General features: G+C 68.6%; 100 protein-coding genes (2 of these 100 only partly in view). 72 read left to right on the forward strand and 28 right to left on the reverse strand.

The features are described from left to right. Both ABE543_RS00435 and ABE543_RS00440 read left to right on the forward strand, forming a co-directional pair. Window positions 1-858: the 3' portion of a ferredoxin reductase gene (locus ABE543_RS00435; RefSeq protein ID WP_263174543.1), read on the forward strand. The gene continues 213 nt to the left of window position 1, outside the view; only the last 858 of its 1,071 coding nucleotides appear in the window; its start codon lies off the left edge, out of view; its stop codon occupies window positions 856-858. Between the two features lie 12 nt (window positions 859-870). Beyond that, entirely contained in the window at window positions 871-2,019 is a 1,149-nt protein-coding gene (locus tag ABE543_RS00440) for an acyl-CoA desaturase (protein ID WP_262100547.1), read from the forward strand. Between the two features lie 27 nt (window positions 2,020-2,046). On the opposite strand, the gene ABE543_RS00445 is transcribed toward ABE543_RS00440, so the two are convergent. The 4 genes from ABE543_RS00445 to ABE543_RS00460 all read right to left on the reverse strand — a co-directional run bounded on the left by ABE543_RS00445 (window position 2,047) and on the right by ABE543_RS00460 (window position 5,207). Continuing rightward, window positions 2,047-2,385 (reverse strand): tetratricopeptide repeat protein, encoded by a 339-nt coding sequence (locus ABE543_RS00445; protein WP_197571182.1) that lies wholly within the window; start codon window positions 2,383-2,385, stop codon window positions 2,047-2,049. After that, window positions 2,382-2,960 (reverse strand): flavin reductase family protein, encoded by a 579-nt coding sequence (locus ABE543_RS00450; protein WP_346475106.1) that lies wholly within the window; start codon window positions 2,958-2,960, stop codon window positions 2,382-2,384. The genes ABE543_RS00445 and ABE543_RS00450 overlap by 4 nt, the downstream gene beginning before the upstream one ends. Next, complete coding sequence (locus ABE543_RS00455) at window positions 2,957-3,586, reverse strand: superoxide dismutase (protein ID WP_346475107.1); 630 nt, start codon at window positions 3,584-3,586, stop codon at window positions 2,957-2,959. Before ABE543_RS00455 ends, ABE543_RS00450 begins: the two co-directional genes overlap by 4 nt. A gap of 100 nt (window positions 3,587-3,686) precedes the next feature. Further along, entirely contained in the window at window positions 3,687-5,207 is a 1,521-nt protein-coding gene (locus ABE543_RS00460) for a thioredoxin family protein (protein WP_346475207.1), read from the reverse strand. Window positions 5,208-5,390: 183 nt separating this feature from the next. On the opposite strand from ABE543_RS00460, the gene ABE543_RS00465 reads away from it, so the two are divergent. The 9 genes from ABE543_RS00465 (at window position 5,391) to ABE543_RS00505 (ending at window position 16,483) form a co-directional block, all read left to right on the forward strand. Continuing rightward, window positions 5,391-6,326 carry a TIGR03571 family LLM class oxidoreductase gene (locus ABE543_RS00465; protein ID WP_164152566.1) on the forward strand — a complete coding sequence of 312 codons (936 nt, stop codon included), beginning with the start codon at window positions 5,391-5,393 and terminating at the stop codon, window positions 6,324-6,326. A gap of 138 nt (window positions 6,327-6,464) precedes the next feature. Continuing rightward, window positions 6,465-6,776, forward strand: a complete 312-nt coding sequence (locus ABE543_RS00470) for a DUF3817 domain-containing protein (RefSeq protein ID WP_164152567.1) — start codon at window positions 6,465-6,467, stop codon at window positions 6,774-6,776. A 152-nt stretch (window positions 6,777-6,928) separates the two neighbouring features. Beyond that, window positions 6,929-8,125: an MFS transporter gene (locus ABE543_RS00475; protein WP_065182925.1), complete on the forward strand. Its 1,197-nt coding sequence runs from the start codon at window positions 6,929-6,931 to the stop codon at window positions 8,123-8,125. Further along, on the forward strand, window positions 8,122-9,315 hold the full coding sequence (locus tag ABE543_RS00480; protein WP_128987973.1) for an isochorismate synthase: 1,194 nt from the start codon (window positions 8,122-8,124) through the stop codon (window positions 9,313-9,315). Before ABE543_RS00475 ends, ABE543_RS00480 begins: the two co-directional genes overlap by 4 nt. Further along, window positions 9,312-10,958 (forward strand): AMP-binding protein, encoded by a 1,647-nt coding sequence (locus tag ABE543_RS00485; protein WP_262218264.1) that lies wholly within the window; start codon window positions 9,312-9,314, stop codon window positions 10,956-10,958. Before ABE543_RS00480 ends, ABE543_RS00485 begins: the two co-directional genes overlap by 4 nt. Next, a complete protein-coding gene (locus ABE543_RS00490; RefSeq protein ID WP_053517796.1) occupies window positions 10,958-11,590 on the forward strand; it encodes an isochorismatase family protein in 633 nt (210 codons plus the stop codon). Before ABE543_RS00485 ends, ABE543_RS00490 begins: the two co-directional genes overlap by 1 nt. After that, window positions 11,590-11,847 (forward strand): phosphopantetheine-binding protein, encoded by a 258-nt coding sequence (locus tag ABE543_RS00495; protein WP_053517795.1) that lies wholly within the window; start codon window positions 11,590-11,592, stop codon window positions 11,845-11,847. Before ABE543_RS00490 ends, ABE543_RS00495 begins: the two co-directional genes overlap by 1 nt. Further along, window positions 11,844-15,734 (forward strand): amino acid adenylation domain-containing protein, encoded by a 3,891-nt coding sequence (locus tag ABE543_RS00500; RefSeq protein ID WP_346475108.1) that lies wholly within the window; start codon window positions 11,844-11,846, stop codon window positions 15,732-15,734. Before ABE543_RS00495 ends, ABE543_RS00500 begins: the two co-directional genes overlap by 4 nt. Then, window positions 15,725-16,483: a 2,3-dihydro-2,3-dihydroxybenzoate dehydrogenase gene (locus tag ABE543_RS00505; RefSeq protein ID WP_128987976.1), complete on the forward strand. Its 759-nt coding sequence runs from the start codon at window positions 15,725-15,727 to the stop codon at window positions 16,481-16,483. The genes ABE543_RS00500 and ABE543_RS00505 overlap by 10 nt, the downstream gene beginning before the upstream one ends. Window positions 16,484-16,505: 22 nt before the next feature. On the opposite strand, the gene ABE543_RS00510 is transcribed toward ABE543_RS00505, so the two are convergent. The 4 genes from ABE543_RS00510 to ABE543_RS00525 are packed head-to-tail and all read right to left on the reverse strand — an operon-like array spanning window position 16,506 to window position 20,350. Further along, window positions 16,506-16,883, reverse strand: a complete 378-nt coding sequence (locus tag ABE543_RS00510; protein ID WP_263174524.1) for a DUF2894 domain-containing protein — start codon at window positions 16,881-16,883, stop codon at window positions 16,506-16,508. Further along, window positions 16,873-17,511: an OmpA family protein gene (locus tag ABE543_RS00515; RefSeq protein ID WP_263174521.1), complete on the reverse strand. Its 639-nt coding sequence runs from the start codon at window positions 17,509-17,511 to the stop codon at window positions 16,873-16,875. Before ABE543_RS00515 ends, ABE543_RS00510 begins: the two co-directional genes overlap by 11 nt. After that, window positions 17,508-19,685: a DUF802 domain-containing protein gene (locus tag ABE543_RS00520; protein ID WP_346475109.1), complete on the reverse strand. Its 2,178-nt coding sequence runs from the start codon at window positions 19,683-19,685 to the stop codon at window positions 17,508-17,510. The genes ABE543_RS00515 and ABE543_RS00520 overlap by 4 nt, the downstream gene beginning before the upstream one ends. Window positions 19,686-19,696: 11 nt before the next feature. Beyond that, window positions 19,697-20,350, reverse strand: a complete 654-nt coding sequence (locus ABE543_RS00525) for a DUF3348 family protein (protein WP_065175212.1) — start codon at window positions 20,348-20,350, stop codon at window positions 19,697-19,699. Window positions 20,351-20,494: 144 nt separating this feature from the next. Between ABE543_RS00525 and ABE543_RS00530 the strand changes: the two genes are divergently transcribed. Further along, a complete protein-coding gene (locus tag ABE543_RS00530) occupies window positions 20,495-21,412 on the forward strand; it encodes a M14 family metallocarboxypeptidase (RefSeq protein ID WP_346475110.1) in 918 nt (305 codons plus the stop codon). Between the two features lie 47 nt (window positions 21,413-21,459). Here the strand turns inward: ABE543_RS00530 and ABE543_RS00535 are convergent, their stop codons facing one another. Continuing rightward, a complete protein-coding gene (locus ABE543_RS00535) occupies window positions 21,460-22,512 on the reverse strand; it encodes a sensor domain-containing diguanylate cyclase (RefSeq protein ID WP_128988296.1) in 1,053 nt (350 codons plus the stop codon). A gap of 264 nt (window positions 22,513-22,776) precedes the next feature. Here ABE543_RS00535 and ABE543_RS00540 point away from each other — a divergent pair, with 264 nt between their 5' ends. After that, window positions 22,777-23,673, forward strand: a complete 897-nt coding sequence (locus ABE543_RS00540) for a retropepsin-like aspartic protease (protein WP_346475111.1) — start codon at window positions 22,777-22,779, stop codon at window positions 23,671-23,673. A 97-nt stretch (window positions 23,674-23,770) separates the two neighbouring features. Here ABE543_RS00540 and ABE543_RS00545 read toward each other — a convergent pair whose 3' ends face one another. Both ABE543_RS00545 and ABE543_RS00550 read right to left on the reverse strand, forming a co-directional pair. After that, window positions 23,771-24,112: an RcnB family protein gene (locus ABE543_RS00545; protein WP_053519774.1), complete on the reverse strand. Its 342-nt coding sequence runs from the start codon at window positions 24,110-24,112 to the stop codon at window positions 23,771-23,773. A 72-nt stretch (window positions 24,113-24,184) separates the two neighbouring features. After that, window positions 24,185-25,078 (reverse strand): LysR family transcriptional regulator, encoded by an 894-nt coding sequence (locus tag ABE543_RS00550; protein WP_346475112.1) that lies wholly within the window; start codon window positions 25,076-25,078, stop codon window positions 24,185-24,187. 118 nt (window positions 25,079-25,196) lie between these two features. Between ABE543_RS00550 and ABE543_RS00555 the strand changes: the two genes are divergently transcribed. From ABE543_RS00555 to ABE543_RS00625, 15 genes are all read left to right on the forward strand, one after another. Beyond that, window positions 25,197-25,943 (forward strand): glucose 1-dehydrogenase, encoded by a 747-nt coding sequence (locus ABE543_RS00555; protein ID WP_065183016.1) that lies wholly within the window; start codon window positions 25,197-25,199, stop codon window positions 25,941-25,943. A 68-nt stretch (window positions 25,944-26,011) separates the two neighbouring features. Continuing rightward, window positions 26,012-27,358 carry an MFS transporter gene (locus tag ABE543_RS00560; RefSeq protein WP_346475113.1) on the forward strand — a complete coding sequence of 449 codons (1,347 nt, stop codon included), beginning with the start codon at window positions 26,012-26,014 and terminating at the stop codon, window positions 27,356-27,358. Between the two features lie 111 nt (window positions 27,359-27,469). Then, complete coding sequence (locus tag ABE543_RS00565) at window positions 27,470-27,739, forward strand: hypothetical protein (RefSeq protein ID WP_197571129.1); 270 nt, start codon at window positions 27,470-27,472, stop codon at window positions 27,737-27,739. A 142-nt stretch (window positions 27,740-27,881) separates the two neighbouring features. Further along, window positions 27,882-28,562 carry a L,D-transpeptidase gene (locus ABE543_RS00570; protein WP_263174503.1) on the forward strand — a complete coding sequence of 227 codons (681 nt, stop codon included), beginning with the start codon at window positions 27,882-27,884 and terminating at the stop codon, window positions 28,560-28,562. A 220-nt stretch (window positions 28,563-28,782) separates the two neighbouring features. Further along, the gene (gene moaA, locus ABE543_RS00575; protein WP_128988285.1) at window positions 28,783-29,763 is read left to right on the forward strand and encodes a GTP 3',8-cyclase MoaA; all 981 of its coding nucleotides are present in this window, start codon (window positions 28,783-28,785) and stop codon (window positions 29,761-29,763) included. A gap of 8 nt (window positions 29,764-29,771) precedes the next feature. Then, window positions 29,772-30,770 (forward strand): bifunctional molybdenum cofactor biosynthesis protein MoaC/MoaB, encoded by a 999-nt coding sequence (gene moaCB / locus ABE543_RS00580; protein WP_346475114.1) that lies wholly within the window; start codon window positions 29,772-29,774, stop codon window positions 30,768-30,770. Next, entirely contained in the window at window positions 30,767-32,023 is a 1,257-nt protein-coding gene (gene glp, locus ABE543_RS00585) for a gephyrin-like molybdotransferase Glp (protein ID WP_128988281.1), read from the forward strand. Before moaCB ends, glp begins: the two co-directional genes overlap by 4 nt. Next, window positions 32,020-32,280 carry a MoaD/ThiS family protein gene (locus ABE543_RS00590; protein ID WP_164152877.1) on the forward strand — a complete coding sequence of 87 codons (261 nt, stop codon included), beginning with the start codon at window positions 32,020-32,022 and terminating at the stop codon, window positions 32,278-32,280. The genes glp and ABE543_RS00590 overlap by 4 nt, the downstream gene beginning before the upstream one ends. A 3-nt stretch (window positions 32,281-32,283) precedes the next feature. Then, window positions 32,284-32,778, forward strand: coding sequence for a molybdenum cofactor biosynthesis protein MoaE (locus ABE543_RS00595; RefSeq protein WP_197571126.1), 495 nt, complete (start codon window positions 32,284-32,286; stop codon window positions 32,776-32,778). Next, window positions 32,756-33,307, forward strand: coding sequence for a molybdenum cofactor guanylyltransferase (locus ABE543_RS00600; protein WP_229765869.1), 552 nt, complete (start codon window positions 32,756-32,758; stop codon window positions 33,305-33,307). The genes ABE543_RS00595 and ABE543_RS00600 overlap by 23 nt, the downstream gene beginning before the upstream one ends. Continuing rightward, entirely contained in the window at window positions 33,304-33,669 is a 366-nt protein-coding gene (locus ABE543_RS00605) for a hypothetical protein (protein WP_197571124.1), read from the forward strand. The genes ABE543_RS00600 and ABE543_RS00605 overlap by 4 nt, the downstream gene beginning before the upstream one ends. Before the next feature lie 55 nt (window positions 33,670-33,724). Continuing rightward, window positions 33,725-34,501: a helix-turn-helix domain-containing protein gene (locus ABE543_RS00610; protein ID WP_197571123.1), complete on the forward strand. Its 777-nt coding sequence runs from the start codon at window positions 33,725-33,727 to the stop codon at window positions 34,499-34,501. A gap of 19 nt (window positions 34,502-34,520) precedes the next feature. Then, window positions 34,521-35,264, forward strand: a complete 744-nt coding sequence (gene modA / locus ABE543_RS00615) for a molybdate ABC transporter substrate-binding protein (RefSeq protein WP_263174491.1) — start codon at window positions 34,521-34,523, stop codon at window positions 35,262-35,264. Window positions 35,265-35,267: 3 nt separating this feature from the next. Next, window positions 35,268-35,951 (forward strand): molybdate ABC transporter permease subunit, encoded by a 684-nt coding sequence (gene modB / locus ABE543_RS00620; protein ID WP_065176130.1) that lies wholly within the window; start codon window positions 35,268-35,270, stop codon window positions 35,949-35,951. Beyond that, window positions 35,941-36,609 carry an ATP-binding cassette domain-containing protein gene (locus ABE543_RS00625; protein WP_065183005.1) on the forward strand — a complete coding sequence of 223 codons (669 nt, stop codon included), beginning with the start codon at window positions 35,941-35,943 and terminating at the stop codon, window positions 36,607-36,609. Before modB ends, ABE543_RS00625 begins: the two co-directional genes overlap by 11 nt. 45 nt (window positions 36,610-36,654) lie before the next feature. Here ABE543_RS00625 and ABE543_RS00630 read toward each other — a convergent pair whose 3' ends face one another. Together ABE543_RS00630 and ABE543_RS00635 are read right to left on the reverse strand one after the other, a co-directional pair. Next, window positions 36,655-38,187, reverse strand: coding sequence for a sulfite reductase flavoprotein subunit alpha (locus ABE543_RS00630; protein ID WP_164152873.1), 1,533 nt, complete (start codon window positions 38,185-38,187; stop codon window positions 36,655-36,657). Further along, a complete protein-coding gene (locus ABE543_RS00635; protein ID WP_053519756.1) occupies window positions 38,184-38,612 on the reverse strand; it encodes a PAS sensor domain-containing protein in 429 nt (142 codons plus the stop codon). The genes ABE543_RS00630 and ABE543_RS00635 overlap by 4 nt, the downstream gene beginning before the upstream one ends. Window positions 38,613-39,044: 432 nt before the next feature. Here ABE543_RS00635 and glgA point away from each other — a divergent pair, with 432 nt between their 5' ends. The 7 genes from glgA to glgX are packed head-to-tail and all read left to right on the forward strand — an operon-like array spanning window position 39,045 to window position 51,171. Beyond that, window positions 39,045-40,571, forward strand: coding sequence for a glycogen synthase GlgA (gene glgA / locus ABE543_RS00640; RefSeq protein ID WP_180875273.1), 1,527 nt, complete (start codon window positions 39,045-39,047; stop codon window positions 40,569-40,571). After that, the gene (locus tag ABE543_RS00645; protein WP_346475115.1) at window positions 40,568-42,802 is read left to right on the forward strand and encodes a 1,4-alpha-glucan branching enzyme; all 2,235 of its coding nucleotides are present in this window, start codon (window positions 40,568-40,570) and stop codon (window positions 42,800-42,802) included. Before glgA ends, ABE543_RS00645 begins: the two co-directional genes overlap by 4 nt. Further along, window positions 42,799-44,517, forward strand: coding sequence for a malto-oligosyltrehalose trehalohydrolase (gene treZ, locus ABE543_RS00650; protein WP_346475116.1), 1,719 nt, complete (start codon window positions 42,799-42,801; stop codon window positions 44,515-44,517). Before ABE543_RS00645 ends, treZ begins: the two co-directional genes overlap by 4 nt. Then, window positions 44,514-46,358, forward strand: a complete 1,845-nt coding sequence (locus ABE543_RS00655) for a 4-alpha-glucanotransferase (RefSeq protein WP_346475117.1) — start codon at window positions 44,514-44,516, stop codon at window positions 46,356-46,358. The genes treZ and ABE543_RS00655 overlap by 4 nt, the downstream gene beginning before the upstream one ends. Next, complete coding sequence (treY, locus tag ABE543_RS00660) at window positions 46,355-48,928, forward strand: malto-oligosyltrehalose synthase (protein ID WP_346475118.1); 2,574 nt, start codon at window positions 46,355-46,357, stop codon at window positions 48,926-48,928. The genes ABE543_RS00655 and treY overlap by 4 nt, the downstream gene beginning before the upstream one ends. Beyond that, window positions 48,897-49,067 carry a DUF2934 domain-containing protein gene (locus ABE543_RS00665; protein ID WP_080375226.1) on the forward strand — a complete coding sequence of 57 codons (171 nt, stop codon included), beginning with the start codon at window positions 48,897-48,899 and terminating at the stop codon, window positions 49,065-49,067. The genes treY and ABE543_RS00665 overlap by 32 nt, the downstream gene beginning before the upstream one ends. Then, window positions 49,054-51,171 carry a glycogen debranching protein GlgX gene (gene glgX / locus ABE543_RS00670; protein WP_180875268.1) on the forward strand — a complete coding sequence of 706 codons (2,118 nt, stop codon included), beginning with the start codon at window positions 49,054-49,056 and terminating at the stop codon, window positions 51,169-51,171. Before ABE543_RS00665 ends, glgX begins: the two co-directional genes overlap by 14 nt. A 66-nt stretch (window positions 51,172-51,237) precedes the next feature. On the opposite strand, the gene ABE543_RS00675 is transcribed toward glgX, so the two are convergent. Then, window positions 51,238-51,537: an AzlD family protein gene (locus ABE543_RS00675; protein WP_053516356.1), complete on the reverse strand. Its 300-nt coding sequence runs from the start codon at window positions 51,535-51,537 to the stop codon at window positions 51,238-51,240. After that, entirely contained in the window at window positions 51,534-52,268 is a 735-nt protein-coding gene (locus ABE543_RS00680; RefSeq protein ID WP_065176122.1) for an AzlC family ABC transporter permease, read from the reverse strand. Before ABE543_RS00680 ends, ABE543_RS00675 begins: the two co-directional genes overlap by 4 nt. Window positions 52,269-52,393: 125 nt before the next feature. On the opposite strand from ABE543_RS00680, the gene ABE543_RS00685 reads away from it, so the two are divergent. From ABE543_RS00685 to ABE543_RS00755, 15 genes are all read left to right on the forward strand, one after another. After that, window positions 52,394-52,858 (forward strand): Lrp/AsnC family transcriptional regulator, encoded by a 465-nt coding sequence (locus ABE543_RS00685; RefSeq protein WP_128988259.1) that lies wholly within the window; start codon window positions 52,394-52,396, stop codon window positions 52,856-52,858. Window positions 52,859-53,005: 147 nt separating this feature from the next. Then, window positions 53,006-53,686, forward strand: a complete 681-nt coding sequence (locus ABE543_RS00690) for a TonB-dependent receptor (RefSeq protein ID WP_053516350.1) — start codon at window positions 53,006-53,008, stop codon at window positions 53,684-53,686. Window positions 53,687-53,702: 16 nt separating this feature from the next. Then, on the forward strand, window positions 53,703-54,233 hold the full coding sequence (locus ABE543_RS00695; RefSeq protein ID WP_346475119.1) for a sigma-70 family RNA polymerase sigma factor: 531 nt from the start codon (window positions 53,703-53,705) through the stop codon (window positions 54,231-54,233). A 69-nt stretch (window positions 54,234-54,302) separates the two neighbouring features. Continuing rightward, window positions 54,303-55,283: a DUF4880 domain-containing protein gene (locus tag ABE543_RS00700; protein WP_346475208.1), complete on the forward strand. Its 981-nt coding sequence runs from the start codon at window positions 54,303-54,305 to the stop codon at window positions 55,281-55,283. A 53-nt stretch (window positions 55,284-55,336) separates the two neighbouring features. Continuing rightward, window positions 55,337-55,885 carry a hypothetical protein gene (locus tag ABE543_RS00705; RefSeq protein ID WP_180875265.1) on the forward strand — a complete coding sequence of 183 codons (549 nt, stop codon included), beginning with the start codon at window positions 55,337-55,339 and terminating at the stop codon, window positions 55,883-55,885. A 143-nt stretch (window positions 55,886-56,028) separates the two neighbouring features. Next, window positions 56,029-56,589, forward strand: coding sequence for a hypothetical protein (locus ABE543_RS00710; RefSeq protein ID WP_258012752.1), 561 nt, complete (start codon window positions 56,029-56,031; stop codon window positions 56,587-56,589). A gap of 57 nt (window positions 56,590-56,646) precedes the next feature. Then, complete coding sequence (gene gspG, locus ABE543_RS00715; protein WP_065176116.1) at window positions 56,647-57,084, forward strand: type II secretion system major pseudopilin GspG; 438 nt, start codon at window positions 56,647-56,649, stop codon at window positions 57,082-57,084. A gap of 54 nt (window positions 57,085-57,138) precedes the next feature. Further along, complete coding sequence (gspK, locus tag ABE543_RS00720; protein WP_111186859.1) at window positions 57,139-57,999, forward strand: type II secretion system minor pseudopilin GspK; 861 nt, start codon at window positions 57,139-57,141, stop codon at window positions 57,997-57,999. Continuing rightward, on the forward strand, window positions 57,996-59,162 hold the full coding sequence (gspL, locus tag ABE543_RS00725) for a type II secretion system protein GspL (RefSeq protein ID WP_346475120.1): 1,167 nt from the start codon (window positions 57,996-57,998) through the stop codon (window positions 59,160-59,162). The genes gspK and gspL overlap by 4 nt, the downstream gene beginning before the upstream one ends. Continuing rightward, the gene (gene gspM, locus ABE543_RS00730) at window positions 59,159-59,686 is read left to right on the forward strand and encodes a type II secretion system protein GspM (protein WP_197571110.1); all 528 of its coding nucleotides are present in this window, start codon (window positions 59,159-59,161) and stop codon (window positions 59,684-59,686) included. The genes gspL and gspM overlap by 4 nt, the downstream gene beginning before the upstream one ends. Next, complete coding sequence (gspD, locus tag ABE543_RS00735) at window positions 59,683-62,058, forward strand: type II secretion system secretin GspD (RefSeq protein WP_346475121.1); 2,376 nt, start codon at window positions 59,683-59,685, stop codon at window positions 62,056-62,058. Before gspM ends, gspD begins: the two co-directional genes overlap by 4 nt. 2 nt (window positions 62,059-62,060) lie before the next feature. After that, window positions 62,061-63,497, forward strand: coding sequence for a type II secretion system ATPase GspE (gene gspE, locus ABE543_RS00740; RefSeq protein WP_346475209.1), 1,437 nt, complete (start codon window positions 62,061-62,063; stop codon window positions 63,495-63,497). 7 nt (window positions 63,498-63,504) lie between these two features. After that, window positions 63,505-64,704, forward strand: coding sequence for a type II secretion system inner membrane protein GspF (gene gspF, locus ABE543_RS00745; RefSeq protein ID WP_128988248.1), 1,200 nt, complete (start codon window positions 63,505-63,507; stop codon window positions 64,702-64,704). 212 nt (window positions 64,705-64,916) lie between these two features. Beyond that, window positions 64,917-66,092, forward strand: coding sequence for a substrate-binding domain-containing protein (locus ABE543_RS00750; protein WP_053516316.1), 1,176 nt, complete (start codon window positions 64,917-64,919; stop codon window positions 66,090-66,092). Window positions 66,093-66,297: 205 nt separating this feature from the next. Then, on the forward strand, window positions 66,298-78,696 hold the full coding sequence (locus tag ABE543_RS00755; RefSeq protein ID WP_346475122.1) for a filamentous haemagglutinin family protein: 12,399 nt from the start codon (window positions 66,298-66,300) through the stop codon (window positions 78,694-78,696). 211 nt (window positions 78,697-78,907) lie between these two features. Here the strand turns inward: ABE543_RS00755 and ABE543_RS00760 are convergent, their stop codons facing one another. The 3 genes from ABE543_RS00760 to gspH are packed head-to-tail and all read right to left on the reverse strand — an operon-like array spanning window position 78,908 to window position 80,324. Beyond that, entirely contained in the window at window positions 78,908-79,522 is a 615-nt protein-coding gene (locus ABE543_RS00760) for a prepilin-type N-terminal cleavage/methylation domain-containing protein (protein ID WP_346475210.1), read from the reverse strand. Next, window positions 79,519-79,878, reverse strand: coding sequence for a type II secretion system minor pseudopilin GspI (gspI, locus tag ABE543_RS00765; RefSeq protein WP_193395860.1), 360 nt, complete (start codon window positions 79,876-79,878; stop codon window positions 79,519-79,521). The genes ABE543_RS00760 and gspI overlap by 4 nt, the downstream gene beginning before the upstream one ends. Continuing rightward, on the reverse strand, window positions 79,878-80,324 hold the full coding sequence (gene gspH / locus ABE543_RS00770) for a type II secretion system minor pseudopilin GspH (protein WP_346475123.1): 447 nt from the start codon (window positions 80,322-80,324) through the stop codon (window positions 79,878-79,880). Before gspH ends, gspI begins: the two co-directional genes overlap by 1 nt. Before the next feature lie 115 nt (window positions 80,325-80,439). Here gspH and ABE543_RS00775 point away from each other — a divergent pair, with 115 nt between their 5' ends. Continuing rightward, the gene (locus ABE543_RS00775) at window positions 80,440-80,898 is read left to right on the forward strand and encodes a general secretion pathway protein (protein WP_053516310.1); all 459 of its coding nucleotides are present in this window, start codon (window positions 80,440-80,442) and stop codon (window positions 80,896-80,898) included. A 7-nt stretch (window positions 80,899-80,905) separates the two neighbouring features. Here ABE543_RS00775 and ABE543_RS00780 read toward each other — a convergent pair whose 3' ends face one another. Continuing rightward, window positions 80,906-81,241 carry a hypothetical protein gene (locus ABE543_RS00780; protein ID WP_346475124.1) on the reverse strand — a complete coding sequence of 112 codons (336 nt, stop codon included), beginning with the start codon at window positions 81,239-81,241 and terminating at the stop codon, window positions 80,906-80,908. A 201-nt stretch (window positions 81,242-81,442) separates the two neighbouring features. Between ABE543_RS00780 and ABE543_RS00785 the strand changes: the two genes are divergently transcribed. The 6 genes from ABE543_RS00785 to ABE543_RS00810 all read left to right on the forward strand — a co-directional run bounded on the left by ABE543_RS00785 (window position 81,443) and on the right by ABE543_RS00810 (window position 88,233). Then, entirely contained in the window at window positions 81,443-83,065 is a 1,623-nt protein-coding gene (locus ABE543_RS00785; protein ID WP_346475125.1) for a ShlB/FhaC/HecB family hemolysin secretion/activation protein, read from the forward strand. Between the two features lie 38 nt (window positions 83,066-83,103). Further along, entirely contained in the window at window positions 83,104-84,888 is a 1,785-nt protein-coding gene (locus ABE543_RS00790; protein WP_346475126.1) for a DUF2341 domain-containing protein, read from the forward strand. Between the two features lie 10 nt (window positions 84,889-84,898). After that, complete coding sequence (locus ABE543_RS00795; RefSeq protein WP_053516303.1) at window positions 84,899-85,312, forward strand: biopolymer transporter ExbD; 414 nt, start codon at window positions 84,899-84,901, stop codon at window positions 85,310-85,312. 39 nt (window positions 85,313-85,351) lie between these two features. Beyond that, entirely contained in the window at window positions 85,352-86,017 is a 666-nt protein-coding gene (locus ABE543_RS00800) for a cell envelope integrity protein TolA (protein ID WP_053516301.1), read from the forward strand. Between the two features lie 42 nt (window positions 86,018-86,059). Beyond that, window positions 86,060-87,805, forward strand: a complete 1,746-nt coding sequence (locus tag ABE543_RS00805) for a putative porin (protein ID WP_346475127.1) — start codon at window positions 86,060-86,062, stop codon at window positions 87,803-87,805. Window positions 87,806-87,903: 98 nt separating this feature from the next. Further along, window positions 87,904-88,233, forward strand: coding sequence for a hypothetical protein (locus ABE543_RS00810; protein ID WP_065176173.1), 330 nt, complete (start codon window positions 87,904-87,906; stop codon window positions 88,231-88,233). On the opposite strand, the gene ABE543_RS00815 is transcribed toward ABE543_RS00810, so the two are convergent. Then, entirely contained in the window at window positions 88,230-88,643 is a 414-nt protein-coding gene (locus tag ABE543_RS00815) for an OsmC family protein (RefSeq protein ID WP_197600046.1), read from the reverse strand. The two genes, ABE543_RS00810 and ABE543_RS00815, sit on opposite strands and share 4 nt — an antisense overlap. Before the next feature lie 222 nt (window positions 88,644-88,865). Here ABE543_RS00815 and ABE543_RS00820 point away from each other — a divergent pair, with 222 nt between their 5' ends. The 7 genes from ABE543_RS00820 (at window position 88,866) to ABE543_RS00850 (ending at window position 98,232) form a co-directional block, all read left to right on the forward strand. Beyond that, complete coding sequence (locus ABE543_RS00820) at window positions 88,866-89,366, forward strand: sigma-70 family RNA polymerase sigma factor (protein ID WP_053516292.1); 501 nt, start codon at window positions 88,866-88,868, stop codon at window positions 89,364-89,366. A gap of 82 nt (window positions 89,367-89,448) precedes the next feature. Continuing rightward, window positions 89,449-90,405 carry a FecR domain-containing protein gene (locus tag ABE543_RS00825; protein WP_346475128.1) on the forward strand — a complete coding sequence of 319 codons (957 nt, stop codon included), beginning with the start codon at window positions 89,449-89,451 and terminating at the stop codon, window positions 90,403-90,405. 172 nt (window positions 90,406-90,577) lie between these two features. After that, window positions 90,578-93,712, forward strand: coding sequence for a TonB-dependent receptor (locus ABE543_RS00830; protein WP_346475129.1), 3,135 nt, complete (start codon window positions 90,578-90,580; stop codon window positions 93,710-93,712). 54 nt (window positions 93,713-93,766) lie between these two features. Next, window positions 93,767-94,531 carry a Slam-dependent surface lipoprotein gene (locus tag ABE543_RS00835; RefSeq protein ID WP_065182339.1) on the forward strand — a complete coding sequence of 255 codons (765 nt, stop codon included), beginning with the start codon at window positions 93,767-93,769 and terminating at the stop codon, window positions 94,529-94,531. Window positions 94,532-94,622: 91 nt separating this feature from the next. Next, on the forward strand, window positions 94,623-96,077 hold the full coding sequence (locus ABE543_RS00840) for a surface lipoprotein assembly modifier (protein ID WP_164152784.1): 1,455 nt from the start codon (window positions 94,623-94,625) through the stop codon (window positions 96,075-96,077). 145 nt (window positions 96,078-96,222) lie between these two features. Beyond that, entirely contained in the window at window positions 96,223-96,627 is a 405-nt protein-coding gene (locus tag ABE543_RS00845) for a response regulator (protein ID WP_065176179.1), read from the forward strand. A 9-nt stretch (window positions 96,628-96,636) separates the two neighbouring features. After that, the gene (locus ABE543_RS00850; protein WP_346475130.1) at window positions 96,637-98,232 is read left to right on the forward strand and encodes a PAS domain-containing protein; all 1,596 of its coding nucleotides are present in this window, start codon (window positions 96,637-96,639) and stop codon (window positions 98,230-98,232) included. A 29-nt stretch (window positions 98,233-98,261) separates the two neighbouring features. On the opposite strand, the gene ABE543_RS00855 is transcribed toward ABE543_RS00850, so the two are convergent. Beyond that, window positions 98,262-98,486, reverse strand: coding sequence for a hypothetical protein (locus ABE543_RS00855; protein ID WP_053516280.1), 225 nt, complete (start codon window positions 98,484-98,486; stop codon window positions 98,262-98,264). A 166-nt stretch (window positions 98,487-98,652) separates the two neighbouring features. On the opposite strand from ABE543_RS00855, the gene ABE543_RS00860 reads away from it, so the two are divergent. The 3 genes from ABE543_RS00860 (at window position 98,653) to ABE543_RS00870 (ending at window position 101,844) form a co-directional block, all read left to right on the forward strand. Beyond that, window positions 98,653-99,069, forward strand: a complete 417-nt coding sequence (locus ABE543_RS00860) for a host attachment family protein (protein WP_346475131.1) — start codon at window positions 98,653-98,655, stop codon at window positions 99,067-99,069. 5 nt (window positions 99,070-99,074) lie between these two features. After that, window positions 99,075-99,398 carry a thioredoxin family protein gene (locus ABE543_RS00865; RefSeq protein WP_346475132.1) on the forward strand — a complete coding sequence of 108 codons (324 nt, stop codon included), beginning with the start codon at window positions 99,075-99,077 and terminating at the stop codon, window positions 99,396-99,398. A 91-nt stretch (window positions 99,399-99,489) separates the two neighbouring features. After that, complete coding sequence (locus ABE543_RS00870; RefSeq protein WP_197571604.1) at window positions 99,490-101,844, forward strand: GH92 family glycosyl hydrolase; 2,355 nt, start codon at window positions 99,490-99,492, stop codon at window positions 101,842-101,844. Window positions 101,845-101,878: 34 nt separating this feature from the next. On the opposite strand, the gene ABE543_RS00875 is transcribed toward ABE543_RS00870, so the two are convergent. Further along, window positions 101,879-102,622 (reverse strand): SDR family oxidoreductase, encoded by a 744-nt coding sequence (locus tag ABE543_RS00875; protein WP_065182361.1) that lies wholly within the window; start codon window positions 102,620-102,622, stop codon window positions 101,879-101,881. A 107-nt stretch (window positions 102,623-102,729) separates the two neighbouring features. Here ABE543_RS00875 and ABE543_RS00880 point away from each other — a divergent pair, with 107 nt between their 5' ends. After that, window positions 102,730-103,623: a LysR family transcriptional regulator gene (locus ABE543_RS00880; RefSeq protein ID WP_065176182.1), complete on the forward strand. Its 894-nt coding sequence runs from the start codon at window positions 102,730-102,732 to the stop codon at window positions 103,621-103,623. Here ABE543_RS00880 and ABE543_RS00885 read toward each other — a convergent pair. Genes ABE543_RS00885 through copC form a run of 4 tightly spaced genes read right to left on the reverse strand, consistent with a single transcriptional unit; the run spans window position 103,583 to window position 106,975 of the window. Further along, on the reverse strand, window positions 103,583-104,977 hold the full coding sequence (locus ABE543_RS00885; protein WP_197600038.1) for a heavy metal sensor histidine kinase: 1,395 nt from the start codon (window positions 104,975-104,977) through the stop codon (window positions 103,583-103,585). The two genes, ABE543_RS00880 and ABE543_RS00885, sit on opposite strands and share 41 nt — an antisense overlap. Next, on the reverse strand, window positions 104,974-105,672 hold the full coding sequence (locus ABE543_RS00890) for a heavy metal response regulator transcription factor (protein WP_053516367.1): 699 nt from the start codon (window positions 105,670-105,672) through the stop codon (window positions 104,974-104,976). Before ABE543_RS00890 ends, ABE543_RS00885 begins: the two co-directional genes overlap by 4 nt. A gap of 31 nt (window positions 105,673-105,703) precedes the next feature. Further along, entirely contained in the window at window positions 105,704-106,588 is an 885-nt protein-coding gene (copD, locus tag ABE543_RS00895) for a copper homeostasis membrane protein CopD (protein WP_346475133.1), read from the reverse strand. A 9-nt stretch (window positions 106,589-106,597) separates the two neighbouring features. Continuing rightward, window positions 106,598-106,975, reverse strand: a complete 378-nt coding sequence (gene copC / locus ABE543_RS00900) for a copper homeostasis periplasmic binding protein CopC (RefSeq protein WP_053516266.1) — start codon at window positions 106,973-106,975, stop codon at window positions 106,598-106,600. 295 nt (window positions 106,976-107,270) lie between these two features. On the opposite strand from copC, the gene ABE543_RS00905 reads away from it, so the two are divergent. Further along, window positions 107,271-108,803 carry an MFS transporter gene (locus ABE543_RS00905; protein ID WP_346475134.1) on the forward strand — a complete coding sequence of 511 codons (1,533 nt, stop codon included), beginning with the start codon at window positions 107,271-107,273 and terminating at the stop codon, window positions 108,801-108,803. Window positions 108,804-108,807: 4 nt separating this feature from the next. Next, on the forward strand, window positions 108,808-109,353 hold the full coding sequence (locus ABE543_RS00910) for a TetR/AcrR family transcriptional regulator (RefSeq protein ID WP_065182328.1): 546 nt from the start codon (window positions 108,808-108,810) through the stop codon (window positions 109,351-109,353). 44 nt (window positions 109,354-109,397) lie between these two features. Here the strand turns inward: ABE543_RS00910 and fdhD are convergent, their stop codons facing one another. Continuing rightward, the gene (gene fdhD, locus ABE543_RS00915; protein ID WP_128989677.1) at window positions 109,398-110,252 is read right to left on the reverse strand and encodes a formate dehydrogenase accessory sulfurtransferase FdhD; all 855 of its coding nucleotides are present in this window, start codon (window positions 110,250-110,252) and stop codon (window positions 109,398-109,400) included. A gap of 209 nt (window positions 110,253-110,461) precedes the next feature. Here fdhD and ABE543_RS00920 point away from each other — a divergent pair, with 209 nt between their 5' ends. Both ABE543_RS00920 and ABE543_RS00925 read left to right on the forward strand, forming a co-directional pair. Next, complete coding sequence (locus ABE543_RS00920) at window positions 110,462-112,753, forward strand: FdhF/YdeP family oxidoreductase (RefSeq protein WP_262218195.1); 2,292 nt, start codon at window positions 110,462-110,464, stop codon at window positions 112,751-112,753. Between the two features lie 504 nt (window positions 112,754-113,257). Next, window positions 113,258-113,785 carry a DUF411 domain-containing protein gene (locus ABE543_RS00925; protein ID WP_346475135.1) on the forward strand — a complete coding sequence of 176 codons (528 nt, stop codon included), beginning with the start codon at window positions 113,258-113,260 and terminating at the stop codon, window positions 113,783-113,785. Between the two features lie 40 nt (window positions 113,786-113,825). Here ABE543_RS00925 and blaL1 read toward each other — a convergent pair whose 3' ends face one another. Further along, window positions 113,826-114,000, reverse strand: partial view of a L1 family subclass B3 metallo-beta-lactamase gene (gene blaL1 / locus ABE543_RS00930; RefSeq protein ID WP_346475136.1) — the 3' end only. The gene runs 692 nt beyond the window's last position; 175 of the gene's 867 nt are visible here — the last part of the coding sequence; its start codon lies beyond the right edge, outside the window — the gene reads right to left on this strand; it ends in the stop codon at window positions 113,826-113,828.

Below are 114,000 nucleotides of genomic sequence, written 5' to 3' on the forward strand. Positions count from 1 at the left end.
ACCCTCGGCGTCGAGCTTGAGGGGCGGGTATGGCAGCGCAGCTACAGCCCGACCCGGCTGAGTGGCCGCGAACTGGCCATTACCGTCAAAGCCGTGGAAGGGGGGCGGGTCAGCCAGCACCTGGTGAACCAGGCGCGGCCCGGTGACCTGTTCCGCATCGATGCCGCCTTCGGTGACTTCCATATGCCGGCCGCCGCGCCGGTGCTGCTGCTGGCGGCGGGCAGCGGCATCACGCCGATGCGCAGCCTGCTGCGCGAGGCCTGCCAGCGACCGCTGGGCGCGCCGGTGGACCTGTTCTACTGGGAACGCACAGCGGCCGCCATCCAGTTCCGTGACGAACTGCATACGCTGGCGGCAGCGACGCCGGGCCTGCGCGTGCACCTGCTGACCACCCGCGAGGGCGAGGTGCCGGCCGCGCGCATCGATACCCACGCCCTGCAGATTCCCGGCGATGACACGCCGCTGGCACAGCGCCATGTACTGGCCTGTGGCCCGGACGGCTTCGTTGCCGCCGCGCGCCGCCGCCTTGCGCATCAGGTGGCCGGTTTCCAGGCGGAAGCCTTCACGCCGCCCGCGCCGCTGCTGGATGCCGACGGCGAAGGCGAAGTGTCGCTGACCCTGGCACGCAGTGGGCGCCAGCTGCGCGTGCCGCGCGGCCGCTCCCTGCTGGAGAGCCTGGAAGCGCAGGGCATCAAGCCCCGGCACGGCTGCCGCATGGGCATCTGCAACAGCTGCAGCTGTGAACGCGTCAGTGGCGCTACCCGCCATCTGCGCACCGGCGATACGCATTCCGAAGCGGCACAGCCCGTACGGATCTGCGTGAGTGCGCCGACCACCGACCTGACCCTGGATCTCTGAGGAACCGTTGCCATGACCCGCGCTACCGACCGTGCCCTGAGTCCTGCCGAAATGAACGCCTTCGGCCAGGAACTCGACGCGATCCGCGATCGTGTGATCGGCAGTCTCGGCGCGTCCGATACGCGCTATATCCGGCGCGTGGCCGCTGCCGTGCGCTGGTTCGGCGTCGGCGGCCGCAGCCTGCTGTTCCTGGCGGCGTTCTCGCCGCTGCTGTGGGCACCGCTGCTGTGGCCGGCCGCCATCGCTGGCACGCTCATGCTGGCGCTGTCGAAGATCCTGGAGAACATGGAGCTGGGCCACAACGTGATGCACGGCCAGTTCGACTGGACCGGCGACCCGAAGTTGAACGGCAACACCTACGAGTGGGACATCGTTGCCACCGCCGACAACTGGCGCAAGACCCACAATTTCCGCCACCACACCTATACCAACGTGCGTGGCATGGATGATGACATCGGCTACGGCCTGCTGCGCATCTTCCCGGAACAGCGCTGGAAGCCGTTCTATCTGCTGCAGCCGATCATCGCACCGATCTTCGCGCTGCTGTTCCAGTGGGGCGTGGCCGCCCAGGACCTGCGCCTGGGGCGCTGGCTGAAGGGCCGCATCAGCAGCCGCGCGATGTGGCTGCAGACCCGTCCGGTGGCGCGCAAGATGCTGCGCCAGGTGCTGAAGGATTACGTGCTGTTCCCGCTGCTGGCCGGCCCGTTCTTCCTGACCGTGATGCTGGGCAACCTGGTCGCCAACGGCCTGCGCAACATCTGGACCTACGTGATCATCTTCTGCGGCCACTTCACCGCTGAATCGGAGACGTTCCCCAAGGAGTGCCTGCGCAACGAATCGCGTGGCCACTGGTACCTGCGCCAGCTGCGTGGCTCGTCGAACATCAGCGGTGGTTTCCTGATCAACGTGCTGTCGGGCAACCTCAGCCACCAGATCGAACACCACTTCTATCCGGATCTGCCGGCCAACCGCTATGCGGCCATCGCCAAGGAAGTGAAGGAGATCTGCCTTCGCTACGGTCAGCACTACAACAACGGTTCGCTGCCACGGCAGTTCGGCCAGGTGGTGTGGCGCATCCTGCGGCATGCCTTCCCGAGCAAGCCGCGCCGCCTGCCGATGCCGGACATCATGCCGGCGCCGGCACCGGCCAACGCGGGCTGATCGATGCGGCCGGCCTGTGCGGCCGGCTCAGCCCGCGCTCTCCTGCGGCGCCGGCTGTTCGCGCTGCAGCCGGCGCAGAAACACCTGCATTTCCTTCCGAGCCTGCTCATCGCCCTGGTGGCTGGCCACGCTGAGGCCGCGTTGCCATGCCTCGCGCGCCGCCTGCGGCTGGCCACCCGCCAGCCAGGCCTTGCCCAGCAGTTTCCACGCCGCCGAGTACTGCGGATCAAGTGCCACGCAGTGGCCCAGATGGGTCGCCGCGCGCGCCGGATCGCCGGCGTCGAGCCAACCCTTGCCCAGCCCGAAGCGCAGCAGCGCGCTGTCGTGGCCGTTGGCGAGCAGGTCCTCCAGTGCCTCGATGGTCATGTCTGTACCTCCCGCAGGGTGTCCAGCGGCCCCGGCAGGAAGCGGCCACGGTGGAACATCAGCGGCGCACCGCCGGTCTCATTGATCTCGATGATGCGGCCGGCCAGCAGCAGGTGATCACCCACAGGCCATTGCGCATGACGGGTGCAGGTCAGGTGCGCGACCGCGCCGGCGATGCGCGGCGGCGCGTCGTCTTCGTCTGGAAGCAGGGGTACGCCGTCGAAACGATTGCGCACCTGGGGATCGGCGAACGTGCGCGCCAGTGCTTCCTGGTCCGCGCCCAGCACGCTGATCGCGAAGCGCGTGGCGCGCTGGAAGGCCTGCAGGCTCTGTGCGTGCAGGGCCAGGTTCCACAGTACCAGCGGCGGCTGCAGCGACACCGGCACGAAGGAATTGATGGTCAGGCCCAGCGGTGTGCCCCGTGCGTCGCGGGTGCAGACGATGGCCACGCCGGTAGGGAAGTGGCCGAGCAGCTGCCGCAATGCACGCGGCGGCAGACTGACCGAGGGTACCGGAGCCGGGGCGGGGAAGACCCCTGCCCACGGCCCGGCGTAATGGGGAGTGCCGGCGCTCATGCGCCGCCCACCTGGCGGTAGCGGCGACCGACTTCGGCCCAGTCGATGATGTTGAAGAACGCCCCGATGTAGTCCGGACGGCGGTTCTGGTAATGCAGGTAATACGCGTGCTCCCACACATCCAGGCCGAGGATCGGCGTGTTGCCGGACAGGCCGGCCGCCGCGCCCATCAGCGGGCTGTCCTGGTTGGCGCTGCTTTCAACCCGCAGGCGGCCATCGCGATCACTGGTCAGCCAGGCCCAGCCGCTGCCGAAGCGGGTCAGCGCCGCCTTGCTGAAGGCATCCTTGAAGGCATCGAAGCCGCCGAGGTCACGGTCGATGGCCGCCGCCAGCACCTCATCGGGCGTGCCGCCGCGTGCGCTGAGCACGGTCCAGAACAGGCTGTGGTTGGCGTGGCCGCCACCGTTGTTCCGGACTGCGCTGCGCTGGGCCTCCGGCACGGCATCGAGGCTGGCGATCAGCGCCTCGACCGGCTGTTCGGCGAGGCCGGCCTGCTCGACCGCGGCATTGAGGTTGCTGACGTAGGTCTGGTGGTGCCTGCTGTGGTGGATCTCCATCGTCCGCGCATCGAAATGCGGTTCGAGGGCATCGTAGGCATAGGGGAGCGGGGGAAGCGAGTACGACATCGAAGCAGTCTCCGTAGCGAAGGCCAGCGGGCTGGCCGTGGGGAGACTGTTATCGCACCTCAACAATGGTTGAGGTCAACCCGCCTGCGCCTTCATCCCCTCAACCCAGCCAATCCCTGCACGCCGCATCCACCTGATTGCCGCACGCCTGCTGCATCCGCTGCTGCAGCCGCGCCAGCGTCTGCGCGCCCTGGTGCTTGCCACTCCATGCCTTCAGCTGCCCGGCCAGGCGTTCGAAGCGCTGGCGGGTGCGCTGGTGGTAGCCCGACGGCTGTGCCTCCAGTTCGGCGATCAACGAGGCGGTCGCCTGCTCGATGCGCGGCGCATCGTCCGGCGCAAGCTTCAGCAGGCCTTCCACATACAGCACACCCCACTGCACGCGGGTCGCCGGGCCCTGTGCACCATCGTAGGCACGTTTGAGCCACTCCAGCGCACCGGCGGTGTCGCCGCGCTGCTCGGCCAGTTCGGCCAGCTCAGGCATGTAGTAGTACGGCTGCTCGCTGCGCTTCAGCTCGGCCAGCAGCAGCGACTCCGCGCCGGCGTCGTCGCCGACCTGGCGCAGTGCGTAGACCGCGCTGCTGATCGTGGCCTGGCGTGCATGCGCATCGGTGGCGGCGGCATCGGCGGCGGCCACGCGCTGCTTGACCCGATCAACCAGAGTAGCGGGCAGTGCGCCCTTGGGCTGTTGCTGGCGGGCCAGCGACACTTCGGTCAGCGCACGCGACAACGCGTCGTCGGCGCGGTCGCCACGCTCGGCGTCTGCGCGCTCGAGCGCGACCAGCAGTTGCTGTCCCAGGGTGTTGCTGGTGGCGGGCCCGGTACTGGCCTGCTTGACCAGCTGTACGCCCGCATAGCCCAGCAGCTCGCGGTTGCGTCGTACCTCCGCGGGGTGCGCCAGCACGGCCTGCAGCAGCTCGCGCACTTCGGTGGGCGAGGCATCGGGCTTTTCGGCTGTCGCCAAGGCAAGCAGAGCGAAACGGCGCTGCAGGGCGGCCTCCGGTGCGGCCTTGGACAGCTGGCGCAGCACGTCCTGGCTGTTGCGTTCGCCGGCGAGGCGGTTGGCGTCGACTTCCCAACCGTAGTCGCCCAACACCTGCCAGTCTTCGGCGGCCAGTTGCTCCGGCGTCGTCAATGCGGTGGCCAGGGTGGCGGCAACGGCACTGCGGCGGCCTGCGGCCACGGTCAGTGCCCGGGTCAGTTCGGCGGCATCGTTGCCGCCGGCCACGCGGGTGATTTCGTTGCGCTGTGGGTCCAGCACGATCAGGGTCGGATAGCCGCGCACGCCGAAGCGCTCGCCCCAGGCCTGCGCACCTTCCTCGTCGCCATCCAGGTAGACGGGAACGAATTTGCTGGTCAGCGCGATGAAGGCCGGGTCCTTGAACAGACCCGCCTTGAGCTGGTTGCACGGTGGGCACCAGACCGCACCCCAGTACAGCAGCACCGGCTTGCCGCTGTCGGCGGCTTCGGCGAAGGCGTCGTCGACGTCGCCCTGGCGCCAGGCGATGGCGGACGCCGGTGCGGGGGCCTCGGCGGAGTTGGCGGTGGAAACCGGGGCCGGGGTGCAGGCGCTCAGCGCCGAAGCCAGCAGCAACACGGAAAGCGCGACGCGCATCGGCAGCATCTCGAAGGGCAGGGTGACAGGCCATTGTAGGAATGACCGCAGAGGCTGCTGATTCAGTTTGCTCATGAAGGGTGCGCTGCAGGGCATGACGTCCGCCGCCCGCACCCTCTGCCGATACACCACCCCATTGAACCCACCGGCTTGGCGCGCACCTGCGGCAGGGCTCCACGCTAAGCTGACAGCATGAGCGATTTCAATTCTGCCTACGCTGCGCTGTTTGCAGAACAGGGCCTGAGCCTGGGACTGATGACGCCGGTGGCGGCGCACGGGTTGGCCGATCCGCATGAGGCGCGGCGTATCGCCCGGTTGGCCGATGACCTCGGCTTTGCCGCGCTGTGGACGCGCGACGTGCCCTTGATGGTGCCGCAGGGACCGGAGGCGACCGCGAGCGCGCTGGATGATCCCTTCCTGTGGCTGGGCATGCTGGCCGCCGCGACAGAGCGCATCGTGGTTGGCAGTGCGGCCATCGTGCTGCCATTGCGCCAGCCGCTGCAGGTGGCGAAGTCGGCCTTGAGCCTGGACCGCATCAGCGGCGGGCGTTTCGTGCTGGGCCTGGGTTCGGGTGACCGCCCGGAGGAATTCGCCGCGTTCGGCGAGGATCTGGAGGGCAGGGCCGCGACGTTCCGTGAGCGCTGGTCGTTGCTGCGGGCGGCGCTGTCGCCGCAGGCACACGAGCGGGCCGCCGTGCTGCAGGTGACCGGAGGCTTCGACGTGCTGCCTGCGCCGGCCGCGCGCATTCCGATGCTGGTGGTGGGGACCGCCAGGCAGAGCCTGCAGTGGATCGCCCGGGAGTCTGAAGGATGGGCCACCTATCACCGCGAGGAGGCTGCCCAGGAGGGACGCATCGGTCTGTGGCAGCAGGCGTTGGCGCAACAGGGCGCGGCGGGCAGACCGTTCGTGCAGTCGATGCTGCTGGACCTGCAGGCGGACCCGCAGGCACCCGCCGAGCCGTTGCCGCTTGGCCTGAAGGTCGGCCGCGATGGCCTGCGTGACTATCTGCTGCGCGTGCATGCGCAGGGCGTGGCGCATGTGATGTTCAATCTGGTCGACAACGGCCGGCCGGTGGAGGCCGTGCTGCGCGAGATCGGGGAGCGGGTGTTGCCGCATATCCCCCGGTAGCTGTGCTGCGCCCGCCGGGCATGGCCCGGCGCTACCGATGTGGGCGGGTGTGACCCGACGGTGTCCTGAACGTTCGCATCTGCGTATCATTCGCATCTTCTGTCCCTGCAGGAGCCCGATGTGACCCCAGGCAATCCAATGCACCCCGTCGGACGGCTGTTCGCCGTGGTTGCCTTCATCGAGGCCATCACCTGGGCCGGCCTGCTGGTGGGCATGTGGCTGAAGTACGGCCCGCAGGCCAACGTCGCCCTGGTCAAGGTGTTCGGGCCGCTGCATGGCGTGGCGTTCCTGGTGTACGTGGCCGTGACCCTGTTCTCCGCAGTGCGCCTGCGCTGGCCATGGTGGGCCAGCGCGCTGGCCCTGCTTGCTGCTGTCCCGCCGCTGGTCACGCTGCCGCTGGAGTGGTGGTTCCGCCGTCGCGGCCTGCTGTCGCCGCGTGTGACGCGCTGACACGGCTGTTGCGGGTCCATTCAATTGAATGGGTATCAAATGCAAATACGAGCCGTTATCATTTAAGGGTGATGCCGCTGCGTGACGTGGCGGCATCGGGCGGAGCGTCGTGCTGGCGTTCTGCCGTCCTTCCCTGTCACGGCTGGTGTTCCATGCACGCACGTCCCGTCGTTCCCGGTTTGCCGGCCCTGGTGTTGGCGGCCCTGATCGGCACCATGGCCATGATGTCTTTCGTCGCCGTGATCGGCCCGGTGGTCCGGCTGCTGGGCCTGTCCGAATGGCACGCGGGCCTGTCGGTGACGGCCGCCGGCGTGCTGTGGATGCTGGCGGCTCGCCGCTGGGGCCAACTCAGCGACCGCATCGGTCGCAAGCGCGTGCTGCTGCTGGCGATGGGCGCGTACACCGGCGTCTACCTCGCGCTCGCCATGTTCATCGATGTGGCCCTGCAGGTCACGCCGCCGGTGGTTGTGTCGGTGCTGGTGCTGGTGGGCGCGCGCGGGCTGATCGGGCTGTTCTATGCCGCGGTGCCACCGACGGCCGCAGCCTTGATCGCCGACCAGGCGCCGGCCGGCCAGCGCACGCAGTTTCTCGCCCGTCTGGGCAGTGCCAATGCACTGGGGATGGTGCTGGGCCCAGCGGCAGCAGGCTGGCTGGCCTACACGCATCTTTCGCTGGCGCTGTATGTGGCCGCGCTGTTGCCGCTGCTGGCGCTGGCATTGCTGGCGTGGCGTCTGCCTTCGACGGCGCCGGCAGCGGCGGCATCGTCAGCACGACGGACGCCCCTGCGCCGTCTGGACCGGCGCCTTCGGCTGCCCCAACTGGCCGCGTTCCTAGGAATGGTGTCGGTGACCATCGCGCAGGTGACGGTCGGCTTCTTCGCGATCGATCGCCTCGGCCTGGCAGCGGCTGAAGGCGCGCGCATGGCCGGCATCGCACTGACCGCTGTGGGCGTCGGGCTGATCCTGGCGCAGGCACTGGTGATGAAGCTGGAGGTGCCACCGCGGCGCTGGATCGTGCTGGGTGCATTGATCGCCGGTATCGGCTTCGCCTCGGTAGCCGCCGTGCAGCAGTCCTGGCAGCTGCCGGCGGCCTATGCGCTGGCGGCATTCGGCATGGGCTTCGTGTTCCCGTCGTTCCAGGCGCTGGCCGCCGACGCGGTGCAGGCACACGAACAGGGTGCCGCCGCCGGAACGGTCGCTGCGGCACAGGGGCTGGGCATGGTGGTCGGGCCGATGCTCGGCACGCTGTTGTATCGGGGCGGGCCGAGCCTGCCGTATCTGCTGGTCGGTGTGCTGCTGCTGTTGCTGTGCGTGCTGGCGGCAGCGCACCGGATGAAGGAGGCGACATGAACGATTCGCTCAGGGACGATGCATGGCAGGAGACGGCGCCGTTGCCGTTGCCGGCTGCGGATGACCCCACGCTGTTCCTGCTGCAGCATGCAGGGCAGCATGTGCATGCGCGTGGCTGTCGTGCGGCGCTTGCGTCCGGTCCGCTGGTGACGCTGGCCGGGCGCGTGGCTGCGTTCTTCGCGCAGCAGCGGGGCGGCCCGGGCCTGCTGGTCGGAGCGATTCCGTTCGAACCACGTGCTGACGATGCGCTGTACCAGCCCGAACGCGTGCTGCCTGCGTTGCCGGTGCAGCCGCAGGCTGCGCCTGCGCTGGAGGGTGTCGTGCAGGCCGAACCTTCGGCGGACGACTACGCCGCAGCGGTGGATAGGGCAGTGCAGGCCCTGCGTGATCCCCGACAGGACCTGCACAAGGTGGTACTGGCGCGCAGCCTGTTGGCACACACACGCCACGCCCTGACGCCCGATGTGCTGCTGGCGAGACTGGGAGCCGATCCGTCGGTGGCGACCTACGCGGTGCCACTGCCGGTGGAGCTGGGCCAGGCCCCGGCATGGCTGGTCGGGGCGACGCCCGAGCTGCTGCTGCGCAAGCGCGGCGCGCAGGTGCTGTCGCACCCGCTGGCCGGCTCAGCCCGGCGCAGTGCGGATCCGGTGCAGGACGAGCGTGCCGCGCAGACCCTGCTGGCGTCGGCCAAGGATCACGACGAGCACCGTCATGTGGTCGAGGCCATCGTTGATGGCCTCTCTCCCTATTGCAGCCATATCGATGCGCAGGCGCGGCCGGTGCTGCATGCCACGGCCACCATGTGGCACCTGGGAACCCGCATCCATGCCACGTTGAAGGATCCACGGGTGCCGGCCGCCGCCCTGCTGGCGCAGCTGCATCCCACGCCCGCCGTATGCGGCACGCCGCAGCAGGCGGCGCTGCAGCGCATCCGCGAACTGGAGCCGGTTCCACGCGGCTTCTACGCCGGTGCCGTGGGGTGGCTGGACGCGCAGGGCGACGGCGACTGGTACGTCGCCATCCGCTGCGCACGACTGCAGGGCACGCAGCTGCGCCTGTATGCGGGCGCCGGCATCGTCGCCGGGTCGCAGCCGCAGGCCGAAGTGGCCGAAACCGCAGCGAAGTTTGCTGCCCTGTTGAACGCGTTGGGCGTCAGTGAGCCCGCGCCCCCGACCGAGCCCCTCGCATGAGCCGATTTCCTTCCCGCCTGCCATTGCGGCAGGTATGGCCCGAAGACCGGGTCGCCCACTATCGCCGGATGGGGCATTGGCGCGGGGAGACCTTCCCGGCCTTCCTGCGCGAGCGCGCCGAACGCTACGCCGATGACATCGCGGTGGTGGCAGGTGATGTCCGACTGAGCTATGCGCAGCTGTGGCACGAGGCCGGGCGCATCGGCAGCGGCCTGCTGGCGCTGGGCCTGCAGCCCGGTGAACGGGTGCTGGTGCAGCTGGGCAACAGCGCCGGCTTCATCGCCACCGTCTGCGGCCTGTTCCGCGCCGGCCTGGTACCGGTGTACGCGTTGCCCGCGCACCGCATCACCGAGCTGGTGCACTTCGCCACGAAGGCCGAGGCCAGTGCCTTTGTCACCGCCGATGTGCACGAGGGTTTCGATCATCGCGGGCTGGCACGGGCACTGCAGGCGGAGGTGCCGGCCCTGCGCCACGTGGTGATCGACGGCGATGCGGAGGAGTTCGTCGGGCTGGCGAACCTGCAGGGCGACCGCAGCCAGCTGCCGGCCGACCCGGATCCGCAGTCGGTGGCGTTCCTGCAGCTGTCAGGTGGCAGCACCGGCCTGTCCAAGCTGATTCCGCGCACGCACGACGACTACATCTATTCGTTCCGTGCCAGCAACGCGATCTGCGGGATCGACCGCGACAGCGTGTATCTGGTCGCATTGCCGGCCGCGCATAATTTTCCGATGAGCTCGCCGGGCTTCTTCGGTGCGCTGTATGCCGGTGCCCGCGTGGTGCTCAGTCCGGGGCCGGGCCCGGATGTCGCGTTCCCGCTGATTGCACGCGAGAAGGTGACCTGCTGTGGGCTGGTGCCGCCGCTGGCCCTGCTGTGGGCGCAGGCAGCGGCATCGACGAAGCACGATCTGTCCAGCCTGCGGGTGCTGCAGGTGGGCGGCGCAAAACTGGTGCCGGAGGCCGCGCGGCGCGTCATCGATGGCCTGGGCTGCACGCTGCAGCAGGTGTTCGGCATGGCCGAAGGCCTGGTGAACTACACCCGCCTCGACGATCCCGAGGAACTGGTGGTGGCCTGCCAGGGACGTCCGATCAGCCCTGACGACGAAGTCCGTGTGGTCGACGACCACGATCAGCCGGTTGCCGAGGGCGAGATCGGACATCTGTTGACCCGCGGCCCGTACACCATCCGTGGGTACCACAACGATGCCGCAGCCAACGCGCGCTCGTTCACCGACGACGGCTTCTACCGCACCGGCGACCGCGTGCAGCAGCTGCCCGGGGGATATCTGGTGGTGCAGGGGCGTGCCGGGGACCACATCAACCGTGCCGGCGAGAAGATCTCCGCCGAGGAGATCGAAGACCATCTGCTGGCCCATCCGGGTGTGTTCGATGCGGCGGTGGTGTCCATTCCCGATGAATACCTGGGTGAGCGCAGCTGCGCCTTCGTCATCCGCCAGGGCGAGCCGATCACGGCGCCGGCACTGAAGGCCTGGATGCGCGGGCGCGGGCTGGCGTCGTTCAAGGTGCCGGACCAGGTGGTGTTCGTGGACAGCTTCGATACAACGGCGGTCGGCAAGATCAGCCGCCGCGAACTGCGTGCGCAGCTGCGTGCGCGTCATCTGCAACAGACAGGAGGAACGCGCTGATGGCGCTGCCCCGCATTGCTTCATATTCCCTGCCGACCGCCAGCGAGTTACCACAGCCGCGCGGCCCCTGGCACCCGCAGCGCGAGCGGATCGCGTTGCTGGTGCACGACATGCAACGCTACTTCCTGGCAGCGTTCGACGCGGACAGCGAGCCGCTGCGCCCCGCCGTGGACAACGTCGCGCGCCTGCTGGCGCATTGCCGGGCGCAGGGAATTCCCGTGTTCTATACCGCCCAGCATGGCGATCAGGACCGGCGCGACCGCGGCCTGCAGGCCGACCTGTGGGGACCCGGCATGCGCCGGAGTGAGGAACATGAGCCGATCATCACCGCGCTGGCCCCGCAGCCGGGCGAGCACGTACTGGTCAAGCATCGCTACAGCGCGTTCCAGCGCAGCAACCTGGAGACGCTGATGCGCGCGCGCGGGCGCGACCAGCTGCTGGTGACCGGTGTGTATGCGCATATCGGCTGCACCGCGACCGTGGTCGAAGCCTTCCAGCGTGATATCGAGGCATTCATCGCCGCGGATGCGGTCGCCGACTTCTCGCGCGCCGATCATGAGCAGGCGCTGCACTGGATCGCACGGACCTGTGGCGTACCGATGACCACCGGCCAGCTGCTGGAGACACTGTGATGGATAGGACGGGCGATGTGCTTGACCTGGAACGGATGCGCGCGGACGTGGCGCGCGTGCTCGAATGCGAGCCGGCCGACATCGGCGATGACGACAACCTGATCGATCTCGACCTGGATTCGATGCGCATGCTCGGCCTCGTTCTTGCGTGGAGCAACACTGGCCTTCCGCTGGAGTTCTCGCAGCTGGCCGAGCACACCACGCTGCGCCAGTGGTGGCAGGTGGTGCAACGGCTGCAGGCCGCACAAGGCGCATGAACGGTGCAGCGCCAGCCTCACCGGTGGCATTGACCGAGGCCCAGGCGGGGCTGTGGTATGCCCAGCGCCTGGCTCCCGACAACCCTGCATTCAACACGGCCCATGCCGTATGGATCGACGGCGCGCTGGACGTGGCGGCGTTCACGGCCGCCGCCAACCAGGCGGCGGCAGAGGCGCAGGCGCTCGCACTGCGCTTCACGGAAGGCAGCGATGGCCAGCCGCTGCAATGGCATGAGCCGGCGCATGTACCGCTGCTGGCAGTCCATGATCTTTCCAGCGCTGCCGATCCGGTGGCCGACGCCAACGCCGCGATGCGGGCCGACCGGCTGAGCCCGGTCGATCCCACCCGCGACCGGATCAGCCAGCAGGTGCTCTACGCACTGGGAGGCCAGCGCTGGGTCTGGTACCTGCGCGTTCACCATCTCGCCGCTGATGGCTATGGCATGGCACTGTTCAGCGATCGTGTCTGCGCGCTGTACGCCGGGCGCGGCGGCGATGCGCTGCCGCCCCTGGCCGGTGTACTGGCCGACGATGCGGCATACCGCATCGATCCGCGTCGCGAGATGGCCGGCGCCTGGTGGCGCGACCACCTGCGGGACGCGCCGGCCGCCGCTGGTCTGGCCGGCATCGCCGCCGCCAGTGATGACGCGCTGCGCTGGGTGCAGCCGCTGGATGCCGCCTTCCGTGAAGAGCTGCTGCAGGCATCGGTGCGCTGGCTGCAGCCGTGGCCGGATGTGCTGGCCGCACTTGCGGCAGAGTACCTGCGGCGGATGAGTGCGGCCGAGGAAGTGGTGCTGGGGGTGCCCTACATGGGGCGCCTGGGAAACGCGTCGGCGCGCGTGCCCGCGATGGTGATGAACGTGCTGCCGCTGCGCGTGGCCGCTGCCGAGGGCAGTGTCGAAAGCTACACCCGTGGCATCGGCCGGCAGTTGAGCCAGAGCCGCAGGCATGGCCGGTATCGCGGCGAACAGCTGCGGCGCGATCTGGGACTGGTCGGTGCGCAGCAGCGCCTGCATGGCCCGCTGGTGAACATACAGCCGTTCTACAGGCCGCTGGCGCTGCCCGGCGTGCAGGCCACGCTGCAGGTGCTGTGCACCGGGCCGGTGGAGGATCTGGTGCTGGGCTTCCGCGGTGATGGCCAGGCGCTGCTGGATCTGGAGATCGAGGCGAACCCCGCCCTGTACAGCGACGCCGACGTGCAGGCGCATGCGCAACGGCTGCTGCATTTCGTGTCGGCGGCGCTGGATGCCGACGACATTGCCAGCGTGCCACTGGCCACCGCGGCAGAGGTCACGCAGGTGGTTCACCGCTTCAACGCGACCACCCATCCATTGCCTGAAACCACACTGGTGGAACTGTTGCAGCAGGGCATGGATCGCGACCCTCAGGCAACGGCGCTGGTCTGCGGCGACGCAACGCTTGAGCATGCCGCGCTGGAGGCACGCAGCTTCGCACTGGCGGCACAGCTGCGCGCGTTGGGGGTGGGGCCGGGCAGTGTGGTGGCGGTCGCGCTGCCGCGTTCGATGGAGCTGGTCATCGCCCTGGTGGCCGTGCTGCGTGCCGGCGCCGCCTATCTTCCGCTGGATCCTGCACATCCCGACGAGCGCCTGGCGCGCATCCTGCGCTCGGCGCGTCCGGCCTGCGTGCTGGCCGACAGCACGATGGCGCACCGGGCCGCAGGCGTGCCGGTGCTGCCACCCGATCAATGGATGGCACAGGGGGCTGCCGCGCCCTGGCCGGACCCGGCGCCGGATGATGCGGCCTATGTGATCTACACCTCCGGCTCGACCGGCGAACCCAAGGGCGTGGTCATCGAGCATCGCGCCATCGTCAACCGCCTGCTGTGGATGCGCGAGCACTACGGCTTCGGCGCAGACGACCGCGTGCTGCAGAAGACGCCCGCCACGTTCGACGTGTCGGTCTGGGAGTTCTTCCTGCCGCTGCTGTGCGGCGCCACGCTGGTTCTCGCGGGTCCGGATGCGCATCGTGATCCCACCGAGCTGGGCCGGTTGATCCGCGCGCAGGGCATCACCACCGCCCACTTCGTCCCGTCGATGCTGGACGCCTTCCTCGCGGCGCCGGCCTCGCAGGGCCTGCAGCTGCGCCGGGTGTTCACCAGCGGCGAAGCGCTCGACGCCTCGCTCCGCGACCGCTTCCATGCCCGCATCGACGCGCAGCTGCACAACCTGTACGGGCCTACCGAAGCCGCGGTGGATGTCAGTTACTGGCCAGCCCCGGCAGGCGATCGCTCACGCCCGGTGCCGATCGGCTTCCCGGTCTGGAACACCCGCCTGTATGTGCTCGATGCACGCATGCAGCCTTTGCCGGTGGGCGTGGCGGGCGAGCTCTACCTCGGCGGCGTGCAGCTGGCACGAGGCTACCTGGGCCGCGACGATCTCACCGCCGGACGTTTCCTGGGCGATCCCTTCCTCGCGGGCGAGCGCATCTACCGCACCGGGGACGTTGCACGTTGGCGCAGCGACGGAGCGGTCGAGTATCTGGGCCGCAGCGACCATCAGGTGAAGCTGCGCGGTCTGCGCATCGAGCTGGGGGAGATCGAGGCGGCGCTGCGGGAACTGCCCGGCATGGAGCGCGTGGACGTGCTGCTGCGCCACGACCTTCCCGGTGAGCCGCGGCTGGTCGCCTACGTGCCAGCGGCAATGGCCGACGCCGCTGCCGTGCGCGCGCACCTGGCGGCGCGCGTGCCGGACTACATGGTGCCGTCGGCGTTTGTCGGGGTCGATCACTGGCCGGTGACCACCAACGGAAAGCTGGATCGCAGCGCGCTTCCGAAACCTCCGCAGGTCGGGATGACCGGTGTCGCACCGCGCACGCCACTGGAACATGCGCTGGCCGCCTTGTTCGCACAGGCACTGGGCCTTGAGCAGGCCGTTGCGGTGGATGCGGACTTCTTCAGCCTTGGGGGCGACTCGCTTTCGGCCGTGCACCTGCTGCTGGCCATCGAGCAGCGCTGGCGCTGCGAGCTGGGCCTCGGCGTTCTGTTCGCGGAGCCGACGGTGGCGGCGCTGGCCCGGCGTATCGCCGAACCCCCGATGCTGGCCGATCATGCCTTGGGCCCGGTCATCGCGTTGGCCACGACCGATGGGACTGAACCCCCGCCGCTGTTCGTGCTGCACCCGGCAGGCGGCATCGCCTGGAATTACCGCGCGCTGGCGCGTGCGCTGCAACCGGCGCGGGCCGTGTACGGGCTGCAGTCGCCGGCGCTGGACGCCGCGCAGCCGCTGCCGGCCAGCATCGAGGCGATGGCCAACGAGTACGTGCAGCGTGTAGTGACCTTGCAGCCGCGCGGGCCGGTGCACCTGCTTGGCTGGTCGGTGGGGGGGATCATCGCCCAGGCGATGGCCGTGCGCCTGCACGAGATCGGTCGCGAGGTCGGCGAGCTGGTGCTGCTCGACGCCTATCCCAGTGAATGCTGGCGGGCCGAGCCGGAGCCGGATCCGATCGCTGCGCTGCGGGCGTTGCTGGCCATCGCCGGCCACGATCCGGACGCACACCCGGAACTGGACAGCCGCGAGCGCATCCTGGCCTTCCTGCGTCGAGGTGGCAGTGCGCTGGGCAGCCTGCCCGACGTAGTGCTGGACGGCGTGGTGCGCGCGGTCACCGGAACCAACCGCCTGATCCGCGAGCACCACCACCGGCCATTCGACGGCACCCTGGTGCATGTGCGCGCAGGGCGAGACCACCAGGCACGACCGCAGCTGCAGTCGGCGCTGTGGAAGGCGCACGCGCGCACGGTGCAGGCGCTGGAACTGCCGTTCCTGCATGCCGAACTGACCGGCCGTGATGCGGTGGCGCAACTCGCGCCATGGCTGTCGGCGCGACTGCGGCATCGGGATGAACAACAGGAGATCGCAACATGCAGTTGACCGGTTTTGAGGGTCGCGTGGCGCTGGTGACCGGCGCAGCCGGGGGGATCGGCACCGCGCTGGTGAAGCTGCTGGTCGCCGCCGGCTGCCAGGTGGTGGCCACCGACCGCGAGTCGCCCGCGATCGTGGGCGAGCGCGTCCATGCCTGTGCGCTGGATGTCAGCGACAGCGCAGCGGTCGATGCGCTCATCGACCAGGTAGAGGCGAAGATCGGACCGATCGCCCTGGCGGCCAGTGTGGCCGGCGTGCTGCAGGTCGGCGCGGTGACGGATACCTGTGATGCCGATTGGCGCCGTGTTTTCTCGGTCAACGCTGACGGTGTGTTCCATCTCGGCCGCGCACTGGCGCGGGTGATGTCACCGCGCAGACAGGGCGCCATCGTCACCGTCAGCTCGAACGCCGCAGGCGTGCCGCGTCACGGCATGGCGGCCTACGCTGCCTCGAAGGCGGCAGCGACCATGTTCACCCGTTGCCTGGGCCTGGAGCTGGCGCCACTGGGCATCCGCTGCAACATCGTCGCACCCGGTTCGACGCTGACCGCCATGCAGACCGGCATGTGGGAAGACGCGTACGGTGCCGAGCGGGTGATTGCCGGCAACCTCGACACCTACAAGGCCGGCATTCCCCTGCGCAAGCTGGCTACGCCGGAGGACGTTGCCCAGTCGGTGATGTTCCTGCTGTCCGAGCAGGCCGGGCATGTGGCGATGAGTGACCTGTACGTCGACGGCGGCGCCACGCTGCGCGGCTGACCCCCTGATGCAGGGCCGGGCCTCAACCGGGGTTGCGGGGCTTGCGCGCGCGCTTCGGTTTCGCCGCATCACCGCCGCTGGCCGCACCGTCCTGCAGCGCCTGCAACCACGACAGGGTATCGACGTAATCGATGAAGTGGCGCAGATAGCCGGGGCTGGCGGCCTGCATCGAATCGAGCATGCGCTGCACCAGTACCGCGGAGTTCAGCGGGCCGCCGTCGGCGGGGGCCTCGGTGCGCAGCGAACGGCGCACCTGCAGTTCACTGCGCAGCTCCGACCACTCGTGCTGCACCTGCTGCAGCATCGGCACCTGCGGGTAGTCCGCCAGCGAGCGCGACCCCGCATCGAGATCGCGCACCAGTGCACGCAGCCCCTCCAGCGCTGGCAGCTTACCTGCCATCCGGTGCCCTGGGCCTGGGAATCGGCGCGATCTCCACGCGGCGGTTGCGCGCGCGGCCATCCTCGCTGGCATTGGAGCTGACCGGCTGCTCGCTGCCGAAGGCGGCGGCGAATACCGCATCGGCCGGTACGCCATCGGCGATCAGGGTACGGGTCACCGTCAGCGAACGCTGCGCGGACAGTTCCCAGTTGTCGGCGAAACGACGGTTGCCTTCGCGCACCGGCGCATCATCGGTGAAGCCGCTGACCATCAGGATCTCTTCGCGGCTGCCCAGGTAGGCAGCCAGCGGTGCGGCCAGGCTGCGCAGCAGCTCCTGGCCCTCCGGCTGCAGCTGGTCTGAATTGAGGGCGAACAGCACATTGCCGCTGATGCCGATGCGGCCATCGACCAGCGTCACCCGGCCCGCCGCCAGCGGGCCGGCCAGTGCCTGCTCCAGCGTCTGCAGGCGCTTGGCTTCGGCCTGGCGCTGCCTGACCTCATCCTCCAGCCGCTGCGAGAGTTCCAGCTGGACCGCTACCACGCCGACCAGGATCAGCACGAACGCGCCGAGCAGTACCGACATCAGGTCGCCGAATGCCGCCCAGATCGGCGCGTGCGAACCGCCGTCGACCTCCAGCTCGTCGCTCATGCGGTGCCGGCCTTGCCGCGGCGCGCGGCCAACTGATGCAGCTCCTCTATCACCTGTTTCTGCGACAGCAGGCTCAGGTCGACCACCTCGCGCGCCTGCGCCACGTAATAGGCCAGCTGCTCGTCGCTGCGGGCCAGCGAGGCATCCAGCGCGCCACCGATCTGTTCCAGCCGGCCCGACAGCTCGGCCGATGCGGCGCCGAACTGGGCCACGGCGTCGCCGAAGGCGCCGGCAAGGTGGCCGACTTCAGTGGCGCTGCCATCGAGCAGTGCAGCGATGCCGTCGAGCTTGCCGGTTTCGGCCGCGATGTGGTCGGTGAAGCGGTTGCCGACGCGCTCCAGCAGTTCCGCCGAGCCGCCCACCAGTGCATCGACCGCGCTGCGTTGTTCATGCGAGGCATGGTTGATCGCATCCAGCAGGGTCTGCACCGTCGCCAGCAGGCGGCCGCGCTCCTCCAGCATCGCGTTGTCGCGCACCAGACTCTCGGAGAGCGTGCTGCGCAGCTCGTTGATGACGTCGGCAGCGGCCTTCGGTGCGGCGGCAGCCGTCTGCAGCAGGGTCGAGACTTCCGCGAGCGTTGCGCTGGCCTGGGCACGGCCGTTCTCGCCGATCTGCTGCGCGGTCTCCGCCAGCGTGTCGCAGATCTGCTGCTGCTGCGCAGCCAGGCGTTCTCCATTGGCGTGCAGGCGTTCGGCCAGATCGTTCGACAGGGTGTGCAGCGCGTCGCTCCAGCGTTGCAGGCGCTGTTCGTCACCGGCCTGCAGTTGTGCCTGCAGCGCGGCGTGGGCCTGTTGCAGATGGGTGCTGGCGGCCTCCCAGCGCGCCTGGCGCTGCTGCTCGTGGTCCTGCAGCAGCGACTGGCTGGCTGCATGACGTTCTTCAAGCGCGTGAAGCAGCGACTGGGCCCGTTCGTCCAGATGCTGGCTGACCGCCTCCAGTGCCTGCTGCTGGCGCTCGACCAGCGTGGTGTTGAGCGCATGCTGCTGGTCGGCCGCAGTGCGCCACGCGTCGGTCTGGCGGTCTGCATCCGCCTGCAGCCGTTCGCCGATGCGTGCCACCACTGCTTCGCCGTGTGCACCCTGGGCAGCGCTGAAGGCCTGCAGATGCTGGCGAAGGTCGGTCACCAGCGCCTGCTGTGCCTGGGCCTGTTCGGCCATCACCCGCGTCCAGCTGGCTTCGGTCGATACGCGGCTGCGCTCGAAGCCGTCCGCCAGCCCGGCCAGCTGCTGCTGCACCGCCTGTTCGACGCGCGCATGCAGGGCCTGGCCGTGGCTGGCCAGGCCTGCCAGCGTGGTTTCCGCCATCGGCTGCAGGGCACCGCCGATGGCCGCTGCGCTGGCTTCGGCGCCTTCGCGCAGCGATTGCTGGAGGGAGGCCGCCAGGCGCTCCTGCAGCGCCTGGCTCTGGCTGAGGAACTCGGCCTGGCCGGCCAGCAGCCGTTCGTTGGCCGCCAGGCTGTGCTGCTCGAAGGCACCGGTCATCGCCTGCAGGCGGTCGACCAGGGCCGGCAGCGCTGCGGACTGCGCCTGCAGCAGTCGCAGGGATTCGGCGCGTTGCCACGCCTGCGAATACGGGTGCAGCGGGCCGGAGATGGCACGGTCGAGCTGCTGCACGGCCTGCAGGCGATCCCGGCGCAACAGCGCCGAAAGCAGCCCCAGCATGGCCGAACTGGCGACACCGGCAATCGACGTACCGAAGGCGACGGCCAGGCCCTGTACCGGGGATGCCAGCGAGCCGCGGATGGCGGCCATGTCGGTGGCGCTCTGCAGGGCGAGGCCGGTGCCGCGCAGGGTGTCCATCATGCCCAGCAGGGTGCCGAGCATGCCCAGCAGCACCAGCAGGCCGACCAGGTACGGTGTCAGGACCGGGCCGGGCAGGGCGGTGCGCTCACCTTCCACGCGCAGGCGCACGGCATTGCGCAGGCTTGCCGGCACGCGCTCCAGCCAGGGTGCCAGGCGCTCCTCGGCGGCGGACAGATCGCCCAGGGCATCGCGCAGGCCCGCGCTGGCCTGGCGATAGCGGTACAGCTCCACACCACCGGCGATGTAGCAGGCGGCAATGACCGCCGCGACCGCTGCACCCAACGGGTGCACCGAAACGTAGCCGATGCCGATCCAGCACACGGCCAGCAGGCCGACAAGGAAGACAACGACAGGGAAAGCAGTTCTGGACATGGTGTTCCGGGTCAGTGGGAGCGCAGGGCTGCCAGCAGCCCCTCGATCGGGTGGAAGCGCAGCTGCAGCTCGGCAAGCAGCAGCGAGCGCATGTCATGGCGGAATGCGGTGCGCCAGCCAGGCTGGCCATGCACGCGGTCGAAGCGGGTGCCCAGCACTGCCGGGGCGATGGCCAGCAGGCTGTGCTCGCGCGGGCTGAGGGTCTGCTCCATCACGGCGTCGATCTCGGCCAGCCGCGCCAAATCGGGCGAGGCCCGCAGCAACTGGTCACGGAGGCGTCCGCGCAGGCGCCCGGTCGCGGTCTGGATGGCCTGCTGCAGTACCCGGTAGCGCTGCCGCAACGAGGCAAAGGTGGGTGTGGCGGCCGCCTCGGCCAGATCGAGCAGGCGCTCGGCTTCGGCATCGTCACGAATCGACGCCAGCAGGCTGGCATGGGCCTGCTCGCAGTCGGCCAGCAGGTCGTCCATCGCCTCGCCCGCGTCCGCCGCTGCAGGCACGCGTCCGCCCAGTGCCGTCGACAGCGCGACAGCACGGCTCCAGTCCACCCACTGACCGAGGCGATCGGTCAGGACGGGACTGGTGGCCGGCATCGCGCCGTCGCTGAGACGGGCGAGCAGGCGAAGGAAATCCGGTCCACCCAGGACCGTCTGCGCTGCGTTCGCCATCAAGGGGTGAGGGGCCAAAAACCGTTGATTTTACAGCCAGATGAGCCTGGCTGGATGAAGGGCGGGACGGGTGGGCGGGCCCGCAGGCGCCACAAGGCTTAGAATCACCTGCTGCACTCACCACGTTCGACCTCTGGAGCACCCATGACTGTTGCGCAGTTCTACCCGATCGGCACCCCCGGACAGCCCTGGGGCGATCCGGAACGCGCGCAGTGGCGGGCCCGCCAGCAACGCCAGCGCAGCTACCATGACGATGTGGTGGCGGCGCTGGAACGCCTGGACGAGCGTTTCGACGTGATCCAGTACGGGCAGCTCGATTACGCGCCGGACCACTATCCCCTGTTCGCCGTGGTCAACCACGACTGGAACCCGGCACTGCCGACGGCGCTGGTTACCGGCGGCGTGCATGGTTATGAGACCAGCGGCGTACACGGTGCCCTGCAGTTCCTGGAGCAGCAGGCCGAGCGCTACCTGGGGCGTCTGAACCTGATCGTGGCCCCCTGCGTGAGTCCGTGGGGCTATGAGCGCATCCAGCGCTGGAACCCCGCTGCCCTGGACCCGAACCGCAGCTTCCGCGACGGCGGCCTGATCGAGGAAGCCGCCTCGCTGATGCGCTGGGTGGCCGGGCGCAACGCCGACATCCGGGTGCACCTGGACCTGCACGAAACCACCGACAGCGACCTGCACGAGTTCGACCCGGCCCGTTGCGCCCGCGATGGCAAGCCCTTCGAGCGGGACACCATTCCCGATGGCTTCTACGTGATCGGCAACAGCGAAGACCCGCAACCGGCATTCCAGCAGTCGCTGATCGCCGCCGTGGCGCCGATCACCCATATCGCCCCGGCCGATGCCGAAGGCAACCTGGTCGGCCTGCCGTTGCAGTCACCGGGCGTGGTATGGGGTGAATCGCGCTCGATCGGGGCCTGCGCCGGGTTCACCGATGCGCGTTTTGCCACCACCACGGAGGTCTACCCGGACAGTCCACGTACCCACCCGCAGGAGTGCAACGACGCGCAGGTCGCGGCGGTCTGTGCGGGCCTGGATTTCGCCCTGGCGCACTGATCCCGACCGGGAATGCGACCGATCAGGATGACGCTGCTACGCGGCCATTACTCGGCGAAACTGGCGGTGTCCTTGCCTTGCCGCTTGGCGTGGTAGAGGGCTCGGTCGGCCAGTGCCAGCCAGTCCTCGACACTGCCGTGTCGCGGGCTCGCAGCGACTCCCATGCTGACACTGAAATCGCTCGCCGGTCCTGTCCGGCGTGCGTTCTCGTGCAGGCGTTGCCGGATGCGTGCCGCCATCTGCATGGCGTCTGACGCGGCGCAGTCGCGCAGCAGCACGACGAACTCATCCCCCCCGAGCCGTGCAGCTGTATCGGCCGGGCTGGCGAATTCGCGCAGTGTCGTGGCGATATGCCGCAGGACCTGATCGCCGGCACGATGCCCCTGCGAATCGTTGATCCGCTTGAAGTCATCCACGTCCAGCATCAACAGGCACGCCATGCCGCCGTGGCGCTGCGATTTGTCCAGCGCCTGCTGGGCACGGTGGATCAGGAAGCCCCGGTTGGCCAGCTCCACCAGCGGATCCATCCGGCTCAGCCGCCGCAGCTGCCGGTTCTGTGATTTGACCCGGCGCGCGAGTTGCCAGCTCAGGATGCTGAGGCCGATGCCGTACACGAACAGGAACGGCATGCTCAGCATGATGCTGCGTTGCGAGGTGGTCGGCTGGTAGGGGAAGCCCAGCGCGAACCAGACGAGTCCAAAACCCAGCACCAGCGCCAGCGTCGCCCGCAGCGCCAGCCGCACTCCCCCTGCTGCGATCTTGTCGGCCACCAGCAGGGCGGTGAACAGTGCGCTGGGCACGATGCTGAGGGCGATGAACGCGATCCACGCGCCGCCAAGGAAGGAATCGAGCACCATGCAGCGGAACTGGGTGGCGGCCGGCTCGGGGGAACGCCGGGTGAGGACCAGAGCGATCGTCGGCCATGCCAGCGCGTTGAGCAGCAGCAGCGTCCATGGCCACACACCATCCTGGCGTTCGAGCAGGATGGACGCCAGGGGCAGCGCCGCCAGGCTGCTGCCGACGAACCGCATCCAACCGATGCGCCGCGCCGCGCCGATACCCTCGACGGCCACCTCGGTCGAATCAGTGAAGTAGGGCATTGCCGATCCCCCCAAGATCGCACGACCAACGGCGCTCCACGGTGGAGCGCGCTCCAGCAGTCTGGCATTGCGACGTCAACGGCCCGTGCATGCTGCGGTCGCCGAGGTCAGCGCCGGATGGCAACACGGGGCCGCAGGCGCCGGGCGCCCGTTTGCTTCGGTCCGGAATCATCGAGGGCAGCGCGGCGGGCGTCTAAACCTTCTGCACCCCTGCCGCATCCAAGGCAGGCGGCAATCTGCCGTTGCCTCCACTGGAAGCCATCAATGCGCCAGTCCATACGCTCGTGGTACGTCGCCCTGGTTGCGGGGCTGCTTGTTCTTCCGCAGCCCCGCGCCGCGGCCGGGACGATCACCCTTCCTTTCGAGCAGGACAAGGATCATCGGATCTATGTGGAAGGGCGGATCAACCAGTCAGGACCGCTGCGCTTTCTTGTCGACACCGGCGCTGACGGACTGGCAGTCACGGTTGCCACCCGCAAGGCCGCGTCGATGCAGGTCGATGACCGCTCCGAGAACACCGGCTCCGATGGCGTGAGTTTCGTGGACTACAGTACCCACAACACGGTCGTCGTGGGAGACATGCGCCGGACGATGGGGGCGGCCGTGATCGACTACGGCAAGCGTCCGTTCGACGCCGTGCTTGGCTGGACATTCTTCGCGGGGCGCATCATCGAGATCGACTACGACCGCAAGCTGCTGCACGTGCACGACCGGTTGCCGGATCTGCACGGATACACCCGCGCGAACGTCCGCTGGATCGACAATACGCCCGCCATCGAAGTGCTTCTGCGTGAGGGTGGCTCGACACTTGCGGCCTGGCTGTTCGTGGACACCGGCAGCAACGGCGCCATCGATCTGGGTCATGCGTACAGCTCGCGCCACCGACTGCAGGAGGTGTTCACCCGCACGATCGGTACCTCACAGTTCAGCGGCTCGGCGGGCAGGAAGATCCGGGCCGTCGATGCACGGATCGCATCGGTCGATGTGGGCGGGCTGCGACTGGAACAGCCCAAGGTGTCGTTCACCATCGATGAGGATGGATCCAATGCCGACGGCACGCTGGGCAGCGAAACACTGCGCAACTTCAACATCCTGCTGGATACCGGAACCGGGCAGCTCCATCTGCGGCCAAACGGTAACGCGCGCGCGCTGCCGAACTAGCCCTTCAGCGCCCACCGCTGGACGCAGCAGCGGCAGGCAGCGCAGGAAGGGCTGACCCATCGCGCGTCTGCGCCCGATGGGTCAGCCAGGGCTGCGTTCACCGACGCAGCGCGTCGACGATCACGCCGGTGGCGATTTCAACAAGCAGATACTCGGTGTCGCTCTGGCGGACCCAGCGCTGGCCGCGGCCGGGATCACGCAGCCTGTAGCGTGCGTAGTCATCCACCCAGTAGCGACGATCCACTTCCGCCCACGGCAGATGATCGCCGCGCCGCCATGCCTTCTTCTGCCATCCTGGCGGCGGTGCGTCGCGATTGTGCGGCCCGCCTGCGTGCGGTGGGGGACCGTTTCCGCGGGCGTGGTGCGGCGGATCCGCCCAGGCCGGTGCGACGGCGAGCAGTGCCACCATCAGAGCAGGTACGACGTGTCGGGTCCTCATGGCATCCTCCTGTCAGTGACCGGTCCTGCCGGCCTGGTGAGGTGGACCATAGGTCAACGCCCGTGAACGGAATCATGCTGTCCGTTTCCCTGCCGAGGGGGTGGCGCCTGTTGGCGGCAGCGTCGAATCGAGGATGTCCAGCAGGGCACGCAGACGGTCCATGTGGCGCAGATCCTGGTGATAGCCCACCCAGATGCCCCGCGAAGGGGGCGTCCCGTGTGAGTCGATGCGCTGCAGTCCGGCGACCGCGTCACCCAACGCACGGGGCAGCACGGCGATGCCGGTACCGTGCAGGCACATCTGCGCCTGGACACTGCGACTGGTACTGGTGAATGCGCGCGGCGAACGCGGAAACCGCTGCAGCAACCATTCCACGTCGGGGAAGTGCGACTGCGCGGTGTTCATCAGGATGAGCCCGACCGAATCGGGGTCGTCCTGCAGCCGGGCGATGGTCGAGACCGAACCATACAGGCCGTAGGGCAGGGTCATCACGAGGCGCTGGACGATGTCCGGCTCACTGAACGGCACGATGCGGAACGCGACGTCGGCATCGCGGCGCGACAGGTCAAGCAGTCGATAGCTGGCGATCAGTTCCGGAACCACCGCCGGATGCCGGCGTACCAGTTCGGCGAGCACGGGCGTCAGCACGTGGCAGGCAAACCAGTCCGCGCTCGAAATGCGCAGAATGCCTTCCAGCCGGCCCGGGCTGCCTTCCAGGCGGCGCTCCATGGCCAGGGCGGAGCTCTCCATGGCCTCGGCCAGGGCCAGCACTGCATCACCGGCATCGGTCGTGACCAGCCCGTCCCGCGTCCGCCGCAGCAGGGGCTGCCGGGCATGCTGTTCAAGGGCCTTCAACCGGCGGCCTACCGTGGGATGGCTGACACCAAGGCGCCGGGCCGCCTCACCCAGAGACCCGCCCCGCACGATCGCCAGGAAGACACGGACATCACCCCATTCCATCATCATGCCCGTTCAAAAATGTACGGCAAATGTGCATCAGTGTCAGTCCACATACAAGTTTGAAAGGTCCAGCATGGGCCCCGGTCGCACTGACCGCCTCCCCCTGGAACTGGATCCGCTTGATATGAACACGCTGAAAGACAAGGTCGCGCTGGTCACCGGCGCTTCGAAGGGCATTGGCGCTGCGGTTGCCCGCCGCCTGGCGGCCGACGGCGCCAGCGTCGTCGTCAACTACGCCTCGAGCCGGGAGGGCGCCGAACGGGTCGTTGCCGATATCGAAGCCGCCGGTGGTCGGGCGCTGGCGGTGCGCGCCGACGTGCGTGACGCACGCGAGGTCGATGCACTGGTGGCCACGGCCCTGGATGCGTTCGGCAGGCTGGATGTGGTGGTGAACAACTCGGGCGTGTACCGGTTCGCGAAGATCGAGGACACCACCGAGGCGCTCTATCGCCACCAGTTCGACATCAATGTGCTGGGCCCGCTGCTGGTCACTGCCGCCACCGTTCCCCATCTACGGCCCGGTGCAAGCATCATCAACATCAGTTCATTCGTGACCCGCATCCTGCCGGTGGACAGCGCCATCTACACCGGTTCGAAGGGCGCGATGGACGCCATCACCGGCGTGTTGTCCAGGGAGCTTGGTCCGCGCGGTATCCGTGTCAATGCGGTCAATCCCGGCCTGATCGAGACCGAGGGCACACATGCTGCGGGTGTCGTCGATTCCGGGTTCCAGGCCTGGAATCTGGCGCAGACACCACTGGGCCGGACAGGCCAGGTACTGGACGTGGCGCCGATCGTTGCGTTTCTCGCCTCCGATGATGCGCGATGGATGAGCGGCGACACCCTGCTTGCCTCAGGCGGCATGCGCTGAGTGGGGGGGACGACATGAATCTACCGGCTGACGCTGCGGGCCCCGTGTCGCCCGATCCGCGCCGTTGGATGGCATTGGCTGTACTGCTGACAGGCACGCTGCTGCCGCCGCTCGACTTCTTCATCGTCAATGTCGCGTTGCCGGCCATCCGTGTCGATCTGCACGCGCCGCCGGATGTCTCGCAGCTGGTCATCTCGGTCTACGCCACGGCCTACGCGGTGACCCTGATCCTGGGAGGCCGGCTCGGCGACATCTACGGCAGGAAACGGGTGTTCATCGCAGGCATGCTGGGGTTTGGCCTGGCATCGGCGCTGTGCGGCCTGGCGCCTGCGGCTGAAGTGCTGGTGGCCGGACGGCTGCTGCAGGGGATGTCGGCCGCGCTGATGGCCCCGCAGTCATTGGCATCGATCCATGCCCTGTTCCCGGACAGCGAGAAGCGCCGTGCACTTGGCCTGTATGGCGCCACCTTCGGCCTCGCATCGGTGGGCGGGCAGCTGCTGGGAGGGGTGCTTGTGACAGCCGATCTGTGGGGGACAGGGTGGAGGAGCGTGTTCCTCATCAATCTTCCCATCATCGCAGCCGCGGTGCCGGCTGCATTCGTGCTGCTGCGTGAGTCGCACGCCCGCCAGGGAGCACGGCTGGACGCTGTCGGAGCGGTGGCGCTGGCGGCGTCGTTGCTGGCGCTGGTGGTACCGATCATCGAGGGCCGCCAGCGCCAGTGGCCGTGGTGGTGCGTAGGACTGCTGCTGGCAAGCGGCCCCCTGCTGCTGTTGTTCTGGAAGCATGAGCAGCGATGCGTGGGGCGTGGGCAGATGCCGCTGGTATTGCCATCGCTGCTGCAGATGCGCGGGTTGAGGCGCAGTCTGTCAGCGACATTCTTCTTCTACGCGCTGGCTGCGTTCTTTCTCGTCTTCGCGGTGTATCAGCAGTCCGCGCTGGGGCGCAGCAGCGCGTCGGCGGGGTTGGCGATCCTGCCGTTGGGGCTGGGTTTCCTTCTCGGGCCGCTGTGTGGTTCGGCGTTCCGGCGGCTGGCCGCACAGGGAGCATCGCATGGGATGGTGATGGAGGTTGCGGGCCTGCTGGCGGTCGCAACGCTCGCGCTGCTGGACATGCCGTCGTGGCTGCCGCTTCCGCTGTTTCTGATCGGCGCAGGACAGGGCATCGCGCTTCCGGCGCTGGTGAAGCAGAGCGTGGACCATGTGGATGCCCGCCACGCCGGGCTGGCCGCAGGCATCGTGAGTGCGACACTGCAGATCAGTGCGGCGCTGTCGGTGGCGTTGGTGGGCGGTGTGTTCTTCGCCGTCGCGCCTGACACGGCAACGCCCGCGGAGGTGCGCACCGCGTTCGTGGTGGCCTCGCTGGTGATCGCGGCATCCTTGGCGATTGCCGCCGGACTGGCTTGGCGACGCGGTTGAGACGGGGTCTTCACGCGACGTCCACGTCTTCCACCTGCAGCTGAAAGCCAATCGGAGAGTGTGCCGAAACGCCGCTATATTCCAGACACCCCAGACGAAGGAGGGAGTGGAATGATTCTTACCAATCAGCACCTGATGATGGCACGTACGCTCGGTGTGGCGATTGTCGCCACCGTAGGCCTTGGGGCCTGCGCCACCTACAAGGACGATTTCGCAACGATCAACTCGCGGCTCGACCAGCTTGATGTGAAGGTGCAGGGTGCGGCGCAGAGCGCCGAGTCGGCCAATCAGTCGGCGCAGCAGGCCAACCAGCGTCTGGATCAGATCGAAGGGCGCGTCCAGCAGCTTGAACGGGCACCTCGCCGCACCCCGCGCGGCTGACCGCCTGTAGCCTGCACATCCGAGTCAGGGGCCCAGTGGCCGCAGCGGCCACTGGTGTCCTCCTGTAACACAGCTTTCGAGGAATGCTCCCATCCATACCCACTCCTCCCTTGCGCGCCGTGCCCATCGCGCTGCTCTGGCAGTGGCGTTGGCGTTCCTGGTGGTTGGTGTCGTCAATGCGGAAGATGCCGTCGCGCCGCCGTCGGCCGCCGTTGATGAACTGCCACCCGGCCAGGATGTCTCCGAAACCGTGATCGAACTGGCGGGCTGGGTCGTGGCGTCCAAGGACAGCCAGGGCTATCCGTTCGCAGTCATGGACAAGGCTGCCGCGCAGATCCTGGTGTTCGGTGGCGACGGCCGGCTGCGCGGCGCGGCCCCTGCATTGTTCGGTTCAGCGACCGGCGACCACACCGCGCCCGGCGTTGCGGGTCTCGCCCTGCGTGCCATTCCGGGACGGGACCGCACCACGCCTGCAGGTCGCTTCGTGGGCGGCTACGGCCCTTCGATCGATGCAGGGCGGGTGCTGTGGGTGGACTACGAGTCCGCAGTCTCCATCCATCCGACCGCAACCGGCGTTCCAGCAGAGAGGCGTGTCGAGCGCCTGGCATCGCCGTCGCCGGACGACAACCGCGTCACCCACGGCTGCATCAACGTCTCGCCGGAGTTCTACGAACGCATCATCCGTTCCACCTTCGAGCGGGGCGGGGTGTTCTACATCCTGCCGGACGTGGACCCGATCGAGCAGACCTTCCCCGAGTTCGCACAGAGCCGCGCGGCTGCGCAGCACAACGGCGGCAAGCGCACACGATCTGCCCGCAGGTAGACGCTCCACCGCCGGCCCGGTGGGCGGCGCGGTCAGCCTGGCGCGCATCCATCCGGACACTGGCTGCGGCTCTTCCTGTTGCCCGGCAGCGTGCACCCGCTGCCGGAAATCGTTCATGATGGGCCCAGTCACACTCCCGTGGCAGCGCAGGCCGCATGCTGTGATGCGCCGACATCACGCGGCAACAGGCAGGACGGTGGAGCAAGAAGGTGGACCAGCCATGAGCCAACTCACCGACGGTTTCGGACGCAGCTTTCCGTACCTACGCCTGTCGTTGACCGAAGCCTGCAACTTCCGTTGTGGCTATTGCCTGCCGGAGGGGTACCAGGCCGATGGCCGCCCGCGCTTCCTGCAGGTCGAGGAGATCAGCCGCCTGGTCCGCGCCTTCGCGGCGCTGGGCATGAGCAAGATCCGGCTGACCGGTGGCGAGCCCAGCCTGCGCAAGGATCTTGATGACATCATTGCGGCGGTGGCGGCGGTGCCGGGTATCGGCAAAGTGGCCATCACCACCAACGGCACGCAGTTGCCGCGTCGCCTGCCGGGTTGGCACCGCGCCGGCCTGACGGCGCTGAACGTCAGCGTGGACAGTCTGCGGCGCGAACGCTTTGCTGCGATCACCGGGCATGACCGCCTGCCGGAGATCGAGCAGGGCCTGGCCCTGGCGCAGGCGCTGGGCCTGCCGTCGATCAAGCTCAACGCGGTGCTGCTGCGCGGCCTCAACGACGATGAGCTGCCGCAGTGGATGGCGTACCTGCGCGACCGTCCCTTCAGCGTGCGCTTCATCGAACTGATGCGCACCGGCGACAACGAAGCCTATTTCCAGCAGCATCACCTGCGTGCCGACGGGGTGATCGATCAGTTGCTGGCTGCCGGCTGGCGCGAGCGTGCACGGGCGGCCGATGCCGGCCCGGCGCGCGAGTTCGGCCACCCGGACCATCGCGGCAGCATCGGCATCATCGCGCCGTACTCGCGCGATTTCTGCAAGGGCTGCAACCGCTTGCGGGTAACAGCCAGGGGAGACCTGCGGCTGTGCCTGTTCGGCGACTTCGGCGTGCCGCTGCGCGCGCTGCTGCAGCACGATGACGACCATGACGCGCTGCTGGCGCGCATCACCACCCAGCTTGGCCTGAAAGCGGCCGGGCATGGCCTGCACCAGGGCCGGACCGGGCTGACCCCGCACCTGGCTTCCATCGGAGGATGAGCAGCACGATGAGTGGGGAACTGAACGCGGCATTCCATATGGCCGATGTCCGCAACAAGCGCATCAGTCGCCGGCGGGCGGTGGCGGTGGGCGAACTGCATGCCGGTCCGCTGGCGTACCCGTTGATCGTCGAGCGCCGCCTGCCGAAGGGCGATGCGCTGGTCATGGCCGAGATCGCCGGCCTGCAGGGGGCGAAGATGGCGTCGATGCTGATGCCACTGTGCCATCCGCTGCCGCTGGAGCTGGTGCAGGTGTTCTGCGCGCCGGTGCCGGAACGGCACGCCATCCGGGTCTGGTGCGAGTGTGCCAGCGAGGCGCGTACCGGTGTGGAAATGGAAGCGCTGGCCGGCGTCAACGCGGCGCTGCTGACCCTGTACGACCTGAGCAAGCCGGTGGAACCGGCGCTGCGCATCGAAGGTATCCGCCTGCTGTTCAAGGAAGGTGGCAAGCGCGGCCTGTGGCTGCATCCTGATGGCATGGATGATGCCGAGCGCGCGCGCTTCAGACCGCGTGCGCCGAAGGGCCTGGAAGGCGCGGCCTGCGCGGTGATCACCCTGAGCGACCGTGCCAGCGCAGGTACTTATGAGGATGTTTCTGGCCCGACCCTGGTGGCCGGCCTGAACAGGCTGGGCGGCGAGGTGGTGGCTGCCGACGTGCTGCCCGATGGCATCGAGCCGTTGGCGGATCGCCTTCAGGCATTGGCCGCCGATGGCGTGCGCCTGTGCCTGTGCACTGGCGGTACCGGTCTGGGCCCGCGTGACCTCACCCCGGAGGCGCTGCGTTCGTTGAACGCGCGGCCGGTGCATGGGCTGGCGCAGATGGTCCGGGCGCTGAGCGCGCAGCACATGCCGATGGCCTGGCTGAGCCGCGCCGAGGTGGTGCAACTGGGCAGCATGCTGGTGTTCGCGCTGCCCGGCAGCCCGAAGGCGGCAGCGCAGTGCCTGGACATCCTGGCGCCGGTGCTGGGCCACGCCCTGGCGATGGTCGACGGTGGTGACCACGCGTGATTCTCTACAGTGAAGCACTGCAGCACCTGCTGGAGGCGGCCACGCCGCTTCCCGCCGAGCGTCTGCCCCTGCAGGAGGCCGCAGGCCGCACCCTGGCCAGTGACATCCACAGCGCGCAGGCATTGCCGCCGTTCGACAATTCGGCAATGGACGGTTTTGCGCTGCGCGCCAACGGGGTGGCGTTCGAGTCGGGTACCGAATTCACGGTGCAGGGCTGGCAGGCGGCGGGTGATGGCGATGCCGAAGGCGGCGAGGGCGCCTGGGAGATCATGACCGGCGCGCGCATGCCGGGCGGCCTGGACACGGTGGTACCGATCGAGAACGTGCAGATCCTCGCCAGCGAAGCGGGCCGTCCGACCCGGATCGCGCTGAAGAGCGTGGTCAGGCCGGGCCAGAACGTACGCCTGCGGGGCGAGGACGTAGCCGAAGGCGAATGCGTGCTGCGGGCGGGACAGAGGGTGGATATCAACGCACGGACCCTGCTGCACGCCCTTGGCGTTGGCGAGGTGGTGGTGATGTCGCGACCGGCGGTGGCGGTGATTGCCACCGGCAAGGAGCTGGTGAGCGAGGCGACGCAGGCGCTGGAGTCCGGGCAGATCCGTGACAGCAACCGCCCCTACCTGGTCGGGCGGCTGCACGCGGCCGGAGCTGAGGTGGTGTGGCAGGGCACCGTCGGTGATGATGTGGCCGCGTTCGATGCAGCGCTGGACCAGGCACTGGCGGCCGGTGCGCGGGTACTGGTCAGTACCGGTGCGGTCTCTGCGGGCCGTTACGACTTCGTGCCCGACGCACTGCGCGCGCGCGGGGCGCGAATCGTGTTCCACAAAGTGGCGATCCGTCCGGGAAAGCCGCTGCTGTTTGCGGTACTGCCCGACGGTGCGCTGTATTTCGGCCTGCCGGGCAACCCGGTGTCGGCGGCAGTGGGGCAGCGGTTCTTTGTCGAGCCTGTACTGCGCCGGCTGCTGGGGTTGGCGCAGGAACCGGTGCTGCGGCTTCCCCTGCAGGCGATGGTGCGCAAGCCGCCCGGCCTGCGCGTCCACGCCCGTGCGCGGGTGGAGCTGGACGAGCAGGGCCAGCTGAGTGCGCGGGTGCTGTCCGGACAGGAATCGTTCCGTCTGATGTCCATGGTGCAGGCCAACGCCTGGGTGGTACTGGAGGACGAGGGCGATCTGGTTCCGGCCGGCAGCGCGGTGCGCGTACAGGGCTGGGGCCACGCCGACCCGGTGCAGCTGACGGGCAGGGAGTGGGAATGAAACAGGTGACGTTGCAGTTGTTCGGTGCGTTCTCCGATCTGGATGAGCGTCGGGAGATCACGCTGGAGGTGTCGGGTGCGACCGTGGCCGACCTGCGCCAGGCGCTGCGCGAGCTGCTGCCGGTGCGTTGGCCCGGTTTCCGTGCTGGCCTGCTGGACTATTCGGCCTTCGCCGACCAGCAGCGCGTGCTGCGCGATCACGATGTGCTGCCGGAGGATGGCCGCGTGGCCATCCTGCCGCCGGTGAGCGGGGGCTGAGCGATGGACGCGAAGCCGATTGCGAAGGTGGTGGACCGGGCGCACGGGGCGATCGACCCGGCAGAAGGGATCGCCGCGGTGTCCGACCCGGGTTTCGGCGGTATCGACGTGTTCATCGGCAAGGTACGTGACGTGAACGTCGGTCGGGTGGTCACGGGCATCACCTACGATCTGTTCGAGCCGCTGGTGCTGAACGAAATCCAGCGCCTGGCGGCCGAGGTGGAGGCGGCGTTCGGGCCGCGCCTGAAGCTGTATGTGGCGCATGCCAGGGGGCGGCTGGGCATCGGCGATGTGGCCGTGGTGGTGGCCGCCGGCAGCCCGCACCGGGACGAAGCATTCCGCGCGTGCCGGCAGCTGATCGAGGCAGTGAAGCACCAGTGCCCGATCTGGAAGCAGGAACACTACGAGGATGGCGACAGCGCCTGGAGCGAGGGCTGCAGCCTGTGCCATGTGGACAGCACGCCCGCACATGGCCATGACCACGAGCACGGCCATTGACGGCATCGTGCTGGCTGGAGGCCTGTCCAGCCGCATGGGCCGCGATAAGGCGCTGCTGCCCTGGCGCGGGCGCACCCTGCTTGAGCACATGCGTGACGTGTTGATCGCGGCCGGTGCGCAGCGGGTGTGGGTGAGCGGTGACTATCCGGCCTTCGATGGCATTCCCGACCAGGTCGCGCGCTGCGGCCCGCTGGGCGGGCTTTACAGCGTGTCCCTGGCCATGCCCGATACCGTTGCGTGGGTGGTGCCGGTGGACATGCCCAGCTTGACCGGCGCCCTGCTGCATCGGCTGCACGGGGTGCCTTCCGCCTGCAGCGTGTTCTCCGGCGAGCCATTGCCGATGTGTCTGCAGATCAATGATCATTGCCGGCGGGCCCTGCGGACCTTGATCGAAGATCCACAGGCGCGGCGTTCGCTGCGTGCCCTGCAGGAGCGGCTGGCGGCGACGGCGTTGCCGCTGCCTGAGAATGAGCGTGCCTTGCTGTTCAACTGCAATACCGGGGCCGACTGGGAGTCCATCGCAACATGAAAGTCCAGCTGCAGCGGCAATCCATGCGCCTGCGTGTCGATGAAGAGGAACTGGCAGCACTGCTGGCCGGCGACTCGCTGGAGAACCTGACCCGGTTTGGTGGCACGGGCGGGTGGGGAACCGCGTTGTCGCTGCATGGGGGCGACCAGGCGGTGCTGCTGGACGGTGGCACGGTCTGCCGGCTGGTGCTGCCGCGCGATGCAGTGCAGGGGCTGGCAGCACGACTGCCGTCGCGTGAGGGTCTGGAATTTTCCATCGCGCTGGATGATGACAGTTCGTTGCAGCTTCAGTTCGACGTGGATGTGCGCGACAGCATGCGCCAGCGCGGCCATCAGCGGCGGGGGCAGCATCCGCCGCCGTGAGACCGGCCGTGGCACGCCTGCCGTATGATGAAGGCCTTCATCCAGGCATTCCGTGATGTTCTCCACTCCGTCCCCACAGGTTCGCCAGGGCGCGGCGACGCCGAACCCCGCCGCTGCCGATGACGGCGACGCGCTGCACTTCTGCAGTACCTGTGCATTCTCCGATGCCTGCATGTCGCAGGGGTATGACAAGGCCGCGCTGGGCGAACTGCATGTGCTGGTCGACCATGTCGGCCCGTTCCACGCGGGCGACTACATCTTCCGCGCCGGCGAGCCGTTCGATTCGATCGCGGCGGTGCGTGCCGGCATGGTCAAGACGTTTGTCGATGACAGCCAGGGCAACGAGCAGGTGCTCGGTTTCAGTCTGCCCGGTGAGGTGATCGGCCTGAACGCGATCCACGAGGCACGCTTTCCCTGCAATGCCGTGGCGCTGGATACCGTGTACCTGTGCCGGATCTCATTCCCCAGGCTGAGCCTGCTGGCCACCCGCATGCCGGGCCTGCAGGCGCGGCTGTTCAGCCTGCTCAGTGCGGAGATCGGCAAGGTCGCCCTGCTGGCGGCCAACCATCGCACCGAAGAGCGGATGGCCGCGTTCCTGCTGGACTTGTCCGAGCGCTACGCACGCCGCGGGTTCTCCGCCACCCGGTTCAACCTGACGATGGCACGCACCGAGATCGCCAATTACCTGCGGATGGCACCGGAAACCGCCAGCCGCGTGCTGCGCCGGCTGAGCGATGATGGGATCATCGCGGTCAGGCAGCGGGAGATCCTGTTGTTGCAGCCCGAGCGCCTGGCATTGCTGGCATCGGCCGATGAATCCGATCCGAACTGAATCTGGCCGGGAGCCGAAGATGATGCGAGCGGGACTGATGTTGCTGGGGATGCTGGCGTCGCTGCCGGCGTACGCAGCCGGGCTGACGGTATCGGCGGCGTCGAGCCTGACCGAGAGCTTCCGTGAACTCGGTGCCGCCTATGAGAAGGCCCACCCCGGCGCCCGGGTCGATTTCAACTTCGCCGCCTCCGGCGTGCTGCTGCAGCAGATCAGCCGGGGCGCACCGGTCGATGTGTTTGCTTCGGCCGACGAAGTCACCATGGATCAGGCACAGCGGCAGGGCCTGCTGGCTGCCGGTACCCGCGAGGTGTTCGCGGTGAACGCGCTGTGGGTGGTGGTGCCGCCGCAGACCCGGGGCGGGCCGCGTAGCCTGAAGGATCTCGCGGGTGCCGACGTGCGGCGCCTCGCGCTGGGCAACCCGGACAGCGTGCCGGTCGGCCGCTATGCCAAGGGTGCGCTGGAAGCGGCGGACCTGTGGCCGTCGGTGCAGAGCAGGATCGTCACCACGCAGAACGTGCGCCAGTCGCTGGATTACGTGGCGCGGGGCGAAGTGGACGCCGGTTTCGTCTACGCCACCGACGCACAGGCCATGGCCGGCCGCGTGCGTCGTGCCTTCGCAGTGCCGGTGTCCGGACGCATCGCCTATCCGCTGGCGGTGACCCGGGCCAGCACGCAGCCAGCCGAAGCCAGGCGCTTCGCCACCTTCGTGCGGTCGGCACAAGGTCAGGCGATCCTGGCCAGGCACGGGTTCGGCAAGCCCTGACGGATGGACCTGGACTGGAGCGCGCTGGGGTTGTCGCTGAAGGTCGCCGGCTGGGCCACGGCGATCAATCTGGTGCTGGGCGTTGGATTGGGGGCGTTGCTGGCGCGTCGGCGCTTCCCCGGCCGCGAACTGCTGGATTCGCTGCTGACCCTGCCGATGGTGCTGCCGCCGACGGTGCTCGGTTATTACCTGCTGGTGCTGATAGGGCGCAACGGCCCCATCGGCGCGTGGTTGCAGTCGTGGTTCGGCATCAACCTGATCTTTACCTGGCAGGCGGCGGTGGTCGCCGCGGCAGTGGCTTCGCTGCCGCTGGTGTTCAAGCCGGCACGCGCGGCGTTCGAGGATGTGGACGGGCAGCTGGAGCAGGCCGCGCGCACGCTCGGCGTGTCGGAGGCGGCGGTGTTCTTCCGCATCACGCTGCCGCTGGCCTGGCGCGGCATTCTCGCCGGCCTCCTGCTGGCGTTTGCCCGGGCGATGGGTGAGTTCGGCGCGACGCTGATGGTGGCCGGCAGCATCCCGGGTCGTACGCAGACGCTGTCGATCGCCATCTACGAGGCGGTGCAGGCAGGGCAGGACGGCAGGGCCAATGCGCTGGTGATCCTGACGTCGGTAGTGTGCATCGTCATCCTGCTGCTGGCGGCACGCCTGGTGGGCGGGCATCGCAGGGAGCTGCGCGATGTGGCTTGACCTGAAGGTGCAGCGCCGGATGCAGGCAGCGGGCCAGGTCTTCGAACTGGACGTCACGCTGCAGTGCACGCAGCGCCAGGTGGTGGTGTTCGGCCCGTCCGGGGCAGGCAAAAGCCTGACGCTCAAGGCCGTGGCCGGACTACTGCGTCCCGGACAGGGCCATGTGACGCTGCAGGGGCAGGTGCTGTTCGATTCCCACGCGCGGGTCGACTTGCCACCGCAGCGGCGTCGCCTGGGGTACGTGTTCCAGGACTACGCGCTGTTTCCCCACCTGAGCGTGCGCCAGAACGTGGCGTTCGGGCTGCAGCGGAGCTGGTTCAATCCACGCCGTGGCCAGCGCTTCGACGTCGTCGAGCAGTGGCTGCAGGCGTTCCGTATCGACCACGTGGGGGATCTGCTGCCGTCGCAGATCTCCGGCGGCCAGCGTCAGCGTACGGCCCTGGCGCGGGTCATGGTGACCCAACCGCAGGCATTGCTGCTGGACGAGCCGTTCGCTGCACTGGACCACGACCTGCGCCAGCACCTGCGCGAGGAGCTGGCGGCGGTGCTGGACAGTACCGGCATTCCGCTGCTGCTGATCAGCCACGATCCTCAGGATGCCGTTGTCTTCGGCCAGCAGGTCGCGCACATGGCGGACGGCCGGGTCGTCGGCGATTGATGCATGCGCTCGTGCCGGGCCACGGCCGGCCGAATCGATGCAGGGTCAGTACAGCTCGCAGTGAATGCGGCCCTCCCCGCGCAGCAGGTCCCAATGCCCCTGGCCGCCAATGGCGTCGATGGCCTCGCGCACCGCGTCTTCCAGGTGGCGCTTGTTGCCGCACAGGTACAGGTGCCCGCCGCGGGACAACACCTGCCTTACTTCGCGGGCGCGCTGCCGCAGCACATGCTGCACATACACCTTTTCGGTTCCGTCACGCGAGAAGGCAGGATGCAGGCCGGCGAGCACGCCGCGCGCATGCCAGTCCTGCAGCTGCTCGCGATAGAGGTAATCGTGTTCGCAATGCTTCTCGCCGAACACAAGATGCAGTTCGCGTCCGCAGCCATTGGCCTGCACCTGCTGCACCAGGCCGATCAGCGGCGCGATGCCGGTGCCGGTGCCGATCAGCAGCAGGGGCGCGCTGCCGGTGTCGGCCAGATGGAAGCCTGGATTGGAGCGGCAGTACACGCGGGCGTGGCTGCCCCCCCGCAGCAGGCTGCCGGTGGCGGTACCGGAACGCTCGCGGCCGCGCAGGGTGTAGCGCACTTCGCGTATGCACAGGCTCAGCTGGCCGTTGCCGGGATGCGAGGCGATCGAGTAGGCCCGTGGCAGGCGCGCTGACAGGATGTCGCGCAGCCTGGCCAGCGGCACGCGGTCCGGGCTGGCGTGGTCCTGCAGGATATCCAGCACGTCCAGACCGTGCAGGTAGGCATCCAGCTCGCGCTTCTGGCTGACCTTCAGCAGCGACTTCAACCGCTCGCTGTCGCCCAGCCTGGCAAGCTCGCGCAGCACGCCCCTGCCCAGCAGCCGCAGTTCGCGGTCCTGCAGCATGGCGATGGCCGCATTGTCGCCGTACCAGGTGGCAAGGGCCTGCAGCAGTGCAGGGTCGTGGTCCGGCAGCACGTGCACCGTGTCGCCGGCGCGGTAGACCATGCCACTGCCGGCAATATCCAGCTGCAGGTGCCACGCGGCCGGATCACTGCTGTTGACGCGGTGGCGCTCGACGATGGGCGCGGCGAAGGCATTGTCGTCACCGTAGGCGGTAACCTGCAGGTGCAGGTCCTGGCCGGCGGCGGCATCGCCCTCGAGCACCTGGCGGAGCACCGGCTGCCACTGCTGGAAGAACCGTTCATAGCCGAGGTCGGCGTCGACCCGCCGCAGCAGCGGCTGCGCTTGGCGTTCGCTCAGCGCCGCGTCCAGCGCTCGGGTGAAGCCGCAGAATCGAGGGTAGCCGGTGTCGCCCAGGCCGAACACCGCGTAGCGCAGGCCGGGCAGCGACCCGGTCTGGCACACGCTCTGGAAGAAGCGTTCGCCGTTCGCGGGCGGCTCGCCGTCGCCGAACGAACTGGAGATCGCCAGCAGCACATCGCCCTGGCCCAGGCTGGCAACGTCAATGTCGTTGAACGGCAGCACCTGCGGCGCGAGCGCTTGCAGGCCAGGGTCCGCGCCCAGGCGCTGGGCCAGGGCGCGGGCATTGCCCGATTCGGAGGCGAAACCCACCAGCAGGCGGCGAACCGGTGTGGCAGCGATGGTGTTCACGCGGCCTCGTAGAAGTCGTCGAATTTCTCCTTGCTGAACTCGACCTGCTCGAAGTCCTGCATCAGGTCGTTCACCACGCGGCGGATGCTGATGTACGCGGTGATGTTGCCTTCGGCGTCGAACAGCGGCTGCACGGTGGTGTCGACCACATAGAGCACGCCACCCTTGCCCAGGTTCGGCACGATGCCGGTCCAGATGCCGCCGGCTCTGATCGTGTCCCACATGTCCTTGTAGACGGCCTTGGGCACATCCGGGTGGCGCACGATGCTGTGCGGCTGGCCGATCAGTTCTTCACGTGCGAAGCCGGTGAGCGTGCAGAACAGATCATTGGCGTAGGTGATGTTGCCCTGCAGGTCAGTGGTAGAGATCACCATGACCTTCTGCAGGGCGTTCAGGAGCTGGCTGTTGTCGGGGGTGTCGTGCATTGCAGGGTCCTTGTGGCTGCCGGAAACGCCGGCATGTTCGGGGCCTGCATAGAGATACCCCCGCGTGGCGGCGGCTGGTTTGACATTGGTCAAGGGGGAGGCAGGGACCGCCTGCGACGGGATGTCGCATATGGCACCCAACCGACCGCCAACACCCAGGCCACGGGTAGCGCGCTCACGGCATCCAGGTGGATGTCCCGTCCGGGAGGCATCGATGGGCGTGATGAACGCGGCATGCGTACTCAGCTCATGACGCGTTGTCACAAAGAAATCGCCAGGGCTTCACGGCCGATTGATCGCATGCGGGGCTATTGTCCTTTCTGAGCCTCTCGCTGACGTCCCCCACGTTCTGCGTCGACTTCCCTCTCCGCTTCAGCGCCCCTCAGGGCGCCGCTGGCGTCCGTCTGCCTGAACACTTCCGAGATCATCGCCATGGCCCGCGTCGTCCAGTCCGCTTCACCCGTTGCGACGCCTCCCGGTGCACCTGTACCAATCGGAACCCGCCGGGGCCACTCACAGCCGTTGAAGTTGCCGGAACTGGTACAGCGCGTGCTGTTTGTCGCGACCGAAATGGCCGACTTCGTCAAGGCGGGAGGCCTGGGCGATGTGGCCGCGGCCCTGCCACGCGCGGTGCGCGGCGCGTGTGATTCGCGCGTGCTGCTTCCCGGCTACCCGGAAGTGCTGCAGCGCCTGCCGCAGCTGCGGCCGGTGGGGCAGGTCAGCCCAAGGGCCGGCCTGCCTGCGTGCACCATCGGCATGGCGGTGCAGGCCGACGGCCTGCCGATCTACGTGCTGCTCTCGCCTGAGCTGTATGAGCGGGAAGGCTCGCCCTACGTGGATGGGCAGGGACAGGAGTGGAAGGACAACGCGGTTCGCTTCGCCACGCTGTCACACGCGGCTGCGGAGATTGCGGCCGGGCGTGCCGGGCTGGACTGGTCACCGCAGCTGCTGCACCTGAATGACTGGCCGGTGGCCATGGCCGCCGCCTACGTGCGTTGGGACCGGACGGCAGTGCCGACGCTGCTGACGATCCACAACCTGGCTTATCAGGGCCTGTTCCCGTATGCGCTTGCGCCGGTGCTGGGCGTACCGGCCGCGCACCTGGATGAACTGCACTTCCACGGACAGATGTCATTCCTGCAGGGCGGCATCACCAATGCCACGCGGCTGAACACAGTCAGCCTGCGCTATGCACAGCAGATCACCGCCCCGGATGATGGATGCGGACTGCATGACCTGCTGGCCCGGCGCGCCGCCGGCGGTCACCTGAGCGGCATCGTCAACGGCATCGACGCCAGCTGGGATCCGCGACGCGATATCCACCTCAAGGCGCACTTCGGCATCGGCGAATGGACCGGACGCGCGACCAACGCACATGCGGTGCGCAGGGCGTTCGGCCTGGCGCCCTCGACCGGCCCGCTGTTCGCGGTGGTTTCCCGCCTGGTGCACCAGAAGGGCCTGGACATCACCTGTGACGTGGCGCCACAGATCGTCGCGGCCGGGGGGCAGCTGGTCGTCATCGGCGGCGGCGAGCCGCAGGTGGAAGCACAGGTGCAGGCGCTGGCCCGGCGCTACCCGGGCCGGGTGGGCGCATTCATCGGGTTCGAGGAAGCGCTGGCGCGCCAGATGTTCGCCGGCGCGGACTTCCTGCTGATGCCTTCGCGTTTTGAACCCTGCGGGCTCAGCCAGATGTACGCGCAGCGCTTCGGCTGCCTGCCGGTCGCGCATGCGACGGGCGGGCTGGTGGACACCGTCGAGGATGGCGTGACCGGTTTCCTGTTCCACGGTGCCAATGCCGATGGCCTGCGCCGCTGCGTGGAGCGGGCGATGCGCACCTTCCGTCTGCCAGGCCTGCTGCAGGCCATGCGCCGCGCCGCCATGCTGCGGCCGGGCGGCTGGGATGCGGCCGGGCGAGCCTATCTGGCGCTGTACCAGCAGACCTGCCAGGTGGCCGCATGAGCCACGACAGCGCGCATCTGGCCGCCCTCGAGGACGACATCACCGCGGACACAGCACTGGATCACCGCATCGCGCCGGCGCTGGAGGACCTCGTCCATGCCCGCCCGGCAGATGCATTTGCCTGGCTGGGCCCGCACCGCCAGCGCGAGGGTGAACGGCGGTTGCGCGTGCTGGTGCCGCACGCGCAGCGCGTCGAGGTGATCGGAGAGGACGGGCGACGCTGGGATCTGCACCCGGGCCCCTTGCCCGGCCTGTTCGAGGGCGCCGCCGGTGAAGCGGCGGTGCCGCTGCTTGCCCTGCATTTCGAGCAGGGTGTGGAGCAGGTGCACGATGCCTATGCCTTCGGCCCGCTGCTGGACGAGGCGCTGCTGCAACGCTTCCATGCCGGTGATGCCGATGCGGCGCGCCAGCTGGGCGCGGTCCCGATGCAGGTGCAGGGGATCGCCGGCGTGCGCTTCGCGGTGTGGGCGCCCAATGCGCGGCGGGTCGCCGTGGTCGGCGATTTCAACGGATGGGATGGCCGACGCCATCCGATGCGGCTGCGCCATGCGGCTGGCGTGTGGGAACTGTTCCTGCCCGGCGTGCAGGCCGGTGCCCGCTACAAGTTCCGCATTGTCGGGGCTGATGGCCAGGTGATGCCCGACAAGTTCGACCCGATGGCGCGCTGGGCCGAACTGCCACCGGCCACCGCCTCACGCGTGCCTTCGGCGGCGCCGATGCAGTGGCATGACGAGGGTTGGAGGGCGGCCCGGCGCCAGGCGGGCGCCAGCGCGCCGCTGTCCATCTACGAGGTACATGCGGGCTCCTGGCAGCGCGGCGATGATGGCGCACCGCTGGACTGGGATGCGCTGGCCGACCGGCTGATTCCGTACGTGGCCGGACTCGGCTTCACCCACATCGAACTGCTGCCGGTCAGCGAGCATCCCTTCGGCGGTTCCTGGGGCTATCAGCCGCTGGGGATCTACGCACCGACGGCACGCCATGGGACGCCGCACGCCTTTGCGCGCTTCGTGGATCGCTGTCACCAGGCCGGAGTGGGGGTGATCGTGGACTGGGTGAGCGCACACTTCCCCAACGACGCGCATGGCCTGGCCGGTTTCGACGGAACCGCGTTGTACGAGCATGCCGACCCGCGCGAAGGGGTGCACGCTGACTGGGACACGCTGATCTACAACTATGGCCGCAACGAAGTGGCCGCTTACCTGATCGGTAGTGCCTTGGAGTGGGTGGAGCGGTTCCACATCGACGGACTGCGCGTGGACGCAGTGGCGTCCATGCTGTACCGGGATTACAGCCGTGCTGACGGTGAGTGGATACCCAACGAGCAGGGCGGGCGAGAGAACCTGCAGGCGGTCGCCTTCCTGAGGCGGATGAACCAGACCCTGCGTGAGCGCTTCCCGGACGTGTTGGTGATTGCCGAGGAATCCACCGCGTGGCCGGGGGTGACCGCGCCGGTGGAGGAGGGCGGGCTTGGCTTCACCCACAAATGGAACATGGGCTGGATGCACGACACCCTGCAGTACCTGGGGCGCGATCCTGTCCATCGCCAGCATCACCACAGCGAGATCAGCTTCGGCCTGGTGTACGCCTTCTCCGAACGCTTCGTGCTTCCGCTGTCGCATGACGAGGTGGTGCATGGCAAGGGCGCGCTGCTGGCCAAGATGGCAGGCGAACCGGCGCAGCGGCTGGCCCAGCTTCGTGCATATTACGGCTTCATGTGGGCGCACCCGGGCAGCAAACTGCTGTTCATGGGCGGCGAGTTCGGCCAGGGACATGAGTGGTCGCACGATGCAGCACTGGACTGGGAACAGGCGACCAGCAGTGAGGGCCGGGGCCTGTCGCGTCTGGTGGGCGACCTCAATGCCGTGCTCCGCTCCGAACCCGCGCTGCATCGTGACGAGCGCGATGAACGCGGTTTCGACTGGAGCGTGGCCGATGACAGCCGCAACAGCGTGTATGCCTTCATCCGCCGGGATCCTGCCGGCAGCGGCCGCACCCTGCTGGTGGTGAGCAACTTCACCCCGGTGCTGCGCGAGGGTTACCGGGTTGGCGTGCCGCAACCGGGGCGCTGGACGGAACGCCTCAACACCGACAGCGCGCATTACAACGGCGGCAATGCGGGCAACCTCGGAGCGGTGCAGACCGAGCCAAGGCCGATGCATGGCCACGCCCAGTCGCTGCGGCTGACCCTGCCGCCGCTGTCCACGCTGTACCTGCAGGTTGATGCATGACCACAGCGTCGCCGCGTCTGGGCGCTTGGCGTGCGGCCGGTGAGGGGGTGGAGTTCCGTCTGTGGGCGCCGGACGCGGACACGATGACGCTGTGCCTGCAGGGCGCGCTGCGGCCGATGCAACGCGAGCCGGACGGTTGCCACTGGCTGCGGACACAGGCATCGCATGGCGACCGGTACCGGTTCCGCCTCCCTTCAGGCCAGGACGTGCCAGATCCGGCCTCGCGCTGGCAGCCGGACGGCGTCGATGGCGACAGCGCCGTGGTGCTGGACACCGGCAGGGCGCAGGCCACGTGGCAGGGGCCCGCCTGGCAGGACCTGGTCATCTGTGAGGTGCACATCGAGGCAGGCGGCGGCCTCGCTGCACTGACCGCGCAGCTGCCGATGCTGGCCGCAACGGGCATCACCGCCATCGAGCTGATGCCGGTTGCGCAGTTTCCCGGCCGGCGCAACTGGGGCTACGACGGTGTGTTCCCCTACGCACCGGCCCATGTCTACGGCGGGCCGGCAGCGCTGAAGGCTTTCATCGACGCGGCGCATGATGCCGGACTGTCGGTGCTGCTGGATGTGGTCTACAACCACTTCGGACCGCAGGGCAACCCTCTGCGTGACTACGCGCGGGCGTTCTTCCGTGACGATCGCAGCACCCCCTGGGGTGAGGCGATCGACTTCCGCCAGCCCTGGGTGCGGCGCTTCTTCATCGACAATGCGCTGATGTGGTTGCGCGACTATGGCTTCGATGGGCTGCGCCTGGACGCGGTACACGCCATCGACGATGACCGCTTCCTGCAGCAGCTGGCCGATGAGGTGCGCGCGGAGGTGCCGCACGCGCACCTGGTGCTGGAGAACGAACGCAACCAGGCGCGGTGGCTGCGCGGTGCCTATCAGGGGCAATGGAACGACGACTTCCACAACGCGCTGCACGTGATGCTGACCGGCGAGCAGGAAGGCTATTACGCGGCCTACGCCGGTCGCGCCGACGCGCTGCTGGCCCGCTGCCTGGCAGAAGGATTCGCCTGGCAGGGTGAACCTGACCTGGGCGGCCATCCCCGCGGCGAACCCAGCAGCGACCTGTCGCCCGCGCGTTTCGTTGTATTCGCGCAGAACCACGACCAGGTGGGCAACCGTGCCTTCGGCGAGCGCCTGTCGATGCTGGTGGATCCGGCGCGGCTGCGCGCGGCACTGGCGCTGACCCTGCTGACGCCGATGATCCCGCTGCTGTTCATGGGTGAACCGTGGCAGGCGCGGTCGCCGTTCCTGTTCTTCACCGACTATGCGCCGCCGCTGGACGAGGCGGTGCGCGAGGGACGTCGCCGCGAGTTTTCCGGCTTCAGTGCCTTCGCCGATGCCGCCTCGCGTGCGCGTATTCCGGACCCGAACGATCCGGCCACCCTGCAGGTCTCGTACACGCCGCCGCCCGGCGATGATCCCTGGTCGCAGCAATGGCTGCGTTGCACAGGCGGGTTTTTGGCCCTGCGCAGACGCTATCTGCAGCCCGGCCTGCTGCAGGCCCGGTCGCTGGGTGCGCGGGTGCTTGGCGAGGGGGCGGTGCAGGCGGGTTGGCAGCTGCCATCGGGCCAATGGTGGATCGCGATCAATGTGGGCCCACGGCCCGTGGCGCATGCGGTGCCGGCCGGCGAGCGCGTTGTGGGTCCCGACGTTGCCGGTGTGCTGCCGGCAGGCGGCAGTGTTGTTGCGTGCTGGGTGGCGGCATGAGGACGGATATATCGGTTCGGGACGCCGCACGCCGGGCAGGTCTCCTGGAGCGCTGGACCGACGTGGCCGGCGTCGAGCGCGAAGTCGCGCCGGACGTGCTTCGCGCGGTGCTGGAAGGGCTGCAAGGCGATGGTGCGCCGGTGCGCGCCCGCTTGCTCACCGCCTGCTGTGGCCAGGTACTGGTGATGCCGGAGGCGACGGGGGCGGCGTGCTGGGTGGATGAACAGGGGCGCGAGCTGCCAGCACGGCCTGATGCGCAGGGGCGCTGGCGCGTTCCGGATCAACCGGGCTATTGGCAGTGGCGCCGGGGCGGGCGGCAACAGGCGGTCGCGGTGGCGCCGCCGCGAGCCTGGTGGCCACCGCGCCTGCTGCGCGGTTGGGGTCTGTCGGTGCAGGTCTACAGTCTGCGCGCCCGCGGCGATGCAGGCATCGGTGACAGCGCCGGCTGTGCGCAGTGGCGTGAGCTGCTGCAGCGGCATGGAGGCGATGCACTGGCGTTGAGTCCGCTGCACGCCGGCTTGCCACCCGGCCTGGGCCATAGCCCCTATTCGCCCAGTGACCGGCGCTGGCTCGACCCGCTGCAGGTATCTCTTCCGCAGGTGCTGCCGGAGGCTGCCGACAGCATGCTGCGCCAGGACGAGGCACTGGCGATGGCAATTGATGCCGCCACCGCTGCACGCCGCATCGACTGGCCGCACTCGGCGGCATTGAAGTGGCGCTGGCTGCGACAGGTGCGCCACTGGCTGCGGCAGCAGGCACCGGCACAGTGCGAGCAGATCGAGACCTGGTGCGATGCGCAGGGCGAACCGCTGCTGCGCTATTGCCAGCATGCCGCCGACGGGATCACCGGGAGCGCCGACGACCATGCATTTGCGCAGTGGCTGGCGCAGCAGGGCTGGGTGCAGGTGCACGCGGCGCTGCGCAGTGATGGCGCGTCGATCGGATTGATTGCCGATCTGGCCGTGGGCTGTGCACCGCAGGGCGTCGAGGCACGCACCGGTGGCGCCGATCTGCTGCAGGGGCTTGAACTGGGTGCGCCGCCGGATGCGTTCAATCCGCTCGGCCAGGCCTGGGGCATCACCAGCTGGTCACCGTTGGCGTTGCACCGCGAGGGCTTTGCACCGTTCATCCGCGTACTGCGCGCCGTGATGGCCGGCCGCGGTGGCCTGCGCATCGACCACATCCTCGGCCTGCAGCGGCTGTGGGTGTTGCCTCACGGCGCTGGCGCCAGGCAGGGCGTGTACCTGCGCTATCCATTCGATGACCTGATCAATCTGCTGGTGCTGGAATCGTGGCGGCATCGCTGCGTGCTGATCGGTGAAGACCTGGGGGTGGTGCCGCCGGGCATCCGCCAGCGGCTGGCAGCCCGGGGCATCCTGGGCATCGAGGTGCTGCCGTTCGCCCGCAACGGCGAGCGCTTCCTGCCGGCGTCGCGGTGGCGCCGCGATGCGGTGGCCATGCCGTCCACCCACGACCTGCCGCCACTGGCCGGCTGGCTGCGCGGGCGCGACCTGCGCTGGCGTGCCCGCCTGGGTGAGCTGGAGGACCTGTCGGCGGCACTGCGCGCGCGCGCGCGGGATGTGCAGGCGCTGGCCGCGGTCTGCGGTGGTGACGGCGCGACCGTGGAGGACGGAGCGCTGTCACTGGTTGCCCACGCAGCGTCGCGGCTGGCGCTGCTGCCATTGGAAGATGTGCTGGGCAGCCGTGCGCAGGTGAACCTGCCAGGCACCGTCAGCGGGCATCCGAACTGGCGACGGCGGTTGCCGCTGGCGTGGGACGGTGCCGCCGCCGATGCGCGGCTGGCGCGCCTGAGCAGCACGCGCCGCAGGACGGGACCATGACGAGGTTGCGTGCCACCGCGCGCCTGCAGTTGCACGCAGGCTTTGACCTGGAAGCGGCCGCAGCGCAGGTGCCGTATTACGCCGCACTGGGCGTCAGTCACCTTTACCTGTCGCCGATCGCGGCTGCGGTCCCGGGGTCCTCACATGGCTACGATGGCATCGACCCGGCCAGCATCAATCCGCAGCTGGGCGGCGAAGCGGCCTTCCGCCAGCTGGCCACCGCGGCGCGCTCACACGGCCTGGGTCTGATCCTGGACATCGTGCCCAACCATCTGGCGGCATCCCCGCACAGCCACTGGTGGAGCGATGTGCTGATGCACGGGCGTCGAAGCCGCCACGCAGGCTGGTTTGACATCGACTGGGAGGCGCCGGGCTGCGAAGGCCGGCTATGGTTGCCGGTGCTGGACCGGCCACTGCACGACGCCGTGCGCGACGGCGTACTGCGGGTGGGGGTGGACGATGAGCGGCCAGGGTTGCGCCATCATGGGCTGGTCCTGCCGTTGTCGCCGCGCAGTCATCCCCTGGACGCCGCGCAGTGGCCGGCGTGGGCCGAACGCTGCAACCGCAGCGTCGAGCGGTTGCAGGCACTGCTGCAGCGGCAGCACTACCGGCTGGCGTGGTGGCGCACGGCAGGCGATCAGGTGAACTACCGGCGCTTCTTCGATATCAACGAACTGGCCGCGCTGCGGGTGGAGCGCGAGGACGTGTTCGAAGCGGTGCATGCGCTGCCGTTGCGGCTGGTGCGTGAGGGCTGGGTGGATGGCCTGCGCATCGACCATGTGGATGGCCTGTCGTCGCCCGGCGACTATCTGCAGCGCCTGCGCGAGGCGGTGGATGCTGCCTGCGCGGCCGGGAGCCGTGATCCGGAGGCGGTGACTCTGCACGTCGAGAAGATACTGGCCGAGGGCGAGCAGCTGCCCGAGGGGTGGGCCTGCGACGGGACCACCGGCTATGACTTCATGGACCAGGCCGGCGCGTGGCTGCACGATCCGGCAGCGGCGCCCGCGCTCTCACGCGCCTGGCAGGCGGCGAGCGGCGACACGCGCGACTTTGACCAGATACAGCAGGACGCGCGCGGGATGCTGCTGCGCCAGTCGCTTCACACCGACTTCCAGCGCCTGCTGCGCAGTGCGCAGCAGGTTCTGCAGCCCCGGCTGGCCGAGGCCGACATCGGTACGGCCGCCCTGGCGCGCGCGCTGGCCGCGCTGCTGCGGCACTACCGCACCTACCGCCCGTACTCGTTGCGTGACGCGGGTGAGCGGAAGGCACTGGTCGCCGCTGCTGCCACGGCACGAGCCGCGCTGGACGGTGCCGGACGGGCGGCACTGGACCTGCTGCTGCAGGCACTTCCCGGCCAGGCACCGGCTGAAAGCGAGCTGCGCGTGCGCTTCGGGCAGCTGGCCGCGCCGTTGAACGCCAAGTCGGTGGAGGATACCGGCTTCTATCGTTACTTCAGACTGCTCTCACGCAACGAAGTCGGCAGTGATCCGCAGCGGCTGGGCATGCAGGGACGCGAGCTGCTGCAGCATGCAGCGCGGCGCCTGCGACGCCATCCCGAGGCACTGCTTGCGCTGGCGACCCACGATCACAAGCGGGGCAGCGACAGCCGGGCGCGGCTGGCGGTGCTCAGCACCTGCACGGCGGAGTGGCGGGATGCTGTACGGCGCTGGAGCCGGATGGCAGCCAAGGCCGGCATGCCGCTGCCGTTGCCGGGCGCCGAGGCGTATGCGCTGTGGCAGGCGCTGGTGGCGGCGTGGCCGATGCAGGGCGCCCCCGGTGCCGACTTCGCATCGAGGATGGCGGACTGGCTGACCAAGGCCCTGCGCGAGGGCAAACGGATCAGCAACTGGTCCGATCCCGATGTGGCAGTGGAGGACGCCGCCGCGCAGTGGCTGCACGCGCTGCTGGAGGGAGCACCCTTGCTGCCGGTGCGCGAGGCGCTGGCGACCTTCGTGGCCCGCATCGCGCCGGCGGGCGCCTGCAATGGATTGGCACAGCTGTGCCTGCAGCACTGCCTGCCCGGTGTGCCTGACCTCTATCAAGGCGGCGAAGGCTGGGACCTGAGCCTGGTGGACCCGGACAACCGCCGGGCCGTGGACTATCCGGCGCGGCAGGCATGGCTGCGGGACACGCGCTCCTGGCCCGCGCTGCTGCAGGACTGGCGGGACGGCGGCATCAAGGCATTGCTGCTGCGGCAGCTGCTGGATTGCCGCCGCAGGCACCCGCACCTTTTCCTGTACGGCGAGCTGCAGCCGCTGTCCGCGCCTGCGCGCTCGCCCTGGCTGGCGTTCGTGCGCAGGCACCAGACGCAGGTACTGCTGGTGATCGTGCAGCGTGGCTCGCCCATCGCCATGCCCGGGCCCGGCCTGAACGTTGTGCGTGACGTCGCCACCGGCCCAACGCTGCGCGGGCTTCCGGCAGGACGCATGCGCAACCTCCTGGACGGACGCATCGAACATTTCAATGAAACCGCGGATGCAGCACGGCTTCTGGCTGGCAGCCCGCTGGCGGTATGGATCAACGAGGAGACGGGTAGGGATGGACAGCAGGGAACGACGGCAGCGGATTGAGGCATTGGCCCACCAGATATGGGAAGCGGAAGGGCGCCCGGACGACCAGCAGCAGCGGCACTGGCACATGGCCGAGCGGCTGGTGGAGGCCGAGATTGCCGCGGCGCGCGGCGAGGAGGGCAGCGATGGCGAGCCGTAAGTGGGCACAGACCTCGCGCGTGCGCGAAGGCCGGCCCTTCCCGCTGGGTGCAACCTGGGACGGGCTGGGCGTGAACTTCGCGCTGTACTCGCGGCATGCCACCCGGGTCGAACTCTGCCTGTTCGACGCGCGCAACCGCGAGGTGGAGCGCATCGCGCTGCCCGAGTACACCAATGAGATCTGGCACGGCTATCTGCCCGATGTAAGGCCCGGGCAGCGCTACGGCTACCGGGTGCACGGTCCGTATGCGCCGGAGGAAGGGCATCGCTTCAATCCCAACAAGCTGTTGCTGGACCCTTACGCCAAGCAGATCGTCGGCGAGCTGAAGTGGGCGCCCCACCTGTTCGGCTACACCCTGGGCCATCGCGATGGCGATCTCAGTTTCGACCGCCGCGACAGCGCCAGCTACATGCCACGCTGCGCCGTGATCGATCCGGCCTTCAGCTGGGGTGTCGAGCGTGCACCCGAAACGGCCTGGGACAGGACCGTGATCTACGAAGCGCACGTGCGCGGGTTGACCATGCAGCATCCTGATGTCCCGCAGGCCGAGCGCGGCACCTTCTCTGCACTGCGGCATGATGCGGTGGTGGACCACCTGAGCCATCTGGGTGTGACCGCCATCGAGCTGCTGCCCGTGCACGCCTACGTGGACGACCAGCAGCTGCTCGAGCGTGGGCTGCGCAACTACTGGGGGTACAACACCATCGGCTTCTTCGCCCCACAGCCGCGTTACCTGTCGACGGGCACCGTGGCCGAGTTCAAGCAGATGGTCGCGCGGCTGCACAATGCCGGCATCGAAGTGATCCTGGACGTGGTCTACAACCACACCGCCGAGGGCAACGAGCTGGGCCCCACGCTGTCGTTCAAGGGCATCGACAATGCCAGCTACTACCGATTGGCCGATGATCGCCGCTATTACATCAACGATACCGGCACCGGCAACACGTTCGACCTGACCAATGCCGGCGCGCTGCGCATGGTGATGGACTCGCTGCGCTACTGGGTGACCGAGATGCGGGTAGACGGTTTCCGCTTCGACCTGGCGACCATTCTTGGCCGTGAGCGCCATGGCTTCGACGCCTCGGGCAGCTTCCTCGATGCGGTACGCCAGGACCCGATCCTGAGCCAGGTGAAGCTGATCGCCGAGCCCTGGGACATCGGCCCGGGCGGCTACCAGCTGGGCCAGTTCCCGCCGGGTTGGGCGGAATGGAACGACCGCTTCCGCGATACAGTGCGCGCGCTGTGGCGTGGCGATGGCGGGCAGCTGCCGGAGTTCGCCACCCGTTTCACCGGCTCGGCCGACCTGTTCGAACACCACGGCAGGCGGCCGTCGGCCAGCATCAACCTGGTAACGGCACACGACGGGTTCACCCTGCACGATCTGGTGAGCTACAACGACCGCCACAACGAGGCCAACGGCGAGGACAACCGCGATGGCCATTCGCACAATCTTTCCAGCAACCACGGTGTGGAGGGCGACACCGATGATCCGGCGATCCTCTCGTTGCGTGCACGGCAGATGCGCAACCTGCTGGCCACGCTGCTGCTGTCGCAGGGCACGCCCATGCTGCTGGCCGGCGACGAGTTCGGCCATTCGCAGCAGGGCAACAACAACGCGTACTGCCAGGACAACCCGCTGAGCTGGATCGACTGGGAGCGTGCCTCGCAGCCGGCGGCGCAGGCGCAGGTGGCATTCGTGCGGCGTGCACTATCGCTGCGCCGGCGCTATGGCCTGCTGCGCAGGAACCGGTTCCTGCGCGGTGAATACGATGAAGCGCTGGGCCTGCGCGATATCGACTGGCGGCATCCGGACGGCCGCAGCATGGAGGAGGCGGACTGGCACGACCCCGAACTGCGCGCGCTGCTGATTGTGCTGGACGGTCGAAGCCCCGACAGCGGCCTGCGTGAGCCCGGGCGGCATGTCAGCCTCGCCCTGCTGTTGAATGCCGGAGACCAGCCGCAGCGGTTCCGCGTATCGGATCAGGCGCTGTCGTTCCGGCGCGTACTGCTGCAGACCGACGAGGCGCCGCTGGAGCAGGACGGCACCGGCGACTGGACCCTGCCGCCGCGCAGCCTGTGCCTGCTCGCGGCCAGCAGCGCCTGATTGCAGCGCGCCCGCTCGGCGCGAAGACCGATCGGCAGCGCCGGGTCCCGCCCGGCCTGCCGTGAATCAGCCCAGCAGATGGCGCAGCAACCCGGCCGAGACCACGCCGATCAGCACGGTCGGCAGCATCGACAGCCGGGTGGCGGCCAGCAGGGTGATGGCCAGCGCAGCCAGATCGGCGGGCTTGTCGGCGACGAAATCCGGGGCGATCACCGAGATCAGCACGCAGCCCGGCGCGGCCTCCATGACCGTCACCGCACGCTTGCCGAGGGTGCGGTTGCGCAGGGCCAGGAAGCCGATGATGCGGGTGAGGTAGGTAACGGCTGCCATCAGCACGATGGTGAGCAGCGAGCTCCACTGGATCATGCCGCGTCCTCCGCCAGCAGCCAGGCGGCCACCAGCCCGGCCAGCGCACCGCTGGCGACGTACCAGGCGCCCGGAACCAGCAGATGGGTGCCTGCGGCCACCAGCAGGCTGACCAGCCAGGGCCGCGCTGCGCGCAGGCCCTGCCACATGCCACGCAGCAGCACCAGGAACACTGCGGGGAAGGCCATGTCGAATCCATAGGCATGGATGTCGCCCAGCAGCGGGCCGGCGATCGCCCCCAGCGTCGTGCAGGTCACCCAGACCCCATACAGGCCGGCCGAGGTGCCCAGGTAGTAGGCGAGGCTGAAACCGTGCATGCGCCGCCGCGCGTCGGCGACACCCAGGGCCCAGCTTTCGTCACACATGAAGAACAACGCCGGCAGCGTGCGACGGCGTGGCAGGTGCTGCAGCAGCGGTGCCAGGCTGGCCCCCATCAATAGATGGCGACTGTTGACCAGCGCGGTGATCGCTACGATGAGCGCGATGTGCGGAGGTGACGTCCACAGCTCGATGGCGGCGAACTCCGAGCCGCCGGCGAAGTTGAGCCCGGTCATGAGCGGTACTTCAAGCGCCGACAGGCCCTTCTGCGCAGCCTGTGCACCGAGCACCAGGGCGAAGGGAACGAAGCCGATCATCACCGGCACGGCAGCGCGCAGGCCGCGCAGGAACTCGGCGCGGGGCGTGACGTGGCAGGGGGCGTCAGGCGGAAGGAGGGAGGGTTGGGCGTCCATGTAGCGGAAGCGAGCGAGGGGGGCTTCATCCTAGCGGCGACGGCACGAAATCGGGTTGCGTTGATGCCATTCGATTGAGAATGTTGCGCATCTGATGCGGCAGATGGCCATGAGGGTGGAATCCAATGCAATCTCAACTCGATAACCTTGATCGCCGGATTCTCGAGGCGCTGCAGGTCGATGGTCGTCTGCAGAACCTGGAGCTGGCCAGGCAGGTCGGTCTTTCGCCGTCGGCCTGCCTGCGCCGGGTCCGCCTGCTGGAGGAGGGCGGCTACATCGACCGCTACGTGGCGCTGCTGAACGAGACCAAGGTTGGACGGGGCTTCACCGTATTCGTGCGGGTCTGGCTGCGTGGGCAGGACGAGGACACCACCAACCACTTCATAAACAGCATCAAGTCCCTGCCGGAAGTGCTTGAATGTCATCTGATGGCAGGCGATTGCGATTTTCTGCTGCGGGTGGCCGTGGCCGACCTGGATGCGTATCGCCAGTTCCAGATCCGGCATCTGAACAGGATCGCCGGGGTGCAGAACACCAAGACCGAGATCCCGATGCAGCGGATCAAGCAGACCACCCGGCTGCCGCTTTGAGGCCACGCCGCGCCGGCCCCGGTGCGGTGGTCATCGCAATGACATCTGCCCCCGGTAGGGTCTGACCCCGCTTGCCGGGCGCGCGCGGGCGACCTCCCGGTCGTGCCGCCTGCCTCCGTCACAGCTGCGGTCGCTGCCGAGGGTCATGTGTTCAACGTCAGGGGGCTGGATGGACGCCACGCGGTCAGAACATGGAGAGTGGCCATCGCTGCGTGGCTGCTGCTGGCCTTCGTCGCCACGGCCGAGGACGACGTCCGTGCCTACGACATTCCGGCGCAGCCGCTGGAGCAGGCAGTGGAGCGCTTCAGCGTCAGCAGCGGGTGGTCGGTGATGTACGCCGGCGAACTCGCTGCCGGTCGGCGCAGTTACCCGCTGCACGCCAGCCTGCCGCCGCTGCAGGCGCTGCAGACCCTGCTGCAGGAGACCGGCGTCGAAGCCGAGGTGATCGGCGCGCAGCGCGTGGTGCTTCGGCTGGGCGCGCAACCCGAACGCGCAGCCGGTACCGTCGGCCTGCTGCCGGAATCCGAGCGCAGCCGTCGTTTTGGCGGGCTGCAGCAGCGGCTGCGCGACGCGTTCTGTGACGACCCCCTGCTCGCACCGGGCCGCTACGCGGCGACGCTGCGTTTCCGCATCACCGCCGAGGGCCATGTCGACGATGCCGAACTGCTCGTCGGCAGCGGCGACGCCCGGCGCGATCGGCGCCTGTTGCTCGCCATCGGCAGGCTGGCGCCGTCCATCGACGCCGCCGCGTTGCCGCAGCCGGTGACCCTGCAGATCCAGCCCTCCCGTGCCGACCACGACTGTGGCCGGCGGCAGCCCCTTCCATGATTTCAAGGATTCGAACATGAGCAACGGAACGGCCGGGGCGGTGGACCTGATGGATCACCTGCTGGGGGCCTACGATGAACTCAAGCGCCGGCTGGTGCGCAAGCTGGGCTCGGAAGAGCTGGCGGGCGATGCGCTGCAGGACACCTGGATGCGCCTGAGCGCACGCCGCGACCGGCTGGACCCGGTGCAGAACCCAGCGGCCTATCTGCTGCGGATGGCGATGAACACCGTGATCGATCGGCAGCGCGCCGACCATCGCCTGCTCAGTCTGGAAGAAGTGGACGCGCTGATGGAGATGGCCGATCCGGGCCCCGGTCCGGCACAGGCCGCGGAGCTTGATAATGCCCTCGAAGACATGGTCGGCCTGCTGCAGCGCATGCCCGAACGCCGCCGCCGGATCCTGCTGGCGATCCGCGTGGACGGCCTGCAGCAGCGGGACGTGGCCGAGCAGCTGGGCGTGTCGCTGCGGCTGGTGCAGCGCGAACTGAAAGCGGCCCAGGACTATCTGGCCGAGCGCAGCGGGCAGGACCGGCAGGTGCGGTTCTGACCGGCGGCGTCCGTCTACACTTTGACGCCGAGCAGAACCCCGCAGCGTGCGGGCATGGCTGGACTGCGCATGGACCCTGATGATCGCCCGCACCGCACGCTCGACGCCGTGGAGCGCCAGGCGCACGCCTGGGTGGTGCGTCTGACGTCGGGCGAGGCCACGGCAGCCGACGGACGCAGGTTCCGCCAATGGTGCGCGACCGATTCGCGTCACCGCGAAGCGTTTGCCCGTGCGCGGCGGCAATGGGAGCAGGTGCGCGTGGCCGGTGAGCAGGTCCCGGCTGCGGCGCGCCAGCCGCAGGCACCGGGCCTGGCACGGCGATGGAGCCGGCGTGCATTCCTGGGGGCGGCCATCGCCGCCCCCGCCAGCCTCGCCGTGGTGGCAGCGATCCGTCCACCGTTGGGGCTGTGGCCGTCGGTGAGTGCGATGGCGGCCGACTTCCATACCGGCACCGGCGAGCGCCTCCAGCTTGCGCTGACGCCGCAGTTGACGCTGGAGCTGGATACGCAGAGCAGTCTGCGGCGCCGGATGGGTGCGGGTGGCGAGGGTTACGAGCTGGTGCAGGGGCAGGCGGCATTCGAGACCGCTGCGGGTTCACGCCTCGCACTGTACGCGGGGCCGGGCTGTGTGATCGCCGATGAGGGCGCAGCCCGGCTGGACGTGCGCAATACCGGGGGACACGTCCGGGTGACGTGCCTGCGCGGCAGCGCCCGCATCGAGCACCCGCAGGGCCGGCTGCGGCTGCAGGCCGGACAGCAGACCCGCTACGACGAGCGCCTGAGCGGGGTGGTGGCCGAGGCCGTGGCCGCCGAGGTCAGCGCCTGGACCGAAGGCATGCTGGTGTTCCGCCGCGCGCCGTTGCGCGAGGTGGTGGACGAGATCAATCGCTATCGCCGCGGCAGGGTCCTGCTCGGTGACGGCGCACAGGCGCGTGCGCCGGTCAGCGGTCGCTTCCGCATCGATGACCCGGACGCGGCGCTGGAACAGCTGCGGTTGACGCTGTCGTTGGAGCTGCGTCGCTTCCCGGGCGGTATCGCCGTCCTGGGGTAGAGTCCCCGGCCACGCGCGTCGCGTGGCTGCCGCATGCAAGGAGAAGCCAAGGAATGCGCAACGAGACCATCGGTGTGCTCGACCTGCGACGCAACCTGTCCGCATTGCTGGAGACCACGCAGCGGCGTCCATTGACGGTGCATCGCTATGGATCGCCCTGGGTCTGCGTGGTCTCCGATCCGCAGTGGCAGGAACAGTCCGTGCTGCTGGATTTCGACCCGCAGGGCCATCCGCTGGCTGCCCTGCTGAGGTTGCAGCAGGCGCTGTCGCTGCCGGAGAAGGGCAGCGTATCACCGGCAATGGCGGCCCGCGGTCTGCTGCTGATGGCGATGCATGGCATACAGGGCCTGCCACAGTTGCACGATCAGGTGATCCATCACCGCTTGTGGCACTGGTTCGTGGCCGGTGCGGTGATTGCGATGGACGGATGGCAGTTGCCGGCACTGCGCCAGGCCACGGCCGCGTTGCTGGCCGACGCGGACGCGGCCGGGTTGCTGTCCGCATTTGCCCGACGTCCCGACGTGATGGTGCTGGCACGACAATGCGGCGGCATCGCTCCGTTGCTGGATGCCGATGCCTGCAGGCGCATGACGTCGCTGTGACAGAGCGGCTGAAGCGCAACGCACGGCACATCCCGCGCAACGCGCTGTCGCTTCATCGACCCTGCTGACGTCTTCTCCAGAGTACGGCGCATCCGCGTCGTGGAGCGCAGGCAGCGTCGATGGCGGAACGTCGCAGGATCAGCATGCTCGAGCTGGATCGTCACCTGAGCCGGTCGCTGGAACAGGCCCGGCACGCGCCGCTGTGCGTACAGCGCTACGGGCATCCGTGGGTCTGGGTGCTTTCCAGCGACGCCTGGGCAGACGCCGCGCGATGGGCGGCGCTGGACGTCGAGGCGCATCCGCTGCTGGCGCTGCGCCGCGCAACCGATGCGCAACTGCCGGCGTGGCCGGAAGCAGCCATCGCGACGCTGCCCCTGGACATGGACGATGTCCGCATGCTGCAGCGTGCCGCTCTGCTGCTGTGGGTGCAGGCACTGGACAGCGCGCAACGGGTACACGATGACCTGCGCCATCACCAGGTGTACCGCCGCTTCGTCGGCTTCGGCCGTGGCAGCGCCTGGTCGCCGACGCAATGCGTGCGGATCCTGCAGGCCAGTCGCCACCCGCTGCTGCGTCGCTGCGTGGAAGGCGCGTTGGCGGCGGTACCTGCAACGCTGCTGCAGTCGGCTGGCGTGCCGCCTGCGGGCGCCAGCGCAGACAGGGTGGAGCAGCAGCGAATTGCAGGTGGATGTTTATCGTACTGACACATGCGCCGCTGACCATGGTGCAGCGGTCCCTTCCAGGATGACGAGGGCGGAACAATGGCAAGACAGCTTCGTGGTGGCAGGGCCCGGCAGCACGGTTTCAGCCTGATCGAGATCATGGTGGTGGTGGTGATCATCGGCATTCTTGCCGCACTGATCGTGCCGCGCCTGATGGATCGTCCCGATCAGGCGCGGGTGGTGGCGGCACGCCAGGACATCGCCGCACTGATGCAGGCGCTGAAGCTCTATCGCCTGGACAATGGCCGCTACCCCAGCACCGAGCAGGGATTGCAGGCGTTGGTGGCGCCGCCCCAGAGCAGCGGCGCGATGCCGACAACCCCCTATCTGGACCGCCTGCCGAACGACCCGTGGGGGCATCCGTACCAGTACCAGAACCCGGGCGCGCACGGCGACATCGACGTGTTCTCCCTTGGCGCGGACAGCAAGGCCGGAGGTGATGCCGGCAATGCGGACATCGGCTCCTGGCAGCTGTGAGGTCCACCGATGTCGCCTCCGATGGCAGCCTTTCCGTGTCGTCGCCAGCAGGGCATGGCGGTGATCGTCGCGATGCTGGTGGTCGCACTGGTGGCGGTGATCGCGACCGCGCTGCTGACCCGCCAGGCCGCGCAGCTGCGTGCGCTGCGTGGCGACCAGCTGCGGGCGCAGGTACGCATGGCCGTGGATGCCGCGCTGGAGCGCGCGGGGCAGCAGCTTCGTGACGACGCGCGCGAGCAGCTGACCACCGTGCGCGACGGTCGCTGGGCACGGCCGGTGCAGCTGGATGCGCCGCTGCCGGTGCGCCTGCAGATGGTGGACGCGCAGTCGCTGTTCAACCTGCGCAACCTGTTGTCGCAGGGCCAACCGGATGCGCAGGCGCGGCAGGCCTTCGTGGCGCTGTGCGTGGAGCAGGGGGTGTCTGCGGCCGCATGCAGCGGTGCCGCGGACCACATCCAGGCACGGCTGCGCGACGGTGATCGCGCCGCGCAGGCGCCCCTGCCGCGCGAAGCCCTGATCGGGCAGGCGCTGGCCGGTGCCGAGCCACGCGCCGTCCGGGCGTTGTCCCGGCGCACGGTGGTGTTGCCGGCGCAGACGCTGGTCAACGCCAATACGACTGACCTGGCCGTGCTGCAGGCGGTTGCACCCGGCGCTGATCCGGGCCGGCTGCGGGCGCTGGTGGACGAGCGCGATGGCGGCCGCTGGCTGCTCAACCGCGGTGATATCGCCAACCGCCTGCAGGTGAGCAGCGAGCAGATGTCGGTGATGCCGCTGGGCATCCACAGCGAATGGTTCCTGGCGGTCGGACAGGTCCAGGCAGACGACCGCGACGTCGATTTCCGCGCGTTGATCTGGCGTGAGTACCGCGATGACAGCGTGCGCGTGCAGCGTGTATGGACGAGGATCGGCGCATGAGCGTGCAGCTGCGGGTGCGCCTGCCGGCGCTGGATCGACTGCAGGCCGACAGCCGGGTGGAGTGGGCGCAACTGCAACGCGGTGACGTGGCGGCGCATGGCTGCGAGGCGCTATCGGCGTTGGGACAGCGCCATCCGCAGGCACAGGTGCACGCCTGCCTCGATCCGCATGACCTGATCCTGCTGGAACTGCAGCTGCCGCCGCTGTCAGGTCGCCGGCTGCAGGCCGCGCTGCAGGGCGAGGTGGAGGCGATGCTGCTGGACGACCTGCAGGATGTTGCGCTGGCCAATGGGCCGCAGGCGGCTGACGGGACCGTGCCGGTGGCATGGCTGGGCCAGCAGGCCGTGGCCCAGGCGCAGCAGCTGCTGGCGTCGTGCGGCCTGAGCCTGCAGGGGCTGTACCCGACGCCGCTGCTGCTGCCGTGGACGGAGGGGCGGGCCACGCTGGAGGCGAAGGGCGAGCACCTGCTGGTACGCAGCGGGCGCGACCGCGGCTTCGTGCAGTGGAGTGGCGGGCGCGACGTGGCAGCCGTGCTGCAGGCAACCTCCCTGCGCCTGCAGCAGGCCGGCGTGCAGGCCGTGCAATGGGTGCATGCGGTGCCCTCGGGTTGGCCCGGACACCTGCAGACCAGCACAGTGGCCGCGGGCAGCGAGGCCAGCGGCCCGCTGCCGGCATGGGCACTACCGCTGCAGCGCGGCGGACGACGCCTGCCACGAGTGGCGATCGGGCTGGCACTGGCGGCCGCGGTGCTCGCCGCGACGGGCCTGCAGTTGCAGGTCTCGCGCTGGCGCGGCGAAGGTGAGGCGTTGCAGCGGGAAATGACGCGGCAGTTCAGCGCGCAGTATCCGGAAATCACCGAGGTACTGGATCCGGTCCTGCAGGCACGGCGTGCGTTGGCCGCACCGGTGCAGACGGCTCCACTGCCGCGGATACAGCAACAGGTCGCGCTGGCATTGCAGGCGGTTCCGGAGCTGGCCGGCCGCGTTCGCGGCATGGACTACACGCCCGGCGCGCTTGAACTGGAACTGGACGCCGATGCGCAGGCGCTGGCCGATGATGCGCAGCATCTGGAACGATGGCAGCAGGCGGCGCAGGCGCAGGGCCTGCAGCTGATCCGCCAGGGCGGTGGCCGCCTGCGGCTGAGCACCGGGGGCAGCCGATGAGGGTACGGACTGCGTGGATGGAAGGCGGCATCGCGGCGCTGTCGCAGTGCTGGCGGCGCCTGCAGCTACGCGAGCGCGTCATGCTGACGACGATGGTGGGTGCACTGCTGGCCGCTGCGCTGTGGGCATTCTGGCTGGAGCCCCTGCTGAAGCAGCGCAGCTACTGGCAGGTTGAGCTGCCGCGCCTGCAGGCACAGATGCGGGCACTGGCGCCCTTGCTGGACGCGCGCGAGCGCCAGCGCCTGGCCCGGGAGCAGCGGCCGACACTGACCAGCCTGCGTTCGCGGATCGCCGCCGCCGGCCTTGCCGATGGGGTGCGGGTCGACGCGCGCGATGGACGCTGGCACCTGCAGGTGCAGTCGGTGCCCGCCGATGTGCTCTGGAACTGGCTCCTGCCGCTGCTGGCCGACCCGACCATCGAACTGCAACGACTGCAACTGCAACGCACAGGGGACGCGGATATGCCGGCGGCACGTATTTCGGGAAGCATCGTGATGAAGGCCGTTGCGGGTGAGCTTCGATGAGGTCGATGCATGGACTTGCCTGTGGCGCGGTGCTGGCTCTGGTCGTGGGGATGGTCCACCTGCCCGCGCCGGCATGGGCGCAGGATGCCAGCGACGAGCCGGTTCAGTTGAATCTGGTGGATACCGATATCGGTGGCGTGCTGCGGATGGCAGCGCGTTTCACCGGCCGCCAGTTCCTGATCGATCCACGCGTGACCGGCAAGATGACGGTGGTATCGGATGGTCCTGTCAGTCGCGCGCAGGCCTATCAGCTTCTGCTCGGCGCACTGCGCATGCGTGGCTTCGCCGTGGTCGAGAACGGTGGCATCAGCCGGGTCGTGCCACAGGCCGATGCCAAGCTGCTGGGCGGCCGGGTAGGCGGCGGAGCGGCAGGTGGAGAGGTCGCCACACGGACCTTCGCGCTGCGTTACGAGAATGCGGCCGCACTGGTCGCGGTGCTGCGGCCGATGATCAGCCCGGACAACCCGATCACCGCCAACGCGGGCAACAATACGCTGGTCATCACCGACTATGCCGACAATCTGGAACGCATCGCGCGGGTGATCGCCAGCGTGGATACCCCGGCTGGCATGGACACCGACGTGGTCAAGCTGCAGCAGGGGATCGCCGTGGATGTGGCCGCGATGGTCGCACCGTTGCTGGATGCGCAGGGCGCCGAGCCGGGCCAGAAGGTGGTGGTGATGGCCGATCCGCGCAGCAACAGCGTGCTGCTGCGCTCCAGCAGCCCGGGGCGCACGCGGTTGGCACGCCAGCTGGTGGAGAAGCTGGACCGGGCACAGGACGAGTCCGGCAACCTGCATGTGGTCTATCTGCGCAATGCACAGGCCACCCAGCTGGCGGGTGTGCTGCGTGGCGTGGTGGCCGGGCAGAGCGACGCGCAGGCGATGGGCAGCAGCGAGGGCATCACGCCGCTGCCTGGCGGGGCTGCTCGCAGCGCGCCGACGCAGCCGCAGCCGCAGCAGGCCGGGGCCACGGGCAATGCGCTGCCGTCGCAGCGGCTCGATCCGGACCGGCGCGACCCCGCTGATGCCGGCAGCAGTGGCTTCAGCCAGAACGGCATCTCCGTACAGGCCGATGTCGCTACCAACACGCTGCTGATCTCGGCGCCGGAGCCGGTGTACCGCAACCTGCGTCGGGTGATCGACCAGCTCGACCAGCGGCGCGCGCAGGTGCTGGTGGAAAGCCTGATCGTGGAAGTCAACCAGACCGATGCCGCTGAACTGGGGGTGCAGTGGATGTTGGGCAATGGCCGCACGTTCGCAGGCACCCACTTCGGTGGTGCGACCGGCGGCAGCGGCCTCAATGGCACCGCGCGCACCACGCTGGACGTGCTGCCGCGCGATGGCCTCAACGTGGGCGTGATCGATGGCACCATCACGCTGCCGGGCGTGGGCCAGATCCTCAACATGAAGGCACTGGCCAACGCGCTGCAGAGCAAGGGCGGTGCCAACATCCTGTCCACGCCGAACCTGATGACGCTCGATAACGAGGCCGCCAGCATCATGGTCGGCCAGACCGTCCCATTCGTCAGCGGCCGCTATGTCACCGACGGCGGAGGTGGCAGCAACAATCCGTTCCAGACCATCGAGCGCGAGGACATCGGCCTGAAGCTGCGGGTGCGCCCGCAGATCTCCGAAGGCGGGACGGTGAAGCTGGACATCTATCAGGAAGTGAGCAGCATCGACGGGCAGAGCTCCAGCAGCGAGGGCATCATCACCAACAAGCGGGCACTGGACACCAGCGTGCTGCTCGACGACGGCCAGATCATGGTGCTGGGCGGCCTGCTCGAGGACAGCGTCAGCCACGGTCGCGACGCGGTGCCAGGCCTGGGCCGGATTCCGGTACTGGGCGCGTTGTTCCGCAGCGACACGCGCAGGCGCGCCAAGACCAACCTGATGGTGTTCCTGCGACCGCACGTGGTGCGTGACCCGGCGGCCGGCCAGCGCCTGACCCGCGATCGCTACGACTACATGCGCAACGCCCAGGCCGGTGCACAGCCGGTGCAGAGCTGGGCATTGCCGGCGCTGTCGGCGCCGCAGCTGCCGCCACAGGACCTGGGTACGCTCGGCCAGGGCAACGCGCGCGACGGCCAGGGGCGACCATTGCAGAACACCAGTCTGGCCGCCCTGTACCCGACCGGCGAGGGCACTGCGCAACTTGTGCAGTTCGCGCAGGGCCTGGACCCCGCACGCGCCGCGCAGGCGGTGGCGCAGGTGCGGGCATTGGGGCTGCAGGCGTACGCAGAAGCCACACCCGGCGCAGCGGGTCAGCGCCTGCGGGTGCGACTGCCACGCGATCCGGCACAGCTGGACCCGGCCCTGCAGCAGCTGCGGGGGTTGGGATACACCCCGGAACTGGTGATCGGGCCGTGACCGTGGCCAACGATCTGCGATCACTGCCGTATGCCTGGGTGCGCAGCCACGGGGTGATGCTGGCCGACACGGGTGATGGGCCGGTCCTGCTGGGCACCGCCGAGACCCCGGCCTGGGCTGTCGCCGAGCTTCGCCGCCGGCATGGACCCCTGCCGTTCCAGCAACTGGACAGTGCGGCCTGGCAGCAGCGGCTGGGCGAACAGTATCGTGACGGCGGCGACGCCGCGGCGGTCGTCGGCGCGGCGGAGAGCGAAGTCGACCTTGACCGGCTGATGCAGGACATGCCGGAGATCACTGATCTGCTGGATGCACAGGATGACGCGCCGGTGATCCGCATGATCAATGCGCTGCTGGCACAGGCCGCGCGCGATGGCGCCAGCGACCTGCACATCGAGCCGTTCGAGACCCATTCGGTGGTCCGCTACCGTGTCGATGGCAGGCTGCGCGACATGGTGCAGCCGCGGCGCGCCCTGCATGCCGCCCTGGTGTCGCGCATCAAGATCATGGCGCACCTGGATATTGCCGAGAAGCGCCTGCCACAGGACGGGCGCATCGCCCTCCGCGTAGGCGGCCGGCCGCTGGACATCCGCGTGTCCACCGTGCCGACCGGGCACGGCGAGCGCGCGGTGCTGCGCCTGCTGGAGAAGGATGCCGGCCGGCTGCAGCTGCAGCGCCTTGGCATGGCCGACGACACCCTGGCCACGTTCACCGGCCTGATCCGCCAGCCACACGGCATCGTGCTGGTCACCGGCCCGACCGGCAGTGGCAAGACCACCTCGCTGTACGCAGCGCTCGGCCAGCTCGACAGCAGCACCAGCAACATCCTCACCGTGGAGGATCCCGTGGAGTACGACTTCGCGGGCATCGGCCAGATCCAGGTCAATGCGCGTATCGGGATGACCTTCGGCACCGCGCTGCGCGCGATCCTGCGCCAGGACCCGGACACCATCATGATCGGTGAGATCCGCGACCTGGAAACCGCGCAGATCGCCGTGCAGTCGTCACTGACGGGTCATGGCGTGCTGGCCTCGCTGCATACCAACGATGCGATCTCGGCAGTGACCCGGCTGGCAGACATGGGGGTGGAGCCGTTCCTGCTGGCGTCTTCGCTGCGCGGTGTGCTGGCACAGCGGCTGGTAAGGCGCCTGTGCATGCAGTGCCGGCGCGCGGAGGTCGATGCCGACGGTCGCACGGTGTGGCGGGCAGTGGGCTGCGCAGCCTGCGCACACAGCGGCTACCGCGGGCGAACCGGCATCCATGAGCTGTTCGTGGTCGATGATCGGGTGCGCGCGCTGATCCATGAAGGGCGGGGCGAGCCCGCGCTGCGCCAGGCGGCACGGGCCGCCGGCATGCGCAGCCTGCGCGAGGACGGCCAGCGCTGGGTCGACAGCGGCCTGACCACGCTGGAGGAAATCCTGCGCGTCAGCGGCGACGGTTGATGCGACGATGGCGCTGTTCGACTACCAGGCCGCCAACGCGCAGGGACGCATCGAAAAGGGCCAGCTGGATGCCGACAGCCCGCGTGGCGCGCGCCAGCTGCTGCGTGGGCGTGGGCTGACGCCCGTGCAGGTCAGCCCCGCGCGCGGCGCAGGCGGGGGCTGGGGAACACGCCGGCTTTCAGCGAGCGAACTGGCCTGGGCCACCCGCCAGCTGGCCAGCCTGCTCGCCGCCAGTCTGCCGCTGGAGGGCGCATTGAGTGCCGTCATCGAGCAGGCAGAGCGACCGCATGTGGCCCAGGCGCTGACCTCGGTGCGCGCCGATGTGCGCGCGGGTCAGCGCTTGACCGTGGCCCTGGCGGCCCGGCCGCGCGACTTCCCGCCGATCTATCGCGCCCTGGTCGGCGCCGGCGAGGACTCGGGCGACCTGGCGCGGGTGATGGAACGCCTGGCCGATTACATCGAGGAGCGCAATGCGCTGCAGGCCAAGGTGCTCACGGCGTTCATCTATCCAGCGGCGATCAGTCTGGTATCGGTGGCGATCGTGATCTTCCTGCTCAGCTATGTGGTGCCGCAGGTGGTGACAGCGTTCGTGCAGGCACGGCAGACACTGCCGATGCTGACCCAGGTGATGTTGGCCGCCAGCGCGTTCGTGCGCAGCTGGGGTGCATGGACAGCGCTGGGCATCGGCCTGCTGGTTGCGGCATGGCGGCTGGCGTTGCGCCGCACCGATCTGCGCCTGCGCTGGGATGCGATGCTGCTGCGCGTACCGGTGATGGGGCGCTTCGTGCTTGGCGTGAACAGTGCGCGCTTCGCCTCGACGCTGGCCATCCTGCTCGATGCCGGCGTGCCATTGCTGCGCGCGCTGGAGGCAGCGCGGCAGACACTGGGAAACACGCTGCTGGTGCGCTGCGCCGAGGATGTCGCCGCGCGCGTGCGTGAGGGCGCGGCACTGGGCGCTGCGTTGAAAGTGCAGAAGGTCTATCCGCCGATCCTGGTGCATCTGGTCACCAGTGGTGAAAAGACCGGCACACTTGCGCCCCTGCTGGATCGCGCCGCGCAGACCCTCTCGCGCGAGATCGAGCGGCGCGCGATGGCACTGACCGCACTGCTCGAGCCGACCATGATCCTGGTGATGGGCGGGGTGGTGCTGACCATCGTGCTGGCGGTGCTGATGCCGATCATGGAAATGAACCAGCTAGTGCAGTGACGGGCGTGCGGCGCACAGGCCACGCTTCTCCACACAATCCTCCATACCTTTTTTCGATCTTCCACAGGTTTCTTAAGCGGCCTGTCATCGGCACGGACGAGCATGAGCCTGTCGTCGCGGAGCGGGCTGGGAGGCCCTCAGCGACAGCAGGCGTGTAGTGACCGTTCCTCCCTTGGCGTTTCCCTTCGCAGCAAACCCTTCAGGAGAAGATCATGTACAAGTACAAGACTCTGGCCGCGCTGGTTGCCACCGCGCTGCTCGCCACTGCCGGCGCCGCGTCGGCGCAGACCGTTACCGGCGGTGGTGCATCGCTGCCGGCCGACCTCTACAAGGGACAGGCTGACAGCATCCTGCCGGCCAACTTCAGCTACGCCGTGACCGGTTCGGGCACCGGCAAGAAGGCGTTCCTGGAGAACAATTCGGCGCTGTTCTCGACCACCGGCACCGTGCATTTCGCTGGCAGCGACTCGGTGCTGAGCGCGACCGAACTGAGCACCTACACCACCAACTACAACCAGTCGACCAATGCCAACCGCTACGGCGCCCTGATCCAGGTGCCGTCGGTGGCCACCTCGGTGACCATCCCGTTCAACAAGCCGGGTTCGGCCGTCAACCTGAGCGTGGCGCAGATCTGCGGCGTGTTCTCGGGCGCGATCAGCGACTGGTCGACCATCGACGCCAACCGCAGCGGTCCGATCCGTGTGGTCTACCGCACCGAAAGCAGCGGCACCAGCGAAATGTTCACCCGCTTCCTGGCTGCCGCCTGCGCCGCTGAGCCGGCTGCGACCTCGAACCTGGTCGGTGGCACGTTCGCCGTGAAGTCGACCTTCGCCGACCTGTACAAGCGCGATGCCAACAACAACCTGCCGGCGTTCCTGGTCGCCGCGCCGGCCACGGGCGGCACCTCGCTGTACAACGCTGTCTATGCGGCGGATGGCCGCATCGGCTACGTCGGCCCGGACGTGATCCCGAGCCTGACCGATGCGACCAAGGTTGCCAAGGTCAAGGGCTTCTCGCCGGACCAGGTGAGCGTGCAGGCCACCCTGGATACCGTCGCTCCGCCGACCGGCACCGCTGCCGAGAACCCCGCCAACTGGGTGCCGGTGTTCGGCAACCCCTCGGCCGGCTATCCGATTGCCGGCTACACCAACCTGGTGATCGGCCAGTGCTACAAGGATTCGGCAGTTGCCACCAGCCTGCGCGGCTTCCTGGCCCGTCATTATCCGGCGACCTACCCGGCGGCCTACGAGGCGTCGATCACCGGCCATGGTTTCATCCCGCTGACCAAGGCCTGGCGCGATGCGATCCGCAACCGCTTCGTGCTGGCCAGCAGCGCAGCCGGCCTGAACAATCCCAGCACCTGTGCGGGCATCGGCCGTCCGCTGTAATCCGCAGCACCGCGTGAACCCTGTTTGACCCGGCGCCGGCCCCTGTGGCCGGCGTCGCCATTTCCGCCGTGCGGCGTGCAGCGCCATCGCCCCCTGCACGCTGTCGGCTTCATGTCATGCGAACCGTCTATCAGTGGCAGGGCATGCGTTGCGCGTGTCTCCGATCACCGCCGCCAGTGCGGTCCACCAGGTTGATGAGGTTACGATGTCGCACCCGTTCCCGTCCGCTGTTCATCCGGCCGCGCCGATGCGCCGCAATCATCCGATGGCCTGGGCCATCGCGGTCGCACTGGGAAGCGTGGTCGCCCCGGCCAGCCAGGCCCAGCAGGCGTTCAGCCCGGCCTGGTTCGCCGAGCGCGGCGCAGCGCAGGGCGCTGCGAGCCAGAGCGGGCGCATGCCCAACGGCGTGCCCATCCAGTTCCAGTTGCCGGCCCAGCAGCAGGATGCTGCGCGGCAGAAGCTGCAGCAGTCGATCGACAATCTCGGCACCGCCGCGCAGGCCATCGCCCTGCAGCAGCGCCTGCAGGATCAGGCGCGGCAATCGCGGCGGGAGGCCGGGTTCATCGTTGCCGACGGATTGGGCAGGGACGGGTTGAAGGTCGATGAGAATCCGTTGACCCGGGGCTGGATCAACGCCCGCGAGGCGATCCAGTCACAGGGCAGTGACGGACGTGTCCAGGTCAGCATCGAGCAGACCGCGGACAAGGCGATCCTGAACTGGGAGAGCTTCAATGTCGGTCAGAACACCCACCTGAACTTCGTGCAGAACCCGGACTGGGCCGTGCTCAACCGGATCAACGATCCGAATGCGCGGCCCAGCCAGATTCTTGGCCAGCTCACCGCGGGCGGCACGGTGTTCGTGGCCAACCGCAACGGCGTGGTGTTCGGCAACAACAGCCAGGTCAACGTCCGCAACCTGGTCGCGGCGGCGGCGCGCATCAGCGACGGCCAGTTCCGCGACACCGGGTTGTACAGCGCGGATACGAATACGGCGGCCCTGAGCGATGCCGTTGGCAAGGTGATGGTGGAGCGGGGCGCACGTATCGCGACCCACGAGCCGACCAGCGCCACGCGTGGCGGCGGTTACGTGCTGCTGGCGGGACACAGCGTGGAGAACGCCGGCCAGATCGAGGCACGAAAGGGCCAGGTGCAGCTGGCGGCGGGCGACAGTTTCGTGATCCGGCGCGGCGTTGGCACCGCAGCCAATACCAGCTCGACCACGCGTGGCAATGAAATCGCGCCGCGCTTCATCGCCGACAGTACCGCGGGCAGCGTGCGCAATACCGGCCTGCTGCGTGCCCGCGAGGGTGACGTGACCCTGGCCGGACGCAACGTCGAGCAGGCCGGCGTGGCCGTGGCCAGCACGACGCTCGCACAGCGCGGCACCGTGCATCTTCTGACCTCGGCCAGTGATGCCGGCAGCACCGTCACGCTCGTCGATGGATCGACCACGGCGGTGCTGATCGAGGACGATGGCAAGGCCACGGCACTGGACACCCAGCGCGACAGCCTCATCAGGGAATCGGCAGAGCAGGATGCGATCCGCGCGGGTGCGCGCTCGGCAACCTTCGACAATCTCTCCCAGCACAACGACCGACGCGACCAGTCGCGGGTGGAGATCGTCTCCGGTGGCAACATCCATTTCCGCCCCGATTCGCTCACGGTTGCCACGGGCGGCCAGGTCATCGCCGACGCGGTGGCCCGCAGCTACGTCGACGATGCAGCACGCGTGGACGTGTCGGGTGCCGTGGGCGTGCAGGTCTCGATGGAAAGCAACAATGTCCAGATCAAGGTGCAGGGCAACGAACTGCGCGATGCGCTGGACAACCGCGACAGCGGCAAGCTGACCAGCAGCGAGGTCTGGGTCGACCGCCGCAGGCTCATCCACGTGCCAGCCGGAACCGGGGGCTACGACGGTGAGCGCTGGTATGCCGCAGGCGGCCTGCTGGAAGTGGGCGGCTACCTCGACAACCAGGGGCATTCGATCGGCGAATGGGCCGCGCAGGGAGGCACCGTCCTGCTGGGTGGCAGTGAAGTGATCACGCATGGTGGGTCACGCATCAACCTTGCGGGTGGCAGCCTGGATGTGCAGAGCGGCGTGATCCGGCAGAGCTGGGTGCGCGGCGTGGATGGCCAGGTGTACCGCCTTGATGACGCACCGGCGGAGATGCTGTTCGACGGGGTGTACAACGGCCATGAGGTGAAACAGGAGCGCTGGGGCGTCACCGAGACGTTCCGCGATCCGGTCGTGTTCGCGGCGCAGCGTGTCGACAACGGGTATACGGTCGGCCGCGATGCAGGACGCCTGATCGTCTCCGCCCCGACGGCGGTGCTGGACGGCCACGTGGAGACCGCCACCTTCCAGGGCGCGCAGCAGAACCGCCGGCCCGATGCCGCACTGGACGGCTATGCACAGGCGCAGACGGCAGCAGCGCGCAACGCACAGCTCTACCTCGGGCGTTATGACGGCCAGGGCCGCAGCGGGGTGTTCGGTTCGGACGTGCGCGTGGATGACAAGGCGCCGAAGACGGCGGCGTGGTCACTGCTGGCACCGGTCGGGGAAGAGCGACGCGACACGGTGTGGCTGGACATCGCAGAGTTGAGTGCCCAGCAGTGGGGGCGGATCGATCTGGCGAGCGCCGATCGCATCAGCATTGACGGCCGCCTTCGGTTGCAGGCGGGTGGACAGCTGAATCTGACCGGCAGCGAGGTGGAACTGGCGGGCGACATCGGCATTGCCGGCGGCCAGCTGTCGGCGGGCAACCTGCTGGAGGTGCAGGGCAGGCCGACGGCACTGCTGCACGATGGCCGCGCACGCACCGTTATTGCCGACGGTACCCACATCGATCTTGCCGGTGAATGGAGCAACGCAGCGTTGGGAGAGCCACTGGATGCGGGTGGTGCCTGGACGGATGGCGGCCGCTTGAGCCTGAGCAACAGCCATGACGTGAGGGTGGGCGCGGGGGCGACGGTCGACGTCGAGGCCGGCGCCGCGCTGGACCTGCGCGGCAAGGGTCGTGTCGGCAAAGGGGGCAGCATCAGTCTGCAGGCGAACAGCAGCACGGTGGCAACGGACGGCAGCGGCCGGGTGCAGCTGGGCGAGGGCAGCCGGTTCAGCGGCCGTGGCCAGGGCAGCGGCACGTTCTCGCTGGGCACCGGTGGCCGGGTGCGGGTGGGCGATGCGGATCCGGCGGACGCAGCAGCGCTGCAGGTGGATGCCGGCCTGTTCGGCAGTGGCTTTGCCCAATACGACATCAATGGCCATCAAGGGCTGGAGGTTGCCGATGGCACGCAGCTGGCAGCGCGCATGCCGGGCCTTCGGATGACCGCGGACGCGCGCGCCGCGACGGATCGGAAAGAGGCACTGGAGCGCTGGCTGGCACCGCTCTACAGTGCCGATCCGCTGAGCGGGCTGGTCCGCCAGCGCAGCGGTGCCAGCGTGAGCCTGCGCTCGGATCGCAACAGCGTCGGCGGCGACCTGCGGGTGGGCAAGGCCGCGCTGATCGAGGTCGACCCGGGGCAGGCGATCTCCCTGCTCGGCGCCGGCAACATCGACGTGGAAGGTACGTTGCGTGCGCAGGGGGGACGCATCAGCATCGACGATGTGCGCCTGCCGACCACGCTGTATGCCGGGCAGCGGAGCGAACGGACCTGGCGGTTCGCCGACGGTGCGCTGCTGGATGCCAGCGCGGATGCGGTGTCACTGGCCGATGCCGGTGGCCGCCTGCAGGGACAGGTGCGGGCCGGCGGGCGCATCGAGATCGGCGGCGCGCTCGACTGGGAGAGCTCTGCGTCGGTGGACAACCGTCCGCCTGAAGCCTTCGTCGTGCTCGAGCGTGGCGCGCAGCTGCGGGCAGCGGGCGCCTCGGCGCCGCTGGATGTCGACGGGAAGGGACGGACCCGGGTGGACAGCGACGGCGGGCAGATCGTGCTGCGTTCGGCCAACGCTCTGTACCTGGACGGCGCCATGGATGCCTCTGCCGGCGGCAGTAGCGCGCGTGGCGGCACCTTGGGCGTAGCCTTTGGTGGCAGCGTTCATGCGCGCGGTGCGAGCGAGGAGGTGCTGCGCGCGCGCGGCATCACGCTCAGCCAGCGCAGCCCGGTCGACGCGGTGCTGCCGGACCGGCTGGAGTACGGGCACGCGGCGCTGTCGGTGGAGCAGATCCAGGCCGGTGGCTTCGACACCCTGTCCGTGTTCGGTGACGTCCGCGCGGAGGGCGATGTCGACCTGCGCATGGGCCAGAGCCTGCGCATCTACGGACAGGGGCAGTCAAGCCTCGGCATGGCCGTGGCAGCACCGCAGTCCAGCGGCATTTCGCTGAGTGCTCCGCACCTGCTGCTGGCACAGTCGCACTGGCAGTCGCTGCCGGGTGAGAACCTGGTGGTCACCGATACCGTGGCGTCGGCTGCGGAAGGCGACCACGTGCTGTCGGCGAGGGCTGATCTGATCGACATCCGTGATGTCACCTGGCTGCCCGGCTTCAACCAGGTCGTGCTGGACAGCCGCAGCGACGTGCGGCTGCTCAACGCGGTGTCCAACGGCGGATCGATCAGTGCGTTGATGGCGAGCGGGTCGATGGACGTGAGTGCCGCCCGCCTGTACCCCACCTCCGGTGCGACGGGCTATCTGGTCGCGGGTGCGTCTGCGGCGACCGTGGCGACGCCCGGATACTGGTCAGATCCGGATGCGGTGCTGCGCATCCGGGGTACCGGCACGGCGGCGGCCACTCCGCCGGAGTCAGCGCTGGGCGCGTTGCAGCTGGTGGCAGCGACCGTGCAGCAGGGCGGAAACGTGCAGGCGCCGATGGGGGCGCTGCAACTGGGCGGCCTGATCCTGGGCGGCACACGTGCCAGCCGGGTGGAGCTGTTGCCGGGCAGCATCACCTCCACCAGTGGCGCAGGTCTGGCGCTGCCCTACGGCGGTACCGTGGACGGCGTGTCGTGGAGAAGAGGCAGCAGCAGCCTGGAATCACTGACGCCGGGTGGCATTGCGTCCAAGGGCGTGACCGTAACCGCCAACGATGTGGACGTGCATGCCGGTGCGCTGCTGGACGTATCGGGTGGCGGCGAACTGACCGGCGCGGCATTTGTCTCAGGCCGCGGTGGCTCCGTCGACGTGCTGCGCACTGCGCTGGCCGATGCCAACCCGCGCTATGCGTTCAGTGCCTCCGGCAACCCGGTGTACGCGATCGTGCCGGGACGTGCCGGCAGCTTCGCACCCAGCAGCGATGATGGCTTCGCTGCTCCAGCGGTGGGCCAGCAGATCACCGTACCCGCCGGCGTTCCCGGGCTGCCCGCGGGGACCTACACATTGCTGCCGGCCAGCTTCGCGCTGCAGCCGGGTGCATTCCGCGTCGAGCTGGGCGCGACGGGGACCTCCGGCGTACCGCAGCCGATCCAGACCGGCACCGGGACGTGGCGCGTGTCCGGTCAGCAGGGATCGGCACTGGGTGGGGTGGCGTCGCCGCTGCTCACCGACATCCTGCTGACGCCGGCGGCGGTGGTGCGCCGGCATTCCGGCTACAACGAAACCAGCTACAACAGCTTCGTGCAGGCCACCGCCGACCGTCGTGGCGAGGCGCGCGGCTGGCAGACCATCGATGCGCTGGGGCTGACCCTGGCACTGGGTGAAGGCGCTGGCCGCGAGGGAACCGCGGCCATCGACTTCGCCGGCACGGCGCGCTTCTCCGCGGCCAATGAAAAGGGACGCGGCGGCACCCTGTTCGCCACGCTCGCCAGCCCGGCCGTGGGTTCGCTGGAGATCGCTGCTGCCGGCAGTCCGTCGCAGGCGCACGATCGTGGCGCGACCTTCACCGACGACGCACTGAATGCGCTGCGGCCGGAACGCATGGTGATCGGCGGACAGTTCAATGAGACGGCTTCGCTGGTGGCGGTGTCCGGCGCGGTGCGCGATGTGGCGATCCGCTCCGGTGCGACCCTGCAGGCGCCGGAGATACTGGTGGCTGCGGCGTCCGGTGGCAGCGGCATCCTGGTCGAAGCCGGGGCGACACTCGATACCTTGTCTTTCGCACGCGACACCGCGTCCGCGCCGACCGTGCCCTATCAGGTCAATGGCGGCCTGCTGGCCGTCTCGAACCAGCGCCTGAACCTGATCACCGGTACGACCGGCGTGGCGGCAGGGCCGGTCGCGATCGACATCGGCGGCTGCCAGACGGACTGCGAAGGCGAGGCACGGCTGGTATCCGATGGCAGCATCGGGGTGGCCACCGATGGCGTGCTGCAGATGCGCGATTCCGCCCGTTATGGCACGCGCCAGCTTGGCGTGAGCATGGCGGCGCTCAACCTCGGCAGCGCCGAGGCGATCGCGCAGGCAGCGGCCGCAGGGGCGTTGCCAAATGGCATGACCATGAACCAGTCCGTGCTGCAGCAGCTGCTGCGCGGCAATGATGCCACCGGCGCACCGGCGCTGGATACGCTGAGCCTGGTCGCACGCGATTCGGTCAACGTGTTCGGCAGTGTCGACCTGGATGCGCGCGACAGTGCCACCGGCCGCGGTGGCCTGCAGACGCTGGTGCTGGGCGCGCAGGCCATCCATGGCTATGGTGCGGCGAGCGACCGTGCGCGCATCCTGGTGGACACACTGGTCTGGGACGGTTCGCTGGCGGCGACGCAGGCACCGGGCAGCGATGCGTCGGCGCCGCCGGCCGATCCCATGGTGGACCGGCTCGGCGCGGGGCAGCTGGATATCGTCACCCGCAACCTGCAGCTGGCGCGCGCCCCGTTCAGCCGTCCCAGCTCCGAGGTGCCCGCGAACCGCCAGGTGCTCGGCTTCAGCGCGCTCAACCTCAGCGCGTCCGGGCAGCTGCTGTTTTCCGCGCAGGGTACGCTGGACGTGTACCAGCAGCGCGGCGACTATCTCGCGGACAAGGGCTGGCAGTACAGCGGTGGCAGTATCGGCATCGACACGCCGCTGCTGACGGCCGATCCGGGTGCGCAGCTGCAGGTACGGACCGGCGGCGACTTCCGCCTGCAGGGCGGCAGCGGCAGGGCCGGCGGCGACGCACTGGGCAGTGAACTGAGCATCGATGCCGAGCGGATCGCGCTGGACAGCACGATCGCACTGGCCTCCGGCCGCCTGTCAGTGAACGCGCGCGACGGCATCGCGCTCGGCGGCCAGGCGGCGCTGGATCTGGCGGGACGCAGGGTTACGCTGTACGACGTGGACAGGTACAGCTGGGGCGGCGACGTGCTGCTGTCCAGCGATGCGGGTGACGTCAGCACTGATGCCGCCTCACGCATCGATCTGTCGGCGCGCAACAACCGCGGCGGACGGCTGACGGTGAACGCCCTGGCCGGGCGGGCCGATCTGGCCGGTGGCATCAAGGGGGCTGCCAGTGGCCGTTACGACGCAGGTGGCACCGTGGTGCCTTACGACGGCGCAGACATCGTGGTTCGCGCCGGCACGTTGCAGGACTTCGCAGGCCTGAACCAGCGCTTGAACGCGGGCGGTGTCACCGGCGGGCGCACGTTCCGGATCGGTGAGGGTGATCTGCTGATCGGTGACGAGGTGAAGGCGCGCAGGGTCGACATCAGCCTCGACGCAGGCAGCCTGCGCATAGCGGGGCGCATCGACGCCAGCGGCGAACAGGTCGGTGCGATCCGCCTGTACGCACGTGACGGTCTGCAGGTGGAGGGAACGCTGGATACGCATGGCACCGGCCTGCGCGTGGACAGCCAGGGCAAGATCATCGACAGCCCGAACCGGGCCACGATCGAACTGGGCAGCGCCGCCGGCGGGATCGACATCGGCGCCGGCGCTCATCTGGACCTGCGCGCGGGGACGGCTGTGGCGGTGGGCGGCGGCCGCGGGCAGAACGACGGCGTGGCCCGCGGCACCCTGAAGATCGATGCGCCCCGCATCGGCGGCAACGATGCGGCGATAGCGGTCGCCAACGGTCTGCGCGTCGAAGGTGCGGCCGATATCCAGGTCAATGCGGTGCGACGCTATGAGGACGCGCCCTTGGCGGACACTGTCGACGTCAACGGCAACCGCGCGCAGCGCGTCACCCAGCAGTGGCTGGACCAGATCGTCGATCCGGACAACCGCGCGTGGATGGACGGCGCGCTGGCCAATGCGGATCTCCGACAACGCACGGCTGCGCTGGGCACGCATCGCCTGCGCCCCGGCGTGCAGGTCCTCGCCCGCCGCAGCGAGGCCAATCCCGGAGGTGACCTGACCGTATCCGGTGACATCGACCTGTCCGGCTACCGCTATGGGCCTGAGGCCGATCGCAATGATCCGGCGCGGCGCGGCTTCGGCGAGTCGGCGTCGCTGGTGCTGCGCGCGGAGGGCAACATCAACGTGCACGGCAGCATCAACGATGGCTTCGCGCCGCCACCGGCCAATCCGGACGAGGCAGGATGGCAGTTGCATGAGAGCCGCAACGGCACCGCCGGTCACACGCCGTTCGGCGGCGATCTGGTGGTGCCGGTGGAGGGCGTGAAGCTGCAGCCCGGTACGGAGTTCCAGGCTGGTACCCGCCTGAACTATGACGTGCCGGTCGAATCGGTAACGCTTCCGGTCGGTACCGTGCTGCCCGCGCCGATGGTGATCTCGCAGAATCTGCGCCTGCCCGCGGGCACGGTGCTGGGTGCGGCGGTGACCACCGACTCCGGGCAGACGCTGGCGGCGGGCACCGTGCTGCAGGAGCCGCTGGTGCTGGCGGCCGGTGCGCGACTGGGGGCTGGCTTCCGCCTGCGCAGCGATGTGCAGATGGCCGCCCAGGACTGGCCGGCCGGTGCGATGCTGCCGGTGACCCTGCGCCTGGCACGGGAAGTCGAGCTCAAGGTAGGCGCGTACATTCCATCGCTGACCAAGGTGGAGCTGCCCGGCGACGCATCGGTGAACCTGCGTCCTGCCGACGCCAACGGCAACCAGGGACGCAACTGGGCGCTTGCCCCGATGCTGGCCGAAGGTACGACATCGTGGGACATGACACTGGTGGCGGGGGCTGACAGCGACGCCGCGGATCCGCGTTCGCGACGCTGGGGAAGCGACGGCAGTGTGGTGCTTGCCGATACCCATCAGGGCTCGGTCGGCACCGTGACGACCGAGATCATCTGGGTGGGCGACCGGGTCCTGACCGAACAGGCGTCACTGGACTGGATGGGCGACACCTCCTATGCCGGCCGTCCGATTTCCGAGCTGGCAGACATGTTCGGCTTCAGCGAGGATGAGTTCTGCGCGCTTTCCGATGGCTATTGCGGCCCCGCGCCGCGACAGGTCGCCGCGCAGGGTTCGCTGGATTTCTGGGGCGATGAATCCTATGTCGGCACGCCGGCAAAGGACTTCGCCGAGCTGTTGGGCATGACCGAGGACGAATTCTGCGGAATGGCACCGGGCTACTGTGCCGGCGGTGGCACCCAGACCGAGGTCACCACCTACGGCAAGCGCGCCGGTACACCGGCCTGGAGTGTCCTGCGCACCGGCAAGGGCGACCTGGAACTGCTCGCGGCGGGCGACGTTGCGATGAAGTCCGGGTTCGGCGTCTATACCGCCGGTACGCCCAGCTCACTCGGCGAGGACCGTGACGCCGCGTTTGATTCACCGCGCGCGGCGGCGCCCTGGAACACCGCGCTGCTGGGTGAGAACCTGGTGCCGGGCAGCTATGACGCCGCAATCGCGGGATACCAGGCCTGGTATCCCGATCATGGCGGCAACCTGCGCGTCGAGGCCGGACGCGATATCGTCGGTGATGTCTGGACCGCGCGCGCGGAGTCGGGCACCAGTGAGCGCGACTGGGCGCTGTACTCCAGTGCCGCGGTCGGCAATTGGCTGTGGCGGCAGGGAACCGGCAGCACCACCGGCGTGGAGCCGGTGCCGACCAGCTGGTGGATGAACTTTGGCGCCTACACCAACGTGTCCGCTGCTGCTGGCGCCTCTCCGCGGATGGTCGGCTTCACCGGCTTCGGTACATTGGGTGGCGGCAACTTGACGCTGGAGGCCGGGCGTGACGCCGGCGTGCGCGATGCGATAGGTGACGCGCTGGACTCGACGATCGCACCGCGCTCGGGTGCGATCATCGCGGCGGTGGGATCGACCGGCCGGGTCAGCGATGGCCAGCTGCACCTGACCGGCGGCGGCGACCTGCAACTGCGTATCGGTGGCGCACTGAATCCGAATCTGCGGGCGACGTTCTCCAGCCTCAATGCCTCCAGGGCGGGACAGAATCTCGATCTCAACGGTACCTTCATCAACCTGCGTGGCAGCCTGCTGCTCGATGCGGGACGCATCGGTGCAATGGGCGTCACCCTGGACAGCTACGGGACGCTGGGCCAGCTGCGTGCGGCCGATCTGTTCGCCGCCGACGCCGCCCGCCCGATGGGCGGGCCGGTGCTGGTGCTGGGCGATGCGGTCGCACAGCTGCAGGCGCGGGGCGATGTCGTGCTCGGCGGCGTCGCCGATGCCGGCCGGGTTCCACTGGCCAACTACAGCACGGTGGTGCAGGACAACGGCAGCCGCGCTGCGGGCAGCACCTGGTTCTCCCTATGGACCGACGCGACCGCCGTGGACCTGTTCAGCGCCGGTGGCGACCTGGCGCCGGGCCTTGCCGGGCCGGAGAACGTGACCGGCAGCAATCTGTGGCCCGAGCAGGTTGCGCTGGCACCGGGCAGCCGGGAGGAGCTGCTGAACTACTGGCTCTATCCTTCGCGCTTCAGCGCCGTTGCCGCCCAGGGTGACATCAAGCTGGACCGGATCAGTGCCGTGACGGGGACGCAGGATGTGATCCTGCTGGCGCCCTGGGCTACCGGGCGGCTGGACGTCCTGGCGGGCGGCAGCATCTTCGCCCGCAGCGGCGCGACCCAGATCACGCGCTCCGGCGCGGATGCGCGCATGCCGGGGCCGTTCGACCCCGCATTCGTTGCCGAGCAACGCGATGCCAGCGGTAATGTGACGCGCCCGCGGCACAACCTGTCGGTCGATGGCAACATCGCCTCGCCGGAGGCATCGCTTCCGCTGTTTGCGTTCGGCCCCGGTACGCCGTTGTCCACGGTCTCCGCGGCACTGGCACCAAGCCGCTTCTACGCCGTGCAGGGCGACATCATCGGCCTGGCGACAGGCGCCCAACGCACGCTCGACGGCACCGCCTGGCAGCGCACGCAGCTGAACTGGTTCGAGGCAGCAGGCGCGGTGCAGCTGCGGGCAGGGCGGGACATCCTCGGCGTGTCGATGACCGCGTTGAACAGCGCGCCCACCGATATCATGGTGGCGGCGGCGGGACGTGACATCGTGCATCTGGACGCGACGATCGCCGGCCCTGGCAACGTCGAGATCAGTGCCGGCCGCCAGCTGCGCCAGGAAGAGGCGGGCAGCATCGTCAGCCTCGGTGGCATCGTGCAGGGTGACACCCGTCCGGGTGCCAGCATCGCGCTGACGGCCGGCAACCAGCAGATCGATTTCGCGGCCGTGCGTGCCCGCTATCTGGATCCCGCAAACCTGGCCGATCCCGCGCAATCGCTTGCGTCGCAGCCGGGCAGGGCAGTCAAGGTCTACGACCAGGAACTGAAGCAGTGGCTGCAGCAACGCTTCGGCATGGCCGCCGATGGCGAGGCAGCGCTGGCAGCGTTCGATGCGTTGCCGCAGGAACAGCAGCGCATCTTCCTGCGCCAGATCTACTACGCCGAGCTGCGCGAAGGCGGACGCGAGTACACCGATGCGGAAGGGCCGCGCTTCGGCTCTTATCTGCGCGGGCGCGAGGCCATCGCCACGCTGATGCCGGACAGGAATGCGGCCGGTGCGACGATCGACCGTACCGGCGATATCGTGATGTACGGCGGCTCCGGTGTGCGCACCGAGGCGGGCGGCAACATCGAACTGATGGCACCGGGAGGCCAGATCGTGGTGGGCGTACAGGGTGTGGTCCCGCCTGCCAGTGCCGGCCTCGTCACCCAGGGGCAGGGCGATATCCGCCTGTTCAGCCAGGACAGCGTGCTGCTGGGCCTGTCGCGGGTGATGACCACCTTCGGTGGCGACATCCTGGCGTGGTCGGAACAGGGCGACATCAATGCGGGTCGCGGCTCGCGCACCACGCTGTTGTACACACCGCCACGGCGCGTCTATGACACCTGGGGCAATGTGATCCTGTCGCCCCAGGCGCCGGCCAGTGGTGCGGGCATTGCCACCCTCAATCCGATCGCGGAAGTCGCGCCGGGTGATGTGGATCTGATCGCGCCGCTGGGCACCATCGATGCGGGCGAGGCGGGCATCCGTGTGTCGGGCAACATCAATCTGGCCGCGCTGCAGGTACTCAATGCGGCCAACATCCAGGTGCAGGGAGACAGCAAGGGCCTGCCGGTGCTGGCATCGGTGAACGTCAACGCGCTGGCTTCGGCCAGCGCCGCCGGCAGCAGTGCCAGCCAGGCGGCGCAGGATGTGATCCGCAAGAGCCAGGAGGATGCCCGGCGCAACCAGCCTTCGGTGATCAGCGTGCAGATTCTGGGCTTCGGCAACGCGAGCAGCAGCATCAACCCGCCGGCACGCGGCACGACCGCGGCCAGCGGCTACGACGTAGACAGTGCTTTCCAGTTCCCGCAGGCCCGCGAACCGCAGGCGCGTGGAGAGGGTGGCACACAGCGTCGATAGTTGCCGGGGGTGATCCACGCGGTGGGAATCGGGCCCGCTGCCACGGCGCGGTGGCGGCCCCCCGCCAGGACGGCACGGAGGGCAGGGAGCAGCCATCGGCGGTGAGGAGCACCGACAGGCGCCACCGGGCGCGGGACAGCGCCCGGTGGCCGGGATGGCGGACGCTGCGCCCCGGATGACGTGGATCGACGGCGTGCGGGTGCGTCTGCGGCTAGAGTTCAAGGACGCGACGGTAGCTCAACGGACCGCGGCCATCACGCAGCCGCAGCCTCAGTTCCAACCCGGTGGCCGGCAGCAGCACGCCCCGACTGGGCAGCGTCGTCCAGCCGGCGCCCGGCTGCCAGGCGCGCACATCGAAGAACTGGACATCGTGCGCTACGGCCAGCCCGCGTGACTGCTCAGGTGGCGGCAACGGATAGCGATCCGATGGCGGCCCGCTGGCCCGCCACAGGGTATTGCCCTGGCGCCACCAGCGCACCCGCTGCCAGCGCAGCCCGTCGCTGCCGACGCTGCGGGTGATCTCCAGCGCGAAACTGCCGTCGGCCTGCCGTTCGCTGACCAGCGCCGGCGGCAGCAGCCGCTGTGGCTCGTCAGCGGGGCGTACCGCACCATTCATCAGGGCATCGTCCGCACGCATCTCGATGTCGCGCTGGTACTGCTGCAGCACCCGCAATGCGGCATTGGTGCCTGCATCAGCCTGGCGCAGTCGCTGGTCACTGCTGGACACGCTGTCCAGCGCACGCCAGCAGATCACGGCCAGCACGCCCATGAGGGTGATCGCGATCATCACTTCGATCAGGGTGAAGCCCTGCACGCGCCGTTTCACGGTGCAGCGGTCCATGGCAGCAGCATGCGTGCCAGCGACTGCGTTGGTGCATCCTCCGCCACCACGATGAGCTCCAGCAGCGGCTGCCCGTCGCTGCCGCTGCCCAGATGCTGCCGCACCAGGAAGCGGCTGCGACCCTGCACGCAGCGCTGCTGCACATCCGCGGGCGGTTGCGCGGCCAGCCGCAGTTCCTGCCAGCGGTCCTGTGCGCACAGCAGTGCCAGACGTCGGTCGCGCAGCCGCGACTGGTCATCGGTTGCCACTGCCACCGAGCGCATCACCGCCGCCAGCGCGACTGCCACGATGGCCAGTGCGATCAGTACCTCGATCAAGGTGAAACCCCGCCGCGGCCCCATCACTGCACGACCTGCAGCTGTCCACTGCCGTCGTCGCGAAGGCGCAGCTGTCGCCCCTGCAGCGACAGCGCCAGCTCCCACGGCACGCCGATCCATTCCGGACTCAGTTCGATGGCTGCCGCCGGCTGTACGGCGATGCCCGGGCTCTGCCACCGCTGGGGGCGCAGCAGGTCGTCGCGCTGCACGTCGGTCCAGCGGTCGCCCTCGCGTCGGCTGAAGCGGTAGCCCTCGGCACCCGCCTGCCAGCGGAGGCTGCGGCCATCGATGCGGGCCTCATCGCGTGCCACCTGCAGGCGTTGCGCCAATCGCTCGCCTTCCTGACGGAGCTGGCGCGCAGGATCGAGCAGTGTGCCCAGGCCCAGGCCGATGGCCGTTGTACAGATGCCGATGATGACCAGCACCACCATCAGTTCCAGCAGGGTGAAGCCGCGCGGGATGCGCCGCATCGACATCGCCTCCTGTGCCTGCCGATCGCGGACAGGGTAGCGGCGGATGATGAAACAAAAGCGTCAGCGGCGACTGCTAGCGTGGTGGCCGTCAATGTCGACGAAGGTGCGGAACATGGACGGCAGGCGCTGGGATCGCAATCACCTGCTGACACTGCTGGCGGCGACGCTGCTGCTGGCCGTGATGGCCTACTGGGGCATTGCCCTGTTCGCTGCAGGACCACCGGCGGCGGCCAGCGCGGTAAGGCCGTCGACACCGGCCCGGCCACCGTTCGACGCTGCGGCCAGCGCTCCGCTGGTGCGGCTGCTGTCACCGGGTGCGATCCACACCGAGGTAGTGGTGCTGGGTGTGATGGCCAGCGCGCACGCACCGCTGGCACTGCTGTCGGTCGATGGTGGCGCTGTCGATGCCTATGTGCCGGGGCAGCGCCTGGGACCGTCCACGGTACTGGCCGGCATCGGCGCAGAGACCATCGAACTGCAGCAGGCGGGGCGGTCGCGCAGCCTGCCGGTGCCCGCGCTGCCGCCCGTTCCTGCCGACGGCATCGTGCCTGCCGCTGCGGGGCGGCACTGAGGCGCGATCAGCGAGAGGGGCGCTGCGGTGTCACCGAGCGACCAAAGGCGTCGCCCATCCGTTGCCGGGTGCCTTCCAGGTTGTACTGCATGAGCTGGTTGCCGGGCTGCCGCATCTGCCGCTCCGACTCGGACAGGCGCGGTGATCGTGCACGTGGCGGTGCCGGTGCGAGCCTGCGCTGCAGACATTCCCAGGCCGGAATGCGCTCTCCGTTGACCTGCACGTCGATGCAGGGCGGTGTGTCCGCGCGCGTTGCGCGGTCATCGGCGTGCGCAATCGGCATCGCGATGGACGCGAGCAACGCCACGGCAGGCCAGCGCCATGCAGTCAGGATCATGCTCATCTCCAATCTCCCGCCACCCCATGTCGGCTGCTTCATGGACGGGTGGCGGGCGCAGTGTCCGCCTGCGCGCATTCCGCCGCCGTCAACAGATGACAGTGCTGTCACAAAACTGTTGGCGGCTTTGACGCGCCCTGCACGTCCTGTGGGTAGACCCACGCGCCGCTCCCTGGCCACTTCCTTCGATACGACGCGATGCCTTCAATGACGCCTGTTCCGTGCCGAGCTGTCCGACTCCCGCTGCGCCTGCGTCCGCGGGCACTCGCGCTGGCCGTGGCGTCCCTGCCATTGCCGCTGCTCGCGCAGGATGCCACGCCGGCGGCCAGGGTGAACATCAACGAGTACATCGTGCGCGGCAACACCGTACTTGATCCGCGTCTGATCGAGCGCGCCGTTGAGCCCTATCTCGGCCCGGGCAGGACGTTGGCCGACGTCGAGCAGGCGCGCGATGCAGTCAGCGCGCTGTACCAGCAGGCGGGATACCAGTCGGTGTACGTGGAACTGCCCGAGCAGCAGGTCAGTGCCGGCGTGGTGCTGCTGAAGGTGCAGCAGACGCCGATCGGCGAACTGCGCGTGGTCGGTGCGGCGCCTGCTGCGGCGGCGCGGATCCGCGCACGGGTACCGGCGCTGGCCGAGGGCCAGGTGCCGGATTTCGACCGGGCGCAGAAGGAACTGACCGCGCTCAACGAAGGCGGTCGCCGCCAGGTGATGCCGCTGGTCCGTGAGGGAAAGACGCCCGGCACGATGGACGTGGACCTGCAGGTGGAAGAAAAGTCGCCCTGGCGAGCGAGCGCCGCACTCAACAATGACCGCAGTGCCGACACCGAGAAACTGCGCCTGAGTGCCTCGCTGGCGCATGACAACCTGTGGGGACGCGGGCACAGCGCCAGTCTCGGCGTGTTCCTCGCTCCGCAAGATACCGATCAGGCCAAGGTGTTCTCGGCGTCGTACACGCTGCCGTTTGAAGGCAGCCCCTGGAGCCTGGAGGCATCGGGCTATACCTCCGACAGCCGCGTGCTCAATGCCGGCGGCCAGGGGGGCGCGGGAACCGGCACCAACGTGATCGGCAATGGTCATTCGATCGGCCTCAAGCTCAATTACCGCCTGCCCGGCAGCACTGCATGGTGGCGGCAGCTCAGCCTCGGCGTCGACTTCAAGGACACCGAGGAGGACACCTGGATGGGCAGCGACAACCTGAAGACTCCCCTGAAGTACGCACCGCTCACGCTGGCATTCGTGGGTGTGCGCCAGGGCGAACAGGACCAGCTGAGCATCAGCACGCAGCTGTTGGCCGGAACCCGCCGCCTGTTCGGCTATGGCAGCAATGGGTACGACTTCAGCCAGAAGCGGGCGTGGGCCGATCCCAGCTTCGTGGCACTCAAGGCCGATGTGTCGAATACGCATACCTTCGGCAGCGATTGGCAATGGTATGCACGCGGGGCCCTGCAGGTGACCGATGCGCCACTGGTCTCGGCCGAGCAGTTCGCCGCCGGTGGCATGTACACCGTGCGCGGCTACCTGTCGGCCGAGGCGATCGGCGACTACGGCGGTGTGGCGAACCTGGAATGGCGCACCCCGGCATGGCCGCTGTGGAGCGGCAGCCAGCTTCGCGTGTACAGCTTTGCCGACGCGGCCTACCTGCGCCTGCGGCGGCCGCTGCCCGAACAGCGCGACCAGTACAACCTGGCCTCGGTCGGGCTCGGCGCGCAGCTGCGCCTGGGAGATCACCTGCAGTTGCGCCTGGACTATGCGTGGCCCTATGCCGATGGGCCGGTGACCCGCAAGGACGACCCGCGGCTGCATTTCAACATCAGCACCAGTTACTGACCCTTCCCTTGAACATGCGTTCTCCGGAGACCCCTCGCATGGACCGTTTGCTTTCCCGGATGTTGCTGCTGCTGGCCGCGCTGATCGCGCTGCCCGCCGCTGCGGCCGATGCCAGCTGGTGGCAGGCCGAATGGAAATACCGCAAGCCGATCACGATCGACGCAGGCCCGCAGGGTGCCGGTCTGGCAGGCGATCCCGGTCGAACCCCGCTGCTGCTGCGCCTGCATACGGGCAACTTCGGTTTCGACGGCACCCAGGATGCCGGCAGCGATCTGCGTTTCGTGTCGGCGGACGGGCGCACCGTGCTGGCGCACCAGATCGAACAGTTCGACCCGGCGCTGGGGCTGGCCCTGGTGTGGGTGGATGTGCCGGCCGTCAGCGCCGCCGCACCGCAGACGATCTGGATGTACTACGGCAACGACAAGGCGCCGGCCAGTGGGAATGGACAGCAGGTATTCGATCCGGACTACACGCTGGTCTACCACTTCGCCGACGCCAATGCCCCGGCACGTGACACCACGGCCTACGGCAACAATGCGGGCGCAGTGGTGCCGGCCGCCGAAGGTTCGGTGATCGGTCGCGGCGTGCAGTTCGCCGGCACTGCGCTGCCGCTGCCAGCCAGTGCTTCGCTGGCGCAGGAGGCCGGCGCGCCATTGACCGTGTCCGCGTGGATCAAGCCGGGTGCACAGAATGCGGCGCAGGCCATCTATGCCCGTCGCGATGGCAGCGCGGAACTGCTGCTGGGCATCGACAACCGGGTGCCGTTCGTGCAGCTCAATGGCCAGCGCAGCACGCCTGCGCAGCCGATTCCGGAGGGACAATGGGCGCATCTGGCGCTGACGGCGGAGAAGGGGTCGCTGCAGCTGTATCTCAATGGCCACGTGGTGGCGCAGCTCAGCGGCGAACTTCCGGCCATGTCCACCGCAGCGGTGGTGGGTGCTGACGCGCCGGGTGCCGAGCAGCCGCTGGCCAGCTTCGACGGTGCGCTGGATGAACTGCGGATTTCTCGCGTTGCGCGTCCGGCGGCACTGCTGCTGGCCGATGCCATCGCGCAGGGCGCTGACTCACGCCTGATCAGCTATGGCGCCGATGAGCAGTCCACGGGCCAGAGTCACTTCGGCTTCATCCTGAAGGCGATGCCGTTCGACGCCTGGGTGGTGGTGGCCATCCTCGGCCTGATGATGCTGATGTCGTGGGCGATCATGATCGCCAAGAGCCGTCACTTCGGCCGCACCGGCAAGGCCAATGCGGTGTTCACTGATGCTTTCGGCAAGCTGGCCGGCGTGCCGCTGCGCACGCTCTCGGACATGGACCGGCAGGGCCAGGCACCGGCGGCCATGCGCGACGGTTCGCTGTGGCGCATCTACCAGGTGGCCATCGATGAGATGCAGCAACGCCACCAGCGCGACGGCAACGGCGGCTATCTGAGCGCGGCGACCATCGCGGCGATCCGCGCATCGATGGATGCGGTGATGGTGCGCGAGCAGGAGGCGATGTCGCGTCGCATGAACTGGCTGTCCACCACCATCGAAGGCGCGCCCTATGTGGGCCTGTTCGGTACGGTGATCGGCATCATGCTGGTGTTCGTGGTCGCGGCGATGGCCGGTGCGGTGGACATCAACTCGGTCGCGCCGGGCATGGCGGCGGCCTTGCTGTGTACGGCCGCCGGCCTCGGCGTCGCGATCCCGGCACTGTTCGGCTACAACTGGCTGGGCGCACGCGCCGAGGCCATCGGTGCCGACATGGCCGTGTTCATCGACGAATTCGCCGCCCGCCTGGCTGAAGAGCAGGACGGGCGCGGCCCGGCCACGGTGCAGGGCTGAGGAGCGCGTCATGGCCCAGAAGGCGAAGTTCGGCATCAAGAAGCGCGAGAAGGGCATCAACGTGACGCCCTTCGTCGATGTGCTGCTGGTGGTGCTGGTGATCTTCATCCTCACCAGCAACGCCTCCATTCCCGGCATCGAGGTCAACCTGCCGAAGGCCAGCAACAGTGTGGCGCTGGAGAAGCCCAAGACCAAGGCGATCACCATCGATCCCAGCGGCCAGGTGTTCCTTGACGCCTACCCGGTGACGATGGCCGAGCTGGAGGACCGCCTGAGGACAGAGCGCGCGACCTCGCCGGACTTCCCGGTAATCGTGCGTGGCGACGCCCAGGTGCAGTACGCGCGCGTGGTCGAGGTGCTGGATCTGCTGCGGCGGCTGGAACTGGCCCAGGTTGGCCTGGTCACCGGCAAGGCACAGGGCTGAGGCATGACCGGCCCTCATTCCCCACGGCCGGAGCCCGGCATGCGTGACCGCCCGCTGCTGGTGACCGTCGCACTGGTGCTGGCGGTGCTGCTGGTAGTGGGCGCCGTGCTGTGGTGGCTGCTGTTCAAGGACACGGCCAGCACCCGCCGCCCCGTGGTGCAGCCGCCGATGCTGGCGTTGCCACCCCCGCCGCCACCCCCACCGCCGCCGCCTGAGAAGCCCCCCGAACCGGAGACCCCGCCGGAGGAGACCCTGCCCGAGCCGGAGCCGCTGGATCAGCCGACCCCGGCCGAGGAGCCGACGCCGACGCCGGACAACGCCGACCCGGTGACCATGAACGCCGACGCGCAGGCGGGCGGTGACAACTTCGGCATCCAGGCGGGCAGTGGCGGCGGCGCGTCCGGTACCGGTCGCGGTGGTGCCGGCAATGCCACCTATGGCCGCTATCTGGGTTACCTGATGCAGCAGGCGATTGCGCGCGATGCGAGGGTCAAGCGCCTGGCCTTCCAGTTGCAGGTGAACGTGTGGCTGGCGCCGGATGGGCGCCTGGAGAAAGTCGAGCTGGTGCGCGGCAGCGGCAATGAAGAGGCCGACGCCGCCGTGCTCGACGCACTGCGCCAGATCGGCCGGGTGGACCAGCCGCCGCCACCTTCACTGGACTTCCCCGCGCGCGTGCTTGTGCAGGGCCGCAGGCCCGGGGCTTGAACCGTGATTTCCCTGTTTTCCCTTCTTCCGATGAGAACCGTGATGAACAACCACGTCCGCGCTCGAACCGACTCCCGCCCGTCGCGGCCGGCCCGACGGGCGCTGCTGTGCTGCGCTGTGCTGCTCAGCCTGGCGGCGCCGGCCGGTGCAATGGCTGCTGAGACCACCATGATCAAGCTGATCAAAGGCCTGATGGCCACTGGCGCGCTCAAGCCCGAGGACGGCCAGGCGCTGCTGGTGCAGGCCGAAGCCGAGGCAGCAGCAGCCCAGCGCGGTGCTGCCGGTGCTGCATCGGCCAGCAGTGGAGGCATCGCGCTTGAGGCGGGCGATGTGCGTGTGCCCTATGTGCCGCAGAGTGTCCGTGATGGCATCCGCGACGAAGTGCGCCAGGACGTAATGGCGCAGGCGAAGGCGGAGGGCTGGGCGGCGCCGAATGAGGTCGCCGAATGGACACAGCGCATCAAGGTGACCGGGGACGTGCGTGTGCGCAGCGAGTCGCGCTTCTATGGCGATGACAACAGCGGCATCGTCAGCAACTGGGCCGCGGTCAATGCGGGCAGTGGATTCGACACCAACACCAATACCAACCTGCAGCTGCCGCCCTTGCTCAACACCCGACAGGACCGCCGTAACCTGTGGCGCATCCGCGCCCGCCTGGGGGTCGAGGCCATGATCGGCGATCACACCACCGCTGGCATCCGCCTGGCCAGCGGCAGCAGCAATGGCCCGGTGTCCACCACCGAGCAGCTGGGGGGCGGCCTGAGCAAGAAGGACGTGTGGCTCGACCAGGCATGGCTGGCCTACAGTCCGGCTGACTGGGTGACCGTGCGTGGTGGCCGTTTCGGCAATCCGTTCTGGAGCAGCGACACCCTGTTCTCCAACGATCTGAACTTCGATGGACTGGCCGCCAACCTGAAGTACGGGTTCGGCGACGGCGATCTGGACCTGTTCGGCACCCTTGCCGTGGCGCCGCTGGAGTACACCTCGGACAGCCTGCAGAGCCGCAGCGGAGAGAAGTCGCCGAACGAGAACAAATGGCTGTCCGGCGCGCAGGCTGGCGTGAACTGGCGCTTCAACGACGACAACGCACTGCGGGCCGCACTGGGCTACTACGACTTCAAGAACATCAGCGGTCGGCTGTCCTCGCCCTGTGCCCTGTACTCCGGCGCCGTCGGCTGCGACACCGACTGGTCGCGCCCGGCGTTCATGCAGAAGGGCAACACCCTGATGCTGATCCGCGACATCGCGCTCAATCCGATGGATCCGGCCGGCACGCCGACGCCGCAGTATGTCGGCCTGGCGTCCGCCTTCCGCCTGGCCACCCTGAACCTGCGTTGGGATACCCGGCTGGCGCAGGACATCGGACTGCGCCTGGAAGGCGACTTCATCCGCAACCTGGCGTACGACACGCAGGCGATGTTCCGCCGCGCCAACAACGGCATCGTCAACAATTTCGGTGCGGGTGAAGCTCCCGGCATCGATACGTTCCGCAGCGGCGACACCGCGTGGATGCTGCAGGCAACGTTCGGCGCCACCGACCTGAAGGAGAAGGGGCAGTGGCAGGCACTGCTGGGCTACAAGCGGATCGAGGCCGATGCGCTGCCGGATGCCTACAACGATCCGAACTTCCATCTGGGTGGCACCAACGCGCGCGGCTATTACGTGGGTGGTGCCTATGCGTTGGACGCGCGCAGCTGGATCAGCGGCAAGTGGATGGCTGCCAAGGCGGTGTCGGGCCCGCCGCTGGCGATCGATGTGTTCCAGCTGGAGTTCAACACCGGCTTCTGAGCCGCCAGCGATGACGGGCCGGCACGAAACGTGGCGGGGGTGCAGCGATGCGCCCGTCTAGGGAAAGGAGACCACGCGTGGCAACAAGGAGGAGTGTGATGAGCCGTCGCAAGCTGTTCGAAAATCCCGGGACGTCCAGCCAGATGCTGGGCATCGGTCCGGCCTATGTCTCGGTGGAGGGCCTGCGCCAGCACCTGGCCGAGTTCCTGCTGTACGCCGGCCGCCCGGTGGTGATCATGCGCGGGCGCAGCGAGGTGGGCTATTTCCTGCCGTCCCGCTGCTGGCGCCAGCGTGACGACGATCCGCTGGCGGCCGCCGCGGCCAACCAGATGCTGGATGCCGCGGGTTTCCAGGCCGAGGACATCCAGCAGGTGGAGCGGGAGTTCAACGCGATGCGCCAGCGCACCGTGCTGCACCCGCGCCGTTAGCGCTTTCCGGAAGCGGCGTTCTGGCCGCGTTCGCTGGTGATGCGCGCCCCTTCGCGCATCACCAGGGTGACCGGGGTCTTCTCGACCACCTCCAGCAGTCGCTGCCACTGGGCATCGTCCAGCGCGGCGCTGGCATGCAGTATGCGGTGCACATGGAAACGACCATCAGGATCGCGCTCCGAACGCAGTTCGGCGTGGAACTCGCCCAGCTCCCAGCCCTTGCGCTGGGCGTACATGCGCAGGGTGATGGCGGTGCAGGCGGCCAGTGAGGCCAGGTACAGATCGAACGGGGCGAATCCCTTGCCCTGGCCGCCCAGCGAGGCCGGCTCGTCGGCGTTGACATCGAAGGTGCCGTTGCTGATGTGGTGCAGGTAGTTGTCAGCCATCGAGACAATGCGTGCGTAGGCCATGGGCTTCTCCTGTGCGGGGGATGTGGGGCCGGATCAGGCGCGGTGCCGCGCGGCCATCACCGGTGATGATCGGGTGGCAGGGCTATCGTGACAATGGGACTGACGATCCCGGGAGTGGCGGGTGCCGTGGTGCGGGCTGGGCGTGATGGGGTGCCGCGCCCTACAATCACGTCCCGGACCGTCGCCATCACGCCCATCATTCCCCGGTCCGGCCTGGCACCTATGTCTCCCAATGCCCTGGCGCTGGTCGAGCTGTTGATCCGCGAGCGCCGTGCGTTGTCACGCTTCATCGCGCGCTACCTGGACCCGGCCAGCACCGAGGACACCCTGCAGAACCTGTACCTGAAGGCCAGCAGCGTGCCCGGCGATCCGCCGATCCTTGAACCGCGCGGTTACCTGTACCGCATGGCGTACCATCACGCCCTCAACCGCAGCCAGGCCGACGCACGCGAACGGCGGGCGATGGCCGAGTACGCGTGCGAGGTCGGCGATGCCGTTGGTGGTGAGCAACAGGCGCTGGACCAGGCGCAGCTGCGCGAGATCACCCGGACCATCCTTGCGCTGCCGCCGCAGGTGCGGGAGTGTTTCGTGCTCAACCGCTACCTGGGCCTGAGCGAGCGTGAGATCGCCGCCCGTCTGGGCATTTCCAAGAGCCTGGTCGGCAAGCATGTGCTGCGCGCGGCAATGCTGATCCAGCAGCACCAGCAGGGCGCACGCCGATGACCCGCAATTACCGTGGGCAGAGGCCGCCCGCCCTTGTCACAACAGTCACGCGCACCGGTTCGTGGTGCGACAGGCTACGACCATGACCACGTCCGAACCCTCGCCGCGACAGGCCAGGCATGCGTTGCGCTGGGTGATCCGGTGCAGTGCAGGCCCGTTGCCGGACCGGCAGCAGCGGGCCCTGCAGCGATGGCTGCAGGCCGATCCGCGCCATGCCTTGGCCTGGCGCCGTCAGCAGGCATTCTGGGACGGCCTGGACGCGGCTGGGCCGGAGGTGCTGGCCGCACTGCCGGCACTGACCTCCGATCGCCAGGGCCTGCGCCCGATCGCCCCGCGCAGGCGCCTGTCCTGGTGGTGGGCCAGCGTGGCCGCGGTGGTGCTGGCGGTCCCAGCCCTCCCCGGGGTCGCATTGTGGGCGCGCAGCGATCTGCGTAGCGGCGATGCACCCCGTGTGGTGCAACTGGAGGATGGCAGCACGATCGTGCTGGATGCCCGCACCGCGCTGGCCGTCGCATTCGATGGGGATCAGCGGCAACTGCGGCTGCTGCGCGGCCAGGCGTGGTTCCGGGTCGCGCATGAAGCGCGGCCGTTCCGGGTCGAGGCCGGCGGTGGTCTGGTGCGCGACATCGGTACCGCGTTCAGCGTTTCGTTGCAGGACGCGGTGGTGACCGCCCAGGTCAGCGAAGGGGTAGTGGACGTACATCCCGGTGATGGCAGCCTGCAACGGCTGCATGCAGGGCAGGCACGCGCGTTCCGTGACGGACGCTGGCTGCAGCCGGTGAGCAGCCTCGCCAGCGACGCGGTGGCACCCTGGCGGCGCGGTGAGGTTGCCATCGACGATCTGAGCGCGGCACAGGCCATCGAACGGTTGGCGCGCTATCGGGCCGCACCGGTCTGGGTGCTGGGGACAAAAGCGGAGCAGATCCGCGTCAGTGGCCTGTTCCATCTGCGCCAGCCGGATCCGGCCATCACCGCAGTGGCGGCCCAGGCGGGCCTGCGCGTGCAGCGGCTGCCGGGTGGCGCGCTGGTGGTCTGGTGATGCCGGCAGGGTTTAGATCGCGATGAAAAAAGCCTGAAAAAAGCGTGGGCAGCCAGCAGCGTGCGCTGTCTATAGAGGTACAGCCAGAGCGAAACACCGTTTTTCCTCAAGCCAGACACACCACCGGCAGCAGCTGTGCCCGTGGTTTCCCCACGCTTGAGGAGTTCCGTCCATGCCGTCCACGGCGTCTGCCTGTCACCGTCGCGCCACCACACTGGCCCTGGCCATCTGCACCGCACTGCTGCCGCTGGCCCGGGTGCCGGCCGCGCAGGCGCAACCCAGCACAGCGGCGGCGCTGCGCCAGTACGCCATCCCGGAGCAGTCGCTGGCAGACGCGGTACGCGCGTTCGGGCGCCAGGCCGATGCGCAGGTGGTGTTCCGCAGCGACCTGGTCGAAGGGCGTCGTTCCAGCGCAGTGCAGGGCCAGTACAGCCAGATGCAGGCGCTGCAGCGGCTGCTGCAGGGCAGTGGGGTGCGTGCCCAGCGAGGCCTGGATGGCACCTGGAGCCTGCGCGCCGCGGCGGACGCAGCGCAGGCATCGGCCGAGGGGGAAGGGGTGCGGGTGACCGATACGCTGGACGTCGCCGGTCGCCTGCAGCCGGAAGGCGGCGAAGCGCGCGATCGCCGTGGCTATGACGACGTGTTCGCGCTGGACCTGACCACGGTGTATTCGGGGCGGGACCGGGTGGAGCGCTTCCGCGGCGCCAACCCGGCCGACGTGGTCAAGGATCTGGTCGGCGTTTTCAGCGGCGATGCGCGCAACAGCGGCGCGCTGGACATCAACATCCGCGGCATCCAGGGGCCGGGGCGGGTGCCGGTGAGCATTGACGGCGGTGAACAGGCCCTCACGGTCTGGCGGGGCTACAACGGCGTCAGCAACCGCAACTACATCGATCCCAACCTGATCGGTGGCATCCAGGTCATCAAGGGGCCCGGCCTGGTGCGTGACGTGCACAGCGGCATCGGCGGCGCGCTGGTCATCAGGACCATCGACATCGATGACGTCGTGGCGGCGGGCGAACGCTTCGGCGGGGAGCTGAAGATAGAAGGCAGCAGCAACGCGGTGGCGCCACGCCTGCCACGCCTCCACAGCGGCGAGGACTACCGGACGGTGCCGGGTTTCCCGCAGGGGTCGCCGAACTCGCCCTATGACGACCGTACCCTGGTGGTGCCGGTGCAGTCGCGCAGCGGCAACAATCCATTCGATGGCGAGGACCAGGCGTGGCGACTGGCGCTGGGCCTGCGCGGCGAGACGGTGGACGTGATGGCGGCCTATGCCTGGCGCCGGCGTGGCAACTATTTCTCCGGCAGCCAGGGCAGCGACTACTACGACCAGGACCCACGCGAGCAGTACGAGTACCAGGGCATCGACTACATCACCACGCTGGCCCGCTACTTCAAGCCGGGTGATGAAGTGCCCAATACGTCGAGTGAACAGGAGTCGTGGCTGCTCAAGGCGACGTGGCAGATCAATGACGACCAGCAGCTGAAGGCGAGCTGGCGGCACACGCTCTCGCACTACGGCGAGATCATGCCTTCGCGCATCCTGTCGGCGCCGGACTACGGCCGCATCCAGTGGCCGTTGAGCCGCGTCGACTCGGATGCCTGGAACCTGGAGTATCGCTGGCAGCCGGCCGGCAGCCGCTGGCTGGATCTGTATGCCAATCTGTGGCGCACCGAGACCGACAGCGATACCTATACCGCGGGCGGCTTCCCCAACTTCGCGCCGGGCAATCCGCAATGGGACCCTGAAGCCAGCCCGATCCTGCGCAACACCGCTCTGGCCAACGCGCGCAACGATCGCACCGGCCTGACGGTCAGCAACCGCTTCGCGTTGCACTCCAGCCTCGACCTGACCGTAGGGGGCAACTGGCAGTACGAGAGCCTGGGTTCGCGCGATCCCTACTTCGGCACCACTGATGGCTGGCGCATGTTTCCGCGTGCCGGCCGCCGCCAGGAGGGCGAGGGCTACCTCAACCTGGAATGGCGTCCGCTCGATGTCCTCACCCTCAACGCCGGCGTCCGCTACAGCCGCTACTGGGCCTTCGACGACTTCCTCGACGCGCACCCGGAGCTTCTGACCAAGGGGGTGGGCAGCAAGCAGGCCACCTATCGGGTCAACGAGCTGCCCGAGCGACCGGCCAGCCTGCAGGCAGAGATCGATGCGCTGGAAGCAGAACGCGAGTTCTGGGAGAGCATCGGCATGGGCTCGGTGATCGATGATTCGATCCGGGGACTGCTGGCCTATTACGAAACACCGCAGGCAGTGGAGCACAACATCGCGTGGCTGCCCGACGCCAACGGCAACTATGCCCGTGCCACCAACCCGTGCCTCAACGGCGAGGTGGCTGCGATCCCGGGCGTGCTGCCGTTGTTCGCCGGCAGCGACCTGGTCTGCAGCATCGGCAACACCGTGCAGGCGCGGCCGGTGGATGGCAGCAACCGGCGCCAGCGCGATTACGCGTGGCTGCCCACTTTCTCGGCGACGGCGCATCTGTCGCCGGCCGCGCGCATCTACCTGCGCTACAGCGAAGCAGTGCGTTTCCCGAGCATGTTCGAAAGCACCATCGCCTTCTCCAGCAGCCTCAACCCGCTGTATGACCTCAAGCCGGAGCATGCCTACAACTACGAGCTGGGTTACGTGCACGACCTGTCGGCGCTGTTCGGAAACACCGCCGACGCCGACGTCAAGCTGGCCTATTACGTGCAAAAGACCCGCAACGTGATCGAGCGCGATGCCTACTTCCTGTTCGACAACATCGACAAGCAGACCATCCGCGGCATCGAACTGCAGGCACGCTTCGACAACCGCCGTTTCTTCACCGATCTGGGCATCGCCCGAACGCTGGAGAACGAGGTCTGCGACGAGAGCAGTGCCGTGCTGCTGGATGCCAACCGTGGCCTGGTCCCGAACTGCGTGCAGGACGGGTTCGTCAGCGGCTACCTGCTGACCCAGGCGATTCCGAAGCTGTCGGTCAACGCGTCACTGGGCACCCGCCTGTTCGACGAACGACTGGAGCTGGGCAGCCGCATCATCCACTACCGGCGCCACGAAAACCCGGACCTGCAGGCCTACCGCGACCGGTTGCTGGCCGGTGGCAGCAGCCTGCTCTGGCAGAACGTGCCCTTCACCTGGGGAAACATCACCACGGTGGATGCGTATGCGCGCTGGCGCTTCAACGAGCACGCCAGCGTGGAGCTGGTCGGCAGCAATCTCGGCAACCGCTACTACGTCGACCCGGCCACGCGGTCCACGCTGCCGGCGCCGGGCCGCACCCTCAAGCTGGGCATCACCGCACGCTTCTGAGCACCTGCATTCAAGCGTTGTACCCGTAGTTCCCTCAATCCAAGGAGCAACACCATGAAAATGATCTCCCGTTCCGTCCTGGCGGTCGCCGCCTCCTTCGCCCTGGCCGGCGCGGCGCAGGCAGCCGACATCGTCGGTGCGGCCAGCCCGGTGACCGATGCCGAGCTGTATGTCGCCGTCGGTGATTCCCAGGTCAACGGTGGCCCGCACTCGGCCGGCAAGGCCGGTATCGGCGTCGGCACCGTGTCCAACGCCCGTCGCGTCGATTTCCAGGGCCTGGCCAGCTATTCGGTGCCGACCACCATCAATGGCACCACCGTACGCACGCTGGCCATGCCGATCACCGGTGCGCCGGGCAGCCACTCGGGCATGGGCCACTTCAACTTCGTCAAGGTCGGCAGTGGCGATGTCTGGTTCGGTGAATGGTCCAAGGACGGCGCCGCAGGTGGCTTCAACAACCGCCAGGTGTACTTCGTCGGCGACCGTGCCGGCACCACCCTGCCGGCCGGCGTGGCCACCTACAGCGTGGCTGGCCTGAACAAGTTCAACGGCAGCAACCTGCTCAGCGGCACCTTCCGCGCCAACTTCGGCACCGGCACTCTGCTGGGCGGCCTCAGCGGCGGTGGCCTGTCGGTCAACATCAACGCCACCATCAACAGCGCCACCGCCTCGTTCGCAGGCGCGGCCACCGCCAACGGTTCGGTCAGTGGCACCACCCAGGGCCAGTTCTTCGGTGCCAATGCCGCCACCCTGGCCGGTATCGCCACCTTCGCCGGCAACAGCCAGTACGACACCGCCTTCGGCGGCAGCAAGAACTGATCGCCACGCCCCTGACGGGGCAGGGCAGGGACAAGCCGCGATCCGCCAGTCCCTGCTTCGGCCCGCTGCATCGCTTCACACCGGATCGACCATGCGCCTCCCTCTTTTCTGCCTCCTTCTGCTGGCGCTGACCGCCACGGCGCACGCCCAGCAGGACGACCTGCGCCGCGTGCTGGAGCAGGGCAACGACGTGCGCCATCAACGCCAAGACCAGCAGCGGCTGCAACAGGCCGAACCGGATCGGCCGACCGTCACCCTCGATGGCCGGACCCTGCGCGTGGAGCGCACGGTCGACGACCTGGGCCAGGCGCTGTACCTGTCGTTGCAGCACCAGCAATGGCCCGCCGCGCAGGCCTTCCTGCACGAGTACATTGAACTTCCCGGCCATGACCCGCTGCTGCGCCACTACGCGCAGGGCGCGCTGGCGCGGGTTGCGGGCGAGCATCATCGCGCGGCCCTTGAGTACGAGGCCCTGCTGGCCCGGCAGCCGGATTTCCTGCCTGCGCGGCTTGAACTGGCGCGGGTCTACGCCGAGGACCAGCGTGACCGGGAGGCGACGTCGCTGTTCACCGCGATCGCCGCCGACATCGATGACCGCGACCCTGCCACCGCCGGCGTGCGCGGCCGGGTGCAGGGGTATCTGCAGGCGCTACAGGCGCGGCGGCGCTGGAAGGGCGCACTGTCCGCCGGACCTGCATGGAGCGACAACATCAACCGCAGTTCGGCCAGCCGCACCTGCCTGTTCGGCGTGGGCGAGGACTGCATCATCGAGCGCAGGTTGCCCGATGCCCAGCGCGCACCGGGGGTGGACTACGACGGCAGCCTGGAACGCCGCTGGGCACTGGCCGGCCACCACGGCCTGTATGTGCGCGGGTTGGCCTTCGGCCAGGCATGGAAAGACAACCGCGCCTACAACGAACTCAACGCCACTGTGCAGGTGGGCTACAGCTGGCGCAGTGCGCGGCACACCCTGCTGCTGGCCCCCGGCTACGACTATCAGGCACTGGGCAACCGTACCCTGCAGGGCGCCGCAGGCGCGCATGCGGAATGGCAATACGCACTGGACCCGCGCAGCCTGCTGAAGCTGGAGGCAGACTGGAAGCGCCAGCGCTATCGGCAACCGGGGCTGGCCGACAACTACGATGGCGCGATGGGAGCACTGTACGCCACCTGGTTCCGTGCGCTCACTGCGCGCTGGACCGTCTTCGCCGGCATCGATCTGGCCGACAGCGGGGCGGCCGACGCGGCCAATGCCTATCGCCAGCGCGGCCTGCGCGTCGGCGCGGCGCGGCAGTGGAGCGGCACGACTGCCACGCTGTTCCTTTCGCTGCGCGAGCGCAGCTACGATGCCTGGAGTCCGCTGCTGGAAGCGCGCCGGCACGACGACGAGCAGAACCTCATCGCGCTGGTACGCAGCGAACGGCTGGCGGTGGCAGGCCTGGTGCCCAGCCTGAGCCTGCGCTACACCCGCATCGACAGCAATGTGGACTGGCTGTACAGCCATGACCGCAGCCTGCTGAGCCTGAAATGGGAGCGTGCGTTCTGACCGCGGGCCGGGCACACAGCGTGTTTGGCCGAGGTGAATGCGATCTCGCTGTTGTCTTCATCCGTCATCACGCGTTCTTGTAGGGCAACTCGCGCATCCTGCGGGCATTGCGGCCGGATGGGCCGCGCGTGTCAGGGAGTACAGCGTGCTGGAGTCGGGCGATGAACGGGAGGGGCTGCAGGGGCTACGGGTGCTGGTGGCCGAAGATGAATTCGCCATTGCGATGTTCCTGGCCGACTATCTGCAGCTGAAGGGCGCGCACGTCGTGGGCCCGGCCGGTGACCTGCGCGAGTTGGCGCGTCTGGTCGATGATCACCCGATCGACGTCGCCCTGCTGGACATCAACCTGGGTGGTGAGCAGGTGTACCCGCTGGCCGACCGCCTGTCCGAGGCGGGGACGCCGTTCCTGCTGACCTCCGGTTACGACGACAACCTGCCGAGCCGCTTCGCCAGCGCGCCGCGCTGCCCCAAGCCCTACCATATCGACGCGTTGGCCCGGCAGCTGGCCGGACTGGTCGCCGCACCGCGGGCTGCTGCGGGCAAGGTCTGACTGCGCGGCATGGGCCGGCGATTGGATACCGCTGCTCCCTCGTCCGTGCGCGGCGCAGCACCTCCGGCGCATCGTCTGGGTAGACTGCATGATGGCATGGATGCGCGCATCGCGCGCCATGACTGGTCAGGGACGCCGCTTGGCCCGACTGGGCGGTGGCCGGCGCATCTGCGCGCCACCGTGGACATGATGCTGGCTCATGGGTTTCCGATGATCATCCTGTGGGGCCAGGAGCTCATCCAGCTCTACAACGACGGCTATGCCGAGATCCTTGCCGACAAGCATCCCGCTGGCCTGGGGCAGCCCACCCGCGACTGCTGGCCCGAGGTCTGGCACATCAACGGGCCGATCTACGACCGGGTCTGGCAGGGTGAGACCGTCACGTTCGAGGACAAGTTGTACCCGCTGGCCCGGCAGGGCCGGCTGGAGGACGTCTGGTTCACCATCACCTACAGTCCGCTCCGCGGCGAGGAAGGGCAGGTGGGCGGTGTGCTGGTCACCATGTTCGAGACCACGGCAGCGCACGTGGCACAGGCCGCGCGTGAGCGCGAGGAGCGGCGGCGGCAGGAGAGCGACCGGCGCTTGGCGCTGGCGTTCAAGGTACTGCCGGTCGGCTTGTGCATTGTCGATGCGCAGGGGCGGATGCAGCTGTCGAACGACCAGATGCGCGCCTATCTTCCCAGCAGCCAGGTGCCCTCGGCCGATCCGGTCAACCAGCACCGATGGCAGGGCTGGCATGCCGATGGCAGCCCGATCGCACCGGAGGATTTCGCCATCGCACGGGCCCTGCGCGGAGAAACCGTGGTGCCCGGACTGGAGTTCCAGTTCACCCACGATGATGGGTGTGTCCGCTGGACGCGGGTCGCGGCGGCGCCGCTGCGCGATGTCGACGGCGAGGTGACGGGCGTGTTCGCCATCGCGGTGGACATCGATGATCTCAAGCGTGCCACCGAGCGGCAGGCGGTATTGCTGGCCGAGCTGCAGCACCGCGTGCGCAACATCATGGCCACGATCCACGCCATCGCATGGCGCACACGCGAGTCGGTCGACAGCGTGGACGAGTACGCTGACCGCCTGTGCGCACGCCTCATGTCGCTTTCTCGCACGCAGACCCTGCTCACCCGCAGCGCCAATGCCGGGGTGAGCCTGCGTGGCATGCTGGACCAGGAGATCGCGGTGCAGGGACACGCGCCCGACGGATTCCTTCTGCAGGGCGAGGAGGACGTGCTGCTGCCGCCCAAGGCGGCCGAGGTGCTGTCGCTGGCGGTCCATGAACTGGCCAGCAACGCGCTCACGCACGGCGCATCGGTGCACAGCGATACGCGGATCGAGGTGTCCTGGTCGATGCAGGACATCGACGGTGAAGCCTGGCTGGACCTGCACTGGTGCGAGCGGCGCGCGGTGAACGACGACTGGATCGTCCCTTCGCATCGCGGGCTGGGTCGGGCGCTGGTCGAACAGCGCATTCCCTACGAGCTTGGCGGTAGCGGCGAACTTGCGTTCTCACCCCAGGGCGTGGATGCGTGGATCCGCTTGCCGCTGCGCGAGCGCGACAGCCTGCTGCAGACCGATGCCACCTCCAGCCTGTCGCCGCCGCGCGGGTAGCGCCTGCGTTCCTTCAATGGCTGGCCGGGTCAGTGCGTGGCGGCTGCGCCGATCAGGGTGCAGGCGAGCGCCATCGCGACCGGTACCGCCAGATGACGCGTCGCCAGCGCGGTGCCCGTGGTCATCAGCGAAGCCAGGGCAATGCCGAGCGCGAGCACCGGCTGGCCCTGCAGGAACTGGTGGATGCAGCCGGCGCATCCAGCGACGGCCAGGCCAACGGCGAAGCAGACATGGAGCAGGGAGGCAGCATGCATGGGGGGTTCCTCGCGGTGATGCCGTGGGTAGCGGCCGGCGCCGGGGCAAGTTGAGCCGCGATCTTCCATTCCAACGAATGGATCACATTGTGTGCGCGCCACGGTTACGGCGGGCGACCTAGGGTGGTGCTGCAGAAACATTCGAAACCCGTACGAGGAGGCAGCGATGGCACGAACGATTCCCGAGGAGACGCTGGTGGTGGTGGCCGATGGTGGTTCGGCCCGGGTGTTCACCAATGTCGGCAGCGCGCAGCAGCTCACGCTGAAGCAGGAGGGCGAACTGCGGCTGCAGGACATCAGCGAGACGGGCGTCTCCGGGCAGGGCCCGGCCGGTGCCGTTCCCAAGGACATGTCCATCGCCCAGCTCAACGAAGCCACCTTCGCCAAGCAGGTGGCCGAACAGCTCAACGAGGATGCGCTCAACAACCGCTATGCCCACCTGCTGCTGGTGGCCGACCCCACCACGCTCGGACGGATCCGTCCGCTGCTGCACAAGGAGACGCAGGCACGGTTGCTGGGCGACATCGCCAAGGACCTGACCAACGCGCCGCTGGCAGACATCCAGCGCAGCCTGGCGGGGTAACCTCGGTGCCCTTCATGCGCACGCACCTGTCCAGCGAGCCGTCACGCGCCGAAGTGGAGGCGCGCGACGGCTGGCAGCTGCTGGAATTCGGTGCGCCCTGGTGCGGCCATTGCCAGGGGGCACAGCCGGCGCTGCAGGAGGTCGTGGAAGCACATGATCTGGCGCACTGGAAGATCGAGGATGGGAAAGGGCGGGCGCTCGGGCGCTCGTTCCAGGTGAAGCTGTGGCCCACGGTGATCCTGCTGCACGACGGCCGGGAAGTGGCACGCGTGGTGCGTCCGCGCGTGCGTGCCGATCTCGCCGCGCTGGAGGGCGCGCTGCCCGACTGAGGGCACGCTGCACCGGGGACTGCGGCCGCACTGCAGCATGCGATGCACGGGCACTGGTGCTAGCATCGGTACACCATCTGAATCGATCCAAATGCCGATGCCCACGCTGGACCGTCGTCTCCTGATCGCCTTCGCCGCCACGGCCATGCTCGCCTCCGGCGCGGCCTGGGCAGCGCCTTCGAAGTCCGCCGCCGACAAGGCGTATGCCTCGGTGGACCCCTTCATCGGTACCGGTGGTGAAGGGCATACCTACCCCGGCGCGACGATACCCTTCGGCATGGTCCAGCTCAGCCCGGACACGCGCATCCAGCCGCGTGAGAAGGCTTACGGCTGGGCCGCCGGATACCGTTATGACGACAGCAGCATCGTCGGCTTTTCGCACACCCACTTCTCCGGCACCGGGCATTCTGATCTCGGCGACATCCTGGTGATGCCGTTCACCGGAAACCCGGGATTGGAACGCGGCGACCCCGAACGGCCCGGCAGTGGCTATGCGTCGCGCTTCCGCCATGACGGCGAAAAGGCCGAACCGGGCTACTACGCGGTGACCCTGGACGATTACAAGGTGCGCGCCGAACTGACCACCAGCGCCCGGGTCGGTGTGCATCGCTACGCCTTCCCCAAGGGCGTCGATGCCAAGGTACTGCTGGACATGCGGACCAGCATGTACGACTACCCGGGCAAGGTGCTGTGGTCGCGGGTGCGGGTGCGTACGGACGGCACCATCACCGGTTTCCGCGAGACCCGCGGCTGGGCGCCGGGGCGCCAGCTGTATTTCGCCATGCGCTTCTCGCAACCGTTGGCAGGCCATGCGCTGCACAACACCGAGCAGGACATCGTGTACAAGGGCTTCCCGCCGCCGGGTGAGAAAGATCCGGCACAGCGCGCACAGATCGAAGGCCGCCAGCTGGTCGGCACGTTCGATTTCGGCAGGCTGGATGCTCCGCTGGTGGTGAAGGTGGCGATCTCGCCCGTGAGCGAGGCCGGTGCGATCGCCAACCTGGATGCCGAGGTCGCCGACTTCGACTTCGACCGCGTGCGTGCGCAGGCCCGGCAGGAATGGACGCAGGCACTATCGGTGCTGGACATCGATGCGCCGGAGCATGCGCGGCGTAGCGCCTACACCGCCCTGTACCACACGATGCTGGGGCCGACGCTGTTCATGGATGTGGATGGCCAGTATCGCGGCCCCGACAACGCCGTGCATGTCGCCAAGGGGTATGCCCACTATTCCACGTTCTCGTTGTGGGACACCTACCGGGCGCTGCATCCGCTGCTGACTCTGGTGCAGCCGGAAAAACGCAACAGCGACTTCATCAACTCGATGCTGGCTCACCACGAACACAGCCCGTACGGCATGCTCCCGGTGTGGTCGTTCCACGGCCTGGAAGACTGGTGCATGATAGGTTACCACGCGGTGCCGGTCATCGCCGACGCCTATGTGAAGGGCATCCGCGGCTTCGACGCCGCAAAGGCGCTCGACGCGATGGTGGAGACCGCCAATTACGGTCCCTACGACGGCATCGCGCAGTACCGTGAGCTGGGGTATGTGCCCATCGATGAAGAGGGCGAAGCGGCCAGCAAGACCCTGGAATACGCGTTCGACGACTGGACCATCGCGCGCATGGCGCAGGCGATGGGCAGGAGCGAGATCGCGGCGACATTCGACAAGCGTGCGGCGAACTGGCGCAATGCCTTCGACAAGGACACCGGCTTCATGCGTGCGCGCAAGCGCGACGGCAGTTTCCGCACCCCGTTCGATCCCAGCGCCAGCGGCTACGGCACCGACTACACCGAGGGCAATGCCTGGCAGTACTCGTGGTACGTCCCGCAGGACGTGGCGGGCCTGGCCGCCGCGCATGGCGGCAGCGACCGGCTGCTGGCGAGGCTGGACGAGGTGTTCAACGCCACGGTCGATCCGGCGGTCTTCGAGCACATGGAAGACATCACCGGCCTGATCGGCTGGTATGCGCATGGCAACGAGCCCAGCCATCACGTTGCGTACCTCTACGCCTACGCTGGTCAGCCCTGGCGCACGCAGGCGCGCCTGAAGCAGATCATGGACACCCAGTACGCCGACCGTCCCGATGGCCTGGCCGGCAACGATGACGTGGGCCAGATGTCGGCGTGGTACGTGTTCACCGCGCTGGGCTTCTATCCGGTGGCGCCGGGCTCGGGGGAGTACATCCTGGGCCGCCCGTTCCTGCCAAGGACCGCCATGCGCCTGCCCAACGGCAGGACCTTCACCATCGTGGCCGAGGGGCTGGATGACAGGCACACCTATGTGGGCAGTGTGTCCCTGAACGGCAAACCGCTGCAGCGCACCTTCCTGCGCCACGACGAGATCATGGCCGGGGGCGAGCTGCGCTTCACCATGCAGGCCGAGCCGAACAGGGACTGGCCCGGGCAGGGCGCGCAGGCGCCGTACTCGATGTCAACGCCGTAACGGTAGCGCCGGGCCATGCCCGGCGGCTTTGCTGTCACACCATCCCGCCATTGGCTCGCAGCACCTGGCCATTGATCCAGCCGCCGTCGGTTCCAGCCAGGAAAGCCACCGCGCCGGCGATGTCGTCCGGCGTGCCCAGCCGCTCCAGCGGATTCATCTGCGCCAGGCGCTCGATCAGTTCCGGCGACTTGCCCTCCAGGAACAGGTCGGTCGCGGTCGGGCCGGGTGCCACGGCATTGACCGTGATGCCACGGCCACGCAGCTCCTTGCTGAGTATCGCCGTCAGGGTTTCCACGGCCGCCTTGCTTGCGGCGTAGACACCGTAGTTCTCCAGCTTGAGGCCGACCACGCTGGTGGACAGCGCGACGATGCGGCCGCCGTCGCGGACGCGTCGCGCGCTCTCGCGCAGCACGTTGAAGGCGCCCTTGAGATTGATGGCGGTGACCCGATCGAACAACGCGTCGTCGGTGGCTGACAGCGGCGCAAGCTGCAGCACTCCGGCGCTGTTGACCACCACATCGATGCCCTCGAATCGAGCCTCGACGGCATCGAACAAGCGGCTCACCGCCTGCGGATCGGCCACGTCGGCCTGCAGCGCAATGGCTTGGCCGCCGGCGGAGACCAGCTCGGCGGCCAGGGCATCAGCCTCTTCGCGGCGGCCGGCATAGTTGATCGCAACCGCATGGCCGTCGGCCGCCAGCCGACGCGAGATCGCGGCGCCGATGCCGCGGGAGCCGCCAGTGACCAGGGCGACGGTACGGGGAGAGGAGCTGGACATGAAGGCTTCCTTCGAAGACGCGCCCGCGTGGCGCCCCATCATCTTGCTGGTTCCTGCCGCCCGGATAATCATGGAGAATCCGACAACATCATCCGGATGTTCGAACAATGGATCGATTCACCGCCCTGCGCGCTTTTGTCCGTATCGTCGAACGTCGCAGCTTCACCCGCGCTGCAGAGGACCTGGGGCTGCCGAGGGCCACGGTGACCGACGCGATCAAGGCGCTGGAGCGGCGGCTGGGGGTGAGGCTGTTGCACAGGACCACGCGACGGGTGGTGCCGACCCTCGAGGGCGAAGCCTTCTATGGCCGCTGCCTGCGCCTGATCGCCGACATGGACGATGCCGAAGCCGCATTCCGTGATGTCCCGCCGCGCGGCACGCTGCGCATCGAAGTGCACGGAACGCTTGGTCGGCACCTGTTGTTTCCGCACCTGCCCGAGTTCCTGCAGCGCTATCCCGACATCGAGCTGGACGTGAGCGAGGGGGATCGCTACGTGGATCTGCTGCGCGAAGGCGTGGATGCCGCGCTTCGGGTCGGCACCCTGGCCGACAGCGATCTGGTCGCGCGGCGACTGGCACTGCTGCGCGAAGTCACCGTTGCCTCACCGTCCTACGTGGGTTCGCATGGGCTGCCGGACAGCATCGACGCGCTGCTGTCCGGTCATCGGATGGTCGGTTTCCGTTCCGGTGCCAGCGGACAGTTGATTCCTCTGGAGTTCCAGCAGGCCGGGCAGGTGCGCCATGTGCCTCTGCCGGCAACCGTGCGGGTATCCGGCGCAGATGCCTTCCTGGGGGCGGCACTGGCGGGGCTCGGCATCATCCAGGCGCCGCGCTACCGGCTGGATCCCTATATCGAACGTGGTCAGTTGCTGGAGTTGCTGGCGGAATCGCCGCCCACACCCAGCCCGTTGAGCCTGGTTCACCCGCGCAACCGCACGCCGTCGCCGCGGTTGCGGGTATTCATCGACTGGATTGCCGGCGTGTTTGCGCCGGACCGCTAGCGCCCGGCAGGGCCAGCTCGAACACGGTGCCCGATGCGTCGGAGACCACGCTCACCGATCCACCATGGGCCTGCACGATGGCGCGGGTGATCGCCAATCCCAGCCCGGCGCCCTCGTGCCGGCCGCGCTCGCCGCGGAAGAACCGGTCGAACAAGCGGGGCAGTGCCTGCATGGGAATCGGCGGACCGAGGTTGTGGACAGCAATCCGGCTCGTGGGCCCGGTGCCGTCCAGCCGCACCACGATCTCCGTACCCGGCGTGGCGTGCTGCAGGGCGTTGGAAAGCAGGTTGGCGACCGCCCGGTGCAGCATCAGGCGGTTGCCGTTGGCCTCTGCGCTGCCTTCCCGCCGCAGCGTGAGCTGGCGCTCCTCGGCCAGCAGATCGTAGAACTCCAGCAGCGCATCGACCATCGCATCCAGCGCCACCCCCTCGCGCGAGGGCAGGGCGCCGGGTGCTTCGGCCTGGGCCAGATAGAGCAGATCGCCCACGGTCTGTGCCAGCCGTTGCAGCTCTTCCGCGCAGGAGAGCAGCGTCTCGCGATAGGACTCGTTGCTGCGGGGGTGCGCGAGCACCACCTGCACCTGGGTCAGCATGTTGGTGATCGGCGTACGTAGTTCGTGGGCGAGGTCTCCGGAGAACCCGCTGAGGCGCTCGAAGTCCTGTTGCAGCCGCGCCAGCATCCCGTTCAGGCTCTGCGCCAGCTGTTCCAGTTCGACGGGCACGTGCTCGGCCGTGAGCCGGCGCTGCAGTCGTCCGGCGGTGATATGGCGGGCCTCGTCGGCCAGCGTGCGCAGTGGGCGCAGCGTCTGCCGCACGACGTAGCCCCCCAGCAGGCTGCTGGCCACCGCAGCAGCGACCAGAGCGACGGCCAGCAGGTGGCGGAAGCGCTGCAGGAAGTCGGCATGGCGCGCATCGTCGATCGCCAGCAGGGTGGCCAGGCTACTGCCATCGGCCAGCGTCTGCCGCAGATTGAGGGCGTGCAGGCGGCTTCCGTCGGCCAGCGTCCAGTCATGGCGGCGCGGTTCAGTGTCGGCGGGTTGGGTCCGCGCATGCGCGCGCAAGGCCTCCGGCGCGGTGGAGAAGAGCACGCCGCCCTGCTCATCGACGATGTGGAAGGCGATATCGGGATGGTGGCGCAGCGCATCGCCCAGGCGCTGGGCGCGCTCATCGGACGTGCCGCTGCCGGCGAGGTCGGCGATCAACGCGGCCTTGTTCTCCAGCTCGGCGAAATCCTGTGCGACCAGATCATGGCGCGCGCTCAGATAGATCGCCACGCCCAGTGCAGCCAGCACCAGCGTACCGACCGTGGCGAACAGCACGGTGAGGCGGACGGCAATGGAGCGTCGCAGGCTCATTGCGGTTGCGCTGCTTCGACCTCGGGTGCCTCCAGCACGTAGCCCATCCCGCGCACAGTGACCACCAGCTTTTCGGCGAAGCCATCGTCGATCTTGGCGCGCAGGCGGCGTATCGCCACATCGATGACATTGGTGTCGCTGTCGAAATTCATGTCCCACACCTGCGAGGCGATCAACGAGCGTGGCAGGACCTCGCCGCGCCGTCGTGCCAGCAGCTCCAGCAGCGCGTATTCCTTCGGGCTCAGTGTGATGCGCTGGCCACCGCGCTCCACGCGCCGGCGAAGCGTATCCACCACCAGATCGGCGACGACGATGCGGTCAGGCTGAGACTGGCCCTGACCGCGTCGCAGCAGGGTACGCACGCGTGCCAGCAGCTCGGCGAAGGCGAAAGGTTTGGCCAGGTAATCATCGGCACCCAGTTCCAGCCCCTGCACGCGGTCGGCAATGCTGCTGCGCGCCGACAGGAACAGCACCGGCACCTGCCACCCCGCATCGCGCAGGCGCGACAGGACGTTCCAGCCATCGAGACCGGGCAGCATCACATCGAGGATGACCAGCTGGTACTCGCCGCTTGCCGCCAAATGCAGGCCGTCCACGCCGTCGCAGGCGAGATCGACCACGTAGCCCGCTTCGATCAGGCCCTGTCGCAGGTAATTGCCGGTCTTGGGCTCGTCTTCGACGATCAGCAGCTTCATCGTGGGCATGCCGGCCCGCGCAGCGCCGCCCTCATGCCAGCGGGTCCAGCGTGCCGAGCACGGCCACGCTGGCCAGTACCAGCAGCCCGAGTGCGGCCTCGAAGGTGAGGCTGTGACGCAGCGAGCGCAGCGGGCGGAACTGCCAGCCGCCACGGATGGCGGTGGCGAGTGCCGGCACCAGCCGCCAGCGGTGCAGCGCGGCCAGGCCGAGCATGCCCGCGACCAGGGCCAGCTTGAACAGCAGCCAGCGCCCGTGCGCGGTGTTGAACAGGGTCTGCAGCGAGCCCTGCAGATCCACGTAGGTATAGGTGCCGGTCATCGCCAGCAGGGCCACGATTACCGTACCGGGCAGGGCGAAACCATGCGCCACCTGCCAGAGTTCATGGGTGCGTTCACGCAGGGAAGGGCCCTGGGTGCGCAGGGCCAGATGCAGCACCGCGGCGATCGCGCCGACCCATGCGCCTGCGGCGAGCAGGTGGACGGTCCCGGCCGCCAGGCGCAGCGCACCGCGGATGCCGTCGCCGGCGGCGGCGTGGCCGTTCCAGGCCAGGCTTGCCAGGGCGACCGCCGAGAGCGGCAGCAGGATGACACGGCGCGCCCCGGCCACTTTCGCGCTTGCGGCAAGCAGCGGCAGCATTGCCAGCAGCGCCAGCGCACGCACCAGTGCCGCTTCGCCGACCGGTGTGGCGGTGGTGAACCATGCGACGGTCGCTTGATCGACCGCGGCAAGCGGAAGCCCCAGCACGCCTGTCACCCGCACCGCCGCGTCCAGCAGCACGACTGCCAGCGCGATCACGGCCAGTGGCAGGAAGATGCGACGCGCAGGCGCAGGGCGGATGAACAGCATCCTGCCGAACAGCAGCATCAAGGCCAGGTACAACGCCAGCCGCAGGGCATAGGGAGACAGTTCGATCACCACCGCAGCTTACTTCACGCTGAAACGATAGTCGCCGGTGACGGGGTGGCTGTCCTGGCCGACGGCGCGCCACTGCAGGCGATAGTCTCCGGCAGGCAGCGGCTTGGCGAAACTCACGACCAGCCGGTGACCATCGTCCGACACCTGCTGGGAAAGGGCAGGCATCGCCATCAGGGTGCGGCCATGGGCCATGCTCAGTTCGATGCGGGTGGCGCGCGGCATCACCCGCTCGCTGAAGGTCAGCTCGATGCGGTTGGCAGGCGCGACGCTGGCATCGGCGGCGGGCGTTGCCTTCACCAGGCTGGGGTGTGCAAGGGCCAGCGGAGCGGCGGCGACGCCCGGCAGCAGCAGGAGCAGAGCGGCGGAGCGGCGGAGCGAAGACGACATGGTGGGTGCCTGCAGGAATGGGGCGCTCAGGCTGACGGCGGGCACCTTTCGTGGCCCTGACCCGGACATTACCGATCTGTCAGGTTGGCCGGTGCCGGGCCGACCCGCCCTTCCCATCATCGGCGCGCGCGTGCGCAGGCACGCAGGGCGCGGCGCCGCTGGAATGCCGGCAGCACAGCGGTGCCCGCCGGCTGAACAGCGCCCGAGTCGAAACCTGAACACGTCGCTGCAGCGCTATAACTATACAGGATATCCGGTATAGTTAATTCACCCCCTTTTGCCCAGGTTCGTTCCCATGGCCTTGTCCCAGCCCCTGGCCGATGCTCCGGCCCTGTCCCGTGCCCGGCGTTGGGCGCTGTTGTTCACGGTGGCCGCCGGCCTGCTGCTGGTGACGCTGGACAACTCGGTGCTGTACACGGCGCTGCCCACGCTGACGGCAGAACTTTCCGCCAGCGCGGGTCAGGCGCTGTGGATCATCAATGCCTATCCACTGGTGATGGCTGGCCTGCTGCTCGGTGCGGGCACGCTGGGCGACCGCATCGGTCACCGTCGCATGTTCCTGATCGGCCTGGTGGTCTTCGGCGTGGCTTCGCTGGCGGCAGCGTTCTCTGTCACCGCAGCGCAGTTGATCGCTGCCCGTGCGCTGCTCGCCGTGGGCGCCGCGGCGATGATGCCGGCCACGCTCGCGCTGATCGGCCTCAGCTTCCATGAAGAGCGTGAGCGCAACATCGCCATCGCGATCTGGGGCTCGGTGGCGATCGTCGGCGCCGCACTCGGACCGATCATCGGTGGCTGGCTGCTGCAGCATTTCTGGTGGGGATCGGTGTTCCTGGTCAACGTGCCGGTGGTGATCGTGGCCTTCGTCGCGACGCTGCTGCTGGCGCCGGAGGGGCAGCGCGACACGTCCCGACCGTGGGATCTGCTGTCCTCGCTGCTGGCGCTGGCGGCGCTGTCGGGGCTGGTGCTGGCGATCAAATCGCTGATCGCCACGCCGCCTTCCTATGGCCTCGGCGCGGCGGCATCGGTGCTGGCGCTGGCGGCGGGCGCCGCGTTCGCCCGCCGCCAGCGGCGCCTGCCGCATCCACTGCTGGACTTCGCGATCTTCCGCAATCCGGCATTCCTGGCCGGTACGCTGTCTGCGGTGTTCACCCTGTTTGCGATGGCGGGCCTGCAACTGCTGACCACCCAGCGTTTCCAGCTGGTCGCCGGATTCACGCCATTGCAGGCGGGCCTGCTGGTATCGGTGGCGGCGCTGGGCAGCCGGCCCAGCGCGCTGCTCGGCGGCAGCATCCTGCACCGCGTCGGCCTGCGTCCGCTGATCTGCGGCGGACTGGCCGCGGGGGCACTGGGAGTGGGCGTGGTCGCGTTCGGTTTTCCGCACGGACTGGGCTGGGTCGTCGCCGGCATGGCGATCACCGGGTTCGGCATGGGCTCGGCAATCTCGGTCGCATCCACCGCCATCCTCAACAACGTGCCTGCGCACCGTGCGGGCATGGCGTCCTCCGTGGAGGAGGTCTCCTACGAATTCGGCGGCCTGCTGGCGGTGGCGATGCTGGGCAGCCTGGGCGCAGCGATGTACGGCGCCTTCCTGCCGGTATCGGCGGATGTTCCGGCACTGGCGCGGGAAGGATTCGCCCAGGCGCAGCAGGTCGCCCGCGAAGCCGGCCCGGGCGAGTGGTTCGCCGGCGCCACCGCCGCCTATGACCGCAGCTACCAGATCGTGCTGCTGGTCATCACCGCGGTGCTGGCCGTGGGTGCAGCGCTGATCGCGCGCCTGCTGCGCGGGCGGGCGGGGAGCCGCGAGGGAGCGGCCGATCGCGTAAAGTAGTGCGATGAGAACCAGCAAGCGCCAGCGCATCCTCGATGCCGCCGTCAACGTGATCAATCGAGACGGCGTGCGCGCGGTGACCTTCGAGTCGGTGGCGGCAGAAGCCGGCCTCACGCGCGGCGGCCTGCTGTATCACTTCCCGTCGCGCGAGGCACTGCTGCGCGGCATCGACGAGCACCTGGTGCACAACTGGGAGGCATCGATGGAAGCGCTGCTCGGAAAGCGTGCCAGCGAGGCCACGGCGCTCGAGCGCTATCAGACCTTCGTCCGCGTGTCGGCGCAGAGCGCGACGCGCGCCGAGCTGATGTTCATGCTCGAATCGGTGGACCCGGAGGCCGGTGAGCGGCCATGGAGCCCGGCCGTGCAGCGCTGGGCGCCATCGCCGCCGCCGGCCGGCGTGGTTGATCCTGCGGCGCTGGACAATTTCGTGGCACGGTTGGCGGCCGATGGGCTGTGGATCTACGAGGCCATGTACGAAGGACAGCTGGACGACGCGGTGCGCGCCCAGGTGGCCGAGCGCATCGCGGGCCTGTTGTCACCCGGCCGATGATGGGGGTTGCCCACTGACGATGGCGGGTCCCGCCATGGCCGCGTTCATGCCGTTGGCATGTCTTCCGGCCGCAACCGCTCTGGATGGGTGTACACATTGAATCCACTGCCGCGGGCGAAGCCGACCAGGCACAGCCCTGCGCTGCGCGCCAGATCGATCGCCAACGCCGTTGGCGCGGACACGGCGGCCAGTACGCTGGCACCGGCGCGCACTGCTTTGCTGACCATCTCGTAGCTGGCCCGGCTGGAAATCAGCAGCAGTCCACCGTCGATGGCGTGCTCGTTGTGATGCAGGGCGCCGATCAGCTTGTCCAGTGCATTGTGACGGCCCACGTCCTCGCGCACCCAGCCGATGCGCCCGTTGGCGTCGGCCCAGGCGGCCGCGTGGGTGGAGCCGCTGGCCGCATTCATCGGCTGGTGCTGCGACAGCGTGGCCAGTGCCCGCTGCAGGGCCGCCGGCGCGTAGGTCCGTCGTTCGCGTACCGGGGGCAGGGGCCGCAGCACATCCTCGAGCTGCCGTGTTCCGCACAGGCCGCAGCCGCCACGGCCGGGCAGCAGGCGGCCATCGGCCGGATCCAGACCGGCGCCCGGTGCCTCGGCGGCAACCGTCATCCGCAGTTCGATGCCTTCCAGCTGCGGCGCCACATCGATCGAGAGCAGCTGCGTCGGCGTGGTGATCAAGCCCTCGCTGAGCGAGAAACCGAGCGCAAAGTCCTCCAGGTCACAGGGCGTGGCCATCATCACCGCGAACACGGTGCCGTTGTAGTGCAGCGCTACCGGCACCTCTTCGGCGACCACGTCGGCCTGCGCCTGCACCTGCTGCCCGCCCTCGCGCCAGCGCTGCAACGTGCGCTGCGCGGTGCCGGCAGGCGGAGAGGGCGGCGGGGGCGAGTCAGCCATGCAGAGTGTCCGGACAGAGTGAGCGTGTCATGGGCTGTTGGCCCACGCCCCGAGGATAACGCAGTGCGTCCGTGGCAATGCAGCAGACTCCGTCGCCCCGGAGGCGCGCCGGAAGATTCGGGGCGGCTCTGGCGAAGCGGTCCCGGCCGTGCTTGACTCTGTCTGTCGTGCCCTTCGCAGTCTCGTCTCCTGGCGCCAGGTCTTCGAACATGTCCGAGCAGAAACCACCCCGTTACAAGCCCTACAACCAGCCCGCAGGCGGCTGGGGTGCGGCCGGCGCCACCGCCCGGGTTCTGCTGCAGCAGAGCGTGATCGGCAACGGCTCCAGGGCACTGCTGGCGATGAACCAGCCCGCTGGCTTCAAATGTCCCAGCTGCGCCTTCCCCGACGCCGACGAGCGCAGGAAACTGGAGTTCTGCGAGAACGGGGCCAAGGCACTGGCCTGGGAGGCGACCCGGTTCCGCGCAGATCGCGAGCTGTTCGCGCGTTATACCGTCAGCGAGCTGATGGAGCGGACCGACTACTGGCTGGAAATGCAGGGGCGGCTGACCGAGCCGATGCGTTACGACGCAGCCACCGACCACTATGTGCCATGCAGCTGGGACGAGGCGTTCGCACTCATCGGCCGTCACCTGCGGTCACTGGACAGCCCGCATCAGGCCGAGTTCTACACGTCGGGCCGCACGCCGAACGAGGCGGCGTTCCTGTATTCGATCTTCGTACGCGAGTTCGGCACCAACAACTTCCCCGATTGTTCGAACATGTGCCACGAGCCGACCAGCCGTGGCCTGCCACCTTCCATCGGTGTGGGCAAGGGCACCATCGTCCTGGAGGATTTCGAGCACGCCGAGGCGATCTTCGTGATCGGCCAGAACACCGGCACCAATTCGCCGCGGATGATGGGCAACCTGGTCGAGGCGCGCAGGCGCGGCGTGCCGATCGTGGCGGTCAACCCGATGCCCGAGCGCGCCCTGATCCGGTTTGCCGAGCCGCAGGATGTGGTGCAGATGGCGACCTTCGGCTCCACCGAGATCAGCAGCGAATTCGTGCATATCCGCATTGGCGGTGACCTGGCGCTGATCAAAGGCATGATGAAGGTGATGTTCGAGCGCGAGGCACAGGGCCAGCGCGTGCTCGACCATCGGTTCCTGGATGAACATACGGTCGGCCTGGAGGCCTTGCGCGCGGACGTGATGGCGCAGGACTGGGACGACATCGTCATGGTCTCCGGCATCTCGGAGGCGCAGATCCGGCGCTGCGCCGAGATCTACATCCGCTCCAATGCCACAGTGATCTGCTATGGCATGGGCCTGACCCAGCACCAGTATGGTTCGCGGCTGCTGCAGCAGGTCGCCAATCTGCTGATGCTGCGCGGCAACTTCGGCAAGCCGGGGGCGGGGATCGGCCCGATCCGGGGTCATTCCAACGTGCAGGGCGATCGTACCGTCGGCATCGACGAGAAGCCGGCGGCAGCGTATCTGGATCGCCTGCAGGAGGTGTTCGGTTTCAATCCGCCGCGGGAGCACGGGCACCATGTGGTCGAGTCGATCGAGGCCATGCTCGATGGCAGCGCCAGGGTGTTCGTCGGGCTGGGCGGCAATTTCATCCATGCCGTGCCGGACACGCCCCGGGCCTACGAAGCCATGCGCAGCCTGCAGCTGACGGTGGGTATCGCCACCAAGCTCAACCGCGGGCACCTGGTGCATGGGCGCGATGCGCTGATCCTGCCGGTAGTGGCGCGCTCGGAACGTATCGTCACGCCCGCAGGCGAGCAGTTCGTGACGATCGAGGATGCGATGTCGAACGTGACCGCATCGCGCGGTGTTCTTGAGCCGGCCAGCGACCAGCTGCTGCCGGAGGTCGAGATCGTCTGTCGCATGGCGATGGCGACGCTGCCGGACAGCAGGGTCGACTGGGCAGGTTGCAGGCATGACTATGCGCGGATCCGTGACCTGATCGCTGCCGTGTACCCGCAGATCTATGCAGGCTTCAATGAGCGCATCCGGCAGCCGCACGGCTTCCATCTGGACATTGCACCGCGCCGCCGGGTGTGGCCCACCGCCAACGGCAAGGCCAACATCCTGGTGATGCCGGGCCTGGATGTGGACGACCCGGTGCACGATCCGGACATGCTGCGACTGGCCACAGTGCGTTCGCATGACCAGTTCAACACCACCATCTACAGCTACAACGACCGCTATCGCGGCGTGTACAACGATCGCAGGGTGGTGTTCATGAACATCGAAGACCGGCTGGCACGCGGTCTGGAGAAGGAGGCGCGGGTCAGCCTGGAGACGCTCAGCGCAGATGGCGTGCGGCGTCGCATCGACGGGCTGACCGTGCTCGACTACCCCATGCCACGGGGCGCGCTGGCGGGCTACTACCCTGAGTTGAATGCGCTGCTGCCGCTGGACTACTACGATCGCCTCAGCGGCACGCCTGCGGCGAAGTCGATTCCGGTGCGCATGCGAGCAGACACAGGCAGCGCGGACACCGCATAGGATCGGGCGGCGGCCCGTCCCGCCACGCCCATCGGCTATGATGCCTGCGATGAATGCTGCTGCTCTCCTGCTGCGCTGGCTGTTGCTCGTTGCCCTGGTGCTGAGCGCACCCGAGCTGGCGCGGGCTGCGTCGGGCGACGGTGGACAGTCCGACACGGAGCACTGCGCCGCGTCGCATGAGACGGCCGTGGATCGGGCCGGATGCTGCGGCGATCGATCATCGGGCGACTGCGCAGCCAGTGAGTGCCCGTGCCCTCCCGCGTGTACCGGCGTGCCGGCGACCTCCTCCGCCGTGGCGATCACACCCTGGCGCGAGGCGCCACGCGCTGCCCTTGCACGACGGCCTGTGCCGCCGCCCCTGACCGACGCGTTGCGACCTCCCATCGTGTGATGGCCTGCAGGCGCCAGCCGCCTGTTGTCTTGCCTGTCCCATTCCCGATTTTCCCGCGCCTTCGATGCGTGGGTCGCGGGCGTTCCGCCCGCATGCACAAAGGAACCAACACGATGAACCGTTCTCTCTCTCTCGGCCTGCTGCTGGCCAGCATTCTGTCCGGCGCCGGCTGCGCCCGTGCAGCCGAAGAGGTGGCCGCGGCGCCGGGCCATGCCCACGCAGCGGCCGATGCCGCCTCCGTCCCCGATGCGCAGCTGCCGACCGCCATCGTCCACAAGACCGCCAGCTGCGGTTGCTGTGGCGTCTGGATCGAACACCTGCAGGCCGCGGGCTTCGCGGTGGACGTACGGGATACCGATGACATGAACCCGATCAAGCAGCGCCTGGGTGTGCCGGTCGGCAAGGGGTCCTGCCATACCGCCGAGATCGACGGCTATGTGGTGGAGGGGCACGTTCCGGCCGAGGACATCAAGCGGCTGCTGAAGGAGCGTCCTGCGGCGCGTGGACTGGTGCTGCCGGGCATGCCGGCCGGTTCGCCCGGCATGGAGACGCCCGACGGTTATGTGCAGCCGTACACGGTGGAACTGGTGCGCGGTGACGGCAGCACCGAGCCGTTCGCCCACCACGGCCAGGGCGGCTGAGGGTCGCTGCTGCTGTGGCGGCTCACAGGCCGCCACGGCTTCAGTGCGCGTTGTCGCGTTCCCTGGCCAGCTGTGCCTCGAAACTGCGCTCGGCTGAATCCGCGTAGGCGCTGCAGCGCATCGCTGCAGCACTGGCCTTGGCGCCTGCGGCATAGTCCCAGCCGCTGGCGCCAGGATGCGGGGTCAACAGCACGTCGCAGGGCAGGCGGCGCACG

Origin of the sequence: Stenotrophomonas sp. TWI169, assembly GCF_039674705.1 — a bacterium.
Taxonomy (GTDB): domain Bacteria; phylum Pseudomonadota; class Gammaproteobacteria; order Xanthomonadales; family Xanthomonadaceae; genus Stenotrophomonas; species Stenotrophomonas maltophilia_P.

Excerpts from the sequence above, each read along its gene's own strand:
- gspF (WP_128988248.1), top strand. The coding sequence starts at position 63,505 with ATGGCGCTGTTCGACTACCAGGCCGCCAACGCGCAGGGACGCATCGAA.
- gspG (WP_065176116.1), top strand. The coding sequence starts at position 56,647 with ATGGCAAGACAGCTTCGTGGTGGCAGGGCCCGGCAGCACGGTTTCAGC.
- ABE543_RS00440 (WP_262100547.1), top strand. The coding sequence starts at position 871 with ATGACCCGCGCTACCGACCGTGCCCTGAGTCCTGCCGAAATGAACGCC.
- ABE543_RS00545 (WP_053519774.1), bottom strand. The coding sequence starts at position 24,112 with ATGAGGACCCGACACGTCGTACCTGCTCTGATGGTGGCACTGCTCGCC.
- ABE543_RS00485 (WP_262218264.1), top strand. The coding sequence starts at position 9,312 with ATGAGCCGATTTCCTTCCCGCCTGCCATTGCGGCAGGTATGGCCCGAA.
- ABE543_RS00795 (WP_053516303.1), top strand. The coding sequence starts at position 84,899 with ATGGCCCAGAAGGCGAAGTTCGGCATCAAGAAGCGCGAGAAGGGCATC.
- ABE543_RS00750 (WP_053516316.1), top strand. The coding sequence starts at position 64,917 with ATGTACAAGTACAAGACTCTGGCCGCGCTGGTTGCCACCGCGCTGCTC.
- gspD (WP_346475121.1), top strand. The coding sequence starts at position 59,683 with ATGAGGTCGATGCATGGACTTGCCTGTGGCGCGGTGCTGGCTCTGGTC.
- glgA (WP_180875273.1), top strand. The coding sequence starts at position 39,045 with ATGGCCCGCGTCGTCCAGTCCGCTTCACCCGTTGCGACGCCTCCCGGT.
- ABE543_RS00590 (WP_164152877.1), top strand. The coding sequence starts at position 32,020 with ATGAAACAGGTGACGTTGCAGTTGTTCGGTGCGTTCTCCGATCTGGAT.
- modA (WP_263174491.1), top strand. The coding sequence starts at position 34,521 with ATGATGCGAGCGGGACTGATGTTGCTGGGGATGCTGGCGTCGCTGCCG.
- ABE543_RS00830 (WP_346475129.1), top strand. The coding sequence starts at position 90,578 with ATGCCGTCCACGGCGTCTGCCTGTCACCGTCGCGCCACCACACTGGCC.
- treZ (WP_346475116.1), top strand. The coding sequence starts at position 42,799 with ATGACCACAGCGTCGCCGCGTCTGGGCGCTTGGCGTGCGGCCGGTGAG.
- ABE543_RS00790 (WP_346475126.1), top strand. The coding sequence starts at position 83,104 with ATGGACCGTTTGCTTTCCCGGATGTTGCTGCTGCTGGCCGCGCTGATC.
- ABE543_RS00695 (WP_346475119.1), top strand. The coding sequence starts at position 53,703 with ATGAGCAACGGAACGGCCGGGGCGGTGGACCTGATGGATCACCTGCTG.
- treY (WP_346475118.1), top strand. The coding sequence starts at position 46,355 with ATGACGAGGTTGCGTGCCACCGCGCGCCTGCAGTTGCACGCAGGCTTT.
- ABE543_RS00465 (WP_164152566.1), top strand. The coding sequence starts at position 5,391 with ATGAGCGATTTCAATTCTGCCTACGCTGCGCTGTTTGCAGAACAGGGC.
- ABE543_RS00460 (WP_346475207.1), bottom strand. The coding sequence starts at position 5,207 with ATGCTGCCGATGCGCGTCGCGCTTTCCGTGTTGCTGCTGGCTTCGGCG.
- ABE543_RS00820 (WP_053516292.1), top strand. The coding sequence starts at position 88,866 with ATGTCTCCCAATGCCCTGGCGCTGGTCGAGCTGTTGATCCGCGAGCGC.
- ABE543_RS00755 (WP_346475122.1), top strand. The coding sequence starts at position 66,298 with ATGTCGCACCCGTTCCCGTCCGCTGTTCATCCGGCCGCGCCGATGCGC.
- ABE543_RS00500 (WP_346475108.1), top strand. The coding sequence starts at position 11,844 with ATGAACGGTGCAGCGCCAGCCTCACCGGTGGCATTGACCGAGGCCCAG.
- ABE543_RS00870 (WP_197571604.1), top strand. The coding sequence starts at position 99,490 with ATGCCGATGCCCACGCTGGACCGTCGTCTCCTGATCGCCTTCGCCGCC.
- ABE543_RS00815 (WP_197600046.1), bottom strand. The coding sequence starts at position 88,643 with ATGGCCTACGCACGCATTGTCTCGATGGCTGACAACTACCTGCACCAC.
- ABE543_RS00625 (WP_065183005.1), top strand. The coding sequence starts at position 35,941 with ATGTGGCTTGACCTGAAGGTGCAGCGCCGGATGCAGGCAGCGGGCCAG.
- ABE543_RS00550 (WP_346475112.1), bottom strand. The coding sequence starts at position 25,078 with ATGATGATGGAATGGGGTGATGTCCGTGTCTTCCTGGCGATCGTGCGG.
- ABE543_RS00780 (WP_346475124.1), bottom strand. The coding sequence starts at position 81,241 with ATGAGCATGATCCTGACTGCATGGCGCTGGCCTGCCGTGGCGTTGCTC.
- ABE543_RS00840 (WP_164152784.1), top strand. The coding sequence starts at position 94,623 with ATGCGCCTCCCTCTTTTCTGCCTCCTTCTGCTGGCGCTGACCGCCACG.
- gspL (WP_346475120.1), top strand. The coding sequence starts at position 57,996 with ATGAGCGTGCAGCTGCGGGTGCGCCTGCCGGCGCTGGATCGACTGCAG.
- ABE543_RS00685 (WP_128988259.1), top strand. The coding sequence starts at position 52,394 with ATGCAATCTCAACTCGATAACCTTGATCGCCGGATTCTCGAGGCGCTG.
- ABE543_RS00510 (WP_263174524.1), bottom strand. The coding sequence starts at position 16,883 with ATGGCAGGTAAGCTGCCAGCGCTGGAGGGGCTGCGTGCACTGGTGCGC.
- ABE543_RS00675 (WP_053516356.1), bottom strand. The coding sequence starts at position 51,537 with ATGATCCAGTGGAGCTCGCTGCTCACCATCGTGCTGATGGCAGCCGTT.
- ABE543_RS00800 (WP_053516301.1), top strand. The coding sequence starts at position 85,352 with ATGCGTGACCGCCCGCTGCTGGTGACCGTCGCACTGGTGCTGGCGGTG.
- ABE543_RS00860 (WP_346475131.1), top strand. The coding sequence starts at position 98,653 with ATGGCACGAACGATTCCCGAGGAGACGCTGGTGGTGGTGGCCGATGGT.
- ABE543_RS00810 (WP_065176173.1), top strand. The coding sequence starts at position 87,904 with ATGAGCCGTCGCAAGCTGTTCGAAAATCCCGGGACGTCCAGCCAGATG.
- ABE543_RS00595 (WP_197571126.1), top strand. The coding sequence starts at position 32,284 with ATGGACGCGAAGCCGATTGCGAAGGTGGTGGACCGGGCGCACGGGGCG.
- gspK (WP_111186859.1), top strand. The coding sequence starts at position 57,139 with ATGGCGGTGATCGTCGCGATGCTGGTGGTCGCACTGGTGGCGGTGATC.
- ABE543_RS00880 (WP_065176182.1), top strand. The coding sequence starts at position 102,730 with ATGGATCGATTCACCGCCCTGCGCGCTTTTGTCCGTATCGTCGAACGT.
- ABE543_RS00645 (WP_346475115.1), top strand. The coding sequence starts at position 40,568 with ATGAGCCACGACAGCGCGCATCTGGCCGCCCTCGAGGACGACATCACC.
- ABE543_RS00605 (WP_197571124.1), top strand. The coding sequence starts at position 33,304 with ATGAAAGTCCAGCTGCAGCGGCAATCCATGCGCCTGCGTGTCGATGAA.
- ABE543_RS00610 (WP_197571123.1), top strand. The coding sequence starts at position 33,725 with ATGTTCTCCACTCCGTCCCCACAGGTTCGCCAGGGCGCGGCGACGCCG.
- ABE543_RS00805 (WP_346475127.1), top strand. The coding sequence starts at position 86,060 with ATGAACAACCACGTCCGCGCTCGAACCGACTCCCGCCCGTCGCGGCCG.
- ABE543_RS00565 (WP_197571129.1), top strand. The coding sequence starts at position 27,470 with ATGATTCTTACCAATCAGCACCTGATGATGGCACGTACGCTCGGTGTG.
- ABE543_RS00525 (WP_065175212.1), bottom strand. The coding sequence starts at position 20,350 with ATGGCGAACGCAGCGCAGACGGTCCTGGGTGGACCGGATTTCCTTCGC.
- ABE543_RS00680 (WP_065176122.1), bottom strand. The coding sequence starts at position 52,268 with ATGGACGCCCAACCCTCCCTCCTTCCGCCTGACGCCCCCTGCCACGTC.
- ABE543_RS00855 (WP_053516280.1), bottom strand. The coding sequence starts at position 98,486 with ATGCATGCTGCCTCCCTGCTCCATGTCTGCTTCGCCGTTGGCCTGGCC.
- ABE543_RS00515 (WP_263174521.1), bottom strand. The coding sequence starts at position 17,511 with ATGAGCGACGAGCTGGAGGTCGACGGCGGTTCGCACGCGCCGATCTGG.
- ABE543_RS00785 (WP_346475125.1), top strand. The coding sequence starts at position 81,443 with ATGACGCCTGTTCCGTGCCGAGCTGTCCGACTCCCGCTGCGCCTGCGT.
- ABE543_RS00600 (WP_229765869.1), top strand. The coding sequence starts at position 32,756 with ATGACCACGAGCACGGCCATTGACGGCATCGTGCTGGCTGGAGGCCTG.
- ABE543_RS00470 (WP_164152567.1), top strand. The coding sequence starts at position 6,465 with ATGCACCCCGTCGGACGGCTGTTCGCCGTGGTTGCCTTCATCGAGGCC.
- ABE543_RS00450 (WP_346475106.1), bottom strand. The coding sequence starts at position 2,960 with ATGAGCGCCGGCACTCCCCATTACGCCGGGCCGTGGGCAGGGGTCTTC.
- ABE543_RS00885 (WP_197600038.1), bottom strand. The coding sequence starts at position 104,977 with ATGAGCCTGCGACGCTCCATTGCCGTCCGCCTCACCGTGCTGTTCGCC.
- ABE543_RS00925 (WP_346475135.1), top strand. The coding sequence starts at position 113,258 with ATGAACCGTTCTCTCTCTCTCGGCCTGCTGCTGGCCAGCATTCTGTCC.
- ABE543_RS00535 (WP_128988296.1), bottom strand. The coding sequence starts at position 22,512 with ATGCCCTACTTCACTGATTCGACCGAGGTGGCCGTCGAGGGTATCGGC.
- ABE543_RS00710 (WP_258012752.1), top strand. The coding sequence starts at position 56,029 with ATGCTCGAGCTGGATCGTCACCTGAGCCGGTCGCTGGAACAGGCCCGG.
- ABE543_RS00825 (WP_346475128.1), top strand. The coding sequence starts at position 89,449 with ATGACCACGTCCGAACCCTCGCCGCGACAGGCCAGGCATGCGTTGCGC.
- glgX (WP_180875268.1), top strand. The coding sequence starts at position 49,054 with ATGGCGAGCCGTAAGTGGGCACAGACCTCGCGCGTGCGCGAAGGCCGG.
- gspI (WP_193395860.1), bottom strand. The coding sequence starts at position 79,878 with ATGGGGCCGCGGCGGGGTTTCACCTTGATCGAGGTACTGATCGCACTG.
- ABE543_RS00495 (WP_053517795.1), top strand. The coding sequence starts at position 11,590 with ATGGATAGGACGGGCGATGTGCTTGACCTGGAACGGATGCGCGCGGAC.
- ABE543_RS00655 (WP_346475117.1), top strand. The coding sequence starts at position 44,514 with ATGAGGACGGATATATCGGTTCGGGACGCCGCACGCCGGGCAGGTCTC.
- modB (WP_065176130.1), top strand. The coding sequence starts at position 35,268 with ATGGACCTGGACTGGAGCGCGCTGGGGTTGTCGCTGAAGGTCGCCGGC.
- ABE543_RS00905 (WP_346475134.1), top strand. The coding sequence starts at position 107,271 with ATGGCCTTGTCCCAGCCCCTGGCCGATGCTCCGGCCCTGTCCCGTGCC.
- gspM (WP_197571110.1), top strand. The coding sequence starts at position 59,159 with ATGAGGGTACGGACTGCGTGGATGGAAGGCGGCATCGCGGCGCTGTCG.
- ABE543_RS00505 (WP_128987976.1), top strand. The coding sequence starts at position 15,725 with ATGCAGTTGACCGGTTTTGAGGGTCGCGTGGCGCTGGTGACCGGCGCA.
- ABE543_RS00665 (WP_080375226.1), top strand. The coding sequence starts at position 48,897 with ATGGACAGCAGGGAACGACGGCAGCGGATTGAGGCATTGGCCCACCAG.
- ABE543_RS00700 (WP_346475208.1), top strand. The coding sequence starts at position 54,303 with ATGGACCCTGATGATCGCCCGCACCGCACGCTCGACGCCGTGGAGCGC.
- copC (WP_053516266.1), bottom strand. The coding sequence starts at position 106,975 with ATGTCGTCTTCGCTCCGCCGCTCCGCCGCTCTGCTCCTGCTGCTGCCG.
- ABE543_RS00850 (WP_346475130.1), top strand. The coding sequence starts at position 96,637 with ATGGGCCGGCGATTGGATACCGCTGCTCCCTCGTCCGTGCGCGGCGCA.
- ABE543_RS00540 (WP_346475111.1), top strand. The coding sequence starts at position 22,777 with ATGCGCCAGTCCATACGCTCGTGGTACGTCGCCCTGGTTGCGGGGCTG.
- moaA (WP_128988285.1), top strand. The coding sequence starts at position 28,783 with ATGAGCCAACTCACCGACGGTTTCGGACGCAGCTTTCCGTACCTACGC.
- ABE543_RS00455 (WP_346475107.1), bottom strand. The coding sequence starts at position 3,586 with ATGTCGTACTCGCTTCCCCCGCTCCCCTATGCCTACGATGCCCTCGAA.
- ABE543_RS00530 (WP_346475110.1), top strand. The coding sequence starts at position 20,495 with ATGACTGTTGCGCAGTTCTACCCGATCGGCACCCCCGGACAGCCCTGG.
- ABE543_RS00555 (WP_065183016.1), top strand. The coding sequence starts at position 25,197 with ATGAACACGCTGAAAGACAAGGTCGCGCTGGTCACCGGCGCTTCGAAG.
- ABE543_RS00775 (WP_053516310.1), top strand. The coding sequence starts at position 80,440 with ATGGACGGCAGGCGCTGGGATCGCAATCACCTGCTGACACTGCTGGCG.
- ABE543_RS00635 (WP_053519756.1), bottom strand. The coding sequence starts at position 38,612 with ATGCACGACACCCCCGACAACAGCCAGCTCCTGAACGCCCTGCAGAAG.
- gspH (WP_346475123.1), bottom strand. The coding sequence starts at position 80,324 with ATGCGGCGCATCCCGCGCGGCTTCACCCTGCTGGAACTGATGGTGGTG.
- ABE543_RS00520 (WP_346475109.1), bottom strand. The coding sequence starts at position 19,685 with ATGTCCAGAACTGCTTTCCCTGTCGTTGTCTTCCTTGTCGGCCTGCTG.
- ABE543_RS00490 (WP_053517796.1), top strand. The coding sequence starts at position 10,958 with ATGGCGCTGCCCCGCATTGCTTCATATTCCCTGCCGACCGCCAGCGAG.
- moaCB (WP_346475114.1), top strand. The coding sequence starts at position 29,772 with ATGAGTGGGGAACTGAACGCGGCATTCCATATGGCCGATGTCCGCAAC.
- ABE543_RS00560 (WP_346475113.1), top strand. The coding sequence starts at position 26,012 with ATGGCATTGGCTGTACTGCTGACAGGCACGCTGCTGCCGCCGCTCGAC.
- ABE543_RS00445 (WP_197571182.1), bottom strand. The coding sequence starts at position 2,385 with ATGACCATCGAGGCACTGGAGGACCTGCTCGCCAACGGCCACGACAGC.
- ABE543_RS00835 (WP_065182339.1), top strand. The coding sequence starts at position 93,767 with ATGAAAATGATCTCCCGTTCCGTCCTGGCGGTCGCCGCCTCCTTCGCC.
- ABE543_RS00475 (WP_065182925.1), top strand. The coding sequence starts at position 6,929 with ATGCACGCACGTCCCGTCGTTCCCGGTTTGCCGGCCCTGGTGTTGGCG.
- ABE543_RS00910 (WP_065182328.1), top strand. The coding sequence starts at position 108,808 with ATGAGAACCAGCAAGCGCCAGCGCATCCTCGATGCCGCCGTCAACGTG.
- ABE543_RS00705 (WP_180875265.1), top strand. The coding sequence starts at position 55,337 with ATGCGCAACGAGACCATCGGTGTGCTCGACCTGCGACGCAACCTGTCC.
- ABE543_RS00875 (WP_065182361.1), bottom strand. The coding sequence starts at position 102,622 with ATGTCCAGCTCCTCTCCCCGTACCGTCGCCCTGGTCACTGGCGGCTCC.
- ABE543_RS00920 (WP_262218195.1), top strand. The coding sequence starts at position 110,462 with ATGTCCGAGCAGAAACCACCCCGTTACAAGCCCTACAACCAGCCCGCA.
- ABE543_RS00890 (WP_053516367.1), bottom strand. The coding sequence starts at position 105,672 with ATGAAGCTGCTGATCGTCGAAGACGAGCCCAAGACCGGCAATTACCTG.
- ABE543_RS00480 (WP_128987973.1), top strand. The coding sequence starts at position 8,122 with ATGAACGATTCGCTCAGGGACGATGCATGGCAGGAGACGGCGCCGTTG.
- fdhD (WP_128989677.1), bottom strand. The coding sequence starts at position 110,252 with ATGGCTGACTCGCCCCCGCCGCCCTCTCCGCCTGCCGGCACCGCGCAG.